84 protein-coding genes, 3 pseudogenes and 1 riboswitch (1 of these 88 running past the window's edge) are annotated in these 115,343 nt (G+C 74.3%); of the genes and pseudogenes, 47 read left to right on the plus strand and 40 right to left on the minus strand.

The window, feature by feature from the left end; all coding sequences use genetic code 11:
- Positions 1–161 precede the first annotated feature (161 nt).
- The gene (locus tag ACIQMU_RS26240; RefSeq protein ID WP_402689837.1) at positions 162–986 is read right to left on the minus strand and encodes a transglycosylase SLT domain-containing protein; all 825 of its coding nucleotides are present in this window, start codon (positions 984–986) and stop codon (positions 162–164) included.
- A 5-nt stretch (positions 987–991) separates the two neighbouring features.
- Positions 992–1,144: riboswitch (cyclic di-AMP (ydaO/yuaA leader) on the minus strand.
- Between the two features lie 487 nt (positions 1,145–1,631).
- On the opposite strand from ACIQMU_RS26240, the gene ACIQMU_RS26245 reads away from it, so the two are divergent.
- A complete protein-coding gene (locus ACIQMU_RS26245) occupies positions 1,632–3,023 on the plus strand; it encodes an FAD-dependent oxidoreductase (RefSeq protein ID WP_352242704.1) in 1,392 nt (463 codons plus the stop codon).
- An 18-nt stretch (positions 3,024–3,041) separates the two neighbouring features.
- On the opposite strand, the pseudogene ACIQMU_RS26250 reads toward ACIQMU_RS26245, so the two are convergent.
- Together ACIQMU_RS26250 and ACIQMU_RS26255 are read right to left on the minus strand one after the other, a co-directional pair.
- Positions 3,042–5,649: pseudogene (locus tag ACIQMU_RS26250) on the minus strand (SpoIIE family protein phosphatase); the annotation flags it as partial.
- 78 nt (positions 5,650–5,727) lie between these two features.
- Positions 5,728–6,345, minus strand: coding sequence for a hypothetical protein (locus ACIQMU_RS26255; RefSeq protein WP_352242702.1), 618 nt, complete (start codon positions 6,343–6,345; stop codon positions 5,728–5,730).
- Between the two features lie 248 nt (positions 6,346–6,593).
- Between ACIQMU_RS26255 and ACIQMU_RS26260 the strand changes: the two genes are divergently transcribed.
- Together ACIQMU_RS26260 and ACIQMU_RS26265 are read left to right on the plus strand one after the other, a co-directional pair.
- A complete protein-coding gene (locus tag ACIQMU_RS26260) occupies positions 6,594–8,036 on the plus strand; it encodes a helix-turn-helix domain-containing protein (RefSeq protein WP_402689838.1) in 1,443 nt (480 codons plus the stop codon).
- A 114-nt stretch (positions 8,037–8,150) separates the two neighbouring features.
- Positions 8,151–9,158 (plus strand): PHP domain-containing protein, encoded by a 1,008-nt coding sequence (locus tag ACIQMU_RS26265; protein WP_402689876.1) that lies wholly within the window; start codon positions 8,151–8,153, stop codon positions 9,156–9,158.
- 76 nt (positions 9,159–9,234) lie between these two features.
- On the opposite strand, the gene ACIQMU_RS26270 is transcribed toward ACIQMU_RS26265, so the two are convergent.
- Both ACIQMU_RS26270 and ACIQMU_RS26275 read right to left on the minus strand, forming a co-directional pair.
- Positions 9,235–9,426, minus strand: a complete 192-nt coding sequence (locus ACIQMU_RS26270) for a DUF6381 family protein (RefSeq protein WP_352242700.1) — start codon at positions 9,424–9,426, stop codon at positions 9,235–9,237.
- A 74-nt stretch (positions 9,427–9,500) separates the two neighbouring features.
- Positions 9,501–10,706: an aromatic acid exporter family protein gene (locus ACIQMU_RS26275; protein ID WP_352242699.1), complete on the minus strand. Its 1,206-nt coding sequence runs from the start codon at positions 10,704–10,706 to the stop codon at positions 9,501–9,503.
- A gap of 124 nt (positions 10,707–10,830) precedes the next feature.
- Here ACIQMU_RS26275 and ACIQMU_RS26280 point away from each other — a divergent pair, with 124 nt between their 5' ends.
- Entirely contained in the window at positions 10,831–11,013 is a 183-nt protein-coding gene (locus ACIQMU_RS26280) for a DUF6480 family protein (protein WP_352242698.1), read from the plus strand.
- Positions 11,010–11,681 carry an endonuclease gene (locus tag ACIQMU_RS26285; protein ID WP_352242697.1) on the plus strand — a complete coding sequence of 224 codons (672 nt, stop codon included), beginning with the start codon at positions 11,010–11,012 and terminating at the stop codon, positions 11,679–11,681. The genes ACIQMU_RS26280 and ACIQMU_RS26285 overlap by 4 nt, the downstream gene beginning before the upstream one ends.
- Before the next feature lie 172 nt (positions 11,682–11,853).
- Here ACIQMU_RS26285 and ACIQMU_RS26290 read toward each other — a convergent pair whose 3' ends face one another.
- The 16 genes from ACIQMU_RS26290 to ACIQMU_RS26365 form a co-directional block, all read right to left on the minus strand.
- Complete coding sequence (locus ACIQMU_RS26290; protein ID WP_352242696.1) at positions 11,854–12,033, minus strand: hypothetical protein; 180 nt, start codon at positions 12,031–12,033, stop codon at positions 11,854–11,856.
- Positions 12,034–12,197: 164 nt separating this feature from the next.
- A complete protein-coding gene (locus ACIQMU_RS26295; protein ID WP_356725729.1) occupies positions 12,198–12,587 on the minus strand; it encodes a hypothetical protein in 390 nt (129 codons plus the stop codon).
- A 170-nt stretch (positions 12,588–12,757) separates the two neighbouring features.
- Entirely contained in the window at positions 12,758–13,525 is a 768-nt protein-coding gene (locus ACIQMU_RS26300; RefSeq protein ID WP_352242694.1) for a hypothetical protein, read from the minus strand.
- Between the two features lie 110 nt (positions 13,526–13,635).
- Positions 13,636–13,830 carry a hypothetical protein gene (locus ACIQMU_RS26305; RefSeq protein WP_352242693.1) on the minus strand — a complete coding sequence of 65 codons (195 nt, stop codon included), beginning with the start codon at positions 13,828–13,830 and terminating at the stop codon, positions 13,636–13,638.
- A gap of 117 nt (positions 13,831–13,947) precedes the next feature.
- Positions 13,948–14,826, minus strand: a complete 879-nt coding sequence (locus ACIQMU_RS26310; protein ID WP_352242692.1) for a phosphatidylinositol-specific phospholipase C/glycerophosphodiester phosphodiesterase family protein — start codon at positions 14,824–14,826, stop codon at positions 13,948–13,950.
- Between the two features lie 223 nt (positions 14,827–15,049).
- Positions 15,050–15,730, minus strand: coding sequence for an ATP-binding cassette domain-containing protein (locus ACIQMU_RS26315; protein ID WP_352242691.1), 681 nt, complete (start codon positions 15,728–15,730; stop codon positions 15,050–15,052).
- Positions 15,723–16,721 carry an ABC transporter ATP-binding protein gene (locus ACIQMU_RS26320; protein ID WP_352242690.1) on the minus strand — a complete coding sequence of 333 codons (999 nt, stop codon included), beginning with the start codon at positions 16,719–16,721 and terminating at the stop codon, positions 15,723–15,725. The genes ACIQMU_RS26315 and ACIQMU_RS26320 overlap by 8 nt, the downstream gene beginning before the upstream one ends.
- Positions 16,718–17,575 (minus strand): ABC transporter permease, encoded by an 858-nt coding sequence (locus ACIQMU_RS26325; RefSeq protein WP_352242689.1) that lies wholly within the window; start codon positions 17,573–17,575, stop codon positions 16,718–16,720. Before ACIQMU_RS26325 ends, ACIQMU_RS26320 begins: the two co-directional genes overlap by 4 nt.
- Complete coding sequence (locus ACIQMU_RS26330; protein WP_352242730.1) at positions 17,568–18,533, minus strand: ABC transporter permease; 966 nt, start codon at positions 18,531–18,533, stop codon at positions 17,568–17,570. Before ACIQMU_RS26330 ends, ACIQMU_RS26325 begins: the two co-directional genes overlap by 8 nt.
- Before the next feature lie 23 nt (positions 18,534–18,556).
- Complete coding sequence (locus ACIQMU_RS26335; RefSeq protein WP_402689839.1) at positions 18,557–20,173, minus strand: ABC transporter substrate-binding protein; 1,617 nt, start codon at positions 20,171–20,173, stop codon at positions 18,557–18,559.
- A 158-nt stretch (positions 20,174–20,331) separates the two neighbouring features.
- Positions 20,332–20,847 carry a hypothetical protein gene (locus ACIQMU_RS26340; protein ID WP_352242687.1) on the minus strand — a complete coding sequence of 172 codons (516 nt, stop codon included), beginning with the start codon at positions 20,845–20,847 and terminating at the stop codon, positions 20,332–20,334.
- Between the two features lie 145 nt (positions 20,848–20,992).
- A complete protein-coding gene (locus ACIQMU_RS26345) occupies positions 20,993–22,105 on the minus strand; it encodes an acyl-CoA dehydrogenase family protein (protein WP_402689840.1) in 1,113 nt (370 codons plus the stop codon).
- Positions 22,102–23,295, minus strand: coding sequence for an acyl-CoA dehydrogenase family protein (locus tag ACIQMU_RS26350; protein ID WP_352242685.1), 1,194 nt, complete (start codon positions 23,293–23,295; stop codon positions 22,102–22,104). The genes ACIQMU_RS26345 and ACIQMU_RS26350 overlap by 4 nt, the downstream gene beginning before the upstream one ends.
- Positions 23,292–24,260, minus strand: a complete 969-nt coding sequence (locus ACIQMU_RS26355; protein WP_352242684.1) for an NADPH:quinone oxidoreductase family protein — start codon at positions 24,258–24,260, stop codon at positions 23,292–23,294. Before ACIQMU_RS26355 ends, ACIQMU_RS26350 begins: the two co-directional genes overlap by 4 nt.
- A 123-nt stretch (positions 24,261–24,383) precedes the next feature.
- The gene (locus ACIQMU_RS26360) at positions 24,384–24,983 is read right to left on the minus strand and encodes an XRE family transcriptional regulator (protein ID WP_352242683.1); all 600 of its coding nucleotides are present in this window, start codon (positions 24,981–24,983) and stop codon (positions 24,384–24,386) included.
- 108 nt (positions 24,984–25,091) lie between these two features.
- Complete coding sequence (locus tag ACIQMU_RS26365) at positions 25,092–25,826, minus strand: PIG-L deacetylase family protein (protein ID WP_352242682.1); 735 nt, start codon at positions 25,824–25,826, stop codon at positions 25,092–25,094.
- A 239-nt stretch (positions 25,827–26,065) separates the two neighbouring features.
- On the opposite strand from ACIQMU_RS26365, the gene ACIQMU_RS26370 reads away from it, so the two are divergent.
- On the plus strand, positions 26,066–26,638 hold the full coding sequence (locus tag ACIQMU_RS26370) for a rhodanese-like domain-containing protein (RefSeq protein ID WP_356725703.1): 573 nt from the start codon (positions 26,066–26,068) through the stop codon (positions 26,636–26,638).
- Between the two features lie 89 nt (positions 26,639–26,727).
- On the opposite strand, the gene ACIQMU_RS26375 is transcribed toward ACIQMU_RS26370, so the two are convergent.
- On the minus strand, positions 26,728–28,023 hold the full coding sequence (locus ACIQMU_RS26375; RefSeq protein ID WP_402689841.1) for an alpha/beta fold hydrolase: 1,296 nt from the start codon (positions 28,021–28,023) through the stop codon (positions 26,728–26,730).
- 366 nt (positions 28,024–28,389) lie between these two features.
- On the opposite strand from ACIQMU_RS26375, the pseudogene ACIQMU_RS26380 reads away from it, so the two are divergent.
- The 16 genes and pseudogenes from ACIQMU_RS26380 to ACIQMU_RS26455 all read left to right on the plus strand — a co-directional run.
- Positions 28,390–28,962: pseudogene (locus ACIQMU_RS26380) on the plus strand (aldo/keto reductase); the annotation flags it as partial.
- A 219-nt stretch (positions 28,963–29,181) separates the two neighbouring features.
- Entirely contained in the window at positions 29,182–30,087 is a 906-nt protein-coding gene (locus tag ACIQMU_RS26385; protein ID WP_352242679.1) for a nitroreductase/quinone reductase family protein, read from the plus strand.
- Positions 30,088–30,330: 243 nt separating this feature from the next.
- Complete coding sequence (locus ACIQMU_RS26390; RefSeq protein ID WP_352242678.1) at positions 30,331–31,023, plus strand: hypothetical protein; 693 nt, start codon at positions 30,331–30,333, stop codon at positions 31,021–31,023.
- Complete coding sequence (locus tag ACIQMU_RS26395; RefSeq protein ID WP_352242677.1) at positions 31,020–31,700, plus strand: DUF4166 domain-containing protein; 681 nt, start codon at positions 31,020–31,022, stop codon at positions 31,698–31,700. The genes ACIQMU_RS26390 and ACIQMU_RS26395 overlap by 4 nt, the downstream gene beginning before the upstream one ends.
- Positions 31,697–32,344 carry a TetR/AcrR family transcriptional regulator gene (locus ACIQMU_RS26400; protein ID WP_402689842.1) on the plus strand — a complete coding sequence of 216 codons (648 nt, stop codon included), beginning with the start codon at positions 31,697–31,699 and terminating at the stop codon, positions 32,342–32,344. Before ACIQMU_RS26395 ends, ACIQMU_RS26400 begins: the two co-directional genes overlap by 4 nt.
- Before the next feature lie 203 nt (positions 32,345–32,547).
- Positions 32,548–33,606, plus strand: a complete 1,059-nt coding sequence (locus ACIQMU_RS26405) for a tetratricopeptide repeat protein (RefSeq protein WP_402689843.1) — start codon at positions 32,548–32,550, stop codon at positions 33,604–33,606.
- Positions 33,603–34,652: a polyprenyl synthetase family protein gene (locus ACIQMU_RS26410; RefSeq protein ID WP_352242674.1), complete on the plus strand. Its 1,050-nt coding sequence runs from the start codon at positions 33,603–33,605 to the stop codon at positions 34,650–34,652. The genes ACIQMU_RS26405 and ACIQMU_RS26410 overlap by 4 nt, the downstream gene beginning before the upstream one ends.
- A gap of 518 nt (positions 34,653–35,170) precedes the next feature.
- The gene (locus tag ACIQMU_RS26415) at positions 35,171–36,337 is read left to right on the plus strand and encodes a glycosyltransferase (RefSeq protein ID WP_352242673.1); all 1,167 of its coding nucleotides are present in this window, start codon (positions 35,171–35,173) and stop codon (positions 36,335–36,337) included.
- Positions 36,334–37,812, plus strand: coding sequence for a sugar transferase (locus ACIQMU_RS26420; RefSeq protein ID WP_402689844.1), 1,479 nt, complete (start codon positions 36,334–36,336; stop codon positions 37,810–37,812). Before ACIQMU_RS26415 ends, ACIQMU_RS26420 begins: the two co-directional genes overlap by 4 nt.
- Positions 37,813–37,814: 2 nt before the next feature.
- Complete coding sequence (locus ACIQMU_RS26425; protein ID WP_402689845.1) at positions 37,815–39,176, plus strand: O-antigen ligase family protein; 1,362 nt, start codon at positions 37,815–37,817, stop codon at positions 39,174–39,176.
- The gene (murJ, locus tag ACIQMU_RS26430) at positions 39,173–40,885 is read left to right on the plus strand and encodes a murein biosynthesis integral membrane protein MurJ (protein WP_402689846.1); all 1,713 of its coding nucleotides are present in this window, start codon (positions 39,173–39,175) and stop codon (positions 40,883–40,885) included. Before ACIQMU_RS26425 ends, murJ begins: the two co-directional genes overlap by 4 nt.
- Positions 40,875–41,687 carry a polysaccharide deacetylase family protein gene (locus ACIQMU_RS26435; RefSeq protein ID WP_352242669.1) on the plus strand — a complete coding sequence of 271 codons (813 nt, stop codon included), beginning with the start codon at positions 40,875–40,877 and terminating at the stop codon, positions 41,685–41,687. The genes murJ and ACIQMU_RS26435 overlap by 11 nt, the downstream gene beginning before the upstream one ends.
- Positions 41,684–42,820 (plus strand): glycosyltransferase, encoded by a 1,137-nt coding sequence (locus tag ACIQMU_RS26440; RefSeq protein ID WP_352242668.1) that lies wholly within the window; start codon positions 41,684–41,686, stop codon positions 42,818–42,820. The genes ACIQMU_RS26435 and ACIQMU_RS26440 overlap by 4 nt, the downstream gene beginning before the upstream one ends.
- A complete protein-coding gene (locus ACIQMU_RS26445; protein ID WP_352242667.1) occupies positions 42,817–43,491 on the plus strand; it encodes a lipopolysaccharide biosynthesis protein in 675 nt (224 codons plus the stop codon). The genes ACIQMU_RS26440 and ACIQMU_RS26445 overlap by 4 nt, the downstream gene beginning before the upstream one ends.
- The gene (locus ACIQMU_RS26450) at positions 43,488–44,636 is read left to right on the plus strand and encodes a GNAT family N-acetyltransferase (protein WP_352242666.1); all 1,149 of its coding nucleotides are present in this window, start codon (positions 43,488–43,490) and stop codon (positions 44,634–44,636) included. Before ACIQMU_RS26445 ends, ACIQMU_RS26450 begins: the two co-directional genes overlap by 4 nt.
- Before the next feature lie 138 nt (positions 44,637–44,774).
- A complete protein-coding gene (locus ACIQMU_RS26455; protein WP_352242665.1) occupies positions 44,775–45,056 on the plus strand; it encodes a chaplin in 282 nt (93 codons plus the stop codon).
- Positions 45,057–45,123: 67 nt separating this feature from the next.
- Here ACIQMU_RS26455 and ACIQMU_RS26460 read toward each other — a convergent pair whose 3' ends face one another.
- Both ACIQMU_RS26460 and ACIQMU_RS26465 read right to left on the minus strand, forming a co-directional pair.
- Positions 45,124–45,987: a tyrosinase family protein gene (locus ACIQMU_RS26460; RefSeq protein WP_352242664.1), complete on the minus strand. Its 864-nt coding sequence runs from the start codon at positions 45,985–45,987 to the stop codon at positions 45,124–45,126.
- A 19-nt stretch (positions 45,988–46,006) separates the two neighbouring features.
- The gene (locus ACIQMU_RS26465) at positions 46,007–46,474 is read right to left on the minus strand and encodes a tyrosinase family oxidase copper chaperone (RefSeq protein WP_402689847.1); all 468 of its coding nucleotides are present in this window, start codon (positions 46,472–46,474) and stop codon (positions 46,007–46,009) included.
- A 231-nt stretch (positions 46,475–46,705) separates the two neighbouring features.
- Between ACIQMU_RS26465 and ACIQMU_RS26470 the strand changes: the two genes are divergently transcribed.
- The 3 genes and pseudogenes from ACIQMU_RS26470 (at position 46,706) to ACIQMU_RS26480 (ending at position 52,101) form a co-directional block, all read left to right on the plus strand.
- A complete protein-coding gene (locus ACIQMU_RS26470; RefSeq protein WP_402689877.1) occupies positions 46,706–47,995 on the plus strand; it encodes a cytochrome P450 in 1,290 nt (429 codons plus the stop codon).
- 122 nt (positions 47,996–48,117) lie between these two features.
- Entirely contained in the window at positions 48,118–49,359 is a 1,242-nt protein-coding gene (locus tag ACIQMU_RS26475) for a glycosyl hydrolase (protein ID WP_352242662.1), read from the plus strand.
- Positions 49,360–49,592: 233 nt separating this feature from the next.
- Positions 49,593–52,101: pseudogene (locus ACIQMU_RS26480) on the plus strand (SpoIIE family protein phosphatase).
- 22 nt (positions 52,102–52,123) lie between these two features.
- Here ACIQMU_RS26480 and ACIQMU_RS26485 read toward each other — a convergent pair.
- The 11 genes from ACIQMU_RS26485 to ACIQMU_RS26535 all read right to left on the minus strand — a co-directional run bounded on the left by ACIQMU_RS26485 (position 52,124) and on the right by ACIQMU_RS26535 (position 65,651).
- The gene (locus ACIQMU_RS26485) at positions 52,124–53,989 is read right to left on the minus strand and encodes an ABC transporter ATP-binding protein (protein ID WP_352242660.1); all 1,866 of its coding nucleotides are present in this window, start codon (positions 53,987–53,989) and stop codon (positions 52,124–52,126) included.
- On the minus strand, positions 53,986–55,725 hold the full coding sequence (locus ACIQMU_RS26490) for an ABC transporter ATP-binding protein/permease (protein ID WP_402689848.1): 1,740 nt from the start codon (positions 55,723–55,725) through the stop codon (positions 53,986–53,988). The genes ACIQMU_RS26485 and ACIQMU_RS26490 overlap by 4 nt, the downstream gene beginning before the upstream one ends.
- Positions 55,722–57,248 (minus strand): nitroreductase, encoded by a 1,527-nt coding sequence (locus ACIQMU_RS26495; RefSeq protein WP_352242658.1) that lies wholly within the window; start codon positions 57,246–57,248, stop codon positions 55,722–55,724. The genes ACIQMU_RS26490 and ACIQMU_RS26495 overlap by 4 nt, the downstream gene beginning before the upstream one ends.
- A gap of 14 nt (positions 57,249–57,262) precedes the next feature.
- The gene (locus tag ACIQMU_RS26500) at positions 57,263–58,630 is read right to left on the minus strand and encodes a YcaO-like family protein (RefSeq protein ID WP_402689878.1); all 1,368 of its coding nucleotides are present in this window, start codon (positions 58,628–58,630) and stop codon (positions 57,263–57,265) included.
- On the minus strand, positions 58,627–60,162 hold the full coding sequence (locus ACIQMU_RS26505; RefSeq protein WP_402689849.1) for a CocE/NonD family hydrolase: 1,536 nt from the start codon (positions 60,160–60,162) through the stop codon (positions 58,627–58,629). Before ACIQMU_RS26505 ends, ACIQMU_RS26500 begins: the two co-directional genes overlap by 4 nt.
- On the minus strand, positions 60,159–61,223 hold the full coding sequence (locus tag ACIQMU_RS26510; protein ID WP_402689850.1) for a hypothetical protein: 1,065 nt from the start codon (positions 61,221–61,223) through the stop codon (positions 60,159–60,161). The genes ACIQMU_RS26505 and ACIQMU_RS26510 overlap by 4 nt, the downstream gene beginning before the upstream one ends.
- Before the next feature lie 130 nt (positions 61,224–61,353).
- Complete coding sequence (amiA, locus tag ACIQMU_RS26515) at positions 61,354–61,488, minus strand: streptamidine family RiPP (RefSeq protein WP_257139051.1); 135 nt, start codon at positions 61,486–61,488, stop codon at positions 61,354–61,356.
- 68 nt (positions 61,489–61,556) lie between these two features.
- Entirely contained in the window at positions 61,557–62,474 is a 918-nt protein-coding gene (locus ACIQMU_RS26520; RefSeq protein WP_352242655.1) for an ABC transporter ATP-binding protein, read from the minus strand.
- Positions 62,475–62,557: 83 nt separating this feature from the next.
- Complete coding sequence (locus ACIQMU_RS26525) at positions 62,558–63,610, minus strand: iron ABC transporter permease (protein ID WP_352242654.1); 1,053 nt, start codon at positions 63,608–63,610, stop codon at positions 62,558–62,560.
- Complete coding sequence (locus ACIQMU_RS26530) at positions 63,607–64,668, minus strand: iron ABC transporter permease (RefSeq protein WP_352242653.1); 1,062 nt, start codon at positions 64,666–64,668, stop codon at positions 63,607–63,609. The genes ACIQMU_RS26525 and ACIQMU_RS26530 overlap by 4 nt, the downstream gene beginning before the upstream one ends.
- Positions 64,665–65,651 (minus strand): ABC transporter substrate-binding protein, encoded by a 987-nt coding sequence (locus ACIQMU_RS26535; RefSeq protein WP_402689851.1) that lies wholly within the window; start codon positions 65,649–65,651, stop codon positions 64,665–64,667. The genes ACIQMU_RS26530 and ACIQMU_RS26535 overlap by 4 nt, the downstream gene beginning before the upstream one ends.
- 190 nt (positions 65,652–65,841) lie before the next feature.
- Between ACIQMU_RS26535 and ACIQMU_RS26540 the strand changes: the two genes are divergently transcribed.
- Entirely contained in the window at positions 65,842–67,119 is a 1,278-nt protein-coding gene (locus ACIQMU_RS26540) for a hypothetical protein (RefSeq protein ID WP_402689852.1), read from the plus strand.
- Between the two features lie 90 nt (positions 67,120–67,209).
- Here the strand turns inward: ACIQMU_RS26540 and rpsN are convergent, their stop codons facing one another.
- Complete coding sequence (gene rpsN / locus ACIQMU_RS26545; RefSeq protein ID WP_352242650.1) at positions 67,210–67,515, minus strand: 30S ribosomal protein S14; 306 nt, start codon at positions 67,513–67,515, stop codon at positions 67,210–67,212.
- Positions 67,515–67,751, minus strand: a complete 237-nt coding sequence (rpmB, locus tag ACIQMU_RS26550; protein WP_352242727.1) for a 50S ribosomal protein L28 — start codon at positions 67,749–67,751, stop codon at positions 67,515–67,517. The genes rpsN and rpmB overlap by 1 nt, the downstream gene beginning before the upstream one ends.
- A 69-nt stretch (positions 67,752–67,820) precedes the next feature.
- Here rpmB and rpmG point away from each other — a divergent pair, with 69 nt between their 5' ends.
- The 4 genes from rpmG to rpsR all read left to right on the plus strand — a co-directional run bounded on the left by rpmG (position 67,821) and on the right by rpsR (position 69,794).
- On the plus strand, positions 67,821–67,985 hold the full coding sequence (rpmG, locus tag ACIQMU_RS26555; protein ID WP_003964410.1) for a 50S ribosomal protein L33: 165 nt from the start codon (positions 67,821–67,823) through the stop codon (positions 67,983–67,985).
- 61 nt (positions 67,986–68,046) lie between these two features.
- Positions 68,047–68,301, plus strand: a complete 255-nt coding sequence (locus ACIQMU_RS26560; protein WP_402689853.1) for a type B 50S ribosomal protein L31 — start codon at positions 68,047–68,049, stop codon at positions 68,299–68,301.
- Complete coding sequence (locus ACIQMU_RS26565; protein WP_402689854.1) at positions 68,298–69,452, plus strand: CobW family GTP-binding protein; 1,155 nt, start codon at positions 68,298–68,300, stop codon at positions 69,450–69,452. Before ACIQMU_RS26560 ends, ACIQMU_RS26565 begins: the two co-directional genes overlap by 4 nt.
- A 93-nt stretch (positions 69,453–69,545) precedes the next feature.
- Positions 69,546–69,794 (plus strand): 30S ribosomal protein S18, encoded by a 249-nt coding sequence (gene rpsR / locus ACIQMU_RS26570; protein WP_352242648.1) that lies wholly within the window; start codon positions 69,546–69,548, stop codon positions 69,792–69,794.
- 248 nt (positions 69,795–70,042) lie between these two features.
- Here the strand turns inward: rpsR and ACIQMU_RS26575 are convergent, their stop codons facing one another.
- A complete protein-coding gene (locus ACIQMU_RS26575) occupies positions 70,043–70,486 on the minus strand; it encodes a subtilase-type protease inhibitor (RefSeq protein ID WP_402689855.1) in 444 nt (147 codons plus the stop codon).
- A 576-nt stretch (positions 70,487–71,062) separates the two neighbouring features.
- Here ACIQMU_RS26575 and ACIQMU_RS26580 point away from each other — a divergent pair.
- From ACIQMU_RS26580 to ACIQMU_RS26590, 3 genes are read left to right on the plus strand one after another with little or no spacing between them, the layout of a single operon-like run.
- Positions 71,063–71,863 (plus strand): ABC transporter ATP-binding protein, encoded by an 801-nt coding sequence (locus ACIQMU_RS26580; protein WP_352242726.1) that lies wholly within the window; start codon positions 71,063–71,065, stop codon positions 71,861–71,863.
- 8 nt (positions 71,864–71,871) lie between these two features.
- Entirely contained in the window at positions 71,872–72,846 is a 975-nt protein-coding gene (locus tag ACIQMU_RS26585; RefSeq protein WP_402689856.1) for an iron-siderophore ABC transporter substrate-binding protein, read from the plus strand.
- Positions 72,847–72,848: 2 nt separating this feature from the next.
- Positions 72,849–74,996, plus strand: coding sequence for an iron ABC transporter permease (locus tag ACIQMU_RS26590; protein ID WP_402689857.1), 2,148 nt, complete (start codon positions 72,849–72,851; stop codon positions 74,994–74,996).
- Between the two features lie 131 nt (positions 74,997–75,127).
- Here ACIQMU_RS26590 and ACIQMU_RS26595 read toward each other — a convergent pair whose 3' ends face one another.
- The gene (locus tag ACIQMU_RS26595) at positions 75,128–75,793 is read right to left on the minus strand and encodes a TOPRIM nucleotidyl transferase/hydrolase domain-containing protein (protein WP_402689858.1); all 666 of its coding nucleotides are present in this window, start codon (positions 75,791–75,793) and stop codon (positions 75,128–75,130) included.
- Between the two features lie 375 nt (positions 75,794–76,168).
- Here ACIQMU_RS26595 and ACIQMU_RS26600 point away from each other — a divergent pair, with 375 nt between their 5' ends.
- From ACIQMU_RS26600 to ACIQMU_RS26615, 4 genes are all read left to right on the plus strand, one after another.
- Entirely contained in the window at positions 76,169–76,780 is a 612-nt protein-coding gene (locus ACIQMU_RS26600; RefSeq protein ID WP_352242643.1) for a type VII secretion system-associated protein, read from the plus strand.
- Complete coding sequence (locus tag ACIQMU_RS26605; RefSeq protein ID WP_402689859.1) at positions 76,777–78,126, plus strand: ricin-type beta-trefoil lectin domain protein; 1,350 nt, start codon at positions 76,777–76,779, stop codon at positions 78,124–78,126. Before ACIQMU_RS26600 ends, ACIQMU_RS26605 begins: the two co-directional genes overlap by 4 nt.
- Before the next feature lie 133 nt (positions 78,127–78,259).
- Complete coding sequence (locus tag ACIQMU_RS26610; protein ID WP_352242641.1) at positions 78,260–81,565, plus strand: right-handed parallel beta-helix repeat-containing protein; 3,306 nt, start codon at positions 78,260–78,262, stop codon at positions 81,563–81,565.
- Positions 81,566–81,630: 65 nt separating this feature from the next.
- Entirely contained in the window at positions 81,631–82,815 is a 1,185-nt protein-coding gene (locus tag ACIQMU_RS26615) for a S8 family serine peptidase (protein ID WP_402689860.1), read from the plus strand.
- A 78-nt stretch (positions 82,816–82,893) separates the two neighbouring features.
- Here ACIQMU_RS26615 and eccCa read toward each other — a convergent pair whose 3' ends face one another.
- A complete protein-coding gene (gene eccCa, locus ACIQMU_RS26620; RefSeq protein ID WP_402689861.1) occupies positions 82,894–86,835 on the minus strand; it encodes a type VII secretion protein EccCa in 3,942 nt (1,313 codons plus the stop codon).
- 422 nt (positions 86,836–87,257) lie between these two features.
- On the opposite strand from eccCa, the gene eccD reads away from it, so the two are divergent.
- The 10 genes from eccD to ACIQMU_RS26670 all read left to right on the plus strand — a co-directional run.
- Positions 87,258–88,658 carry a type VII secretion integral membrane protein EccD gene (gene eccD, locus ACIQMU_RS26625; RefSeq protein WP_352242639.1) on the plus strand — a complete coding sequence of 467 codons (1,401 nt, stop codon included), beginning with the start codon at positions 87,258–87,260 and terminating at the stop codon, positions 88,656–88,658.
- 48 nt (positions 88,659–88,706) lie between these two features.
- On the plus strand, positions 88,707–90,275 hold the full coding sequence (gene eccB, locus ACIQMU_RS26630) for a type VII secretion protein EccB (protein ID WP_352242638.1): 1,569 nt from the start codon (positions 88,707–88,709) through the stop codon (positions 90,273–90,275).
- A gap of 416 nt (positions 90,276–90,691) precedes the next feature.
- Positions 90,692–91,015, plus strand: coding sequence for a hypothetical protein (locus ACIQMU_RS26635; protein WP_352242637.1), 324 nt, complete (start codon positions 90,692–90,694; stop codon positions 91,013–91,015).
- A gap of 110 nt (positions 91,016–91,125) precedes the next feature.
- Positions 91,126–91,446, plus strand: a complete 321-nt coding sequence (locus ACIQMU_RS26640; RefSeq protein WP_352242636.1) for a WXG100 family type VII secretion target — start codon at positions 91,126–91,128, stop codon at positions 91,444–91,446.
- Between the two features lie 368 nt (positions 91,447–91,814).
- Positions 91,815–92,273 carry a type VII secretion system-associated protein gene (locus ACIQMU_RS26645; protein ID WP_352242635.1) on the plus strand — a complete coding sequence of 153 codons (459 nt, stop codon included), beginning with the start codon at positions 91,815–91,817 and terminating at the stop codon, positions 92,271–92,273.
- Positions 92,274–92,331: 58 nt separating this feature from the next.
- Positions 92,332–96,075 carry an AAWKG family protein gene (locus ACIQMU_RS26650; RefSeq protein ID WP_402689862.1) on the plus strand — a complete coding sequence of 1,248 codons (3,744 nt, stop codon included), beginning with the start codon at positions 92,332–92,334 and terminating at the stop codon, positions 96,073–96,075.
- Between the two features lie 112 nt (positions 96,076–96,187).
- Positions 96,188–96,637 carry a YbaB/EbfC family nucleoid-associated protein gene (locus ACIQMU_RS26655; RefSeq protein ID WP_352242633.1) on the plus strand — a complete coding sequence of 150 codons (450 nt, stop codon included), beginning with the start codon at positions 96,188–96,190 and terminating at the stop codon, positions 96,635–96,637.
- Positions 96,638–96,639: 2 nt separating this feature from the next.
- On the plus strand, positions 96,640–96,996 hold the full coding sequence (locus tag ACIQMU_RS26660) for a hypothetical protein (protein ID WP_352242632.1): 357 nt from the start codon (positions 96,640–96,642) through the stop codon (positions 96,994–96,996).
- A gap of 84 nt (positions 96,997–97,080) precedes the next feature.
- A complete protein-coding gene (locus ACIQMU_RS26665) occupies positions 97,081–113,697 on the plus strand; it encodes a protein-glutamine glutaminase family protein (RefSeq protein ID WP_402689863.1) in 16,617 nt (5,538 codons plus the stop codon).
- Positions 113,698–113,926: 229 nt separating this feature from the next.
- Positions 113,927–115,343: the 5' portion of an ABC transporter substrate-binding protein gene (locus ACIQMU_RS26670; protein ID WP_402689864.1), read on the plus strand. The gene runs 71 nt beyond the window's last position; only the first 1,417 of its 1,488 coding nucleotides appear in the window; its start codon is at positions 113,927–113,929; its stop codon lies beyond the right edge, outside the window.

Consider the following 115,343-nt stretch of genomic DNA (forward strand, 5'->3'; position numbering starts at 1 on the left):
CGCAAGACGCTCGGCTGGAATACACCAGCCGAGCGTCTACGTGATCTACTCGCCGTCTGAGCCAGCAGTGTTGCAACGACCGCTAGAACTCGAGCCTGCGGTCCGGGGCCCCTGTGCCGTGCGTGCGCGCTTCGGGTGTGCGCGTCGGCTGCGTTCCGGCCTCAGTAGGCGCCGAAGACGTTGTCGATCGAGCCGTACCGGTCCGCGGCGTAGTTGCACGCGGCCGTGATGTTGGCGACCGGGTCGTAGCTGTCGGTCGAGGTGCCGGGCACGTGGTACGCCTGGAAGGTCGGGTCGATGACCTGGAGCAGCCCCTTGGACGGGGTGCCCTTGACCGCGTTGGAGTCCCAGTTGTTGATCGCGGCCGGGTTGCCCGAGGACTCGCGCATGATGTTGCGGTGGATGCCCTCGTACGTGCCGGGGATGCCCTGCTCGGCCATGACCGCGAGCGACTCCTTGATCCAGCCGTCGAGGTCGTTCGTGTACGTGACGGCCTTCTCGGCGACCGGAGCGGCATTCGCCGCGGGGGCGGCTTCGGCGCGCTCCGAACGGTCGGCGCGGTCCGCCGCGCCGCCGCGCGCGGCGGCCGGGGAAGCCTTGTCGGCCGACGGAGCGGCGGCCTTGTTTCCGAGAGTCAGCTTGATACCCGGCTGAATCAGATCGGGATTGTCTCCGATGATCTTCCGGTTGCCTTCGTACAGCTTCTCCCAGCCGCCGCTGATCGAATATTCGCGGGCGATCTTGGAAAGGGTTTCACCGGCCACGACGGAATGCTGGGCGGGCGCGGCCCGAACGGCGGAATTCACCTGTGCGGGCGCCGGGACGGAGGTCGCGGCCTGCGGTGCGGCGGCGGGCGCGGGGACCGCGAAGGCGCTGGTGGCACCGATCACCGGCAGAGCGAGAACGGCTCCGCCGGCAGTCACGGCGGCGAGGCCGCGGCGCAGCGAGGTGGACGGGGAACGACGGTGCTTACCCTGTGCGGGCATGGGGGATTTCCTCTCCGGCGCCTGCGAGGTGAGCTGTCGGGTTCAGACGGGAGATGTCTGGCCGCACGGTGGTGCGACTTCACCCCAAGCCGTTCCGGTCACGGATCGGCGACTTACCTGGTTCCCCCGCTCCTGCCGTGCGTGAGTGGGTTTCGGATTCCTGGACGGCGGCAGGATTCGGCGTTCCGTCCGGATTGACCGTGACCGTAGGCGAGAAACGTCGGACAGAACAAGCCCGCATTCCGCTTTGCCTTTCCCCCGCAAGATCGAATGAGGGAATTCCCGGACCGGGCCGCGCCGTCACGGCGTCAACTTTCTTCGCACAGAAGGGAACCGAGACCTCCGCTTCCGCGTCCGCCCCCTCGGGCGTGACGCTCACCACTCCCTCGCGCCGATGGCGAAAACAAGCCTGAGCAAATGCCTCAGCAATCCCAATAGTCCCCTTCGGTGAATATCTCGACCAAAAGAACCAAAACGCCCATATAGGCATAGCGAAACGGACTAATCGGACGCCCGTGGCGGGGTCGGTCGAGAGGCCCGCCAGGGGATCGCTTACGGTGTGCGGTGGAGACTAGTAAGCCGACCCTTACCTCCGACGTACGCTGTACCTGCCCGCGTTCGCCCGCCCCGAAGGATCACCACGCCATGACACGCCCCGTCCGCGTCGCCATTGTCGGAGCCGGCCCCGCCGGTATCTACGCTGCGGACGCGCTGCTCAAATCCGAGGTCTGCCAGGACCCGGGGGTCTCGATCGACCTCTTCGAGCGCATGCCCGCGCCCTTCGGCCTGATCCGCTACGGCGTGGCACCCGACCACCCGCGGATCAAGGGCATCGTCAAGGCCCTCCACCAGGTGCTGGACAAGCCGCAGATCCGCCTCTTCGGAAACGTCAGCTACCCGCACGACATCGGCCTGGACGACCTGCGCTCGTTCTACGACGCGGTGATCTTCTCCACCGGCGCCGAGGCCGACCGGGCGCTCGACGTTCCCGGCATCCAGCTGGAGGGCTCCTACGGCGCGGCCGAGTTCGTCTCCTGGTACGACGGGCACCCCGAGGTCCCGCGCACCTGGCCGCTCGCCGCGGAGAAGGTCGCCGTTCTCGGCGTCGGCAACGTGGCCCTGGACGTGGCCCGCGTCCTGGCCAAGACCGCGGACGAACTGCTGCCCACCGAGATCCCGGACAACGTGTACCAGGGCCTCAAGGAGAACAAGGCGCTGGAGGTCCACGTCTTCGGACGGCGCGGCCCCGCGCAGGCCAAGTTCAGCCCCATGGAGCTGCGGGAGCTGGACCACTCCCCCAACATCGAGGTCATCGTCAACCCCGAGGACATCGACTACGACGAGGGCTCCATCGCGACCCGCCGGGAGAACAAGCAGGCCAACATGGTCGCGCAGACCCTGGAGAACTGGGCGATCCGGGACGTCGGCGACCGCCCGCACAAGCTGTTCCTGCACTTCTTCGAGTCCCCGGTCGAGATCCTCGGCGAGGACGGCAAGGTCGTGGGGCTGCGCACCGAGCGCACCGAGCTGGACGGCACCGGCAACGTCCGGGGCACCGGCACGTTCACCGACTGGGACATACAGAGTGTCTACCGTGCCGTCGGCTACTACTCGGAGGAGCTGCCCAAGCTCCCCTTCGACGTGGCCTCCGGCACGGTCCCGCACGAGGCCGGGCGCGTCATCTCCGGTGACGAGCACATGGCCTCGGTCTACGTCACCGGCTGGATCAAGCGCGGCCCGATCGGCCTGATCGGGCACACCAAGGGCGACGCCAACGAGACGGTCGCCTGCGTCCTGGAGGACCGTGCCGCCGGCCGTCTGCCCGAGCCGGCCACGCCGGCTCCGGAGGCCGTCGAAGCCTTCCTCCAGGACCGCGGCGTCCGGTACACGACGTGGGAGGGCTGGCACAAGCTGGACGCCCACGAGCAGGCGCTGGGCGCGGCCCGGGGCCGTGAGCGGATCAAGGTCGTCGAGCGCGAGGGCATGCTGGAAGCCTCCGGCGTCTCCGGGCCGGCCGAGCGCCCCGCCGGCGTCTGAGCGGCGGCACGCCCTCCGCGCGGCCGGACCCGGGGCCCTATGCCGAGCGCCCCGGGTCCGGCCCGCGGAACGTGCGCCCCGGCTCGGGTCCGGACGGCCCGGCCGCCGGGGGCCGGGCCGTCCGGGTCCGTGCCCAGCGGGCGGCGAGCAGGAGCGCGATGTCGTCGGGGCGGGCGGTCGCCGCTCTGGCCTCGTCGATGACCCGGTCGGCCGTGTCGGCCAGCGGGACCGCGCCGATGCGTTCGACGGTGGCGCGCAGCCGCTCGATCCCCTCGTCGATGTCCGTCCCCGGGCGTTCGATCAGCCCGTCCGTGAAGAGGGCGAGCATCGCCCCCGGTTCGAGGCGCAGCTCCGTGACCGGGTGGACCGCGTGCTCGTCGATCCCCAGCACGATGCCGCCCGGCAGGTCCAGCACCTCGGTCCGGCCGTCGGGCCGCCGCAGCACGGGCTGCGGATGCCCCGCCCGTACGGCGCGGGCCACGCCGGTCGCCGGGTCGAGGGCGACGTAGCAGCAGCTCGCGAACTGACCGGGGTCGAGGTCGATGAGCAGCCGGTTCGTACCGCTCATCACCTCCTGCGGATCGTGGTTGTTCAGGGCGAAGGCCCGTACCGCACTGCGCAGTTGCCCCATGGTCGCGGCGGCGGAGACACCGTGGCCCTGCACGTCGCCGATGATCAGGGCGAGTTCGTGCCCGGTCTCGATGACGTCGTACCAGTCGCCGCCCACGTCCATCCCCTGGGTGCCGGAGAGGTAGCGCCCCAGAGTGTCCACCCCGTCCACCTCGGGCAGCCGGTGCGGCAGCAGGGCGTCCTGGAGTCCGCGGGCGAGGGCCGCTTCGCTGTCGTAGCGCTGGGCGCGCTGCAGGGCCTGGGCGATGAGCCCCGCCAGTGCGGTCAGGACCGTACGCTCCTCGGGGCTGAAGCCGCGGGGCCGGTCGAAGCCGAGGATGCAGGAGCCGACGGGCCGCCCCGAGGCGATCAGCGGCAGGAACGCCCGCGCCCCCACGTCCGCGTCGATCGGGATGCCCGGATACGCCTCTGCCAGGCGCTGCATGGACTCGAAGAAGATCGGACGGCCCGTGGTCAGGGTCTCCACCCCCGGGATGCTGACGTCGAGCCCGACCCCGTCGAACCGGTCGAGGAACCCCTGGGGGAACCCCGTCTCCCAGGCCAGGTGGAGATGGCGCTCATTCAGCAGGTAGATGGCGAGCTGACGGCCGCCGAACGCGGGCAGCAGCTCCTCCGTGACCACCGCGGAGACCTGACGGGCCGTGACCGCCTCGGTCAGGGCGATGGCGAGGGCCACCGGCCGGTACAGCGCGGAGGAGCGGTCGGCGGTCGACCCGATGCCCAGCCCCGGGGAGGTGACGGAACCGGGGGCGTAGGCCGGCCGGCCGGTCTCCTGGAGGACGACGCTCACCCCGTCGTGACCCGGGTACAGGGACACCGAAAGCCAGTGCGAGGGCGGGCGGCGGGCGAGGAAATGGGCCGGCTCACCGGCGATCAGCGCGGCCCGGTAGTGGTCCTCGTGGGCCTCGTGCCCGAACCACGGCAGGGCCTGCCACACGATCTGGCCGACGAGCTCAGCCCGGGAGTGGCCGAGCAGCTCCTCGGCGAGGCCGTTCGCGTAGGTGATCCGGCCCAGCCTGTCGAGGGAGAGGATGCCCCGGGGCAGTCGGTCGGCGGCTTCCGGGGTGACGGGTTCCGCACCGAGGTCCACCAGGAAGCCGCTGAGACGGCCGGTGGACACATCGCCCTCCGGGAGCGTCCGACGGCCGGACAGCTCCAGCAGACGGGACCGGCCGTCGGGGCCGCGCAGCCGCATGCGGCGGACCACGGGTCCGGCCGATTCCACCGTCCGGCGGGCCAGCGCCCACAACCCGTGCACATCCTCCGGGACCAGCCGTTCGGCGAGCGCGTCGACGGTGCCGGGGAAGGCGGCGGGCTCGAAGCCGAGGATCGCGCAGAGTTCGTCGTCGGCGGAGACCCGCCCGGATCCCGGATCCCAGTCGAAGCGGCCGATCCGCACCGGGGGCGTGACGGCGGCGGGCAGTTGCACGGGGGCCGGCTCGCCCTCCCATCCGCAGTCGACGCCCCGCGCCTCCAGATCGGTGAGCGCGGCCCCGAGCCGTCGGCCGAGGCGGTGCAGCCGGTCGCCGTCGGCGGGGGCGACCGGCCGCCCCGGCGTGGAGGGCCGCAGGACCGCCAGCACGCCCAGGGGCCCCCGGGGGCCGGCGACCGGCACCCACAGCGATCCGAAGGGGAAGGGCAGCCCGGCCATCAGCTGGGGGAACCGGCGCATCGCCTCCTCCGCGTCGGAGAGCAGCACGGGCCGCCCCGAGCGGTAGACCTCGGACACCGGGAAGGGCCGGTTGACCTGCACCCGCCACCAGGGGCGGAACAGCGGGGCCGGCAGGCCGGCGAGCATCGCGAGCCGCAGCAGTCCGGGCGTCCTGCCGCGCAGATAGACGCCGCCCGCGTAGCCGTCGCCCGACTCGACGGCGCTCACGAGGGCCTGCGCCAGTTCGAGGGACAACGCGTCGGGCACGCGGCCGCCCCCCTCCTGCCCGGCTGCGGCCCCGTCTCCGTCGGGCGGGGGATGCCGCGTCGTACCGTGCCGGGTCACACAGTCAGCATGCTCCCGGTACGGGGTGGCCCGCACCTCCGGCGACCGGCCGCCCCGGCCGCCGGTCGCCGCGGGGTGTCAGTGCAGCTTGGCGACGGCGGTGCGGGTCGTCTTCCCGAACCCCTCCAGCGGTGCGCCGTCCAGTTCGCCCAGCTGCCCCCACTCGACGACGGTCACCGTCCGGCCGTCCCGGCCCACGGAGTAGAGCCCGATGTCGGTGGAGCCGACCTCCGGGTGGGACGTGTCGATGCTGTAGACGTGCGCGCCCTCCTCGATGTCGATCCGACCGTGGTACAGCGCCTCCCCCTCCAAGCCGGGGTTCTGCTCCTTGAGCCGGTCGAGGCAGGTCTCCAGGGCGCCGCGGAGTTCGGCGGCGAGCGTCCTGGCCCGGGCGGTACTGGCGGCGACCGTGATGGTCTGGCGGGCGCCGGTGTCCAGCTCGGTGCGGAAGTCACGGTGGCGGGTGCCGGCCGTCGGGGTGGTCCCGGCGGTGCACACCGACCCATCACCGGGCACTCCCTGGCGTACGGGACCGGCCGTCCAGGGGGTGAGCGAGGCGGGCAGCTGGCCGGCGCTCAGGAACTTCGGCGGAGCGGGAGCGGGGGCCGGCGCCGCCGCGGCGGGCGCCTGGGCCAGGGCGGTGACGGCCAGGCCGGTGGCCGCGGCGGTCAGGAGTGCGGTGCGAAGAGTGCGCATGGTGGCTTTCCCCGTTTCGGAGAGGTGCGGTCAGGTGGTCGTCCGGCGTCGTTCCGCGTCGTACGGAGCCCGGTGATGAGCGGTACGGCGGCGGTACGGGAACGGCATCAGCGTGGGCCGCCGCCCCGGATGCGGACAAGCACGACATGGCTTCCCGCCGGGCTGGAACCGTCCCACCCCCCGGTGACGTGGGTGTTCTCGGAGGGCTGGAACGCCCTGCTGGAACGGCGGCTGGGAGGTCGAGCGGGTTGGTTGACGCCGAGGGGGCCGCACGGGCGGCGCTGGCGGAGCGGATGAGCGCGCTGCGGGAGGGGTCGGGTCGGACGTACGCGTCGCTGGCCCGCCGCATCGGGGTCAGCGGCTCGACGTTGCACCGGTACTGCACGGGGCGGACGGTGCCCGTGGAGTTCGCCCCCGTCGAGCGGCTGGCGCGGTTGTGCGGTGCGCCGGCCGGGGAGCGGGAGGCGCTGCACCGTCTGTGGATCCGGGCGGACGGCGAGCGTCTCGGCCGGCCGGGGGCCGCGGAGACGGAGCCGGTGGTTCCGGTGGGCACTCCGGCCGGGGGGCCGGCGTCGCCCGGGAGGCGGGAGCCGGACCGCGCCGCCGGGGGCGCTCCCGGAGTCCGGTCGTTCGAGGGCCCCGGGCCGGCCGGCGACGAGACGCCTCGCCCCATGGCGTCCGCGGGTTCCCGGGACGCGGCCACGCGCGGGAGCGGGCCTCCCCGCCGGCCCGTGCGGGGGCCGCGGCGGGCCCACCGGTACGGGCAGGGGCTCGGAATCCTGGCCGTGGCGGCCCTCGTCCTCGCCCTGGTCGCGGCCTTCGGAGACGCGGGTCCCGCGGGTCCGGGTCCGTCGGTGGCACAGCGCCCGGGCGCGCCCCCGGCCCTCGCTCCCGAGCCCTCCGCCTCCGGCTCCGTCGCGCCCGCCAAGCCCCGGACTCTCCCGAGCGGGGCCGCTCGGGAGACTCCGTCCGCGAGTCCCCTGCCCACCGTGCCGTCCGGCACCGGTCCGCGCGCCGAGGTGCTGCCTGCGCCGTCCGGATCCACCTCGGGGCCGGCAGACGGGCGGACGCCGTTCACCTGGACCGTCGACGGTCACGTCTGGAAGAACGGCTGCGACCACTCCTACCTCCTCGACCGGGCTCCCGCCGCCGTCCCGCCACCGCCGGCCGAGGCGGACGCGGCGGCCTGGGCCGGCGCCCTCGGCGCGGTGCACGCGGGCGAGATGGGTGTGCGGATCACGCTCCAGGGCCGGGACGAGCGGGCCGTGGTGCTGGAGGCCCTGCGGATCCGGGTGGTCGAGCGCCGGCCGGCGGCGGAGGGGCGGGTCTACCGGATGAGTTCCGGCTGCGGCGGGGCGCTCACTCCGAGGACCTTCGACGTGGATCTCGACGCGCCGCGCCCCGTCGCCCGCTCGGTCGCCGGCAACGACTCGGGCGAGCCCATCGCGGCGGTCGCCTTCCCGTACAGCGTCTCGGTCACCGATCCCGAGGTCCTCCTGCTCACCGGCCGTACGGTCGGCTGCGACTGCGACTGGTACGCGGAGCTGGCCTGGAGCAGCGGCGGCCGGTCCGGCACGGTGCGCGTCGACGACGGCGGACGGCCGTTCCGTACGAGCGGGGTACGGGGGCGGCCCGTGCTCGACCACGACACCGCCACCGGCCGCTGGGCGCCCGTCGGGGCGGCCTCGTGACGTGGTGGCCGCCCGGGCGCCCGGAGGCGTGCGGGGGCGGATGCGCCCATGCTGGTGGGGCGGGCGGCGTGCCCGCGGGCCGGAGGGCCGCAGACGCTCCTGGTGGAGGTGCCGATGGACCCCGTCACCGCCCTGCGGCGGATCGCCTTCCTGCTGGAACGCTCGCAGGCCGCCACCTACCGGGTGAAGGCATTCCGTACGGCCGCCGCCGCCGTGGAGGCGATGGCCGCCGGGGAGGTCGGTGAGCGGGCGGCCGGACAGTCCCTGGAGCGGGTCGCCGGGATCGGGCCCCGCACGGCCGGGGTGATCCAGGAGGCGTTGGCCGGCGAGACGCCCGGTTATCTCGTCCGGCTGGAGGAGGAGGCCGCGGCAATGCCGCCCCCCGAGAAGGGCCGGGACCTCTTCCGGCGGCTGACGGGCGACTGCCATCTGCACTCGGACTGGTCGGACGGGGGCAGTCCGATCGAGGAGATGGGCCGGACCGCCGCGGAGCTGGGGCACGCCTGGGCGGTCCTCACCGACCACTCGCCCCGGCTGACGGCCGCGCGCGGCCTGTCGCCGGAGCGGCTGCGGGAGCAGCTGGCGGTGGTCGCGCGGCTCAACGAGGAGTGGGCCCCCTTCCGCCTGCTGACCGGGATCGAGTGCGACATCCTTCCGGACGGCTCGCTCGACCAGGAGCCCGAGCTGCTGGAGCGGCTGGACATGGTGGTGGTCTCCGTCCACTCCAAACTGCGGATGGACCCCGGCCCGATGACGCGGCGGCTGGAGGCCGCGGTGCGCCACCCCCGGGCGGATGTGCTCGGCCACTGCACGGGGCGGCTGCTGGCCGGGCGCGGGCGTCCCGAGTCACGGTTCGACGCCGACCGGGTCTTCGCGGCCTGCGCCGAGGCCGGGACGGCGGTGGAGATCAACTGCCGTCCGGAGCGGCGGGATCCGCCCCTTCGGCTGCTGCGCGCGGCCGTCGCGGCGGGGGCCCTCTTCGCGATCGACACGGACGCGCACGCCCCGGGGCAGCTCGACTGGCAGCGTTCGGGGTGTGCCCGCGCCGAGGAGTGCGGGGTGCCTGCGGACCGGGTGGTGACGACCTGGAGCGCGGAACGGCTCCTGAAATGGGCCGCCTGACCCTCCCGCACGCGTCCGCCCGCCGCCCGGAGGAGCGGTAGGCCCTCCGGACGGCGGGCGGACGGGCGTCGGCAGGCTACTTCTCGGGGTGGATGTCCCCGGCCGCCATGGCGCTCTGCTGCTCGCTCCGGTCCCGGATCGTCCGGGACTTCTTCTCCAGCCGCTCGCGCTCGTGCGGGTCGCTCGCGCGCTCCGCGGCGTCGGCGAGCTGCTGGGCCTTCTCACGCATCTGCCGAGCCAGGTCGGCGGGTTCGTCCGAACCGCTCATCATCACTCCTTGGACGCTGGGACTCTGCCCCCAGCGAACCAGCCACCGGCCGCATCCGCATCCCGCGCGGGCGGTCAGACGGGCTGCCGGCCCAACCGGCGCAGGAGCGCGCGCAGCCGGGGATGGCGCGCGTGCGCCTCCGCCGAGCGGCGGTCCAGCTCCTCGCCGAGGCGCTTGGTGCGCTCCTCGATGTCGAGTTCGGCCAGCACCCGGTCGACCTCGGCGAGGAGCGCGCCGTGCAGCTGCCACTGGCGCGGGTGCTCCTGGACGTCCTCCAGCAGCAGGTCGGCCACCCGGTCGCGGGTCGCGCGGCTGCGGAGGAGCGCGTCGGAGAGCTGGTCCTCCGCAGCCTCCGCGTCGGCGGCGAGCTGGGTCGTGACCAGTACGGCGAAGCTCTCGATCGCCTCGGCGAGGTGGCCGAAGAGCTCCTGGAGCAGTTCCGTCACATCGTCCGGGAACAGCGACTCCTCGGTGCGGGCCTTCGCCAGGTCGGTGAGGGTGCGGGACAGGACGCGCAGGACCACGGCGCAGATCTCCAGCGTGTCGAGCCCGGTGCGCAGGACGACCCGGGGGAGCAGCCCTTGTCTCACCCTGGGGTTGAGGGTGAGACTTTCCTCGGCCTGTCGCAGGGAGGCGTCGACGTCCACGATGTCGTGGTCGAGTCGGCGGGCCTCGTGGAGCCGGGCGGCGGCCCGGGAGACGGGGTTGTTCCCCACGACTTCCTCGCCCATGCTGCGCAGCATCGTGCCCATCCGGGCGGCCAGCGACTCGATGGAGGAGCCGGCCGAGCCGACCCAGACGGGCGGGGCGAGGAGCAGGTTGAACAGGAGCCCGACGACGGCGCCGATCAGCGTCTCCCACACCCGGTCCCAGGCGGTGTCGGCGACCTGGGAGACGCCGAGGACCAGCATCGCGCTGATCGCCACCTCGGGCACGAACTCGTTGACCCGTACCAGCCGCCCGATCAGCAGCGCGGTGAAGATCGTGAGGCCGAGGCTCCACCAGCTCAGCCCCACCAGAGAGCTGAAGGCGCTGGCGATGAGGACGCCGACGACGACCGCGTTGACTCGGCGGATGCCGGTGGTGAGGGTCGCGTACAGGGTCACCTGGACGACCAGGAGCGCGGTGAGGGGCGCGGTCAGCGGAGCCGGCTCGGGCAGCGCCCAGACGGCCACGGAGTAGGCGATGACGGCGGCGGCCGTCGAGCGCAGCGTCTGCACCCCGGCGGGTTCGGTGGTGCGTTGCACGAGCTTGACGACGGGGGCGGAGACTCGGGGCATTCCTTGACGGTGCCCGAATTCCCGCGCCGCGGCACTCCCCCGGCCGGGGCTCCGCCGTACGGCCCCGCGCCCGGGGGCATCCGGACGGCGTGCGCGGGGGCGCGGTCGGAGAGACCCTGGAGGCATGGCTGTTCTGTTGAACCCCCCAGGAGAGACACCGCCGGCCGAGGGCTCCATCGGCGAGGCCCACGAGGAACGCCCGGACGGGGGGCTGTGGGAGCACCCCGGCCTCTGGACCGCCCTGATCGTCCTGGGAGCGCTGGTGGTCGCCGGCTTCTTCCTCGCCCGGATCTTCGGTTACGGGTGAGCGGCGAGGCTTCCGCGTCGGCGCGTCGGATCACCGACGCGCTGCTGGAGGAGCATGGCCGGACGTATGCGGCGGAGGCGGGCATCCGGTTGCGCGACACGCCGCAACCGCTGTACCAGCTCCTGGTGCTGAGCCATCTGCTGAGCGCCCGGATCCGCGCCTCGGTCGCCGTGGCCGCCGCGCGGGCGCTGTTCGCGCACGGTATGAACACCGCGCGCCGGATGGCCGACGCGACGTGGCAGCAGCGTGTGGACGCGTTGGGCGAGGGCGGTTACCGCCGCTACGACGAGCGGACCTCCACCCAGCTCGGTGAGGGCGCGCACCTCGTCCTCGACGCCTGGAAGGGCGACCTGCGCCGGCTGCGCGCGGAGGCGGACGGCGACGGTGACGCACTGCGGGCGGGGCTCCGGCGCGTTGGGGGAATCGGGCCGGCCGGTGCCGACATCTTCGTGCGCGAGGTCCAGGACGTCTGGCCGGAAGCCGGATTCCGGGTCGGCGAGAAGGGCCTCCAGGGAGCCGAACGGCTCGGTCTGCCCACCTCCCACGGCGGGCTGTCGGAGCTGGCGGGCGACCGGAGCCGGGCCGCGTTCGCCGCCGCACTGGTCAGGGCGGCCCTGGACCGCGAGATCGTCGAGTCGGTCGGGGAAGCGGCTCGCGCCCGGAAGTGAGCCGGACGCCGCCGACCGGGCCCCGGCGTCCGGGAGCTGCTTTCGCGCGGGCACCCGTCCCGCGTGGGCGGGCTGGGCCGACCACCGGCAGGCGCCGCGGCTCGGGAGGACGGATCGGACGGGCGAAGAGGCCCGCGCCCCCGACGACGGTGCGGGCCTCTCGCCGCTTCTCTCAGCGGCCGGAGGCCGCCCGCCCCGCGCGGGCCCGGGCCTCCTCGCGGCGGGCCTCGGCCTGTTCCCTCCTGCCTTCGGCCTTGAGGCGCTCGTCCTCCAGGGCGATGCCGTCCGATTCCTTGATCATGCCTTTGAGCCGCCGCGCCCTGGCGCGTGCGATCTCGGTGCTCTTGCCCACAGCTGCCTCCATGCCGCCAGGGAGATACGCGTATCTCCCTCCACTATGCATACCCGCGGGGCAGAACGCAGGGGGCCACGGCCCCTCACCTTCAAGTCGTCGTGGGAAGGCGAGGGGCCGTGGCCGCCGTGCGTCGCAGGCGGGCGGGCGCGCGAGGACGGGTCCTACAGCAGGGGGTCCTCGTCCTCGTCCGGCCCGCCGCCCTCGACCCGCAGCGCGAGGTCCTGGAGGACGTCCGCCGACGACACGTCGGTCTGCCCGGAGTCGTGGACCTGCGCCAGCATCGTGAACGCGAGGGTGAAGGCGCTCACGAGCTGTTCGACCGCACCGCCGACCTCACGCCCGACGACGGTGACCACGTCCTCGACGGAGAAGTCGTCGGGGATGGCGATGTGGGGCATCGTCTCGTTCAGCAGGGCCGTGACGGCGCCCGCTCCCGCGTCCATGTCTTCCCGTTCGAGGTCCGCCTCCAGCAGACGCTGCATTTCGCGCGCCTCCGTGAGGATGCCGATCACGCGCTTCACGACTTCCCGTTGCTCCATGGGCGCGAGCATAGGGCGTGCGGCCCGGTCGCAAGGTCCGGTCGAGTTGACTTGCCTCCGGTTGCCGCAGCGCTTTCGCGGCCGAGAAGGGGCAGGTCCATGGAGTGTGACCCGACATCGTCCACCGTCGAATAGGCCCCGGGAGCGGGCTCTCCGGGAGTTCCCGGAGGAGCCGCGCCTTTTCAGCCGTTCCCGTCCGGTGGGCGGACGAGGTGCCCCGGGCGCTTCGTGCGCGAGCGGTTCTCCCGCATCGCCCGGCGGATTCCGGCCGCCGTGGAACGCGCGTGTTCCGGAGTCGCCGTGTGGTCGGCCACCGAGGTGACGAAGCGGTGCAGCGGCTGCCGGCAGCGGGTGCACGGGGTGTCGGTGGTGAGGAGGTAGCCGTCCTCGCACTGCGGGTCGGCGCACGAGCCGGGCCGCAGGAGCTGCTCCGCGATGTCCTGGGCGCTCCACCGGCGGTGGCCGTCCTCGTCCTTCTCTCCCAGGGCGTGTGCCCAGCGCAGGTTCCAGCGGCGTTCGACGCGCTCGCGCAGGAGGCCGGCGCTGCGGACGGCGAGTTCCTGGTGGATGAGGTCGTGCACCGTGCTGGGCAGCCGGCCGCCGAGAGCCTGGAGGAGCTGGGGCGGCAGCGCCTGGAGGACGTAGCCGGGCGGGTTGCTCCGGGCGCTCTCCCGCCAGCGGTCGCAGGCGCAGGACCCGTCGGGGCGTTTCGGGGCGTGGCAGCGGCCGCACAGCCCGCGGCACTCGGCGCACAGCCCGCCGTCGAGCCCGTCCAGATACGGCGCGGGCGCCCGGCCGCACTCGTGGCAGCAGGCCGCGCACGGCCCGCAGAGCCGCTCGTTGCCCGCCTTCGTCGTCCAGGTCCGCAGCTGGCACCGGCAGCACAGGCCGGTGTTGCAGTACTCGTGGTGGGCGGCGCCCGCGTGCCGGCCGGAGGGCGGAAATGACATCTGCCCATTGTGCGGGATGTCCGGGCACGGCGTGGACCGGCCGCCGGCGCCGGCGGTACCCACGCCGGGGCCGGATGCGGGGCGGGGGGGTGACAGGGGCGGGGCGGGTGTCAGGGGTGGAGGCCGCTGACCAGGTCGGCGGTGGCCCCGACACTGTCGTGGATGGTCGGCGCCATGCTCGTGCCGGCCAGGAAGAAGCCCAGCAGGACACAGACCAGTGCGTGCGAGACCTTCAGCCCGCCGTTGCGCAGGAAGATCACTGCCAGGATCAGCATGAGCAGGACCACTGAGATCGAAACGGCCATGGCCAACCTCCTCCGCCGCGCCGGATTTGCGGCTTTCGGCCGCCAGTGTGGCGCAGCGGAGGGGCTGTCCGGCGCACTGGCGTGTCCGCCGAACGGGTACATCCCGGCCGGCGGAGGTTACGGGGCCGGGGCGCGGTCACCGCGAGCGCGGAGGAAGCGTTCGAGTCCGGCCAGGTCGTCGGTGTTGAGGTGGTCGACCCCGGCGGCGAGCAGTTCGGACCAGACGGCCTCGCGTTCGGGGCCGGGCAGGTCGGGTGTGGCCCAGAAGCGGATGCGGCGGCCTTCGCGGTGGGCGGTGGTGACGAGAGTGCGGAGCCGGTCGCGCTCGGCCCGGGGAAAGGGGCCCGCGCCGAGCCAGCCGAAGCTCCGGGTCCAGTTGGCGCTGACGAGCGGGGCGAACGAGGCGGGCGCCGCGGTGCCGAGGTCGTCGAGGCGGCCGTCGTAGAACGCGTACCGGGTGCGCTGCGCCTCCATGGGGGCCCGGGCGGCGCGGTCGCCGGAGATCACCGGAGTGAGGGCGCCGGGGCGGACGCGGCCGTGGCTGTAGCGGGTGAGGATCCGGTGGTGGCGGCGCAGCTGCCGGTCCAGTTCCTGGTAGGCGGCGACGCCGTCGGCCTTGATGTCGATGAGGAGTTGCAGCGGGGCGCGGTGGTGCGGGCGGACAGCGCCGTGCCCCGCGCGGACCAGGGCGGCGAGCGGGTCCAGATAGAGCGAGGCGAGAGTGCGAGTGGGGTCGAGCGTGGCGGGCTCGTGGGCCACGAGCAGCTCCCCGTCGACGAGGAAGACGTCCGCCTCGACGCTGGTGAACCCGTGCGCGAGCGCGTCGTGCAGCGGCCGGGGGTGCAGGTAGTCGTTGTGCGCGTGGGCGTGGCGCAACGGCCGCGGGCCGCGCGGGCGGGCGGGTGCGGCGACCGCCGTCGCGGTGGGGACGGCGACGCCCGCGGCGACGGTGGCGAGGGCGACCGTGAGCGCGCGGCGGCGGGTGGTACGGGCCATGGGGACTCCCTGGGCGGCGGACGGGCGGGGTGGACGGTCGCGTCGAGTATGGAGTCGCACCGGCTCAGCTGGGCAGGTACCTGCCAAGAGTTGGCCGATCCGTCGCCCCTCGGTCGACCGGGCCGCATACGTTGTTCGCCGTGGCCGCCGCGGTCGGGCCGGCCCTAGCCCGTGCCGTTCGCCGGCCACCGGCGTCCCGCCGGCCCCTGTGCGCGCGGGGTGTTCAGGCGGCCGCGACGCGCTCGCTTCCGGCGCTCCGCTCACCCCAGCGGACCGTCCGGTCGCACCAGCGCTCCAGCAGCACCCGGTCGTGGCCGACGGCCAGCAGCGCCGCCCCGGACTCCGAGCGGTAGCGCTCGACCACGGCGACCAGGGCGGCGGTCGTCGACGCGTCGAGCATCGCGGTCATCTCGTCGCAGATCAGCAGCCGGGGCCGGAGCACCAGGGCCCGTGCCAGACAGGCCCGCTGGAGCTGACCGTCGCTGACCGCGTGCGGACGGCGCTCCAGCAGCTCCTCGGAGAGGCCGACCAGCGGAGCCAGTTCCGCCACCCGCCCGGGCACGTCCCGCCGGCGCCCGGTGGACCGCAGCGGCTGGGCGATCAGCTCGCGCAGGCTGAGTCGGGGGTCGGCGGAGAGCCGGGGCTGCTGGAAGACGACGCCGACGGCCGTGCGCTGTTCGCGCGGGGCCCGGTGCCGCCAGCCGCGTACGACCGTGCCGTCGAGGGTCATGGTTCCGGCGTCCGGGCGGTGCAGCAGCGCGGCGACCTTGGCCAGGGTGGACTTGCCGCAGCCGCTGGGGCCCAGCAGCCCGACCGCCTCGCCCGCGGCGACGTGCAGGGACACCTCGCGGACGACGGGGTCGCGGCGGTCGTATCCCGCGGTGATCCGGGTCAGCTCAAGCATCGGCGGCCTCCTTGACGGCGTGCGCCTCGACGGTCAGCGCGTGGTGGCAGGCCAGGTCCGCTGCGAAGACCGGAGGCTCCTCGGTGCAGCGGGCGTCCGCGTACGCGCAGCGGGCGGCGAAGGCGCAGCCCCCGGGCAGCGCCCCCAGCTCCGGCGGCATACCGGGAATCGGGGCGAAGTCCCGCTCGGGCAGGGCGTCCAGCAGACCCTTGGCGTACGGGTGGCGGGGCCCGGGAGCGCCGAAGAAGCGCGGGGCGTCCGCGATCTCGACGATCCGGCCGGCGTACATGACGGCGACCCGGTCGGCGACGCGTTCGGCGGCGGCCAGGTCGTGGGTGATGATCAGCAGCGCCCGGCCCTCGTCGGTGTGGCGGCGCAGTTCGTCCACCGTCCGCTCGACGAGGTCCCGGTCGAGTCCGGTGGTCGGTTCGTCGGCGAGCAGCAGCGGGGCGTCGCCGATCAGGGCGAGGGCGGTCGCGGCCCGCTGGGCGAGGCCGCCGGAGAGCTCGTGCGGGTAGCGGTCGAGGTGGCTCTCGGGGAACGAGGCCCGGGCCGCGGCCACGACGGCGGCCGCGCGCCCGGCACTCCCCCGCGCCCCGGTCAGCTCGCGCAGGCTCTCCTCCAGCTGGGCCCGGACGGTGCGCACCGGGGTGAGGTGGGCGGCGGGGCTCTGCGGTACGAGGCCGATGCGCCGCCCCCGTACGGTGCGGGCGAGGGTGCGCTCGTCGGCGGTGAGCAGGTCGGTGTCCCCGCCGAGCACCGCGCTCCCGGTGGTCGCCGCGTTGGCGGGCAGCAGTCCGAGCAGGGCGGAGGCCAGGACGGACTTGCCGCAGCCGCTCTCGCCGACCAGGGCCACGCACTCCCCCGGCGCCACGGCGAAGCGGGCGTCGCTGACCGCGGCGATGTCCCGGCCGCCGCGCATCCGGAAGCGGACGGAGAGGTTCTGGACGTCGAGGACGGGCGCACCCGTGTTCTCGCGGGCGTCGGTCACAGCATCAGCTCCGATTTCCGGCGCGGATTGATCCGGTCGCGCCACGCTCCGGCGAGTCCCGCGAGGGCGAGGGTCGGGATGATCAGGAAGAGACCGGGGAAGAGGGTGGGCCACCAGTCCCCCGCGAGCAGCGAACCGCGCGCGGACTGGACGAGATTGCCGAGGCTCGCCTGATGGGCCGGGAGCCCGAGCCCGAGGAACGACAGGGCGGACTCGTGCCACATCGCGTGCGGCACCATCAGCACTGCCGCCAGACCCGCTTGCGGGAGGACGCCGGGCAGCAGGTGGCGCACGATGACCCGGGTGCGGGAGGCCCCGCCGGAGACGGCCGCGTCGATGAAGGGGCGCGAACGCAGCGAGAGCACCTCGGAGCGGACGATCCGGGCGGTGGACAGCCAGTGCGTCAGGGCGACGGAGACGATCACCGGCCAGACGCCGGGCCGGAACATCGCGACGATGAAGATGCCGAGCAGCAGATGCGGGACGGAGGACAGGGCGTCGACGACGCGCATGACGACCCGGTCGGTCCAGCCGCCGAACGCCCCGGCGAGCGCTCCGATCGCGGTGCCGATGACGGTGGCGGTGAGAGCCGCGACCAGGCCGACGAGCAGGGACACGCGCAGGCCGTAGACGCAGCGCAGCAGGAGGTCACGGCCGACGTCGTCGGTGCCGAACGGATGGGACCAGGACGGCGGGTCTAGCTTGTTGGCCAGGTCGACGGCCTGCTGGTCGAGCTGGGCCAGCGGCGGGACGACGAGGACGGCGAGCACGACGGCGACGACGATCGCCGCCGAGGCGGCGATGCGGACGCGGCGCGTGGTGCGGCCGGGGAGGGCGAGCGCGGTCTCAGCCATCGAAGGCCACCCGGGGGTCGGCGAGCCCGTAGAGGAGGTCGGAGAGCAGGTTGCCGAGCAGGACGGCCGCGGTGGCGAGCACCGTGAGCGCGGCGAGCAGGGAGAAGTCGACCGACGTGGCCGCCTCGACCGTGGCGGCGGCGATGCCGGGCCAGCTGAAGACCGTCTCCACGAGGAGCGCGCCGGTGATGAGTTCGGGCACGCGGGAGCCGATCAGGGTGAGCATCGGCAGCATTCCGGAGCGCAGGGCGTGGCCGAGGAGCACGGTGCGCTCGCTCAGTCCCCGGGCGCGGGCGCCGCGCACCGGGTCCTCGGCGAGGGCGTCGGCGACGCCTTGGCGTACGTACAGGAAGAACCACGGCAGCTGGGAGACGCCGAGGACGGCGGCGGGCAGCACGAGGTGGGAAGCGACCTGTCCGAAGGTGACGACCTCGCTGGCGGCGTCGGTGAGCCCGCCGGCCGGGAGGACGTCCAGCTTCAGGGCGAAGAACCAGATGGCCAGGAGCCCGAGCCAGAAGGCGGGGGCGGCCTCCAGGGTGTACGCGGCGGAGCTGACGCACCGGTCGAGCCAGCCGCCGGGCCTGCGGGCGGCGAGGACCCCGAGGCCGGTGCCGAGCAGGATCGCGACGAGGAAGGCGGTGGCGGCGAGGAGGACGGACCAGCCCATGCGCTCCGCGATGACGTCGGCGACCGGCTGGCGCATGACGCTGGAGTCCCCGAGATCGCCCTGGAGCGCCGAGGTCAGCCAGTCCCACCAGCGGGCGACGAGCGGCCGGTCGACGCCGAGGTTGGCTCGCAGCTGGTCGAGGTTCTCCTGCGACGCGGTGAGCCCGGCGGTGCCCGCGTATGCCTTGACGGGATCGAAGGGGGACGCGGCGGCGACGGCGAAGACGCCGAAGGTGACGACGCCGAGCACGGGGACGGCGAACAGGGCCCGCCGCCCCGCCATCCGCGCCATCGGCCCCCAGGGGAGGCGGCGGCTCACTTCTTCGAGCCCCCGGCGCCCTCGGTCGACCACTTCTCGACGTTCCACCAGGGACCGGAGGCCAGCCCGTGGTCGTGCGGCTCGACCTGGGTGGTGAGGGGGCCGAAGCGGTCGTCGACGACGTAGAGGTGGTCGATGTGGGTGAGGAAGGTGTAGCCCGGGTTCTTCACCAGTTCGCGCTGGACGGTGTCGTACGCCTTCTTGCGCTCGGCCTTGTCGCCGCTCCTGCGGCCCGCCTCGATCGCGGCGTCGACGGCCTCGTTGTCGTACCAGGCCATGTTGTTGAAGCCGTCACCGGCGAGGGAGGACTTCAGCAGGGTGTACTGGTCGAAGTCGGGGTCGGCGGGCGAGCCGCCGCCCGCGAGCACCGCGTCGTGCTTCATCCGGGGCTCGATGACCTCCCAGCTTCCGGCCTCGGCGGTGATGGCGATGCCGGCCTTCTTGGCGTCGGAGGCGTAGGCGAGGGCGTGCTCCTGGCGGAGCTTGTCGCCGGTGAGGTACCAGAGCGGGAAGGCGGCGCGGACGCCGTCCTTGACCCGGACGCCGTCCTTGCCCGGCTTCCATCCGGCCTCGTCCAGGATCTTCTTCGCGGCGGCGAGGTCGTGGGGGCGCTCGGTGCCCTTCGTGAACCACTCGCTGTCGGTGGGGACGGGCCCGTAGGCGGGCTTGCCGTCGCCGTTGAGGATGGCGTCGACCATGGCCTCGCGGTCGACCGCGAGGTCGAGGGCTCGGCGCACGGCGGTGTCGCCGGCGACCTTGTTGTGGGTCGGGAGGGTCACCGTGCGGTAGTCGTACGTGGTGGCGGTGTAGGTCTTCTTGCTCCGGTCGTCCGCGAAGCCCTTGGCGAGGTTCGGCGGGAGGATCGCGCCGTCGAGGTCTCCGGAGCGCAGCCGGGTGGCGCGCACGTCGTCGTCCTTGATGACCGCCATGGTGAACTTCTTCACCTCGGGTTCGCCGCCCCAGTAGTGGGGGTTGGCGGTGAAGCTGAGCTTCTCGCCCTTGGACCACTTGGTCAGGACGTAGGGCCCGGTGCCGACGGGGCGGGTGGTGAAGGCCCCGGTGTTGACGTCCTGCTCGCCCGCGATGTGCTGGGGGGCGATGGGCAGGACGGTGCGCTGGGCGAACGGCGCGTAAGGGTACTTGAGCGTGAAGAGGACCGTGTCCTCGCCCTTCGCCGTGACGTCCTCGACGGCGTCCAGCTCGGTGCGGGAGGCGTTGTTGGTCTTCTCGTCCAGGATGGTGCGGTAGGTGAAGACGACGTCCTTGGCGCCGAACGGCTTCCCGTCGCTGAACTTCACGCCCTGGCGGAGCTTGTACGTGTACGTCAGGCCGTCGGCGCTGATCTCGGGGAGTTCGGCGGCGAGGGCGGGGCGGAGCCTCATGTCCGCGTCCAGGGTGAGCAGTCCGTCGAAGATCTTGGAGTTGCCGTCCTTGCCGTAGCCGAGCAGCGGGCTCAGGCTGTCGGGCTCGTAGGCGATGCCGACGACGGCCGAGGTGGACGCCGACCCGGATCCGTTCGTGGCGCTGTCCGGGTTCGAGCAGGCTGCGGCGGTCAGGGACAGTGCGGTCACCAGTGTGGCGGCGACCGCCCCCCGTATCGATCGGGCCGTCATACTCAGCACATCCCTGTTCAAGATCGACTGTTATTGCGAACAGCATGCAATTAAACAGCACGCAAAAGGCCCCGGTACACCCCGCCCCGACTGGCGGGACGCGTGCACCAGGGCCCTTACCACAGGGCATGGACTCTCAGAGGGACGGCCTCGCCCGCCTACGGCGAAGCGTCGGCCAGGTCGATGGTGAGCACGTCCTCGTCCCGCGCGGGGTGGTCGATCGTGATCGAGCCGTCCGCGCCGGCATAGGCTCCCGTCCCTCCGGTGATCGCGAAGACGTGGGACCACGGCTGAGCGTTCACCGGGGGCTCGGTCACGGCGGGAAGCGGCCGCTGGAAGGCCGTGGCAGCCGTGATCAGGCCGTCGTCGAGGCTCAGGACCAGCGTCGCCAGGACGAACGAGCCGTCCAGCCCCACGGCGACCGGCAGGCAGTGCGCGTTCTCGGTGCCGACGCGGTCGCCCTGCGCGTCCGACAGGTCGTACCGGACGAAGTAGGGGACGCCGGCCGTGAGGACGTCCGGGATGTTCGCACCCGTGCGCCTTCCGGTCAGGACGATCCTGCGGGCCGCCTTGCGCGCCGCGTGGGCAGGCCCGCCCGCCCCGGCGATCAGTCCCCCGGCGATGGTCGCCGCCGAGGCCAGTTGCAGCATGCTCCTGCGATCCCTGTCCGTCATTGCCCGCCTCACACCCTTGCCAGTCGTCTGCCCGAGCGCACGCGCGCCCCACGGACCAACGCCCACCGGGGCGGAACGGATCGCCTCGCACGCCCACATCACCGGATCGGACGAGCGGGCCGACGCTTCCGAGGGCGTTCACGGGCTACGCGGCCGGCAGCTCCACCAGTTCCGCGACAGCCTGCCGGTGGCCGCCCGCCGTGCCGTACGCGATCGAGTCGGCCTTGGCGCGCTTCAGGTACAGATGCGCGGGGTGTTCCCAGGTCATGCCGATCCCGCCGTGCAGCTGGACGCACTCCTCGGCGGCGTGGACCGCGACGCCCGAGCAGTACGCCTGGGCCACCGCGACCGCGAGCGGGGCCTCGGGACTGCCGGTGGCGAGCGCGTCCGCGGCGTTGCGGGCGGCCGCGCGGGCCGAGACGATCTCCAGCCAGAGCTGCGCCATCCGGTGCTTGAGCGACTGGAACGAGCCCACCGGCCGGTTGAACTGGTGGCGTTCCCGGGTGTACCGGACGGTCTCGGTCAGACACCACTCCGCGACGCCGAGCTGTTCGGAGGCAAGCAGTCCGGCCCCGGCGAGCAGCCCGCGCCGTACGGCGGCGGCGCTCGCCCCAGCGTCGGCCAGCGGGGTCCCGGCCGCCCCGGTCAGGGTGACGGCGGCCAGGGGGCGGGTCAGGTCGAGCGGGACGAGCGGCCGCACGACGGCGGCCGCGGCCTCGACGGCGTACAGGCCCTCGGGAGTCGGCACCAGCAGGACGTCCGCGACCGCCGCGTCGGCGACGCCGCTGACCGTCCCGGCCGGCGGGACGAGTGCCGTCTCCGCCCCGGCGGGCGGGGTCGCGAAGGGCACGGCGAGCACGGCCGTACGGGCGCCCGAGGCGAGCTCCCGCAGGAGCGCGGCGGCCGGGCCGTCCTCCCCGCCCAGTGCGAGCAGGGTCTCGGTGGCCACCACGGAGCTGGTCAGATACGGGGCGGGGGCGACGCTCCGGCCCAGTTCCTCCAGGACGACGGCGGCCTCGCGGTGGGACGCGCCCTGGCCGCCGAACCTCTCCGGTACGAGGAGTCCGGCCGCGCCGATGCCGCCGGCGAGCGATGCCCACAGCCGCGGGTCGTACGGCGTGGCGGACTCGGTCGCGGCGATCACCGTCGGCGCGTCGGCCCGGTCGGCGAGGAGGGCGCGCACGGCGGTGCGCAGGTCCTCCTCGTCCCTGGAGTAGAGCAGGTCGGGGGTGGCGGGGGGCTGGGCGGGCGCGGTCATCGGCTCAGGTCCTTCCAGGCGACGTCCTTGTCGTTGCGGGGCTCGGAGGGCAGCCCGAGGACGCGTTCGGCCACGATGTTCAGCAGGACCTCGCTGGTGCCGCCCTCGATGGAGTTGCCCTTGGAGCGCAGATAGCGGTAGCCCGCGTCCCGTCCGGTGAAGTCGACCAGTTCCGGGCGGCTCATGGTCCAGTCGCCGTACAACAAGCCCTCGTCGCCGAGCAGTTCGACTTCCAGGCCGCTGATCTCCTGGTTGAGGCGGGCGAAGGCGAGCTTCATGCCCGAGCCCTCGGGTCCCGGCTGTCCGGCGACGAGCTGCTGGCGCAGCCGCTCGCCGGTGAGCCGGGCGACCTCGGCCTCCACCCAGAGGGTCAGCAGGCGCTGGTGGGTGTCGGGGGTGCGCAGCTCGGGACGCTCTCGCCAGGTCTTCGCGACCGGACCGATCATGCCGCCCTCGCACGGGATGCGGGAGCCGCCGATGGAGACGCGCTCGTTCATCAGGGTGGTCTGGGCGACCTTCCAGCCCTCGCCGACGGGACCGAGGCGATGGCCGTCCGGAATGCGTACGCCGGTGAGGAAGACCTCGTTGAACTCGGCCTCCCCGGTGATCTGGCGCAGCGGCCGCACCTCGACGCCGGGATCGGTCATGTCGCAGACGAAGTAGCTGATGCCGCGGTGCTTGGGCAGGTCCGGGTCGGTGCGGGCGATGAGGATCGCCCAGCGGGCCAGATGGGCGCTGGACGTCCAGACCTTCTGGCCGTCGACGATCCAGTCGCCGCCCTCCTCCTGGACGGCGCGGGTGGCGAGGGCCGCGAGGTCGGATCCGGCCCCGGGCTCGCTGAACAGCTGGCACCAGACCTCCTCACCCACCCACAGCGGGCGCAGGAAGCGCCGTTTCTGCTCGTCGGTGCCGAAGCCGAGGATGGTGGGCGCGGCCATGCCCAGGCCGATGCCGATGCGGCGCGGGTCGTTGTCGGGCGCGTCGGCGGCGGCGAGTTCGGCGTCGGCGACCTGCTGGAGGGAGCGGGGCGCGTCGAGTCCGCCGAGACCCGCCGGGTAGTGGACCCAGGCGAGGCCGGCGTCGAAGCGGGCCTTCAGGAAGTCGGTGCGGTCGGTGGTGGCGGGCGGGTGCGCGGCGAGCAGCTCGCGGGTGCGGCGGCGGACCTCGGCGGCGTCGACGGCCGTGCTCATCGGGCGCCTCCGGTGGGCAGGACGACGATGCGGCCGGTACTGGTGCCGTCGGCGACGCGCTGGACCGCGTCGGCCGCCTGGGCCATCGCGACACGCTCACTGACCAGGGGCTTGACGACGCCCCGCGCGGCGAGCTCGGTCAGCTCGCCGTGGCAGGCGCGGACGGCGGCCGGGTCCTTGGTGTTGTAGAGGCCCCAGTGCAGTCCGACGACGGAGTAGTTCTTCACCAGGGCGTGGTTGAGGCCCGGGGCCGGGATGACGCCGCTGGCGAAGCCGACGACGAGGATGCGCCCCTCGAAGGCGACGCACTTGGTGGACTTGGCGTACGCGTCGCCGCCGACCGGGTCGTAGACGACGTCCGCGCCGCGCCCGCCGGTGGCCTCCTTCACGGCGGCGACGATGTCCTCGCTCCGCCGGTCGATGACCAGGTCGCAGCCGAGTTCGCGGGCGACGGCGGCCTTCTCCGGGCCGCCGACGACGCCGATGACCTTCGCGCCGGCGGCCCTGCCGAGCTGGACGGCCGCGCTGCCGACGCCCCCGGCCGCAGCGTGGACGAGCAGGGTCTCGCCGGGCTGGAGGCGGGCACGGCGGTGCAGGCCGAACCAGCTGGTCTGGTAACCGATGTGCAGAGCGGCGGCCTCGGCGTCGTCGAGCGCGTCGGGGGCGGGCAGGAGGGCCGCCTCGTCCGCGACCACGAAGTCGGCGAAGCCGCCGTGGGGCAGGGCGGGGGTGACGAGGACCCGCCGCCCGTCCTCGGTGGTGCCGCACACCTCGACGCCCGGAGTGAACGGCAGCGGCGGCCGCACCTGGTACCGGCCCCGGCAGAGCAGGGCGTCGGGGAAGTTGACGTTGGCCGCGCGGACCTCGACGAGCACCTGCCCGTCGCCGGGTGCGGGCCGGTCCGTCTCCTCCAGCCGCATCACCTCGCCCGGCTCGCCGTTCCGGTGCACTCGCCATGCCTGCATGAGGGGCCTCCACAACACTGTCGGCATCAACCGCTGCCGCGGTCGGCATTACCACTGCTGCGCCGCATACTAAGCGGTCGCTTGCCGATCTGGGAACACCTGGCGCCCCCGTCTCCGGGGGCTTCAGCCGCGCTTCGGCTTCGCCCTCACGTGCATCCGCTCGCCCTGCGGGCCGAACAGGCTGAGGAACTCCACGGCCGCGTCCTCGGCCGGACCGAACCAGTGCGGCAGCCGGGTGTCGAACTCGGCCGCCTCCCCCGGCTCCAGCACCAGATCGTGTTCGGCCAGCAGCAGCCGCAGCTTCCCGGAGAGCACGAACAGCCACTCGTACCCCTCGTGCGTGCGCTGCTCCGGCGGCCCGCCGCTGCCGGGCTCCTGCACCATCTTGTACGCCTGGAGGCCGCCCGGCCGGGCGGTCAGCGGCAGCATGGTCCGCCCGTGCTGGACGATCGGTTTGGCCCGCACCCGGGGATCGCCGACCGGCGCGGCGCCCACGAGGTCGTCGAGCGGCACCTCGTGGGCGCGGGCGATCGGCAGCATCAGTTCGAGGCTGGGGCGACGGCCTCCGGACTCCAGCCGGGAGAGCGTGGAGACCGATATACCGGTGGCGGCCGACAGTGCGGCGAGGGTGACCCCGCGGTCCTTGCGCAGCCGCCGCAGGCGGGGACCGACCCCGGAGAGGACGGCGTCCAGTTCCGGGTCGTCCCGGTCGTGTTCCTTCATGCGGCCATTGCAGAATCGGCAAGCCGGTTTGTCAACACGGGCGCGGTGGCGGGCCGCGGCTGACGCCGGAGCCCCGGACGACTCCGGAGAGCAGGCCGAGGCCGCGGATCAGTGGGCGAAGACCTCGAAGGTGACCGCCGGCCGGCCGCCGAACCGCTCGGCCGCGCCGTTCGCCACGCCCTCCAGGAAGGTCCGGCAGTATCGCTCCGGGTCCTCCCGCGTCAGCGCCTCGATGTAGGTGCGGTGCTCCAGCAGCGACCGGACCGAGCGCTCCAGTCCGGCCGTCGCGTCGACCGCGTGGGTGGGCCGGTCGCTACCCGCCACGGCCGTCCAGCGCACCCCGTCCCACGGCTGGAGCCCCTGCTCGCCGAGTTCCGGGAAGATCCAGCGGTTGCCCGCGTCGGCGACGGCGTCCAGCGTGGCGCGCCCGACCGCCCGGTGGTCGGGAGTGTTCCACGCGGTCCCGCCCCAGGTGTCCCGGTGGTTGAGGGTCACCACCAGCTCGGGGCGGTGGCGGCGGACGGCCGCGGCGATGTCACGGCGCAGCCCGACGCCGTATTCGATCACCCCGTCGCGGTGGTCCAGGAACTCCACGGTCCGCACGCCGACGACGGCGGCGCTCGCCCGCTGCTCCCGCTCGCGCACCGGCGCGCACTCCTCGGGCGGCAGGGTGTCGATCCCGGCCTCGCCGCGGCTGGCGAGGAGGTAGACGACCTCGCGTCCGGCGTCGGTCCACTCGGCCACGGCGGCGGCCGCCCCGTACTCCAGGTCGTCGGGGTGGGCGACGACGGCCAGGGCGCGCTGCCAGTCGACGGGCATGGGTTCGAGTCGCTGCGGCGTCATACGGGCAGGCTACCCACGGGCGCTCGTACCGGCAGGCGTTCCGGCGTACGGCCGTGGACGTTCCACCCGCCGTCCCCGCAGCGTGCCGGCGACGGTGCGGCCGGACCCCGGCGGCGGTGCCGGGCGTGCGAGGCTGGAGCCCGGTGACGGTCACCGCGAACCCGGCCGCCCCGGTCTGACCGGTGCGGGTGGAGGGCCTCCCTCCCATCCGCAGCCCCGGCGAACGAAAGGAAACCCACGTGCCCAGCTCCGCATCCCTCTCCCCCGCCCAGGCCGCGGCCCGCCTGGAGGAGTTCACCGTCATCGACGTACGGGCTCCGGGCGAGTACGCCGCCGGGCACGTCCCCGGCGCCCTGAACATCCCGCTCGACAAGCTGCCGGACGCGCTGCCCGCGCTCAAGTCCGCCTCGGCGCGCGGGTCGCTGCTCGTGGTGTGCGCTTCCGGGGTCCGGTCCACGCGGGCCTGCGAAATCCTCGCGGGCGCGGACATCGAGGCCGTGACGCTGACCGGCGGCACCTCGGCCTGGGAGGGGGACGGCCGCGGCCTGGACCGCCCCGAGGGCGCGCGCACCACCTGGCCCATGGAGCGCCAGGTGCGGCTCGCGGCGGGCTCGCTGGTCGTGGCGGGACTGGTGGCGGGCATCCGCTTCCCGGCAGCCCGCTGGCTGTCCGCGGGCGTGGGCTCGGGCCTGGTCTACTCGGCGCTCAGCAACACCTGCGGGATGGCCGCGGTCCTCGCGAAGCTGCCGCACAACCGTGCCCCGCGCTCCACCGGCGACCTGAACGCCACACTGGAGGCGCTCCAGCGCTGATCGCGAGGGGCCGGGCGCCGGCGGGGCAGCGGTCCCGCGGCCCCGGCCGACCCCCGGGCCCCCGCGGGTCGGATCCGGGGCCCCGCGGGTCAGATCTCGTCGCGCACCAGCGCCAGCAGCCGGTCCAGGACCCGGGGCCCGCCCGCGCGCAACCCGTCGTGCTCGTACTCGTTCGTCACCCAGGTCCGCAGCCCCCGGATCGCCGCCGCCGTGCGCAGCGAGTCCTCGGCGTCGACGTACATGTCGTCGTGGTAGACGGCCGCGGCGACCGGGACCTCGTTCGCGGCGAGCCGCTCGGGGTCGTACAGCACGGGCCAGTCGGTGCGCCGGGCGAGCAGTTCGGCGGTCTCGCGCAGGGGCCGCAGGGCCGGGTCGACGTCGAAGTGCCACGGGTGGACGCTCTCGCCGGTGAAGAGGACCGGGCCGTCGCCCGCCAGCGCCGTTGCCGCGTCGAACTGCGGGAACTCGGCCCGGACACGCTCGGCGGCCCAGGCGGTGGGGCGCTCGTCCTGCCCGTAGATGGCCTCGTGGAGCAGGGCGTACAGCGGGTGCCCGGCGAAGGAGATGGCGGTGCGCACGGCCTCCTGGAAGGCGTCGGAGAGTTCGGTGCCGTGCGGGGTGCGGACGAAGGCGTTCTCCAGCAGGTAGTGGAGCTGGTGGCTGCCGCTGCCGCCGCCGAGCATGATGCCGAGCGACTGGAAGCCCTCGGGTGTCAGCCGGTGCCCGGCGCTCTCGGGGCGGTGCTCGGCGAGGTACGCGGCGATCGCGCGGGCCCGCTCGACGTCCTGGGGGTAGCGGGCGTAGTGGGCGGCGACCTTCCGCTCGATCCGCGGGTACGCGGCCCGGTAGACGTCGTCCGCGTGCGCGTCCAGCGACGGCAGTCCGCCGGTGATCAGGACCGCCTTCAGCCCTTCCGGGGCGGCGGAGAGATAGCGGACCGCGCAGAATCCGCCGAAGGACTGCCCCAGGACCGTCCAGGGTGCTCCGCCGGTGAGCCGCGGCCGGATGTGCTCACAGTCGCGGACGATGGAGTCGGAGCGGAAGTGGGCGAGGTGGTCGGCCTGTTCGCGCGGGCCGCCGCGCAGCGGGAGTGTCTGCCGGTTGGCGGGGGTGGACAGCCCGGTTCCGCGCTGGTCGAGAAGGAGCACGCGGTAGTCGCGCAGGGCACGGCCGAGCCATGCCTCCGTGCCGACGAACCGGCGCGCGCCGAAGCCGGGGCCGCCCTCCAGGTAGACCAGCCAGGGCAGTTCCTCACCGGCGCGGGAGGCGGCGACGGCCTCCCGGCCGTAGACCTCGATCTGCTCGCCGCCGGGGTCGGCGTGATCGAGGGGCACGGTGAATCGCCGGTCGGTGAGGACGACGCCGGGCTGCCGGTAACTGGTCACGGGAACTCCTCGAATCCGCGGTGCGGGCTGATTCGGTCGAAGGGGTCGGTGTCGAAGGGGTCGGTGTCGAAGGGGTCGGTGTCGAAGGGATCAGTCCAGCACATGGACGCACGGGCCCGGCGAAGGGGGCGCGGCCCGTGCCCCGGACGGCCCGGCCGGTGTGCGTCGCGGTCCGGACGCTCCCAAGGGCTGACATGGGACCCGGTTCGAGCAGGTCGGCGAGGTCCGCCCGGACGGGACGACGACGGTCGACGGCCCGCCCTTCGACGTGGTGGTGGCGTTGACCGGTGCGGGCGGGGCAGCGCCGCGTCGGCTGGGGGTGGGAGGCGACCGACCATCTAGCCCGCCTTTGCATGTGCTGCGGCCGGCGAGGGCCGAGCACTGGCCGGCTCCGGCATCCCCCGCGAGGAACTGTTCATCACCACGAAGCTGTGGAACACCGACCAGGGTTACGACCACGCCCTCGCCGCGTTCGACGCGAGCGCGGCCAAGCTCGGGCTCGACTACGTGGACCTCTACCGAATCCACTGGCCGACGCCCGCCCACGACCTGTACCCGGAGACCTGGCGCGCCCTGGAGAAGCTGGCCGCCGACGGCCGCGTCCGCGCGGCCGGGGTCTCCAACTTCCAGCCCGCCCATCTGCGCCGGCTGCTGGAGGCGGACACGCTCGTCCCCGCCGTCAACCAGATCGAGCTGCACCCCGGCCTTCAGCAGGCCGAGCTGCGCGCCTTCCACGCCGAACACGGCATCGCCACCGAGGCGTGGAGCCCCTTGGCCCAGGGCGCTCTTCTCGCGGAGGAGGCGCTGACCTCCATCGCCGAGCGGCACGGCAAGTCGCCGGCCCAGGTGGTGCTGCGCTGGCACCCCGTCGCCGTCGCCGTCGCCTCGATGTTGACAGGGACCGGACGGGCGGGTTGTGATGGTGCGTGTGCGGCGTGATGTCGGCCAAAGAGATCTGGGCCGGCCGGCGATCAAGCCAGCACCTTCTTCCAGGGATGACGCCATGAGACCACTCATCGCCTCCTGCCTCTGAGCAGCCGCGCTCCGAGCGTCTTCGCTCATGAGCGCCTTCGCGTCGGAACATCTCACCGCGGCCACTCCGCGACGCCACCGGGCCACCCGCCCGCCGGCCTTCCCTCCGGGAGACCCAGAACCTCCATGCCCCAGACCTTCCAGCAGTCCGTCATCACCGAATTCCGCGCCAACGCGGGGAAGGTCGGCGGCCCCTTCGAGGGCTCCGACCTCCTGCTGCTCACCACGACCGGCGCCCGCTCCGGCACCCGGCACACGACACCCCTCGGTTACGTCCGCGACGGCGGCCGGCTCCTCGTCGTCGCCTCCAACCTCGGCGCACCGCGCCACCCCGACTGGTACCGCAATCTCCTCGCCCGTCCCACCGTGCAAGTGGAGTTGGGGGACCAGGAGTTCGAGTCCCTCGCGGTACCGGCCGAAGGGGCCCGGCGCGACGAACTCTTCGCCCGGGTCGTCGCCGTCGCGCCGGGGTACGCGGAGTACCAGGACGCCACCGACCGGATGCTGCCGGTCGTGGTCCTGGAACTCCCCGGCCCCGACGCGACGCCTCCCGAGGCCACCTCGCTCGCCGACAAGCTGGTGCGGGTGCACACCTGGCTGCGCGGCCAGTTGTTCCACGTGGGAGCCGAGACGGAGGCGTATTTCGCCGCACGGGCCTCCCACTCGGGCGACGGCGACGCGCCCGCACCCGGCCTCGGACTCCAGATCCGGCAGCGCTGCCTGGCGTTCTGCCAGGCGCTGGAGTTCCACCACACGGCCGAGGACGGCCACATGTTCCCGACGATGGAGGGCTACCACCCCCACCTGCGGGACGTCTTCGACCGGCTACGGGAGGAGCACCGGAGCATCGGAGTCGTCCAGTCGGCGCTCGCGGCCCTGCTGGCGGACGTGACCATCGCGGAGCCGGACCGCTTCCGCGCCGAACTCGCCCGGATGTCCGCGGAGCTGAACGCCCACCTGGACCACGAGGAGGAGCACATCCTGCCCCTGCTGGCCGATGTGCCCTGGCCTCCGGCTCCGCCCGCCGCCTGAGTCCGGGGCGGCCCGGCCCTCCGAGTCGGAGCCGTCCCGACTCCGGACGGGTGCGCGCGCGACGTCCTCGGGCAGCCTGCGCCGGCGTTCGACCAGCTCGTTCCTCGACGCCGGGCCGGCCGGGGGCGTCGCGCGCCTGGAGCCGCCGTCCGGGACGTTTGAGCGAGTGCTCAACCCTCTGGTAGCGTCCCGGCGCACTGGAGTTGAGCACTCGCTCAAACACTGTGGCGACCGGGGGCACACGTGGGGTTGTACATAGAGGCGTTGATCCGCACCGATCCGGAACTGCTGTGGGCGCGGACCCAGGACCCCGGTCAGCATCAGCGGTGGGACCTGCGCTTCACCGAGATCAGCCCGCTGCCCGGTCCGGCCGGCTCCGCCCAGCGGTTCCGGTACGCGACCCGGGTGCCGCCCTTCCTCACGGTCGCGGGGACGGGGACGAGCGCGGGCGAGCGGCACCGGGCGGACGGCGAGCGGGTCTCCGCGCTCCGCTTCGCCTCCTCGGAGCGGCTGTCGCCGCTGGCCGAGGGCAGCGGCTACTGGCGCTACGTTCCCACCGCCGAGGGCGTCCGCTTCCTGACCGGTTACGACTACCGGACCCGCTGGGGCCGCTTCGGCGCGGTCGCGGACCGGCTGGCCATCCGGCCGCTGATGGGCTGGGCGACCGCCTGGTCCTTCGACAGGCTGCGGCTGTGGTGCGAGCGCGACATCAGCCCCGCCCGGTCGCTGGCCCACGGCCTGACGGAGGTCCTGGCGCGGCTCATCGTCGTGGCGGTCGCCCTCCCCTTCGGCCCGGCGGCCGTACTGCCCGCCGCTCTGGCCGCACTGCTGGCGCCTCCGTCCCCGCTCACGCCGGCCGCCCGGCGCTGCCTGCGCAGACCGCCCGGCCGTCCGGCCGCCGCCCCGTCCCTCCTCGCCCGCCTGGAGCGCCCGTGACCTCGATCTTCGCCCGTGCGATGGGAGACGACTTCGAGCGGCTCCACCCCCAGCTGCGACGACGCTTCTCGGTCGGCCTGGAGAGCGGGGAGGCGTGCGTCGGGCGCGGTTCCATGGAACGGATCTGGCACGGCCGGGCGTTCGTCAAGCCATTCCTCGCGCTCGGCGCGACGCGCAACATCCTGGTGCCGAGGACCGGCCGCGACGTCCCGTTCACCATCGAGAACGTGCCGTACACCGACGCCCACGGCCGCGAGACCGTCACCTTCGTCCGGACGTTCGCCCTGCCGGGCGGGCCGCGCCGCTTCGACGCCACGATGGTGCACAGCCCCGAGCGGTCCTGCGTACTGGACTATCTCGGCACCCACCAGCACCTGGCCACCGACCTGCGGCTCACCGCGGAGCCCGACGGTTCGCTGCTCATCCGGTCCGGGGAGCACCGTTTCCGCGAGGGACCCGTCGACCTGCGGGTCCCTCGGCTGATCGGGGGCGACGCCGAGGTCCGCGAGTCCTTCGACGACGCCACGGGCCGCTTCCGCATCCGGGTCGCGGTGACCAACCGCCGCTTCGGCCCGCTGTTCGGCTACGAGGGGACCTTCCGCGCCCGCTATGTCGACGCCCTGCGCCACGGCGTGCGGGCGGGCCTGCGCCCGGTCCGCGAAGAGGCGCGGGCGTGACGGGGAGCGCGGCGGGCGCGGACACCCGCACGAAGCTTCTCAAGGGCGCGCTGCGCACGCTCGCCGAACAGGGGATCGCCAAGACCTCGGCCCGCTCGGTCGCGGCGTCGGCCGGCGTCAACCAGGCACTGGTCTTCTACCACTTCGGCTCGGTCGACGAGCTGCTGGCGGCGGCCTGCCGGTACGGCGCCGAACAACGGGTGGCCCGGCACCGCGACCGGCTGGCCGCCGTCACCACCCTCGCCGAGCTGTTGGAGTGCGGGCGCGAGCTGCACCAGGAGGAGCGGGCCGGCGGCCATGTCGCCTTTCTCGCACAGGTGCTGGCGGGGGCTCAGACCCAGCCCCGGCTGGCGCCCGCGACCGCGGCCGGGCTCGATCTGTGGACCGCCGAGATCGAGAACGTCCTGGTCCGGGTCCTGGCGGACTCGCCGCTGGGCGAGTTCACCGACCCGGTGGGACTGGCACGCGCCGTGACCGGGTCGTTCGTGGGCCTGGAGCTGTACGAGGGCGTCGACCCCGCGGGGGCCGGGCGCGCCTTCGACGCGCTGGAGCAGCTCGCCGAGCTGGCCGGGGTGCTGGACGAGCTCGGCCCGGTGGCCCGGCGCGCGGTGCGCCACCGGCTGCGGCGCACGGGGAGGCCGTAACCGCCGGAACGACCCGCGTTCCCCGAGCAACCCTCCTGGCCCGGCCGCCGTCTTGATCGCTGACAGAACGGTTCGCCGCGCGTGACGAGCGGCGTCCCGCCCCCACATGATCCGGGCGCGCACGGCCGATGGACTATACCCCTCATGTATACATGGAGAGCATAGCCACGCGGCGTGGACCCGGCACCGCGCGGAAGGCACCCATGCAGACCAAGGCAATGGCGCCCGAGTACCAGGGAGCTCTCACCAAGATGTCGGTGAACGCCTCGCTCACCGACGTACTGGCCGAGGGAGTACGCCATCTGAAGCAGGCCCAGCTCTCCGGGTCACAGGACGAAGTGGCCCGCTCCGGCCTCGCCGTGGCCGAGGCGCATCGCAGGCTCGGGCAGGTGGCGGAGGCCGACCGGGCCTGGAAGGCCAGTTACCGCGCCGCGCGGGCTGCCGGGAACACCGGGGCGATGGCCTGGGCGTTGTGGAGCGGCGGCACGCTGGCGCGGCAGCGCGGGGCGCTGCGGCTCGCGTTCCGGCTGCTGGGCCTCGCCGCGGAGCTGGGCGAGCGGGGCGGTGACGTGGTGGCCCGCGGCTACTCGCTGGCCGGTCTCGCCGAGACCGGACGGATCCAGGGCGACTACGCCACCGTCGCGACGCTGCACGAACGACTGCTGGCCGAGGCACGCGCCCGCGGCGAGGCCCGGCACACCGTCTGGGCGCTGGAGGGCATCGCGCAGATCCACCGCAACACCGGTTCGCTGGACACCGCGTTGGAGATGTTCGAGGAGGCGGCCGTCCTGGCGGGCGACGCGGACGACCGGCGGGGCCGGGCCTGGGCCCTGCGCGGCATAGCCGACATCGTCTCCCTCCGGGACGGGGCGACGGGGCGCGCGCTGGACCTCCTCTCCGAGGCCGAGGTCACCTGCCGCGAGATGAAGCTCTCCAGCGCCCTGGCGTACAACCACAAGATGCGGGCCAACGTGCTGTACCGCGCCGGGCGGTACGAGGAGGCACGCGAGGTCTACGAACAGGCGCTCGGCGAGTTCCGCGCGATGGACGAGCCCCGGGGCGAGGCGCTCGCCTCCCTCGGCCTGGTCAAGGCGCGGGCCAGGCTCGGCCGGGACCGCGACGCCACCGCCGCCGAGCTGGACGCGCTGCGCGGCAGGCTCGGCCGGATCGGGCTCCTCAACGCCCGCGAGATGGTCGAGAAGGCGTATGCCGAACTGGGCGTGGAACAAGCCGTGGTGGGCGGGGGGAGCGAGCGCCGATGACGCTCTCCACGACCCGCCGGGCGAGTGCGCCGCAGATACTGGACCGGTGCCGCGAGCTTGTGCGCCCGGCGCTGGTGGAGTCGGTGGGGAGGCTGCACCCCTGGCACGCTGAGACGGCGGCCTTCTCCCTGGGCTGGAGCGGGGCCGGCGGCGAGGCGGCGCCGGGATCGCAGGGCAAGGGGGTCCGCCAGGCGCTCGCGGTGCTCGGCGCGGAGGCCGCAGGCGGCAGCGGGGCAAACGCGGTGCTCGGCGCGGTGGCCGTCGAGCTGATCCACACCTTCTCCCTGATCCACGACGACATCATGGACGGCGACGAGACCCGTCGCCGCCGGCCGACGCTGTGGAAGGCGTACGGCACGGGCCCGGCGGTCCTCGCGGGGGACGCGCTGTTCGCGCTGGCCGTCTCCACTCTGGCGGAGGCCCCGGGGCCGGGCGGCCCGGCGGCGGTGCGGCAACTGGCGGGCGCGCTGGGCGATCTGGTGCGCGGCCAGGCGCAGGACCTGCTGTTCGAGTCACGGCCGTGGACCGGGCCCGGGGCGGTCCTTCCGCACGAGTACCGGTCGATGGCCACCGACAAGACGGGCTCCCTCCTCGGTTGCGCGGTCGCTCTCGGGGCGCTGCTGGCAGGCGCTCCGGCGAGCACCGTCGAGGCGCTGGACCTGGCGGGGCGGCATGTGGGGGTGGCGTTCCAGACGGTGGACGACCTGCTGGGGATCTGGGGTGATCCGCAGGTGACCGGCAAGCCGGTGCACAGCGATCTGCGGCGGCTCAAGAAGACGTACCCGGTGCTCGCGGCGCTGTCCGCCGATCACCCGGCGGCCCGGCGTCTGGAGGCACTGCTCACCTCCGCCGGGCCGCTCGACGCCCCGGCGGCGCGCCGCGCGGCCGAGCTGATCGACGAGGCCGGCGGGCGGCGGGCCGCAGTGGCCGAGGCGCACGAGCACCTGGCCGCGGCCCGCGCCTGTCTGGACCGGGCGCCGCTGGCCGAGGGGGCGCACGGGGATCTGCTCACGCTGATCCCGTACCTCGTGGACCGCACCGGCTGACCCGTGGCCGCCCGCCGGACGCCGGCGGGCGGCCACGGCCCGTCGTACGGCACGGCGGGCGGTAGCGGCGTCACGGGTCGGCACGGCACCGGCATCGGCGCCGTTCATGCGGACCCGCGGGTGGTCCGCACAGCAGTGGGGGCGGCCGGGTCGTACCCCTGTCCGCCCCGTCGGCGGCCACGAGAGGGCCTGAGCCCTGATGGATGGTGCCGCCATCCGGTGCGGCGATCGGCGTAGCGCCGCATGCCGGAAAACAGCTGACGGTATAAGCGGCGGGATAGGTACCGAATGCCTCCGCCGTTCCGCCCGTGGCCCCGGAAATTCCTTTCACCGGCTGTCCGCGGAGGGCCCTCGCCCATAAGCCGATCCGGTTAGCGACCACTCGAACGGCCCTCATTCGCTCGTAACCCGCCTGTGGTCGTATGAGCGAGTCACGCGCACGATTTCGCCACAACTCTGCCAAAGTGCACTTCGGCTTTACTCACCGGATTGAGCGAAGAGAGCCGTGCGTGCTGCACATGCGTCGTACTGAAGAAAGCCAATTGACGGTCCTTCATTTGGTTCAGCCCGTGGACGGCGGAGTGGCCCGGGTCGTCACCGATCTCGTCAGGGCCCAGGCCGGGTCCGGGCTGCGCCCGGTGGTCGCCTGCCCGCCCGGGAGCCCGCTGGCCCTCGGGGCGGCGGCCGCGGGCGCCGAGGTCCACGGCTGGCCCGCCACCCGGGCCCCCGGGCCCCGGCTGGCCGGTGAGGTGGCCGCCGCGCGCCGGATCGTCCGCGCGAGCCGCCCGGACGTGGTGCACGCCCACAGCGCCAAGGCGGGGCTGGCGGGCCGGATCGCGGTTCGCGGCCGGGTCCCCACGGTGTTCCAGCCGCACGCCTGGTCCTTCGAGGCCGTCGGCGGACGCACCGCGGAACTGGCTCTCGGCTGGGAGCGCTTCGGTGCGCGCTGGGCCGACCACATCCTGTGCGTCAGCGAGTCCGAACGCCGCACCGGGCAGGAGGCGGGCATCGCCGCCCGCTGGTCGGTCATCCACAACGGCATCGACCTCGACCGCTTCCGGCCCGGCGGCCTCGCGGACCGGGCCCGGGCGCGCGCCTCGCTGCCCTTGCTGGAGGGCGTCCACCGGGACGCTCCGCTGGTCGTCTGCGTCGGCCGGCTGACCCGGCAGAAGGGACAGGACGTCCTGCTGCGCGCCTGGCGCCGGATGCCGGCGCCCGGGGCCCGGCTGGTCCTCGTGGGTGACGGGCCCGACCGGAAGGCACTGGAGGAATCGGCCCCGCCGGGCGTGCTGTTCACGGGGGCCTGCCAGGACGTGCGGCCGTGGATCCACGCGGCGGACGTCCTCGTGCTGCCCTCCCGGTGGGAGGGCATGGCGCTGGCCCCGCTGGAGGCGATGGCCTGCGGCCGTGCCGTCGTCATGAGCGACGTGAACGGGGCGCGGGAGAGCCTGCCGCCCGGTCACGCGGACCACTGCCTCGTACCGCCGGAGGATCCCGCGGCGCTGGCCGCGGCGCTGACCGCGCTGCTCACCGACCCGGAACTGCGGGACGCCGTGTCCCACCGCGCCCTGCGCCACACCCGGGCGGCCTTCGACGTCCGACGGACCGCGGGGGCGGTTGCCGGTCTGTACCAGGAACTTGTCGGCATGTCCGGCCCCACGACGAGGAAAGCAACCGAGCGATGACGATGGAGAGTGCACCGGTTCCCGGCCCTGGACAGGCGACAGCCGTGCAGGCTCACACGGTCCATCCGCCGCGAAGAAGCGGCGGCGGTGCACAGACGCAGCCCGGCGAGCGCCGGGCCGTCCGGTACGGCCGTCTCGCGCCGCTTCTGTGTGCGGACGCCCTGGCCCCGGCCGTGACGTTCGTCCTCGTCGTCCCGGTGTCGTGGCCCTGGCCGCTGGTGGCCGTCCAGGCGGCGGCGCAGGTGCTGGTCCTCGCCCTGCGCGGCCTGCACCGGACGCGCCTGTCCCCCTCGGTCCTCTCCGAACTGCCCGCGCTCCTCGGCCTCACCGCCCTCCAGTGGTACGTGACCATGGAGGTGCTGGCCGCCTGGGCCCCGCAGCAGGCGATCGGCTGGGCGGTGCTCGCGTACGGGGCCGCCACGCAGACCGCGCTGACCTGCGCGGGACGCGCCGCCGTGTACCGGGCGCGGCGGCGGGCCGCCGTCCGTCGCCCGCTGTCCACGCTGGTGGTGGGACGGGGGCCGCTGGCCCGTCAGGTGACGGCGGCCCTGTACGACCACCCCGCGTACGGGCTGCGGCCGGTCGGTCTGGTCACCGCCCCGACGGCCGGGGAGGAGCAGCGGACGGCGGCGAGCGACCTGCCGCTGCCGGTGCTGGGCTCGCCGCAGGAGGTGGGCCGGGCCGTGGTGCAGAACAGCGTGCGGCACGCGGTGTTCACGGTCCCGCCCGAGGCCACCCCGGACGGTCCCGCTCTCTTCGCCCTGCTCACCGCGCACGGCTGCCGGGTGTGGCTGGTCACCGGCCCCGGCGCCGTCGCGGGGCCTCCGGCGGCCGGCCGGCCGGATCATCTGTGGGGCTTCACCGTCCGGCCGCTGCACGACGGGACGCACCGCCCCTTCGGCCACGGGGCGAAGCGGGCGATGGACGCCGTCCTCGCCACGGTCGGGCTGCTGCTGGCGGCCCCGGTGATGGCGGCCTGCGCCCTGGCCGTGCGGCTCTCCGACGGGCCGGGCGTCATCTTCCGGCAGGAGCGCGTCGGCCGGCACGGACGCCCCTTCGTCCTGCTGAAGTTCCGTACGCTGCGGCCCACCGACGGCCAGGAGTCGGCCACCCGTTGGAGCGTCGCGTCCGACGGGCGGCTGAGCCGGGTCGGCAGAGTGCTGCGCCGGACCTCCCTCGACGAGCTGCCGCAACTGTGGAACGTCCTGCGCGGCGACATGAGCATGGTCGGCCCCCGCCCGGAACGCCCCTTCTTCGTCGCGCAGTTCAGCCGTGCCCACCCCGGCTACCAGGCCCGCCACCGGATGCCCGTGGGCATCACGGGTCTGGCCCAGGTGAACGGGTTGCGCGGCGACACCTCGATCGAGGAGCGCGCCCGCTTCGACAACCACTACATCGAGACCTGGTCGCTGTGGCAGGACGCGTGCGTGCTGGCGCGGACCGCGGGTTCCCTGTTCCGGCTCGGAGGCAGTTGATCATGGTGGCTGTCGTGACCCCGCCCGCGCCGTCACCGCCGGCCGGGCCCCGCGTCGCCGCCCGGCCCTCCTGGGGCGGTTGGCGGCGCCGCTGGCCGCTGCTGCCGCTGGTCGCGACCGTCCTGCTGCCCGCCCTGCCCCAGGCGGCCTCCGGCGGGGGCGGCGGCCCGGCCGACGTGGCCTCCGGCCTCGCGGTGCTCGTGTGCCTGGGCCGGCTGCTTTACCTGCGGCAGCGTCCGCTGAGCGCTGCCGCCGCGCTGGTGCTGGGCCTGCCCGCCGTGGGCTTCGCGGTGGCCACGGTCACCGCGGCGGACCCGGCGGCGGCCCTGCCGGGGTTCGTCCGCTACCTCCAGGTCTTCGTCCTCGTACCGATCGCCGTGTGCCTTCTGCTGCGGGACGCGCACGGATTCCGGATCGTCGCCGGCTCGCTCGTGCTCCTGGCGGTCGTCCAGGGCGTCACGGGCGTCCATCAGTACGTCACCGGGACCGGTGCCTCGTACATGGGCGAGGACATCCGGGCGGTCGGCACCTTCGGGCCCAGCGACATCATGGGGATGGCGACCGTCGTGGCCTACGGACTGCTCGCCGCGGCGGCCGGCGCCCTGTGCACGCCGAGGAGCGCCCCGCCCTGGCTGCGGCCGTGCGCCGCCGTCCTCGCCGTCGCGCTGGTCGTGCCCCTGACGCTGTCGTTCAGCCGGGGCGTGTGGCTCGCCACGGCCGCCGCCGTCCTCGTCGCCCTGGCGCTCACCGGACGGCGGCAGGCGGTGACGTCGCTGGCCGTGCTGGGCGCGGCCGGGGTGGTGCTGGTCGGCGGGTTCGGCGTCGGCTCCGAGATGATCGCGGACCGGGCCGCCAGCGTGACCCGGGTGACCAGCACCCCGGACCGGTCGGTCAGCGACCGCTACGCGATGTGGAGCGCCGCGGGCGCGATGTGGCGGGAGCGGCCGGCGGCCGGGGTCGGCCTCAAGGGCTTCCCCGCCCACCGCGACGGGCACGCCTCCATCGGGCTCTCCTCCGGCAGCGACACGGCCGGGGCGGGCCAGGAGTTCCGCCGGCAGGCGCTCCTGTCCCCGCACAACATGTACCTCCTCGTCCTCGGCGAGCAGGGCCTCTTCGGCCTGACCGCGCTCCTCGGCAGCTGGGCGGCGATCCTGGCCGGGGCGGTCCGCCGGCTGTGCCTCGCCCGCTCGCGCGGACACACGGCGCTGGACTGCGGTCTGGCGGCGGTGGCCCTGATGACCTGGCAGAGCGTCAACTCCCTGTACGCGGACATCGGCGGGCCCACCACGGTGCTGAGCGGCGTCGTGCTGGGGCTGGCCGCCTGGTGGGCACTGGCCGGACCGGACCGGGTGAGCGCCGTATGAGCGACACCGGCACGGGGACGGAGGCCGAGGCGCGCACGGCCGCCGCCCCGCCGCTGCTCCCGGCCCCGGGGGCGGGCCCCGGAGGTCCCCCCTCCCCCGGCGGCGCGCCGGGGACGCACAGCGGCGAGGCGCCCCGGCTGGGGTCCTTCCTCGCCCGTGCGGCGGCGGCCACGGCGGTGCTGACCGTCCTGGGGGCCGCGCTCGGCCTGGTCCGGGACCAGGCCATCGCCCGGTACTTCGGCGCGAGCGACGCGAGCGACGCCTTCCTGATCGCCTGGACCGTGCCCGAGATGGCGGCGACGCTGCTGATCGAGGACGGTATGGCGCTCCTTCTCGTCCCCGCGTTCAGCCTCGCCCTGACCCGACGGGCGGCGACCGGAGAAGCGTCCGGCGGCGACCCCGTACGGGAGCTGGTGGCGGCCACGCTCCCCCGCCTGTTCCTCCTGCTCTTGGGCGGTGCGGCGCTGCTGATGGCGGGAGCCCCGTGGGTCGTGGGCGTGCTGGCCCCGGGCCTGGCCGATCCGCGACTCGCGGTGGACTGCACCCGGCTGACCGCGGTCACGGTCCTCACCTTCGGGATCACCGGCTACTTCAGCGCCGCGCTGCGCGCGCACCGCAGCTTCCTGCCGCCCGCGGGCGTCTATGTGGCGTACAACGCCGGCATCATCGGGATGACGCTGGCGCTGCACGCGGCGTGGGGGGTACGAGCGGCGGCGATGGGGGTCGCGGTCGGCAGCACACTGATGATCCTGACCCAGCTGCCGGTGTTCCTGCGGCTGGTGCCGGTCCGGCGGCCCCGGCTGCCGGGATTCGGGCGACCGGTGCGGCGGACCGCGCGGACCGCCGCACCGCTGCTCGGATTCGCGGTCCTGGCCCCCGTGGTCCTGTTCGTGGTGAGCCGTCAGTCCCAGGTGCTGGTGGAACGGTTCCTGGCCTCCACGCTGCCGGCGGGAGCGATCTCGCATCTGAACTACGCGCAGAAGGTCGCGCAGCTGCCGATGGTGCTGTCGCTGATGATCTGCACGGTGACCTTCCCGGTGGTCGCGCAGGCCGTGGCCGCCGGGGACCGCGAGAAGGCCCGGCTGCGGGTCGAGCGGGACCTGGCGCTGGCCGGGCTGGTGGTCCTGCTCGGTACGGCGGTCGTCCTCGGCTACGCGCCCCAGATCATCGAGGTGCTCTTCCAGCGCGGCGCGTTCGACGCCTCCGACACCGCGTCCACCGCCCGGGTCATGCGGGTGTACGCGCTGGGGCTGCTCGGCCACTGCCTGGTCGGCGCGCTGAGCCGGCCGTTCTTCTCGTCCGGGCGGCCCACCTGGTTCCCGGCGTTCGCGATGGGCACCGGGCTGCTGGTCACGATGGGGGCCGGGTACGCCCTGACCTACCGCTTCGGCGTGGACGGCATCGCGACCGCCAACGCGATCGGGATCAGCACGACGGCCCTGCTGCTCCTCATGGGCCTCGGCACCCGGGTGGTGCCGATCCGGACGCGGGCAGTGGCGCTCTCGCTGGGCCGGCTCGCCGGGGCGTCGCTGGTGGCGGGCGCGGCCGGCTGGGCGTGCGCTCCGCTCGTCCCCGGTCCGGTGTCGAGCCTGGCCGCCGGGTGCCTCCTCGTCCCCTCCGTGTTCTTCCTGACCGGGCTCGCCCTGCGCTCGCCCGAGGTCGCAAACCTACTGGCACTCACCCGACGGAGGTTCCTTGATGGCCGCTGACTCCCCGGCCCGTTGCGCCGACGCGCCCTCGTCCCGGCTCCGCCCGCACACCCGCCGGCAGCCGTGGATCCTCACGTACCACTCGGTGACGGACCCGAGCGACGATCCGTACGGCATCACCGTCTCCCCCGGGCGCCTCGACGAGCAGTTGTCCTGGCTGCGCAGCCGGCGGCTGACCGGGGTGGGGGTGTCCGAGTTGCTGCGCGCCAGGGACGCGGGGCGGCGCGGGCTGGTGGGGCTGACCTTCGACGACGGGTACGCGGACTTCCTCCACGAGGCGCTGCCGGTGCTGCGCAAGCACGGTTTCCGGGCGACGGTCTTCGTCCTGCCGGGCCGGCCGGGCGGCGTCAACGCGTGGGACCCGCTGGGTCCGCGCAAGCCGTTGCTCACCCACGCCGAGGTGCGGCGGGTCGCCGCCGCGGGCATGGAGGTCGGTTCGCACGGTCTGTACCACCAGGACCTGACGGAGCTGCCGGACGAGGAGCTGCACCGGGAGACCGCACGCAGCCGGGAGCTGATCGGCGACCTCACGGGGTCGCTCCCGGATGGCTTCTGCTACCCGTACGGCGTCCTCGACCGCCGGGTCACCCGGGCCGCTCGCACGGCGGGTTACGGCTACGCGTGCGCGCTGGCCCCCGGTCCGCTGCTCAGCCGGTTCGCTCTGCCCCGCACCCACATCAGCCAGGCGGACCGGGGGGTGCGCCTGTGGGCGAAGGACCTGCGGCACGGGCTGCGTCAGGTGGCTGCGCCCGGTGCGGGCGTCAGGGCCGCCGGACCGGTGCGGGCGGGCGGCCCGCGGTGAGGGCGCTGCACGTCATCACCGGGCTCGGGGTCGGCGGCGCCGAGCGGCAGTTGCGGCTGCTGCTGCGCCATCTGCCGGTGGAGTGCGATGTCGTGACGCTCACCAACCCGGGGGCGGTGGCCCGGGAGCTGCGGTCCGACGGGGTCCGGGTGACCCACCTCGGGATGCGCGGCAACCGGGACCTGTCGGCCGTCGGCAGACTGGCCCGGCTGATCCGCGACGGCCGCTACGACGTGGTCCACACGCATCTGTACCGGGCCTGTGTGTACGGCAGGGTCGCGGCCCGGCTCGCGGGGACGCGGGCCACCGTCGCGACCGAGCACTCCCTGGGGCGTGCCGAGATCGAGGGGCGCCCGCTCACCCGGTCCATCCGCGCCCTCTACCTCTCCACCGAACGGCTCGGCGCGGCGACCGTGGCCGTCTCCTCCACCGTGGCCGGCCGGCTGCGGGACTGGGGGGTGCCCGCCGACCGGATCCGGCTGGTGCCCAACGGCATCGACGCGGACAGATTCGGCTTCGACGCGGGGCGTCGGGCGTCCGTACGGGCGGGACTCGGCATCCCCGGCGAGGCGTTCGTCGTGGGCGGGGTCGGGCGGCTGGTGCCGGGCAAGCGGTTCGACGTGCTGATCCGCGCGGTCGCCGCCCTGCCGGAGGCCCGCCTGCTGCTGGCCGGTGACGGTCCGGAGGCCGGGGCGCTCCGTACGCTGGCCCTGCGCCTGGGGGCCGTGGACCGGATCCGGTTCCTCGGGGAGTGCGACGAGGACGGGGACGGTCCGGTCCCGGGTGTTCCGGCGCTGCTGAGCGCCGTGGACGCCTTCGTCTCCACCTCCCGCGAGGAGTCCTTCGGCCTGGCCGCCGTGGAGGCGCTCGCCGCCGGACTGCCCGTGCTCCACGACGCCTGCCCGGCCATCGACGACCTGCCCGCCTCCCACGCCCCGGGGGCCACCCGGATCGCCGGGAGCCCGGAGGAGCTGACGGCCCGGCTGAGGCAGCGGATACAGGCCCGCGCGGACCGGCGACCGCCGCCCCGGGCCGTCGGCCACTACGACATCAGGCGCAGCAGCGAGCGCCTGATGGACGTGTACGCGTACGCCCTCGACACCGCCCCACCGAACCGGAGAGCCCTTTCATGACCGAGTCACCCGAGCAGCGGCGGCACGTCGCCGTCCGTCGGCTGCGCACCGCCCTCACCCGGCTGCCCCACTGGTGGCCACTGCCCGTCTGCGTGCTGATCGGCACCGCGTCCGGGTTCTCGTACAGCGCGCTCGCCGCGCCCCGGTACGAGGCCACCAGCTACGCGATGGCGGTCGCCGAGGGGGAGACGGACCCCGCGGCGGCGTTGGGGTACGCCCAGTCGTACGGGCGGCTGACGACGAGCGACGCGACGCTCTCGTACGCGCGGGGCGCGGCCGGCGAGCCGGTGCGCGAACTGCGGTCCCACGTCCGCTCGGAGACCTCCCCCGACTCGCCGATGATCGCGGTGACGGGCACGTCCGAGGACCGGCACAGGGCGGCCGACATCGCGAACGCGGTCATCGAGGCCGTCATCGTGAGCAGCGGCCATGTCTCCGAGGACACCGGGGTGAAGCTGATCAAGTTCACCCACGCGATGACGCCGGACCAACCGGTCTCGCCGTCCGTGCCGCTGGGCACCGCCGTGGGGGCCGCCGCGGGCGGCCTGCTGGGCGGCCTCGTGCTGCTGGTCCGGCCGCGCCGGGCGGGCTGGAGCGTCTCGGCGCAGGTTCCCGGCCCGACGGCCGAGGGCGGCAACGTCGCCCAGGACGACCGGGAGCTCGTCCGATGACGGGGCGCCGGGCCGGCGGCCTCGCCGTGACGCTGTGCCGGGACTTCGGGGAGTTCGGCGCGCTCGCCGGGGAGTGGGACGCCCTGCACCGCCGTTGCGCCACCGCCACCCCGTTCCAGAGCCACGCCTGGCTGCGCTCGTGGTGGATCTCCTACGGTCAGGAGGGCCGGCTGCGGGTGCTGCTGGTCCGCCGCGCGGGGCGGCTGATCGGGGCGGCGCCGCTGATGCTGGTGCACCGCCCGATGCCGCTGCTCGTCCCGATGGGCGGGGCGATCTCCGACTTCTTCGACATCCTGGTGGACGAGGAGGAGGCCGGGTACGCGGTGGGGGCGCTGGGGCGCGGTCTGGACAGGGCGGCCCGGCACACCGTGGTGGACCTGCGGGAGGTCCGGCCGGACGCGTCGGCGCAGTTGCTGTTCGGGCGGTGGCCGGGGGCCCGGAGCCGCCTCGCGGACTCGACGTGCATGGAGCTGCCGGCCGAGCCGCTGGGCGGCCTCGTGACGCGGCTGACGGGCTCGCGGGGTCAGCGGCTGCGCTCCAAGCTGCGCAAGGTGGACGCCCTCGGCGTCGAGGTGCACCGGATCGCGAGGGAGGGGGTGCCGGCCGCGGTCGGCACCCTGCTGCGGCTGCACGAGAGGCAGTGGGAGGGCCGGGCGGTCAACCCGGAGCACCTGCGGGCGCGGTTCTCGGACCATCTGATCCGGTCGGTGGGACGGATGGTGGGGGACGGTACCGCGGCCATGACGGAGTTCCGGCTGAACGGCGAGGTGGTGGCGTCCAACCTGTCGTTGCAGTCCGGGCGTCTGACGGGCGGCTATCTGTACGGCGCGGATCCGGCGCTGCGCGAGCGGAAGGTCGACGTGTCGACGATGCTGCTGCGCGAGGTCGCCCAGCAGGCCGCGGACGGCGGGCGCGAGGTGCTGAGCCTGCTGCGCGGTGCGGAGCGGTACAAGAACCACTGGGGGCCGGTGCCGGTGGTCAACCAGCGGCTGCTGCTGGCCCGGCCGGGGCTCGAGCCGCTGCTGCGGTTGCGCGAGTCGCAGGTGGCGGTGCGGGAGCGGGCGGCGGAGACCGTGAAGGCGCGTTTCCCGGCGGCGCGGGACTGGCACGGGCGGGTGGCGGGGCTGCCGGTGATCGGCCGCTGACGCGCCGGGCGTACGCCGGACGGCGGTGTGGGAGACATCACCTGCGAGCTGATCCGTTACCGTCCGGCGTCTTTCGCGTTGTCAGGGAGTGCGGGCCGCGTGTCCGCAGCACACCCCCTTCTTTACAAGGAGTTCTCCATGTCTCGTATGACGAAGGTCGCCGCTGTCATGGCCGGCACCGGCGCCCTGATCGCCGGCGGCGCCGGCCTGGCGTCCGCGGACGCCGGTGCGCAGGGCCTCGCCGCCGCCTCCCCCGGCGTCGGTTCGGGCAACGTGGTCCAGGTCCCCGTGCACGTGCCGGTGAACGTCTGCGGCAACACGATCAACGTGATCGGCCTGCTGAACCCGGCCTTCGGCAACACCTGCGTCAACGCCGACGGCGGCCACCACGACAACGGGGGCTACGGCTACGGCCGCTGATCCCCCGCGCTGCCACCACGGCCGGCTCCCTCCTCACGGAGGGGGCCGGCCGTTCCCGCGTCGGGGCTCAGGCGTAGCGGTACAGCTTGCTGTGGTCGAGCAGTTTCCTCGGGGTCACGCCCCACGGAGGCATCGCCTCGTCGATGCCGAAGACGTAGTCGCGGTCCCGGCCGGGCGAGGCGGGCTTGCGTCCCGGCAGGTAGGCGGAGCGCGGATGGGCCTTGCGCCACCGGTCCCACAGCAGGTCGATGAAGGAGTGGTGGAGCCAGAACACCGGGTCCTCGGGGGAGGCGGCGCCCGCCATCGGGCCGCCGACCCACTGGTGGACCCGATTGTGGTTGCTCACCGTACGCACGCCCCGGATCCCCCACCCCTCGACGCGGTTGCGGAACCCCTCGGTGCTGATGCTGTTCCACGGCTCGGTGTCGTAGACGGGGTCCTTGAGCGCGCGGGCGACGTCGTCCTCGGTGGGGAGGGAGACCGGGTTGCGGCCCGGCCTGCCGAAGTTGCGCGTGAGGTAGCGCTCGTCGGTGACCCCGGCGCCGACGCTCCAGTTGCCCGCCCCGTAGGCGAACGCCCCGGTGGTGACCTGCCGGTCGCCGGGCCTGCCGTTGCCGCCGAGGAAGTCCTCCGCCCAGAGCGAGGACGTCGGCCTGTTGTCCTGGGTCCAGTCCCAGTACGGGACGCTGACGCCCGGGTCGACGCCCTGGAGCGCCTTCTCGAACTCCAGCAGGTACTGGCGGTGCCAGGGGAAGAACGAGGACGTCATGTGCGCCGGGCGCGGCCGCCGTTCGGTGTCCATGACGTAGTACTCCCGGTGCATGACGACGAAGTCGTCGTAGCGGCCCGAGCGCTTCAGTTTCAGGATCGCGTCGACGAGCCGGCGCTTCTCGGTGCGCGTGAGGTCGCGCTGGTTCTTGCGGGTGTACACCGGTGCTGGTCCTCCTGGTTCACATGCGGTGCGCGGGGGGCGAGAGCCTGGCGGTGCCGAGCTCGTCGACGGCTGCGCGGGCCGTCTCCAGCAGCGTCGGGTACGACTCGTAGTGCCGGACGTCGCTCAGGTAGGTGCCGTCCGCCCGCCTCATGACGTGCAGTGGTCTGCCGTCGACGCGGATCTCGGGGACCGGTTCGGCGGTGACTCCCACGCGGTCCTCGTCCGTGGCGCCGGCGGGGACGACGACCGTCGCCGTGCCCCGGATCTCCCGGCCCCGGTACATCTCGGCGAACTCTTCCGTCGTGGTTCCCGGCCCGCGCCCCGGGGCCGGGGCGGGACGGGCGGCGGCGGGCGGGTCGCGGTCGAGCAGCGGGAGCAGGGCGGCGGCGGTGCCCGTGGCCACGGCGGCCGTGAAGGCTCCGCGCAGGACGGTGCGGCGGGAGGGAACCCGGGTGCCGCCCGGTTTCGCGGGGGTGGAGCTCATGGATGACTGCCTGCCTCTCGTTAACTCGTCCGAGGTCCTTCTGATGGCGATGTTGACAACGAGGCGGCGGCGAAACAGTTCTCGTGCGTGCGGCGTACGGCGCACCCGCGGCGGTTCCGTTCCGTCAAACGCGTGAGCGTGCCGGGCCATCGGCGACGGCGGGCCGCGTCAAAAGGGCCCCGGCGGCCGACGGGCCGGACCATGGCCTGGCGAACCGTGGAGGTGATGGGCATGACCGTTCCGTACCAGCTGTCCGGGAACCGTGTGCTGCGCGCGGCGGACGTCGATCTGGCCGACCCGGCCTTCTGGCGGCTGCCGCGCCACGAGAGGCTCCGGGCCTTCGCCCTGCTGCGAGAGCTGGACGCCCCGGTGCTGTTCACTCCCCGGCCCGGCACCGCGCGGGTCTCCGGCAGGCCGTTCCACGCCCTGGTGCGCCATGCCGACGTACGGACCGCCAGCCGCACGCCCCAGGCGTTCGCGAGCGCCCCCGGGGTCACCACCCCGGAGCCGGCCGGCTGGGCGAAGGCGCTGTTCGGGAACTCGATGGTCAACATGGACGGATCCGAGCACGCGGCGCTGCGCCGGATCATCTCGCGGCGGTTCACCCCGAGGCTGCTGGCGGACGTCGAGGAGAACGTCGGCCGGCTCGCCGGGCGGCTGGTGGACGAGCTGATCGCCGAACGCCCCCGGGACTTCATGCCGTCGGCGGCCTCCCGGCTGCCGCTGGAGGTGATCTGCGACCTGATGGGCATTCCGCAGGCGTACCGGGCACGGATCGCGGGGCAGATCGACCACGCCTCGGAGCAGGTCGGCGTCGAGCGCCGGGGCCGGGCCCGGCTGCGGATTCCCGGCCGGGGGCTGGCGTCGCTGGCCCGGATGCAGGCCGTCATGGGGCGGCTCGCGCGGGAGCGTCGCCGCCACCCCGGGGACGACCTCGTCTCGGCGCTCGTGCGTGCGGACATCGACGGGGAGGCGCTGACCGGGCGGCAACTGGGCGCCTTCTTCTCCCTGCTGCTGGTGGCCGGGGTGGAGACGACCCGCAACGCCATCGCGCACGGGCTGTTCCTGCTCGACCGGCACCCGGAGCAGCGGGAGCTGCTGCGGTCCGACTTCGACCGGTACATCGGCGGCGCCGTCGACGAGATCGTCCGTCACTCGACGCCGATCATCCAGTTCCGCAGGACGGTCGTCGCCCCGTGCGCGCTGGGCGGCCGTACGTTCCTGCCGGGTGAGAGGGTCGCGCTCGTCTACGCGTCGGCCAATCGCGACGAGGCTGTTTTCACCCATCCGGACCGCTTCGACATCACCCGGTCGCCGAATCCCCATCTGGGATACGGCGGCGGAGGCCCGCACCACTGTCTGGGAGCGCATCTGGCCCGCCTCGAAATGACGGCTCTTTTTCGCGAACTGATCAACCGGCGCCCCGTCATGCGAAATCTGGGATATCCGGGACTGGTCGATTCGAATTTCGACAACCGCGTCGGCTCTCTGCCTTTCTCGTTCGGCCCCACATTCACCTGAACGGCACGCAGGAAACGCCGAATACGATAAATGGACTCCTGCGCGTGCCGCCGGGGCATGATGATGCAACTCTCTCCCTACCGGGCCGAACCGGCCGGAATTCACCGCAGCCAGGAGGAGCAATGCCGGCCAAGCGCCGTCTCATCGTTTCGTGCATCGCGGCGGCAGCCCTCAGCCTCCTGGCGGGTGGCGGCATCGCGGGTCAGTCGCCGCCGTCCAGCGATTCCGTCGACGGCGCCGCGCCCGGCCCGGCGGGGCCCGGGAGCCGCACGGCGCACGGCGCGTATCTGGACTACGGGCCCGCCGGGGTGAGCCGGATGGCCGAGCTGTCGCGCTGGCTCGGCGGCGCGGAGCTGCGGGTGGGGCACACCTATCTGCCGGGCGATCTGTGGGTGAACATCGAGGGCGCCCCCGAGTTCCTCTCCGCCTGGGCGGAGTGGAGACAGGCGGACCAGGACCGGATGTTCGTGCTGAACGTGCCGATGCTGGAACGCAACGAGGAGCGGGTCCCGGACGGCGAGGTCCGCACCCTGCTCCGGGCGGGCGCGGCCGGAGACCACGACCAGCACTTCACCCGGCTCGCGGAGCGCCTGGTGGACCTGGGGGTCCCGGACACCGTGATCGTGCTCGGCTGGGAGATGAACGGCACCACGTACACCCACCGGTGCGGTCCCGACCCCGTGTCCTGGAAGGCGTACTGGGAGCGGATCGTCACCGCGATGCGCGCGGTGCCCGGTCAGGAGTTCCGCTTCGACTTCACGCCGAGCCGGGGGCGGGACGCGGTGCCGTGGACCGAGTGCTACCCGGGCGACGACGTCGTCGACATCATCGGGATGGACTCCTACGACCAGCCGCCCGGCGAGACCTTCGACGACCAGATCAGCGATCCGTACGGGCTCCAGAAGCACGTCGACTTCGCCGCGGAGCACGGCAAGCCCATCTCGTTCCCGGAGTGGGGCCTCTTCCGCAACGGCGACAACCCCGAGTACATGCGGCGGATGCTGGAATGGATCGACCGGCACAAGCCGCTCTACCAGACGATCACGGACTACTGCCCGCACGGCGTCTGGCAGTGCGAGGGCAACCCCCGTTCCTCGCAGGTGTACCGGACGATGCTGAGCGAGATGGCCTCGCCCGCCGAGCCCGTGCCGGACCCGACACCGACTCCCACGCCGACTGCCGCTCCCACTGCGACATCCACACCGTCGGCGCCGGCGCCGACGGACCCGGCCCCGTCCCCGCCGGTGGCGCCCCCGCCGCCGGGGCCCGGGGCCCGGCCCACGGACAGATGGTGCGTCACCGTGCCGTTCGGCGGCTGGCTGGACCAGTGGTGGCGGGAGCGGGAGATCTGCTTCCCCTCCTGACCCGGACGCGGAAACGGCTCCGGCCCCGTGCGGGGACCGGAGCCGTCCACCCACACGGGTCCAGCGCGGGGAAGAGGGGCGAGCGACGCTTGCCACCACCTTCAACGCCGGCCCCTCCCGCCCCGTCACGCCGCCGAACGGGGGACAGCCGGCGCCCCCGCCGCGAGCGGCGCACCGGGCGCGGTCCGGGACGACGCGCGACCATGGAAACCTACAGAGGGTGGTGAGGTGCAATGGCATCCGCCGACGAGGGCTCCCCGGCGGAGCCCGGCCCGCTGCCCTCCGGGGGCGGGCCGGGCCCCGCCTCGCGGACGGCCGACGACGCGGCCGCGGTGATCGCCGGGGACGGCACGGTCATCGGCTGGACGCGCGGGGCCGAGGCGCTGCTCGGGTATCCGGCGGCCGAGGTGGTCGGCCGGTCCGCCGCTCCGCTGCTGGCGAACCCTCCCGACGCCCGGCGCACGGCCGCGGTGGCCGCCCACTGCCGGGCGGGCTCGGGGTGGAGCGGGCTGCTCTCCCTGCGGAACCGGGACGGCCGGCCGCTGGACGTCGACGTGCGGGCCACCGCCTCGTTCCTGGTCGCCGGGCGGGAGGGCTTCCTGGTCTCCGGACGGGAACTCACCCCCCGGTGGACGATGAGCGAGTCCGTGCTCGACGGCTTCCTGGCCCGGTCACCGGTCGGTATGGCCGTGCTGGACCCCGAGCTGCGCTACCTCTGGCTCAACGACACGCTGGAGCGGTTCGGGGGCGTGCCCCGGGAGCAGCGGCTGGGCCGCCGGCCGAGCGATGTGCTGCCGGGAGCAGCGGCTGGGCCGCCGGCCGAGCGATGTGCTGCCGGGAGCGCTGGCCGCGCCCATCGAGCGGCTGATGCGGCAGGTCCTGGCGTCCGGTGTGGCGATCACCGACTACGAGTACCTGGGCTGGAGCTGGTCCGATCCGCACCGACGGCGGGCGTACGCCAGCTCGTTCTTCCCGCTGGCCGACGCCCAGGACCGGCGGATCGGCATCGGATACATGGTCCTGGACGTGACGGACCGGTGGAGCGCGCGTCGGCTGCTCGCGCTCGTGAACGAGGCAGGAGCCAGTATCGGCAGCACCCTGGACGTGCAGCGCACGGCGCAGGAGCTCGCCGATTCGGCGGTGCCCCGGTTCGCCGACTTCGTCTTCGTGGATCTTCTGGAGACCCCCCTCGGCGGCGACCGGGCGGGAGCGGCGGCCCCGGCCGAGGGCGAGCGGCCGTCCATGCGCCGGGCGGGTCTGAGCTCGGTACGGGAGGGCTGCCCGGAGGCGGTCGTACGGGTCGGGGAGAAGGTCGACTTCGTGCCGCCGCCGCACGACGCGAACTTCCTCCTCGACGGCGATCCCGTCCTGCTCCCGGTGCTCGACCCGGACAGTCACGGGTGGACGGTCGAACAGCCCGCGCGGGCCGCCCGGCTCCGGGAGTTCGGCCTGCACTCGCTGATCTCCGTGCCGATGCGGGCGCGTGACACCGTGCTGGGGCTGACCACCTTCATGCGGTCGCGGAATCCGGTGCCCTTCGACGAGGACGACGTGGCGCCCGCCCGGGAGCTGGTGGCCCGCGCCGCCGTGTGCGTGGACAACGCCCGCCGCTACACCCGGGAGCACACCGCGGCGCTGGTGCTCCAGCGGAGCCTGCTGCCGCACACCCTGCGCGGCGGGACGGCGCTGGACGTGGCGTCGTCGTATCTTCCGGCGGACGCCAAGGACGGGGTCGGCGGTGACTGGTTCGACGTGATCCCGCTGTCCGGCGGCCGCGTCGGCCTGGTGATCGGTGATGTCGTCGGGCACGGTATCGGGGCCGCCGCCACCATGGGCCGGCTGCGGACCGCCGTACAGACGCTGGCCGACATGGATCTCGCCCCGGACGAGCTGCTGGCCCGCCTGGACGATCTCGTGCTGCGGCTGAGCGAGGAGGAACGTACGGGAGTTCCGGCGGAGCGGGGCGGCACGACGGTGGTGGGGGCCACCTGTCTGTACGCGGTCTACGACCCGGCCAACGGCTGCTGCACGATGGCGCGGGCCGGTCACCCGCCGCCGGTGGTGGTCACGCCGGACCACACGGCCAGCTTCCCCGACCTGCCCGCCGGGCCGCCTCTGGGACTGGGCGGGCTGCCCTTCGAGTCCCTGGAGATCGAGCTGCCCGAGGGAAGCCTCCTCGGCCTCTACACCGACGGGCTGGTCGAGGGCGCCGACAAGGACATCGAGAGCGGGATGGGCCGGCTGGGCCGGGCGGTGTCCCGGACCGGGCTGCCGCTGGAGGACCTGTGTCCGGCGGTGGTCAGGGAACTGCTGCCCGTCCCGCAGCCGGACGACATCGCGCTGCTCCTCGCCCGGACGCACGTCCTGAGCCCCGAGCACCTGGTTTCGTGGGATGTGCCGGTGGACCCCGCGGCGGTCGGGGAGACCCGGGCGAAGGTCTCCCGCCAGTTGGAGGTCTGGGGGCTGGCGGAGCTGTCGATGACGACGGAACTGATCGTCAGCGAGCTGGTGACCAACGCGATCCGGTACGCCTCCGGGCCGGTGCGGCTGCGGCTGCTGTTCCAGTCGACGCTGACGTGCGAGGTGTCCGACGCCAGCAACACGTCACCGCGGCTGCGGCACGCCAGGACGACGGACGAGGGAGGACGCGGGCTGTTCCTCGTCGCTCAGCTCGCCCACCGCTGGGGCACGCGGTACACCAACCGGGGGAAGATCATCTGGGCCGAGCAGCCCCTTCCCTGAGTCCGTCCCGGGCCGGGTCCCGTCACTCGCCGGCCCCCTCCTCGCGGTCGAAGAGGCGGGCCAGCGGTCCGCCGGCCCGGATCAGCTCGTCCCAGGTGCCCTCCTCGACGATGCGCCCGCCGTCCAGGACCGCGATGCGGTCCGCCCTGCGTACGGTGGCGGGGCGGTGGGCGATCACCAGGGTCGTCCGGGTGGCCGAGTCGGCCGCGAGCGCCCGGGCCAGCTCCGCGTCGCCCCGGTGGTCGAGGTGGGCGGTCGTCTCGTCGAGGACCAGGACGCGCGGCCCGCTCAGCAGGCCCCGGGCCAGGGCGACCCGGGCGCGCTGGCCGCCGGACAGGGTCGCGCCGCGCTCGCCGACGGGGGTGTCCAGCCCGTCGGGCAGGGCGTCGGCGATGGGAGTGACGCCGCAGAGCCGGGCCACCGCGCGCAGTTCGTCCGCCGTCGCGTCCGGTGTGCCCAGGCGGAGGTTCTCGGCGAGGGTGCCGTGGAAGAGCGGGGCTTCCTGCCCGACCACGGACACGGCGGCGCGCAGGTCCTCCTCGCTGAGGTCCCGCAGGTCCACGGGGTCGGCCGGGGCGGCGGGAACGAGTTCCACCGCGCCGGCCTCGGGGTCCCAGTACCGCGCCAGGAGGTGGGCACACGTCGACTTGCCCGCCCCGGACGCCCCGACGAGGGCCACCGTCTCACCCGGCCGGACGGTCAGGTCGATCCCGTCCAGAACGGCCTCTCCCCCGTAGCCGAACCGGACGCCGCGCAGTCGCAGACCCAGCGGGCCCGCCGGGGCCGGGCGCGGGGCGGTCGGCGCGGGGGCCCCGGCGGGGGCGTGCACGGCGGCCCGGACCCGCGCCGCGGCGGCGCGCAGTCCCCCCGCCCGGCCGAGTGCGGCCGCCGATTCGGCGACCGGGGCGAGGGCACCCAGGGCGAGGGCCATGGCGGCCGGGGCCCACGCCCCGTCCAGGCGTCCGGCCGACGCGGCGTGGGCGGCCGCGGCCACGACCGCGATGACGGCGGCGACCACCAGCAGTTCCCGGCCGGCGCCCGCGCCGGTCTCCCAGGACTGTTCGGCGCGCTGGTGGCGCGCGAGCCGGCGCCCGGCGGACCGGAGCCGGGCCCGCCTGCGGTTCAGCGCCCCGGCCATCAGCAGCTCGCGCAGCCCGTCGACGCTCTCCACGGTCTCGGACGAGACCTCCGCGAGCGCGCTCCGGGTGCGGGCCCCGCGTTCGGCCCGCCCGCGCGCTTCGAGGAGCGGCGACCAGACCAGCAGCAGCGCCGCGGGCACCACGGCGAGCAGCAGCCAGGGCCCGAGGGTGGCCAGCACGGTGGCCGATACGGCGAAGACCACGCCGGAAGCGAGGAGTTGGGCGATGGCGTGGGCGTAGAAGAACTCCAGTGCCTCGACGTCCCCGAGCGCGGTGGCCGCGAGGTCCCCGCTGCGCCGTCCCGCGATCCGGGCGGGGGCGCTGCGGGCCAGTCCGTCGAAGACCCGGACGCGCAGTTCGGCGAGGACCCGGTAGGCGAGATCGTGGGAGAGGTCCATCTCGCGCCAGGTGGCCAGCGCCCGGAGCAGGACGAGCCCGATCAGGACGGCGACGGTCCCGGGGGCGGGCGGGCGGTGTTCCGTGACGGCCGTGCCCACCGCGTGCGCGGCGAGGGTGACCAGGGCGACCAGGGCCGCCTGGTCGACGAGGGCGGCCAGGCAGGTGCGCAGCACGGTGGTGCGGTGCGCGCCGAGGACCGGGAGGAGCGAGCGCAGGGCGCCGGTTCCGCCGTCGGCGGCGGGGCGGTGCGCGGGAGGACGGGTGGGCTCGTGCGGCAGCGGCGCGACCGGGGTCGGTGTCGGGGCTGTCGCCGGGGCCGGATTCGAGTGGGGGGTCGGGGTCGGGTTCATGCGGCGCGGTCCTCCTCGGTGGTGCGCCCGGCCGCGACGAGCGAGGCGTACACGCCCCCGCCCGCGAGCAGGGTGGTGTGGTCTCCCGCCGCGACGACGCGGCCCGCGTCGAGGACGACGATGTGGTCGGCGTGGCGCACGGCGTCGAGCCGGTGGGCGACGACGACGCAGGTGCGCCCGCGGCCGGCCGCCGTCAGCTCCCGGACGATGCGCGCCTGGCCGCGTTCGTCCACCGCGCTGGTGGCCTCGTCCAGGATCAGGACGGGAGCGTCGGACAGCAACGCCCGGGCGAGGGCCAGTCGTTGACGCTGGCCACCGGAGAGGGTGGCGCCGCGTTCGCCGACGAGTGTGGCGTAACCGTCCGGCAGCCGGGCGATCTCCTGGTCGATCCCGGCGGTGCGGGCGGCGGCGCGCAGCTGTTCGTCCGTGGCGGCCGGGCGGGCGACGCGCAGGTTCTCCGCGATCGTGGCGTGGAAGAGGTAGGTCTCCTGCGAGACCACGGCGACGCCCCGGCGCAGCGAGGCGAGGGTGTAGGCGGCGGCGTCCGTCCCGGCCACGGTGAGACGGCCCCGGTCCGGGTCCCGTTGCCGCAGCAGCAGGCTCAGCAGGGTCGACTTGCCCGCTCCCGATGGGCCGACGACAGCCGTGGTGCGTCCGGGGGCGGCGGTGAAACTGACGCCGTCGAGTGCCGGCCGCCCGCTCCCCGGGTGGGTGAAGTGCACGTCCTCGAAGCGGATCTCGGGGGCGCTCCCCCAGGCCGCGGCCACGGTGCCCCGCTCCGGCACGGCGGCTTCGGCGGTGCGCAGGCGGGCGATGCCGTCGGCCGCCGAGATCCCGAGGTAGCCCGCGTGCCATTCGCGGGAGAGGTCACGGACGGGGCGGAAGCACTCGGAGGCGAGGAGGAGCAGGAGGTAGGTGCCGGTGGCGGCGGTGCGGCCGGTGGCGGCCGAGGAACAGGCCACGAGTACGGCGGCGGCCGTACCGCCCTGGACTGCCAGGTCGGTGAGGCCGGTGTCGACCAGCGAGACCCGGAGTTTGGCGACGGTGGTCCGGTGCAGGGCGGCCGACCGGCGCTCCAGCCGCTCCCGTACGCGGCCCACGGCGCCGGTGGTGCGCAGGGTCGGCATCCCCTGGAGGGCCTCCAGGTAGTCGGCGGCGAGGGCTTCGTAGGAGTCCCAGTGCTCCTTGCCGCGCCGCGCGAGCAGCCGGTCCCACCAGCGCGGTCCGAAAAGAGCCAGCAGCAGGGCGGGGCCGAGGGCGAGGGCCGCGTACGGCTCGACGAGGGCGACGGCGACGAGCAGCAGCGGCGGAACGGCGCAGGTGATGAGCAGTTGGGGCAGGTAGCGCGAGATGTACGCGTCGACGCCCTCGACGCCGTCCACCAGTGTGGCGCGTACGGCTCCGGCCCGCGCACCGGTGATCGCGGTGGGGCCGAGCGCGCCGAGCCGCTCCAGCAGGGTGTCGCGGAGCCTGACCCGCACGGTCGCGCCCGCCGTGACGGCGGTCAGGCGCTGGGCGCGGCCCAGGGCGGCGCGGACGAGGACGACGGCGATGACGGCGGCGAGCAGTGGGGCGAGGGCGGCCGTCTCCCCCCGGGCGATCCGGGAGAGCACGAGGGCGAGCAGGACGGCCTGGGCGAGGTGGGTGGCGGTGACCGCGGCGAGCAGCGCGCAGGCGCGGCCGAGCGGGGCGCGTGCGATGGCCGCGGCGCGCAGGAGTTCGGGGTGGAGCATCATGGGCGTTCTTCCTCGCCGGGCGGGACCGTCGGGGTGACGGGGGCCGTGGTCGCTGTGGCAGGTGTCGTCGGGGTGGGTGGCGCCGGGGACGCCGGGGGCCGCCGGACGGAACCCGCGGCGGGCGGCGGTGGGGGCGCTCCCACCGCCAGCCCGTGCACGATCCAGTCGCGTCCGGGGGCCTCGCCGAGCGCCGCGCCCAGGTCGGCCCGCTGCCAGGAGCCGATGGGCCGTGAGCGCAGGCCCAGGGCGGTGGCGTGGGCCTGGACCGCTCCGGCCGCGTACCCGGCGGCGAGGTGGCTGCCGCGGACGAGGCCGGGCGAGGCGTCGTCGGGGCAGCCGTGTGCCAGGAGGACCGCCCCCGAGGCGGCGATCCATTCCTGGTGCGCGGCCCAGCGGGCGAGGGTGGGGCGGGCGTCCCCGGAGGCCAGGACGTCGAGGCCCCGGCCTCCGGGAGCCTTCGCGTACAGGGCCGGCGCGGCGCCGCCGGTCGCCGCGGTCCAGGCGGGTCCGTCCGGCCGTGCGGTCCGCGCGGTGGCCAGGAGCCGGGCGAGGACGTCGCTGCCGGGTGGGCGGTTCAGGTCCTCGGGGGCGGCGCTCCGGCGCGCCTCGATGGCCTCGTCGGTCACCGGCCCGGGACGCGGGGCCGGGCGCCAGGTGCCGCCGGGCAGCTCGGGCGCTCCGGAGATGTGGTGCAACAGGTTTTGTGCCGCGAGGAGTTGGCGGGACGGGCTGGTCCCGGCGCCGGGTTGCGGAGACGGGGCCCCGGCACAGGGAAGGGCGGCCCAGGCACCCAGCGGCCGCGCTGGGTCCACGTGTCCGCACGGGGCAGCCAACCAAACTGCCGCCAGGGGCAGTTCCGTCTCGGTGCCGGACGGGCCGGCCGGCCGGTCCAGGAAGCGGGGCAGCCCGGCGGCGGCGGACAGCAGGTCACCGTCCGCGTCGAGGGAGACCCGGACCTCGACGGCCGGGGGGCCGGCCAGCGCCAGGGCGGCGGCGGCATGGCCCGTGTCCAGGAGCAGCAGGGGCCAGGCCCGGTGACCGTAGTGGGCGACGGTGCGGGACGCGGCCGCGGTGAGCACGACGAGGGCGCCCGGGGGCGCGTCGGCCGGGGCCGGGCCGCGCGGGTGGGCACGGTGGGCGCGCGGGTCGTAGGCGTAGCGTCCGGGCGGCAGTGAACACCCCGCGCCGATGAGGAGGTGTGCGCGCACCGGGTGCAGGGCTCCGGCCGAGGGCGTCGGCCGGAGCCGGCCGGACGTGCCGGCGGGTGCGGCCAGGGAGAGCCGCAGCAGCCGCTCCAAGTCCAGCACGTCCCCGTCGCCCGGCCCCGAAGCCGCCCGAGGGCGGAACGCGGCCCCGGTCAACGGCAGCCCGGGACCGCTCCACGGAAACGGCCGCTCGGGAACGTACGGGGCGAGGCCCGGCGCACGGGAGGAGCGGACGTCGGCCAGGGCGCGGCGCAGGGAGCCGGACGCGGGGCGCCTTGCGGAATCGGGTGCGGCGGGCCGGGCCGGGGTGTCGGGCATGGCGGCGGGCTCCTTCACATGTGCGGCGGCGGGGCGAGGGTGAAGTCCTGCGGGGCGACGGGCGGCCGGGAGCGCCAGCCCCGGGCGAGGGCCGCCGTCGCGAAGCGCGGGCAGCCGAAGTAGCCGAAGGCCGCCGGGGCGTTGGGGATCAGCCCGGAGACCAGTACGCGGGCGACGCGCAGCGAGGTCTCGGCGACGTCCTCCGTGGTGAGGTCCGCGGTGATCACCCGGTGCCCGCCGGCGGCGAGGGCGGCGTCGAGGGCGGTGCGGCTTCCCGGGGTGATCGCGGTGACCGGAACCGTGCCGAGGGCGGGTTCGGTGAAGCGGCGGGCGAGCGGGGCCATCCGGTCGTCCAGCCACACCTGGACATGGGCGCCGAGGTCGCGCACGGCGGCGAACTCGGGTCCGCAGTCGTCGAGATAGCGCCGGTCGGGGCGGTGGTCGAGGTAGAGGCCGCGGGCGAGCATCCCGGTTTCCACCGCCCGGTACACCCAGCCGTCGGCGTCCACGGCGCCCTGGGTGAACACCCAGGTGTGCACGGCCTCCAGGACGGCCTTGCGGGCCGCCTCCGCCGGGTCGTACCGGCAGGCGAATCCCGCCGCGTGAATGCCGCGTCCGGGATCGTGCACGAGAGCCGCCACGCAGGGGGCGAACTCGGAGGGCATCTCCACGATGTGCACCTCCAGCCCGCACCCGGCCAGGTCCGCGGCCAGACCTGGAACGCTCGCCGGGTCGATGCCCCGGGCGGGCCCGTCCAGGTGCCACCACAGCTCCAGCGCGTCGCGCTCGACGACTTCGAGGAGCCCGCGCTCGACGGCGTCGTCGAGGCCCTGCCCGGTGGCGATGCCCGCGTAGTTGAGGTGGTGCGTGCGGGGCAGCGAACGCAGCTCGCCCTGCCGCCAGTTGAGGTGGGTCAGTGCGACGGGGGCCCAGCAGGGCCGCCCGTCCTCCTCGGCCCGGGTCCACAGAGCGGGTGTGTCGGGGGTGAGTTCGGCGTACGGGAATCCCGGGCGGCCGTACTGCCAGGGGGCGTACGCCGGCAGAGCGCCGGGGCCGTACAGGAGGTGGCCCTCTGCGGCCAGTTCGGCCGCGGTGGCCCGCCGGGGTTCCCGGGGGTGGCCGGGCGGGGGGAGGCGGTTGCCGCAGTAGCGCTCGACGGCTTCGGCCACCGCGGCGATCCACGCGCCCCGGGGGTCGCCGAACGTGGTGCCGAGCGAGACTCGGTCGGCGGGCCAGGCGCCGAGGCGGCGGGCGTCGGCGACATCCGCCGTCATCGCGGTGTAGCGGGGCGGCGCACCGGCGGGGTGTTCCACGGGCGCGACGTCGCGGATGATCCCGCTGACGGGGTCGACGAGGGCTTCGAGGGGCAGGGCGCTGGTCAACGGCATATCTCCGGTTCGGGCTCGACGGGGCGGTGCCGGGCGACGACGGGCAGGTGGAGGGCGCTGCCCCGGGGGTCCACGGTGCGGCGGGACGGGGCGAGCAGGGTGGCCCTGACCGGGTCCTCGCCGGTGTGCGGGTTGCGGGCGTGTGCGGGAAAGTGGTGTCCGGCGATCTCGGCCCGCAACCGGGTCCCGGCGGGCAGTCGGCGGCCCAGGGTGCCGAGCGGCACGGTGATGTCCGCGGCCGCGCCGGGCGGGCCGGTGCGCCGGACGATGCCGAAGGCGAGCGGGTCCGCGCGGCCGGACGGGTCGAGCGCGGTGAGGCGTACGGCCCAGTCGGCACAGGGCGTGTCGGCCGTGACGTTGATCCGGGCGGCGGCGGCTCCCGCCAGGTCGAGCGGGCGGGGCAGCGGTGGCGAGAGGAGCAGGCAGCGGTCCGCGCGCTCCCCCTCCGCCGGGACGGCGAGGTCGTCGGAGCGCACGGGGCGGTCCGGGTCCGCGCTGAACTCGGCTCCGTGCAGGAGCCGTAGGCCGGTGGGCGAGCCGAAGGGCCAGGCGACGGTGCGGGGGGCGCTGGGCGCCCGCGTGCTGTGCCAGCGACCGCTGTCGCCGAGGGCGATGACCCCGTGCCGTGCCGGCTCCAGGTGTCCGGCGAGCGCGGCGCGTGCCCACCGTACGTACAGCGCCCCGAGGTTGACGCGCGGGCGGGCCGGTGCGGCCGGGTCGGCGGTGAGGCGGTGGCCCCAGGGCCCGAGCAGCAGACGGGCCGGGCCGCCCCAGCCGTGCCACAGGGCCGCGGTGTCCTCGGCGAACGGGTCACGGGTCCCGCCGACGGCGAGCAGCGGAAGGCGGGCGGTGGCCCCCAGCGCGACCAGCCCACCACGTCCTTGTGCGGCCCAGAGCCCGGGCCAGGACGGGAGTTCGCGCCCCAGGCCCTCGGTCAGCCGCTCCGCCAGACGGACGATCGGAAGGTGTTCGAGCAGGCGGGGGTCGTGTGCCAGGGCGCGGGCCAGCGCGTCCGGGTCGGAGTCGCGACGGTCGCCGTGCGCCGCCCACCAGCCCGCCCGGGCCCACAGCCGTTCCGGGCCGCCGGGCTCGCGCGCCGTCTCGGCGAGTCCGAGGGCGGGGACGGCGGCGATGACGGCGTCGGGCAGGGTGCCGGGAGCCGCGTCAGGGGCGGCGAGCGCGGTGACGAGGGCGCAGTGCGCGGCGTAGGAGGCGCCGGCGGCGACGACTTCTCCGTTGCTCCACGCCTGCGCGCGCACCCAGGCGAGGGTGGCCGCGCCGTCCGTCCTCTCGTGGCCCCGGTAGGGGTGCCACTCCCCCGGTGAGCCGTGTCGGCCGCGGACGTCCTGGGCGAGGGCGGCGAACCCGTGTGCCGCCCAGCCGCGCAGTTCGGCGCGGTGGGCGTGCCGCCCGTAGGGGGTTCTGATCACGACGGCGGGCCGGGGGCCGGTCCCGTCCGGGAGGCATACGTCGGTGGCGAGCGGGGCGCCGTCCGGCGCGGGGACGGACACGGTGCGGGTGGTCACGGGTGCGCCTTCGCGGTCCCGGCACCTGCGCCCGGCCCGGCGCCGGCGCCGGCCCCGGCGGCGGACGCCGACCGCGTCGCCGCCGCCGGTGCGGGCGCGGGCAGCGGCGCGACGTCCGGGACGGGCAGCACGGGATGCTCGGTGACGGTGAGATCGCGCAGATCGACCCGGCGCAGCCGGCGGCGTGCCGGGAGGCCCACGGCCCTGCTCAGCCCGACGTCGACAGCGGCTTCGGCTTCCATCTCCTCCCCGGCTCCGGCTCTGACTTCGGCTTCGACTTCGGCTTCGGCTTCGGCTTCGGCTTCGGCTTCGGCTTCGGCTTCGGCTTCGGCTTCGGCTTCGGCCCAGGCGATCAGATCGGCGGTGAGGAGTGCGGCGATCAGGGCGGCGGAGGCTTCGGTGGGGTGCGGGCCGGTGTCGGGGGTGCGGTGTCCGGCCCAGTACGCGGCGAGTTCGCGATGGGCGGGGGTGGCCGCGAGTCTGCGGAGACGGACGTGGCGGGAAGTGACGTCACCCGGGGCCGCGGCGAGGGGCTCGGTCCAGACGTGGGCGCCTTCGCGGTGGCAGCGCAGCCAGGCGACGCCTCGGCCGGGCAGCCGGTCCGCCGCGTCCCAGAGCCCTTCGGGCACGGGCGAGTCGAGGCACCACACCACGGCGCCCCGCCCCGGGGCGCGGTCGTCCGCGGCCCTCCGGGCGAGTTCAGCGACATGGTCCGGGGTGGTCCGGTGGACCTCGGCCCCCTCCGCCCCGGCGCAGCGCGCGACCGGCCCGGCGAGCACGGGGTCGCCGAGCACGTGGACGGTGCGGCCGGCGAGCGGGGCCCGGGGCGGGGCGTGCACCGCGTACCCGCCGGCCTCGAACGCCTCGACGAGCCGGGTGAGTCCGGGTGTGAGCGGGCCTTCGTCCGGGGGCCGGGTCCCCGTCAGCCGACGTATCAGGTCTTCGCCGGCGACGCCGTCGGTGTCGATGCGCAGGAACTCCCCTCCGGGGGTCCGGAGCACCGGGCCGTCATCGGGGACGGTGACGATCCCGGTGCCGGGAGCGAGTCGACTGCGGGTCACGGAATCCTCCGGAGCGGAAAGGGGGTACGGGAAGTTCGGGGTGTCGAACGGGGCGGGCCCGCCCGGCATGGCACCGGACGGGCCCGCCCCCGCACTGCGCGGGGAACCTGCCCTCAGCGGCAGGCGTCGCTTACTTCTCGGCCGGGGCGTCGGCCTCGACGGCGTCGTCGAAGGGGTTCTCGACGAGGGCGTTCGAGTGGGTGGCGGAGAGGTGGGCGAGCTGGCCCTGGTCGGCGATCGGGCTGAACACCTTGTTCTGCTCCATGAGTTGAAGCCTCCATTCGTATCGGTTGGGTGTGGGTCGCGACGTTGGTGCGTGCCGCAGCACAGACATTAATGAATATGATTTTCATTCCGCAATAGCTGGAGCGGTTCGAGAGGGTGATCTGGGTAACAGACGGGCCAGCCGCCCTCGCTGTCGATCCCCACCCGGCCCTCCACGCCGAGGACTTCGGCCAGCAGGTGCCGGGTGACGACCTCGGCCGGGGGGCCGTCGGCGGCTACGCGGCCCTCGCGCAGCGCGACGATCCGATCGGCGAACCGGGCGGCGTGGTTGAGGTCGTGCAGGACCATCACCACCGTCAGCCGGCGCTCCGCGCGCAGCCGTACGACCGTCTGGAGCACCTCCAGCTGGTGCCGCAGATCGAGGTAGGTGGTCGGCTCGTCGAGAAAGAGCACGCGGGCGTCCTGGGCCAGCGCCATCGCCAGCCGGACCCGTTGGCGCTCGCCTCCCGACAGCGCGTCCACGGGCCGGTCGGCCCAGTCGGTGACGCCGACGTCCGCGAGCGCCCGGGACGTCACGTCGTCGTCGCCCTCCCGCAGCATCCCGAGCGGCCCCCGGGCGGCATAGCGCCCCTGGCGCACGAGTTGACGCACAGTCAGGCCGGGGACGGCCGGAGCAGACTGGTGGAGCAGGGCGACGCGCCGGGCGGCGGTGCGGCGGGGCAGCCGCGCCACGTCGTCGCCCTGGAGCAGGACACGCCCGCCGCTCGGGGTGAGCAGCCCGGCGGCGAGCTTGAGGAAGGTGCTCTTGCCGCACCCGTTCAGTCCGATCAGGGCCACCAGCTCACCGGCCCGGATGCTCAGGTCCACCCCGCGCAGCACCATGCGTCCGGGGTAGCCGAAGGCCAGCCCCTCCGCCCGGACGACGTCCGGGGCGGGGCCCGCGCCCGGATCGACGCCCGGGTCCGCGCCCGGCCGGAGCCCCTTCACCGTGCTCACGTCCACGTGTCCGGTCAGTCCTTCGGACATGCCATCCCCTCCGTCCAACGTCCTCTCCTTTTCCGCACGCCGCCGTGGGCGTCGCGAAGCGACATCCGCCCCCTCGCCCTCCTTCACCGCTCGTCCGCCCGTCGCCGCGCCACGGCCATCAGCAACCCCGCCCCCACGAAGGTGGTCAGGGCGCCGACCGGCAGGGTCAGCCGGTCCGCGTCGAAGGCGGCGGCCAGCAGCCGGGACAGCAGTTGGGCGGCGGCGTCCGCCCCGCCCACCACCGCCGCACCGAGCAGCGCGGCCCCCGGGAGCGTGACGCGCAGGTCGGCGCCGAGGACGGCCAGCGCCAGATGGGGCACCAGCAACCCGACGAAGCCGAGCGCGCCCACGGCCGAGACGGCGCCGGCGGTCAGCGCCACCGCGCAGACGAGGGCCATGCCCCGGCCCCGGCCGGTGGCCAGACCCGCGGCGGACGCCTGCTCGTCCCCGCAGCGCAGCAGGGTCAGCGGTCCGGCGAGCAGCCAGGCGGCCATGCCCCAGAAGGCGGCCCAGGGCCAGAGCAGGTTCCAGTGCTGCCAGACCCGTCCCTCGGTGGAACCGATCAGCCATTGGACGACGCTGCCGAGTTCGCCGGGCGCCACGAGGAGCACGACCGCCGTGAGCCCGGCGAGAACCGCCGACACGAGGACCCCGTAGACGGCCGTCTGCTCCGGGTCGCCCCGGTCCCGCCCGGCGAGCAGCCACAGCAGGCCCGCTCCCGCGAAGCCGCCCAGGCAGGCCGCCACGACCACGGCCGTGGGGGACTCCCAGCCCGCGAGGCCGAGACCGGTCGCGGCCACCGCGCCCAGCACCGCGCCGGGAGTGACGCCGGTGACCTCCGGTCCGGCCAGCGGGTTGCGCAGGGCCGACTGGAGCACGAGCCCGGCCACCCCGAGGCAGGCCCCGGCGACCAGCGCCACCAGCAGCCGGGGGAACCGGAGTTGGAGCACGATGTGCTCGGCGGTGGGGTCGCCGCCGCCGAGGAGCACGGCCCGTACGCCTTCGGGGGTGACGCCCCGGCCGGCGAACAGTCCGGCGCAGGCCACCGCGGCGACGAGCAGCGCCAGGCCGCCCATCCGGGCGGCCGGTCCTCTCGGGGACCGGGCTCGTTCTGGCACGGTGTCGAGGTGCGTCATCGTTCCGCCTTCCGCAGGACGGGAGCGGGGACGCCCGGAGGACTCCCCGGTACGGGCGGGGCCACGGGCCCCCGGTCCCGGGCGGGCCGCCTCCCCCGCTTCAGCAGCACGACCCCGACCGGCACCCCGACCAGGGCGGTCCAGGCCCCGACGGGTGTCTCGATCGGGGCGAGTGCCAGCCGGGCCGGCTGATCGGCGCACAGCACGACGATCGCGCCGCACACGGCGGACCGGACGAGCCACCCGGCCGCACCGCCGTCCGGGCGGAGGCGGCGGGCGAGGTGGGGGGCGAGGAAGCCGACCCAGGCCACCGGCCCGCAGACAGCGACGACGGGGGCGATGAGGACCACGGCGATGCCGAGCGCGGCCACCCGCGCGCGCTCGACCCGTACGCCCAGCGCACGCGCGTCGTCGTCGCCGAGGCGCAGCACACCGAGCACCGGCACGCACAGCACCAGCGCCGGAGCGGCCACGGCGAGCCAGGGCAGCAGCCCGGTGACGTCGTCCCAGGTGCGGGCGGACAGACTGCCCAGCAGATAGCGGTAGATGAGCTGGAGGTCGAGCTGGTCGGCCATGACCATGAGCACCAGCAGTCCCGCCTGGAGCGCGGCGGCGACGGCGGCTCCGGTCAGCAGGACGGCCGACGGACTCCGGCCGAATCCGGCGGCAACCAGGGTGAGCAGACCGCCGAGCGCCGCCCCGGCCAGGGCGAGGAACGGCTGCAGCCCGAGGGGGACGGCCAGGGCGAGGACGAGGGGCGCGGCGACGCCGAGGGCGGCCCCGGAGGAGACCCCCAGCATCTCGGGCACGGCCAGCGGGTTGCGCAGGGCCTCCTGGAGGACGAGCCCCGCGGCGCCCAGGCAGGCGCCGGCGATGAGCGCCAGCACCATGCGGGGCAGCCGCAGTTCGGTGACGACGAGCCCCGCGAGTCCGTCGGCCCCCAGCGTGGCCGGGAGCCTGAGGGGCGGGACGTACGGCGTGCCGAGGCTCAGCGCGCAGACCGCGCTCGCCAGGGCCGCCGCGCCCAGACAGAGCGGCGCTACGGGCGGACGCCTCACCGCAGTGCGGCCGTCGCCTCGTCGAGGACGACGCCCAGGGACCGGGTGCCGCGCCCCTTGGCCCAGACCTCGGAGTCGACCTCGATGACCTTGCCCTTCTTCACGGCCGGGATGCGTGACCAGAGCGGATTGCGGGCCAGCTTGTCGGAGAGCTTGCCGTCCGGCGCGCCGAAGGACAGGGTCTCCACGAACAGGACGTCGACGTCCCGGGCGAGGATCTCCTCCAGGCTGTAGCTGCCGTCGACGCCCCGGCTCTTCCAGGGGTAGTGGGAGAGCTTGGGGAACAGCCCGGCCGCCACATCGGTCTCCGGGGTGGCCACGCCGAAGTTCTCGTCGCTGCCGTAGACGATCAGCGCGGTCTTGTCGCTCTTCTCCTTCTCCGCCTGCGCCAGGCGGGTGCGGAAGACCTTCTCCGCCTTCTCGCCCTGGTCGGTGCGGCCGGTGAGCGCGGCCAGGTCGCGCAGGTAGCCGACGCTGTCCTGCCAGGACTCGGGCTGAAGGGGCCAGAACGTCGTGGCGCCCTTCAGCGCGGGGGCCAGCTTGCCGTGCGTGTCCTCCAGGCCGATCACCAGGTCCGGCCGGTGGGACAGGATCGCCTCGACCTCGGGGCTGAGGAAACCGCCGGGCACGGCCGGCACCTCGGCCGCCTTCTCCGCCCCCAGGAACTCGGGGTGTGCCAGCAGCTGGGAGTTGGTGGCGGTGGGGGTCATGCCCAGCTCGACGAGGATGTCGTCGCAGAGGGCGACCAGGCAGACGATCTTCTCGGGCGGCTTCGGCAGGGAGACGGTGACGCCGTTGGCGTCGGTGATCCGGGTGGCGGCCTCGATGGGCCGCACCTCCGTGGCCGTACGGGTTTCGGCCCCGCTCCCCGGAGCGCCGTCCGGCCCTCCGGTGCCGGCCTCCCCGGTTCCGCAGCCGGCCAGCACGCCTCCCAGTACGGCGATCGCGGCCCAGCGGCGGACTCTCAGCGCGGTTCGTGGCATCGGTGGTCCCTCAACGTTCCTGTGCGGTCCCGGGGTTGCGGCAGACAGGGCGGCGGAGCCCGGGAGCGATCCCCGCCACGAACCGAAACCTTACACATGATTATCATTTCCAATAAAGTGGGCGGGGGTCTTCGCCGGGACCCACCGGCCCCCGCCGCCCCTACCGGCCCCGCCGCCTCAGGAGTTCGCCATGCCGCACATCCCACGCTCCCCTTCCCCCGCGCCCCCGCGCCTGCTGGTCGCCGACCATGTGGCCGGGCGGATCAGCCTGTTGGACCTCCCGCACGGCACGGAGCGGGCGGAGCTGAACCACCGGCACCTCGCCGAGCACGCGGGGTTCCTCGCCCTGCCGGGCGGCCTCACCGCCTGCGTGGACGACCGGGCGGGTGAGCTGCTGGTCCTGGACCCCTACGGCCCCGGCGCGGGCCGGCCGCTGGTCGGACGGCGCATACCGGTCGCGGTCCCCGCCGAACACCTGGCGGCGGCCCCGGGAGGGCGGCACCTGGCGGTGACCACCGGCCTCGGCCGCAACGAGGAGGCGTGGACCGGGCTTCTGACGGCCGTCGACCTCGACGCGCCGGACGGCGCCGTCGCCGTACGCGTACGGGGGCGGACCGGCGAGCCGGGGGTGACGGTCCTCGGCGGGGCGTCCCCCCTGGTGGTGCTGCGGCACCGGGAGCCGGGCGAGCTGCTGGTCCACCGGCACGGCGACCTGATGCGCTCGGCCCCCTCCTGCCCTCCGGCGTCCCCGGCGGGGCGGCTCTCGCTGCCGGACGACGACGGGCACGGCGACGCCCACGACCCGTCCACCGGCCGAGTGTTCGCCGCCGCGGGCTCGGGGGTGCATCGCGCCGTACGCAAGGGCGACGGCCTCGCGCCCGAGTCCCCTCTCTCCTGGTCCGCCGACGGGCGTTCCGGCGGTCGCGGTTACTACCTGCGGCTCGATCCCGTACGGCGCATGCTCTGGTCGTGCGTGCGCGGCGGACCGGGCGACCCCGGGCAGTGGCCGCAATGGTCCAACGACGCCTGGTGGCACCACCTCGACACGGGCGTCACGGGACGCCTGGACCTGGGCCCCGGACTCGTCTTCCGGCTCGCGGTGACCGCCCGCCACATCGCGTACACCCGTGTCCACCCGGACGGTGACGAGCTCGTCCTGCTCTCCGTGCCACCGGCCGCCGGGGCCCGCCCCCGGGTGTCCGCACGACTGCCCCTGCCCGCCATGTCCGGTGCGCCCCGGCCCGGCGGGACCCCCTGGGACGGTGTGCAACGGCGGGCCGTCGCCGCCTCCCCCGGCGGGAGCCTGGTCGCGGTCAGCCGGGGAGGCCATGGCGAGATCCACGTCTTCGACGCGGACCGGGCGGCCCCGCTCACCACCCTGACCGTGCTGACCCCCCTGGACGACGGCGGGCACCTCGCGCTCGTCACCCCCGGGGACGGAGCCCACGCCGACCCGGTCGGCCGCTGAGAGGGGCGCGGGGGGCGGCACAGCACAGCCGCTGGGCCACCCCCCGCGCCCGGCGCACTCAGCCCGGCGAGCCCGGCACGGCGACCGCGGTCACCAGGAGGACTTGGTCACTCCCGGCAGGAAGCCCGCGTGAGCCTGCTCGCGCGTCCTGACCCGGGAGAGGCCGAACTTGCGCAGGTACCCGCGGGGCCTGCCGTCGACGCTGTCCCGGTTGCGGACCCGCGTGGCACTGGCGTCGCGCGGCTGGCTTCGCAACTCCTGTACGGCGGCCGCCCGTTCGCCTTCCGGCGTACCGGGCCGGCGGATGATCTCCTTGAGCTCGGCCCGACGGGCGGCGTAGCGGTCGACGGTCGCCCGGCGCCTGTCGTTCCGTGCGATCTTGCTCTTCTTCGCCATCAGACCTTCCCTCCCCGCGCGCGGATGCGCGCGACCGCGGCTTCGACGCCGATGACGTCGACGGCCTTGATCGCCCGAGCACTCAGAGTGAGGCGGACATACCGCCCCTCACCGGGCAGCCAGTACCGCTTGCGCTGGATATTCGGGTCGAACCGGCGAGCCGTCCGGCGGTGCGAGTGGGAGATGTCGTTGCCGAATCCCGGCTTCGAGCCGGTCAGTTGGCAGTGGGCGGACATGAAAGGTACCTGCCTCTCCTTCGACGATCCATTATTGAAAATGGAAACCATTGCCATATAGTAGCGCCCATGGCTCGCAACGAAGTACGCCCGGTCATCAAGCTCCGCTCCACGGCGGGGACCGGCTACACCTACGTCACCCGCAAGAACCGGCGGAACGACCCCGACCGGATGGTGCTGCGCAAGTACGACCCGGTCGCCCGCCGCCACGTCGACTTCCGCGAGGAACGCTGAGGCCGGCCCGGCTCCACCCTCTCCCCCGGCACACCCCGAAGCCCGACCCCGAGGACCCGTCATGAAGCCCGGAATCCACCCCTCCTACGGCCCCGTCGTCTTCCGCGACAAGGCCGCCGACTTCGCGTTCCTGACCCGCTCGACTCTGACCAGCGACCGCACCGTCGCGTGGAAGGACGGCAACACCTACCCGGTGGTCGACGTGGAGATCTCCTCCGCGAGCCACCCCTTCTACACGGGCACCGCCCGCGTCCTGGACACCGCGGGACGGGTCGAGCGCTTCGAGCGCCGCTACGGACGGGGGGAGGCCCGGTGAGCGGGCACCGGACGAAGCTGCCCGTCGTCATCGTCTGCGGCCTGCACTCCGAGGCGCGCCGCGACGTGGTCGAAGGGCTGCTGAAGGAGGTGCCGCACAGCGTCGCGCTCCACCACGACCTGGCGACGGCCGCCGACGGCACGGTCCGCCGCTCCCTGCGGGACGCCGGGGGCGAACTGGTCTCCGGCGAGGCGCCTCTGGTGAACGAATGCGCCTGCTGCGCCCTGCGCGAGGACCTCGTCCCCGAACTCGAACGGCTCGCGGCGGACGGGGTGACCCGCCTGGCCGTCCTGGAGTTGTGGGACTCCGTCGAACCGAAGTCCATGGCCGAGGTGATCGCCGCGCACACCACCGCCGCCGAGGTGACCAACGTGTTCGCGGCGGTCGATCCCACCCTCGCCCTGCCCTGCCTGTCCAATGGCGACGATCTGGCCGAGGCCGGCCTGGCGGCGGCGCCGGCGGACCGACGGACCGTCGGCGACACCTGGGCCCGGCAGGTCGAGTACGCGCCGGTCCTGGCCGTGGCGCCGAACCTCGCGGCCGACGACGAGGACCGCGCGCTGATCCGGCAGCTCAACCCGACGGCACGTCAGGCAGTCTCGGGGTCGAAGGAGCTGGCCGGGCTCGCGTTCGCGGGATTCGACGTGGAGGCGGCGGACGCGGGCCAGCACCCGGCCTGCGCGCTGCTCCCGCAGGAGGCGGAGGAAGCCGGGGTGAGCACGCTCGTCTGGCGGCGGCACCGGCCCTTCCACCCCGAGCGCCTCTTCGACGCGCTGGAGGACCTGAGCTGCGCGGCGGCCCGCAGCCGGGGCCGGTTCTGGCTCGCGGACCGGCCTGACACCCTGCTCTCCTGGGATGCCGCGGGCGGCGCGCTGTGCGTGGAGAGCACCGGCCCCTGGCTCGCGTCGCTCCCGGACGCCGCCTGGTCCATGGTCCCGCCCTACCGGCGGGCGGCCGCCGCGCTGGACTGGCATCCCGAGCACGGCGACTGCTGCCAGCACCTGGTCTTCGTCTCCCCGGGACTCGACCGCGACGGCCTGACCGGCCTGCTGGACTCCTGCCTGCTCACGGACGAGGAGTACGGCTCCGGCCGGGAGGCTTGGAAGCACCTGCCCGCCGCATTCGACGCGCTCCTGGACCCGGTCCACTGACCCCGGCCGGTGACGCCCGCACCCGGGGTTCCGTAGTCCCGCGGACCTTTTCCCGCCCCATCCCACCCGGCACACCGAGCACGAGGAAGCCTCATGGCACGTCAGCAGGACCCCCGCAAGCCTCTCAAGAACCGGCCGAACCCCCTGGACGCCGCAAGGATCACGTACATCGACTACAAGGACACCGATCTGCTGCGCAGGTTCATCTCCGACCGGGGGAAGATCCGCAGCCGCCGGGTCACCCGGATCAGCGCCCGGCAACAGCGTCAGATGTCCGCGGCCATCAAGAACGCCCGCGAGATGGCGCTTCTGCCGTACTCCGGAGCGGCCTCGGGCAAGTAGTGCGCGCCCTTCCCGGCCGCGCGGCGGGGGCACGCCCGGAACCGGGCGGAAGCGCCGTGGACCGGCCACGACGAACCGACCGGGACGGGTCGCGGCCGGCCGTGGCGGAACGGCAGGGGCGACCGCATGGCTCCCGGTCGTCGTGGACGGGGCGTGTGCGGGGCACGCCGGGCGGGGCGGAACGCCGGACGCCGTCGGGGCCGGACGGTTCGTACCCCGTCACCCCGGCGTCGGTACGCCCCGGCGGATCAGAAGGTGAGGACGGCGCTGTCGTTCACGCTGCCCGCCATCTCGCAGGCGTTGCCGTACATGGTGCTGAACTCGACCCGCTCGCCCTGCCACACGCCGTGGGCCGTCACCACGACCGGGTCCCACAGGCGGGTACAGGCCCGATTCGAAGGACCTTCGGCGAGTTCGGCGAACTGCCCCTGAACCGCGGCCAGTTCGTTGCAGGCCGCAGCCGGGGTGGGGTGCGTCCCGCCGGGGGCGGGAGCGCAGGTGAGCGTCACGGCCCGCTCCACGGTGGCGGTCAGCGGGTCCTCGCCGCGAGCCACGGTGAGGACGAGCGCGGACGGCGCGTAGAGGCTCTCCTCCTTCGCCGGTGCGGCCTGGGCGGTGGCGGCCGTGAATCCGCCGAGCAGAAGGGTGGCCGCCGTGACGGTTGCGAAGATCGCGTGAGGGTTGCGTCGCATGAGTGAAAGCTCCTTGGTCGGGTGCCTGATTGCGGTCAGGAGTCTTACGCATGCGGACAGTAGGCGCACATCGACGGCCAGCTTCCGGCCGCGACCGGGTGTTCGAGCCGACCGAATGGTCATTCGGGCAGCTCAGGCGCGCCGCGCGAGCCGTCCAGTATATGGACACACACGGGCGGTTCAACACGAAACAACCGCCTGACCTGCACATACGGCAAAGCCCATGATCGCGTCGCGCTGCCGCTTCGGCCGGAAAATACCGCCGTTCGGAGCCGCCACACCGGATCGGCGGTCGCCACCGACGCCCTCCCGATACCCCTCGACGGCGACCGCCGGTCCGCCGCGAACGGCCGAGGATCACGCGGAGGACACGATTCCGCCTCCCTCTTGACCGGATCTTAGGTTAGGCTAACCTCACATCTCGTGATCGCTCCTGCCCTCGACCGAGAAGACCTGCCGCCGCGCCGGCGCTCCGCGCCCGCTGCCGGCGCCACCACCCCGCCCACCGGTGGCGAGCCCGCCGCGTCGGCGTCCTCCGCTGCCCCCGAAGCCGAAGCCGGCCTCGACGCCCGCGAGATGACGATCGCGTACGACGGAACGGACGTGGTGCACGGCGCCGACCTCCGGCTGCCGCGCGGGCGCGTCACCGCGCTCATCGGCCCGAACGGCAGTGGGAAATCCACCCTGCTGCGCGCCGTGGCCCGACTGCACAAGGCTCGGACCGGCAGCGTGACCGTCGCCGCGGAGGCCGGGGACGACCGGCCCGTCGACGCCCTGGCCCTGTCGCGCTCCGACTTCGCCCGCCGTGTCACCCTGCTCGCGCAGAGCCGGACGGCACCGGCCGGCCTGAGCGTGCGCGACGTGGTCGGCTTCGGCCGGCACCCGTACCGGGGCCGGCTCCGGGGATCCGACCCGGACGGCGCCCGGATGGTCGAGCAGGCGCTGAACGTCACGAACCTCGCCGCGTTCGCCGACCGCGGGGTGGAGAACCTCTCCGGCGGGCAGCTGCAACGCGTCTGGTTCGCCTGCTGCCTGGCCCAGGACACCGACGTCCTCCTCCTCGACGAGCCCACCACCTATCTCGACCTGCGCTACCAGGTGGAGATCCTCGACCTCGTCCGCGATCTCGCCGACACCCACGGCGTCACCGTCGGGGTCGTGCTGCACGACCTGGACCAGGCCGCCGCCGTGGCCGACCGGGTCGTCCTCCTCTCCTCCGGGCGGGTCGTCGCCACGGGCACGCCCGCCGAGGTGTACGCCCCCGAGCGGCTCAGCGACGCCTACGGCATCCGCATCGACGTCGAACCCGACTCCTCCACCGGCATCCCGCGCACCCGCGCGGTCGGCCGCCACCACCTCCGTACCGAAAGGCCCTGAACACCCTCATGAAGAACCAGCACCTGACCTTGCCCGTCCTCGCCGCCGCGGCCGCGCTCGCCCTCACGGCCTGCGGCACCACCGAGGCGCCGAAGAAGGAGTCCGCCGGGGACAGCGCGGTGACGGTCACCGACGCGCGCGGCAAGAAGATCACGCTCGACGGGCCGGCCAAGCGGGTCGTCGGCACCGAGTGGAACGTCGTCGAGACGCTCGTGACCCTCGGCGTCCAGCCGGTCGGGGTGGCCGACGTCACGGGCTACACCGCCTACGACAAGGCCGCGCCGCTCACCGAGGGCGTCAAGGACATAGGCACCCGGGGCGAGCCCAGCGTCGCCACCGTCGCCGGCCTCAAGCCCGACCTCATCATCGCCACCACCGACCTGTCCGACTCCGCCATCGCGCAGCTGTCCAAGGCCGCCCCGGTCGCCGTGGTGCGCTCGGCCGACGCGAGCCGGCAGATCGACCAGATGGTCGACACAGTCGAACTCATCGGCCAGGCCACCGGCACCGAGGACAAGGCCGAGTTGGAGGTCGCGTCCTTCCGCAAGGCGGTCGCGGACGGGAAGAAGAAGCTCGCGGACGCCGGTCTCGCCGGTGAGGAGGTCGCCTTCGCCGACGGCTGGCAGGAGGGCAACCAGGTCTCGGTGCGCCCCTTCGTCAAGGGCTCGCTGCTGTCCGACGTGAACACCGAACTCGGCCTCGTCGACCCGTGGAAGCTGAAGGGCGACAAAGCCTACGGTCTGGCCGCGACCGACGTCGAAGGGCTCACGAAGATCGGCGACGCGCAGTTCGCCTACATCGCCAACGACTCCGACGGCGGCGACCCGTTCGCCGACGGCCTCAAGGACAACGCGGTGTGGAAGTCCCTCCCGTTCGTCAAGAACGACGAGGTCCACCGGCTGCCCGACGGCGTCTGGATGTTCGGCGGCACCGCGTCGATGCGCGAGTACATCGACGCCCTCGTCGGCGCGCTGACCGCCTGACGATGAGCACACGCACCACAGGCGCCCCGCCGGCCCCCGCCGTCGACGCGGCGGGGTCCGGCACGGCCGCCCTGGCCGGGACCACGGCCCCGGACGGCCGACCGGCCCGGCGCGGCCGGATGTTCCTCCTCGCGCTCGCGGGGATCGCCGCCCTGGCCGCTCTCGCGATCGTCCACGTCGGCCAGGGCACCGCAGCCGTCGATCTGCACACCCTCTGGCAACTGGCCACCGGGGCGGCCTCCGACCGGACCGCCGACGAGCAGACGGCCGCCGTGATCCTGGACTCGCGGCTGCCCCGGCTCGCCGCCGGGCTCCTCGTCGGCTGCGCGCTCGGCGCGGCGGGCGCGGCGCTCCAGTCGGTGTCGCGCAACATGCTGGCCTCCCCCGACACACTCGCCGTGAACGCGGGCGCGTATCTCGCGGTGGTCGCCGTCGCCGCGTTCGGCATCACGCTGCCCGCGCTGCCGGCCGGGGCCACGGCGTTCCTGGGCGGGCTGCTGGCCGCCGGGGTCGTCCTCGGCCTCTCCCGGGCGGGAGCCGGACCGATCCGGCTGGTGCTGGCGGGTTCGGCGCTCACCCTCGCCCTGTCCGGGCTGAGCGGGATGCTGCTGCTCCTGCGCTCCCAGCAGACGACCGGGCTGTTCGCCTGGGGCAACGGCTCGCTCGCCCAGATCGGCATGGAGTCCATCGACCGGCTCACCCCGGTCGCGCTCCTGGCGTTCGCCGGCCTGATGCTGCTCGGCAGGCGGCTGGACATCCTCGCCCTCGGCGACGACGGAGCCGCCGTCGTGGGGGTGAGCCCCCGGCTGACGCGCAGCGTCGCCGTGATCCTCGCGGTGCTGCTGGCGGCGGTGTCCGTGGCGGTCGCGGGGCCGGTCGGCTTCGTCGGGCTGTGCGCGCCCGCCGTGGTACGCCTGCTGAGCACATGGATTCCGGGCCTGGTCCGGCACCGCGCGTTCATCCCCGCGTCGGCGCTCGCGGGGGTGCTCGTGGTGCTCGGGGCGGACGTGATGCTGCGCGCGGTGTTCGGCGCCCAGGCGGGGGCCGAGGTGCCCACCGGCATCGTCACGACCTGCTTCGGCGCGCTCGTCCTCGTCTTCCTGGCCTACCGCTCGCGCGACATGGGCACGGACAGCGGCTCGACGGCGTTCGCCCGGCTCCGCGGCCGACGCGCGTTCGTCCTCACGCTGGTGGCGACGGTCGTGGGGCTCCTCGGCGCGGTGGTGGCGGCGACGCTCTTCGGCGACGCGACGCTGCTCCTGGGCGATGTGGGCAACTGGCTCACGGGGCGGTCGGGACGGTTCGTCGGCTACGTCCTCGACACGCGCGTCCCCCGGGTCGCCGCCGCCCTGCTGGCCGGTGCGGCGCTGGCGGTCGCGGGAGCCGTCGTCCAGGCGGTGTCACGCAACCCCCTGGCGGAACCGGGTGTCCTCGGCGTCGTCAGCGGGGCGGGAGTCGGGGCGGTGGCCGTGCTCACCGTCGTACCGCTGGCGAGCTTCTGGCTGATCGGCGGCTCCGCGCTCGCCGGTGCGGCGGCTGCCGCCGCGCTGGTGTTCGGGCTGGCCGCGCGCCGTGGTCTGGAGCAGAACCGTCTGGTGCTGATCGGCATCGGGGTCCAGGCGGGGGCGGGCGCGTTCGTGAGTCTGCTGATCGTGCTCACCGACCCGTACAACGCGACGAAGGCGCTGGCCTGGCTGGGCGGTTCGACGTACGGGCGGACGTTCCCCGAGCTGATCCCGGTACTGGTGGGCCTCGCCGTCGCACTGCCCTCTCTCGCGGTGATGCGCCGCGAACTGGACCTGATCGGCCTGGACAACGAGACGCCCGCCCTCCTCGGCGTGCGGATCGGAGCCACCCGGCTGGGTCTGCTGAGCCTGGCCGTGCTCCTGACGGCGGGAGCCGTCGCGGCGGTCGGCGTGATCGGGTTCGTCGGCCTCGTCGCGCCGCACGCGGCACGCGCCCTGGTGGGCCGGCGTCATGTGCGGGTCATCCCGGTCAGCGCGCTGCTGGGTGCGCTGCTGGTGGTCGTGTCCGACACGGTCGGCCGGACGGTCATCGCCCCGGCGCAGATCCCGGTCGGTCTGCTCACGGCCGTGATCGGCGCCCCGTACTTCATCTGGCTGCTCTGGCGGTCGCGGCGCGAGGGGTGAACAGGAGGATCCCCGGGTGCGGGCCCCGGAGCCGGGCGGTGGTCGTCGCCGCAGCGGCTCCGGGGTCCGGCCTTTCGTGCCCGGGCTCTCGGGGGCCCGGGCCTTCCGGGTCCGGGACTTCCGCGTCCGGGTCAGAGGTGGGAGAGGAGCCCGTCCAGCGGCGGTGGCGGGCGGTTGGGGTCCAGGGCTTCGGCCAGGGCGCGGGCGTAGTGCTCCTTGCGCCCGCCGATGGTCCCCATGAAGCGCCGCAACTGCGCCTCGACGGCCCGCTCCCGCTGGGCGGGCTGGCGTTGGAAGACCCGGAAGGCGCGCAGGTCGCCCCGGTCCTCGATGACCTGCTGGACGCGGTCCGTGCCGAGCGCCCGGATCAGCTCGTCCTCCAGGTCGGCGTGGCAGGTGAAGAATCCCAGCGCCTCAAGGGCGCCGGGCGTGCGAGCGGCGCCGAAACCGGTCAGCTCCAGGCCCTGGACGAAGAACCTCTGCTCCGCCGCGTCGCACAGGCCGGCGGGGCGGACACCGAGCCCGTCGGGTCCCAGCAGGCGCAGGAAGCGGGTGACGCCGGTGGCGCCGCCGAGGGGCACGACCACGACGCCCTCGGCCGTCAGGTGGCGCCCCCGGCCTGCGGCGAGGGCCTCGACCGCCGCCCGGTCGCTGACACCCTCCACCAGCACCACGGTGCGCAGGCCCAGGTCCGCCGCCAGTTCGCGGGCCGCCGCCGACTCGGCGGGCGCCGGAGCGTCCGCGTCGCCCGCGGCCCAGGAGATGACCGTCCGCCGGAAGCGCGTCGCCGTGTCCACGCCGGCAGTCTCGCACCCCGACCGGCGGGTACGGCAAGGGACTTCGTGCGGTCGAACGGGCACGGCCCGCCCGCTTCCGGGCCCGTCCCGGCCCGCGTTCGGCGCCTCGCACGGCGCACCCGGCCTGTGCGCTGCCGGCCCGGGCGCCCCGACGCCCCGGTCGACGTCGCCACGGGACGGCCCTCCCGCCCGCCGGTCCCCTCCGGTCGACGGCGCGTGCCCGGGCGCGAAACGGGCCCGACCCGGTCATGAAGCCGCACCGAACGGGTTTCTCCCCGGACCCCCCGCACGGCCCCTGACCATGAGATCCTTTTGCTTTCCATGAACAGCCGACGGCACAGCCGTTGTCGTACGACCCCCGAAGGCAGGTGCAGGATGGGGCCCGCAGGAGAGCCCTCCGGCGCGGCGGACCCGCTCCCCGACATACCCGACGCGGTGCGCGCCGCCGCGTCGGAGGCCCCGGGCCACTGGCTCGGCGTGGTCGATCCGCAGTGGCCCGGCGACCGGCCCCCGCCTGACTGGGCGCTCGTCGGTGAATGGCGGTCGGACGAGAACGGCGCGGTCCGCGAATACCGGCCCAACTCCCGCTACCGCCCGTCCGCGCCGGTCCTCGGCTGGCCGGAGCCCACCGACCCGGTGGACGCCGCGGCGCAGCGGGCCGCGACCGGCTACGGCTCCACCGAGGACGCGTTGGCGGCACTGGCATCGGCCGAGGTCAGCGTGGTGCGCGGCGCCGACGGGCGGCCTCTCACGGCAGCCGGGGAGGACGGGAAGCCGGTGGTGCTGGCCTTCACTTCTCCCGCACATCGGTTCACGTCCGCGCCATTGATCCATGACACCCTGTCGGCGGCCGAGTTGGCCCGTGATCTGCGCGGTTCGCAGGCGCTGCTGATGGTCAACGCCATGGCCGCCGCCCCTCTGGTCGTACCGGCCGACAGCTTGCCGGACCCCACCAACCCAGTCCCGCCCGCAGGGAGAACCCCGTGACACGCTCGGCCCCCGCCCCCGACAGCCCCCCGGCCGGTACGGAACCCGCTGCCGCCTCCACGCCGGAGGTCGCGGCGGGCGAAAAGGCGGCAGCAGGCCCGGAGAACGACGCCGGAGCCGACGCGACGGCGGCCGGAAGCGGCGTGGCCTCCACAGCGTCGAGCCCTTCGGACCCGGATCCGGACGCCGGCGAGGCGGCCGCGGGCCCTGCGTCCGCCGAAGCCACCGCGGCGGCAGGGAGCGCCTCGGCCGTCGCGAGCGCGAACGCCGCCGGCGCGGACACCGGGACCGGTGGCGACAGCGCGGCCGGTGGCGACAGCCCCGCCGGGGCCGGTGATGAAAGCCCGACCACGGCCGGAACCGGTGGTGAAGGCTCGACAGCCGCCGATGGCGACCCGGACGCGGGCGTCGCGGCCAAGAGCCGGCTGCCCGCGCTCGTGCGGACGATGACGACGACCGCGATCGGTGAGGAGGAGCCGCAGACCACCCCGGTGGGCCGGCCCGGCAGGGCGGCGCTGGCCGGGGCGGCGGTCGTGGGGGCGCTGCTGGTGTCGGTGCCGTTCCTGCTGCTCGGTGGCGACAAGGACGACGAGAAGCCCCGGACCGTCAACGCCGCGGGCACCGTGCTCGGCGGCGACGAGCAGGACAGCCCCGGGGACTTCGCGGTCGCCGCACCGGAGAAGTCCACGGACGGAAAGCCCGAGGACGAGGCGGCGAAGGGGAAGGCGAAGGCGGAGCAGCCCAGCGATCCCCACGCCGGTGCCGCTCCAGCGGCTTCCGCCGGTGCGAGCACGCCGAGCGGCTCCGGGGGCGCCCGCGGCTCCGGGGATTCCGGTGAGGGCAAGGCGGACGAGAAGTCCGAACCCGAGCCGAAGGCCGAGGGCGGCGGCACCACCGAGAAGAAGGCCCCGGCGGGCAGCGGGACAAGGAAGGCGGCGTCCACGTCGTCGGTGACACTGGGCAATCCGGTGACGTTCCGGGGTCACCAGTCCAACCGCTGCCTGAACGTTCCGTACAGCAGGTTCAACGACGGACAGGCGCTGGAGCTCTGGGACTGCAACGGCAGCAACGCCCAGCGGTGGCGGTTCGCTTCGGACGGTACGCTGCGGATCGGCGGCAAGTGCCTGGACGTGGCCAACGCCGACTTCTCCGGCGGCGCCACGATCCAACTGGCCGACTGCAGCGACAACATCGCGCAGAAATTCGCCCTCAATCCGTCCAACGACCTGGTGAACACCGCGGTCGGGATGTGCGTGGACGTGGCGCACCACAAGACCCACAACGGGGCGAAGCTGGTCCTGTGGCACTGCACCGGGCTGGACAACCAGAAGTGGAGTTTCGCCTGACAGGTGCCCGTCGGCACCCTTGGCGCAACCTCACCCGAACAATTGAGCGGTGTACTGGCATGATCGGGATTCCGGGTGTTCCCGGGAGTGGCGGCCTCGTCCGGTGGTGCCGCCCAGGCGAGGAGGTTCACGCGTGTCGCGCCAGGTACTGACGGTCGGCCCGGAAGGGTCCGACGGTTTCCGGACGATCGGGGAAGCACTGACGACGGCGCGCAACGGGGCCGTCATCAGCATCCGGCCGGGAACGTACGCCGAGAGCCTGGTGGTCCACACCCGGGTGACGCTCACGGCGGCCGAGGGCCGCGGCACGGTGGAGATCCGGCCGCGTTCGGGCCCCGTGCTGTCGTTGCGCGCCGACGCCGTGATGCTCTCCGAGCTGACGCTGCGCGGCACGGACTCCGAGCAGCCGGCCGTGGACGTACGGCGCGGGCAGGCGGCGCTGGACGGCTGTGAGATCAGCGGTTCCGCCTGGACGGCGCTCCTGGCGGGCGGAACCGGTTCGCTGGCGCTGCGCGACTGCCGGGTGAGCAACCCCAAGGGCGCCGGGATCGTGGTCACATCGGCCGCGGGCAGCTCGGTGGAGTCCTGCTCGGTGGAGCACCTGGCCACCAGCGGCATCGTGCTCGCCGAGCAGGGCGACGCGACGGTCCGGGGCTGTACCGTCCGGGACGCCCGCGGCAACGGGGTGCTCGCCAACGGCGACGCGCGCGGAACCGTCGAGGACTGCGACATCTCCTCCACGGACAAGCCCTCGATCGCGCTGGAGGAGCGCTGCACCACGCGGGTCGTCCGGTCGGTGGTGCACGACACCAGCACGGGGGTGCACATCACGAGCGCGGGCCGCACCACGCTGGAGGACGTCCGGGTCACCGGCACGTCCGCGGCCGGCATCGTCCTGGCGGCCGGCACCGATCCGGTGCTGCGGCGCTGTCGCACCTCGCGGACCCGGGGCAGCGGACTGCTGGTCACGGACCGGGCGCGCGGCACGTTCGAGGACTGCTGGGTCGACACCGCCCGGGGCCCGGCCCTCAAGGTCAACGGCGCCTCCTCGCCCGCCCTGACCGGGCTGACGGTGCGGGACTGCGACGAGGCGGGTCTGCTGCTGGAGGAGGACTCGGCGGCGGAGCTGGACCGGCTGGAGGTCATCGGCGGCTCGCCCGCGGTCCTGGTGCGCGGCGGCGCCAACCCGCTGCTGCGCCGCGCCCGGCTGGTGGAGCCGGCGGGTGACGGCATCGCGGCCACGAAGGACGCCAGGGGCCGGATCGAGGACTGCGAGGTCGTACGCCCCAAGGGCACCGGGGTCCGAGCCGCGTCCGGCAGCACGCTCTATCTGGCGGGCGGCGGGGTGTCCGGCAGCGGGGCGTGCGGCATCCTCGTCGAGGACGGCGGCAGCGTGACCGTGCGGGACTTCCGCGTCGAGACGTCCGGGGAGGACGGTGTCGCGGTAACCGGAGGGGCGGAGCTGACCGCCAGCCGGATCACCGTCCACTCCCCCACCGGACACGGCTTCGTGCTGCGGGAGGGCAGCCAGGGCTCGCTGAACGCCTGCGAGGTCAACGGCGGCGAGAAGGACGGCTTCCGGGTGGAGTCCACCTCCCCGGTGTCGTTGGTGAACTGCTCGGCACGGGAGAACGCGGGCGGCGGCCTGGTGCAGTCGGTCCCCGGCGAGCGTCTCGCCGTGGAGGGGCTGACCAGTTCGGCGAACGGCAAGCGGGACGCCTGGGGCGCCGGCAGTGCGGAGAACACCGATCCGGCCGGCTCCGGAACCGCCGAGGAATCCGCGGTCACCCGCGAGGGCGGACCGCTCAACGCGCTCAACGACCTGATCGGTCTGGAGAACGTCAAGCAGCAGGTGCGCACCCTGGTGAATCTCACGCAACTCGCCCAGCGACGCGAGCAGTTGGGGATGACCGCCCCGCCGATGGGCCGCCACCTGGTGTTCACGGGGCCGCCCGGCACCGGCAAGACCACGGTAGCCCGGCTGTACGGGTCGATCCTGGCGGAGCTCGGGTCGTTGCGCAGCGGCCATCTCGTGGAGGTGTCGCGGGCCGATCTGGTGGCGCAGATCGTTGGCGGTACGGCGATCAAGACGATGGAGACGTTCAACCGTGCGCTGGGCGGCGTGCTGTTCATCGACGAGGCGTACACGCTCACGGCGGACAGCGGCAACGGCGGCGCCGACTTCGGCCGGGAGGCCGTGGACACGCTGCTGAAGCTGATGGAGGACCACCGCGACGACGTGGTGGTCATCGTGGCGGGGTACTCCCGCGAGATGGAGTCGTTCCTGGCCTCCAACCCCGGTCTGGCGTCCCGTTTCTCGCGCACCATCGAGTTCGAGAACTACTCGGTCCCCGAACTCGTGGCGATCATGGAGAACATGTGCGGCAAGCACCAGTACGAGCTGGGCGAGGGGACGGCGGCCGCGCTGGCGACGCATTTCGAGCGGATGCCGCGTGACGGCGGATTCGGCAACGGCCGTGCCGCACGCGGGGTGTTCGAGGAGATGGTGGACCGGCAGGCGATGCGGCTCGCCTCCCAGGCCGAGATCGGCGAGCGCGATCTGCGGCTCCTGCTGCCGGACGACGTGTCCGCCACCGCCGTGCAGGCCGCCGACACCGCCGTCCACGACCCGCTGGCCGGTCTCGCGGACATGGTGGGCCTCGCCGAGGTCAAGCGCGACGTCACGGACCTGGTGAACCTGATCACCACGTCCCGGCACCGCGCCGCCGCCGGGCTGCCCGTGCCCAGCATCAGCCACCACCTGGTCTTCACCGGACCGCCCGGCACCGGCAAGACGACGGTGGCGCGGCTGTACGGCGAGATCCTGACGCAGCTGGGCATCCTGAGCGGCGGCCAGCTGGTCGAGGTGGCGCGGGCGGACCTCGTCGGCAGATACATCGGCCACACCGCCCAGTTGACCCGGGAGGTCTTCGAACGGGCTCGGGGCGGGGTGCTGTTCATCGACGAGGCGTACACCCTCACCCCGGCGGGCGGCGGCGCGGACTTCGGTCAGGAGGCCGTCGACACCCTGCTGAAGCTGATGGAGGACCACCGCGACGACGTGGTGGTCATCGTCGCCGGCTACACCGAGGAGATGGAGCGGTTCCTCGCCTCCAACCCGGGTCTCGACTCGCGCTTCTCGCGCAAGGTCGGGTTCGCGGACTACTCCTCCGAGGAGCTGGTCACCATCGTCCGTACGCACGCCTCGTCCATGGGCTACGAGTGCGGGCCGGGCACCGGATCGCTGCTGAAGGAGTACTTCGACTCGCTCCCCCGCGACCGTACGTTCGGCAACGCGCGGCTGGCCCGCCAGGTCGTGGAGACGATGATCACCCGGCAGGCGGGACGGCTCAGCTCGCTGGGCTCCCCGACCCTGGACGATCTGCGCACCCTGGTCCCGGAGGACGTCGCACCGGCGCGGAAGGCGGCAGGACTGTGAGGGGGCCCTCGGCTACCGCCGGCGCGAAGGGACGGTCCGCCGCCGCCCGTGCGACGTGCGCGGGGATGGCGGCCTGCCTGGTCCTGCTGGCCGGCGCCGCACCCGCCGGGGCGGCCGCCCGGGGACCGGTGGACGGTGCGCGCGCGGCCGGGGGGCAGAAACTCCCCGGGATGCCGTCGGCGCTGGGCGACGACCCGGAACGGTTCCCCTGCACGGCCGCCTCGAAGACGGAGGCGGAGAAGGGCGACTGGTCGCGCCGGCGGCTCGATCTGGACCGGGTCCGGGTGCACGGCACCGGCGAGGGGGTGACGGTCGCCGTCATCGACACCGGGGTGGACAAGGACGCGGCGGCGCTCAAGGGCCGGGTCACCACCCAGGGCGAGGCGGACGAGGACTGCGTGGGGCACGGGACGTTCCTCGCGAACCTGGTGGCGGGCTCCGGCGGAGCCACTCCGGAACTGCGCGGTGTCGCACCCGGGGCGCGGATCCTGGGGCTGCGCGGCACGGACGCCCGCGGCACCCCGGACGCCGCCCTGGTCGTGGAGGCGCTGCGCGCCGCGACGGCGGCGAAGGCCGGTGTCATCACGGTCTCCGCGGCCCTGCCGCGCCGCGACAAGGAGGTGACCCGGGCGGTCGCGGCGGCGCTGCGCTCCGGCGCGGTGGTCGTGGCGGCCGCGGTGCCGGATCCGCCGAACGCCACCGCCGACCCGGTGCCGAGCCGCCCGTACTGGCCCGCGTCGGAGCCGGGGGTGATCTCCGTCGTGGACATGCTGCCCTCCGGCGGCCGCCCGGACGGGGCGCTGCGCACGACCGGCGTCGACCTCGCCGCACCGGGGGCCGGCGTGGTCTCCGGCGGTCCGCGCGGCTCGGGCCACTTCCTCGGTTCGGGCGCGTCGCTGGCGGCCGCGTACACCGCGGGTGCGGCGGCCGTGGTCCGGTCGGCGCATCCCGACGCGCCGGCCGAGGAGGTGGCGCGCCGGCTGGTGGCGACGGCCTATCCGGCGGACGTCCCGCAGCTGGACCCGTACGCGGCCGTCACGTCCGTGGCCGATGTCGCGGCGTCCGGTCCGCGGCAGCGGTCCGCCGAAGCCGTGCGGATGCGTGACACCGCGTCGGCGGACCGGGCCATCGGGCGCGCGACGCTGCTGGCGCTGGGCGGCGGGGCGGGGGTGCTGGCCGTCGTCTGGGCGGCGGTGATGCTGCCCCGGGCCCGGGCGCGCGGCTGGCGTCCGGCCGGCCCGCGCGACTGACCGGACCGCCCGGGAGGCGGTCATGACCGAGGGGCCCGTCCGTGCGGACGGGCCCCTCGGTCGTTCGTCCGCCTCCGCTCACTTCCCGCTGTCCGCGCCGTCCGCCAGCGCGGTCTGGACGAGCTTCGCCTTGCGGCGGGCGATGTGGAAGGCGCGCCCCGGCGGGAGGTTCCGCGGCTTCACGTTCCCGAAGAGGAACCCCTCGGTCGGCGGGCAGGACATCAGCAGGGCCGGGGTGTTGGTCTCGTCGAGACGCCGCAGCAGCGCCTCGTTGAGTCCGCGCCCGGCGCCCATGGCGCTGCGGGCGACCACCAGGTGCAGTCCGAGTTCGAAGCCGAGCGCCAAGTGGTCGAAGAGCGGTTCGAACGGGCTCTGGAAGGAGTTTCCCGCCACCATGTCGTAGTCGTCGACCAGGACGAACAGCCGGGGTCCGGTCCACCAGTCGCACTGCCGCATCCGGGCGGGCGCGATGTCGGGTCCCGGCTGCCGGGTCTGCATGGCGCGGGCCGCGCCGTCCACGGTCTCCTTCAGGTTGTCCAGCGAGACGACATGGCCGATGCGGTACTCCTCCGGCACCGCGTCGATCAGTTCGCGGCGGTAGTCCACCACGATGATCTTCGCCTCGGCGGGGGTGTACCGGGCGGTGATCCCGGCGGCCACGCGGCGCAGCAGGTTGGTCTTGCCGCTCTCGGTGTCGCCGACCGCGATGAGGTGCGGGGTGCGGCTGAAGTCGTGCCAGACCGGATCGAGTCCGTCCTGGTCGAGCCCGAGGGCGAGGCGCATACCGCCGCCTTCGGTGGACGCGGTCCCGGGCAACTCGGCTACCGGGAGGCGGTGCGGCAGCATCCGGACCGGCGGCGCGGACTCGCCCGGCCACGCGGCGGCGACCCTGGCGACCAGGTCGGCGACGCCCTCTCCGAGGTCCTCCAGGCCGTTGCCGCCGTCGATCCGGGGCAGACCGGCGAGGAAGTGCAGTTTGCTGTCGGCGGTGAGGCCCCGGCCGCCGGTGCGGGGCACCGAACGGGCTTTGCGCATGTCGACCTCGGAGTCCATCGGGTCGCCCATCCGGAGCTCCAGCCGGGTGGCGGCCTGGTCGCGGACCTGGGCGGACAGCTCGACCCAGCGGGCGGTGGTGACGACGAGGTGGATGCCGTAGTTGAGGCCGCGTGCGGCCAGCTCGTTGAACTTTCCGATGAGGCCGTCGTAGTCCTGACGCACGGTGGACCAGCCGTCCACGACCATGAAGACGTCCCCGAAGCGCTCGTCGGGAAACTCACCGGCCGCGCGGCGGCGGCGGTAGGAGGCCATGGAGTCCACGGTGTGGTCGACGAAGAACTGTTCCCGCCCGGCGAGGACGGTCATCACCTCGGCGACCGTGCGGTTGACGCGTTCCGGGTCGAGCCGGGCGGCGACGCCGCCGACGTGCGGCAGCCCGGCGAGCTGGGCGAGACCGCCGCCGCCGAAGTCCAGGCAGTAGAACTGCACTTCGTCGGGGGTGTGGGTGAGGGCCAGCGAGCAGATCAGGGTGCGGGCGAGGGTCGACTTGCCGCTCTGGGAGCCGCCCGCGATGGCCACATGGCCGCCGGCCGCCGCGAGGTCCACGACGAGCGGGTCGCGGCGCTGCTCGAACGGCTTGTCCACCAGGCCGACCGGCACGCGCAGCTTGCCGCGTCCGGGGCCGCCGGGGCAGCTCAGACCGCGTTCCCCGTCGGCGTCGAGGCCGGGCAGCAGGGCGTCGAGCGGGAAGGGGGCGTCGAGCGGCGGCAGCCACACCTCGTGGGCCGGGGGCCCGGAGCCGCGCAGCCGGTCGAGCGCCACGTCGATCAGCGCCTCGTCGTCGCCCTCGGGTTCGGCCTCGGGCTCCGGGGCCGCCACCGGGTCCGGGGCGATGGTGCGCGGCACGACCCAGCCGCTCGTCCAGGGCACCACCTGGCTGGCGACCCGGGCCCGCACGACGGCTCCGGTGCGCCGGCGGTAGCCGCCGGAGGAGTAGGCGGCGCGGAAGCGGACCAACTGCTCCACGCCGGACTTGAGGTAGCCGTTGCCTGGCTGGGAGGGCAGTTGGTAGGCGTCGGGGACACCGAGCACGCCCCGGCTCTCCATGGCGGAGAAGGTGCGCAGCCCCACCCGGTAGGAGAGGTGGCTCTCCAGTTGGTGCATGCGGCCCTCGTCCAGGCGCTGGGAGGCGAGCAGGAGGTGCACGCCGAGCGACCTGCCGAGCCGCCCGATCATCACGAACAGATCCATGAACTCGCGGTGTGCCGCCAGAAGTTCGCTGAACTCGTCGACGACGACGAAGAGGCTGGGCAGCGGGGCGAGATCTGCCCCCTGGGCGCGGGCGCGCTCGTACTCCAGGGCGGAGGTGTGGTTGCCCGCCGAGCGAAGGAGTTCCTGGCGGCGGAGCAGCTCTCCGTGCAGGGCGTCCTGCATACGTTCCACGAGGGCGACTTCGTCGGCCAGGTTGGTGATGACGGCCGAGGTGTGCGGGAGTTCGTCGAGCCCGAGGAAGGTCGCGCCGCCCTTGAAGTCGACGAGGACGAAGTTCAGCGTCTCGGATGAGTTGGTGAGCGCGAGGCCGAGCACCAGGGTGCGCAGGAGTTCGCTCTTGCCGGAGCCGGTGGCGCCGATGAGCATGCCGTGCGGTCCCATGCCGCCCTGGGCGGACTCCTTGATGTCCAGCTCCACCGGCCGGCCGTCCACGCCGACCGCCACGGGCACCCGCAGGCGCGCCGCGCCGACGCGCTTGTCCCAGAGGGTCTTGGGGTCGTGCCGGTGCAGGTCGGGGATGCCCAGAAGCGTGGTCAGCTCGACGTCGGTCTCCATGGGCTGGGCGATGTCGGCGCCGAGGCTCAGCCGGGAGGAGGCCAGCAGCCGGGCGAGGGACTCCGCCGCGACGGGGCCGAGCCGGTCGGGCCGGCCCAGCACGGTGGTGCGCTCCTTGCGGCTGCGGTCGGTCCGCACGAGGCCGACCTCGTCGCCCTCGACGGCCAGCCGCAGGGTGTTCCGGCCGGGCCGCCAGCGCATCGCCTCGGAGAGGTCGAGGATCACGGCGTTGCGGTAGCCGGGCCCGTCCCAGCGGTGCCCTTCGGGAACGGTGCCGCCGTCGACGACGACGACGGTGTACGGCTCCTCGCGGCCGGGTACGGCCTCCGGGTCGAAAGCGGGGCGTTCGGCGAACTCGGCGCCGAGCAGATCGTCGAGCTCGGCGATGTCGGCGGTGATCCGGCGCACCGGCCCCGCCCCGTCCTCCTCGTACGGATGCAGCGCGTGCGGGAGCCACTTGGCCCACTCCCACTCGGCGCGCCGCTCGTCGGTGGTGCACACCGCGATCCACAGCTCCTCCGGCGCGTGGAAGACGGCGAGCTGGCTCAGCACCGCCCGCGCCAGTCCTCGTACGGCGTCCTGGTCGCCACGCAGCAACACCCGGGCGGAGGAGCGAAGGTAGAGGCCGATGGGCTGTTCGGGCACGGTGGAGTACGCGCGGATGAACCGGCGCAGCGCATGGGCGCACAGCGGTTCCAGGTCCTCCACGGGGCGGGTGGAGACGGGGGTGAGGGTGAGCGCGAGCTGCTGCTCCCCCACGGCGAGTCGCACCTCGCCGAAGTCCTCGTCGGCCGGGCGGCGCTCCCACAGGCGGGTGGTGCGGACCAGGGAGCGCAGGGCGGCCGGGTCGGGGTGCCGCCAGGCGAGGGCGCGCTGCTGTTCCACGATGGTCTGCCGCACCCGCCGCCGGGTCTGCGACAGATAGCGCAGGTAGTCGCGGCGCTCGCCCTTGAGGCGCTGCTTGCGCTCACCGGCGCTGCGCATGAACTGGCCGACCAGCATGGCGACGGCGGCGAGCATCATCATGCCCATCGCGATGTACATGAAGACGCCGTTGGACCCCCCGGGGCGGAGGAACATCAGCATCATCGACACCGACATCATGGCCATCGGCAGGTAGGTCCAGATCGCGGAGGTGTCGGGCACCGTCTCCGCGAGGGCCGGCGGCTCCTGGAGCGTCAATTGTCCCTCGGGCATTTCCGGCCCGCGCCGACGGGCGGGCCGGCGAATCAGCACGACACTCAAGGGACAAGACCTCCCGGCTCGATGGCAATTGCTCCGGCACCCTATTTCACGGTTCGGGGACATCGATGCACGGGGAACGCACCACGACGCCCCGCAATCCCGACCCCCGAGTGAAAGGCCGGTGAACAGTCCGGGAGAATTGCACCGAGATCGGTCACCGGTGTTCCGGAGAACAACGGCTCCCCGGGACAATCACGCCTGCAGCGGCAGTAGTCTGCACACGCAACATCTCACATGTCCATGTGAGCCGGCCTGTTGCGTCCTCATTTCCGAAATCGCCCCACGCACAGCCCGCGGCCCGCGGAGCGCTTCCCGCGAACGGCCGTGACGCCATTCCCCGTCCGACCCCGTACCGGGAGACGAGAGTTCATCACATGACCGACAGCGCGGTGGCCGAACTGTGCCGCCTCACCGTACGTGCTCCGGCCGTCTCCATAGACCTGGCCGTGCCGTCCGACGTCCCCGTCGCCGATCTGTTGCCGACGCTGCTGCGGTACGTCGGGGAGGAGGCCGAGGAGAGCGGCCTCGACCACGCGGGCTGGGTGCTCCAGCAGCTCGGCGACGCGCCGCTCGACGAGGAGGGCACGCTCGCCCAGGCGGGCCTCACCGACGGGGCGGTGCTGCTCTTGCGTCCGCACACCGAGGCGCTGCCCGAGGCCCGCCTGGACGACCTGGTGGACGGCATCGCGGACACCGCCGGGAGGCGGCTGCACAACTGGAGCCCCCGCGCGGCCCGGCACTTCCTGGTCGGGGGCGCCGTGGCGGCGGTGGCCGCGGCGTTGGTCCTGCTGTTCCGGCCGGGCGTCGGCGGCTCGGCCCGGGTGGTGTGCGCGGCGGCGGCCGGGCTGCTGCTGCTGGCCGGGGCGGGCTCCGCGAGCCGCGCCGTCGGCGACCGGGTCTCCGCGACGGCGCTGGGCTTCCTGGTGGCTCCGTGCCTGGCTCTGGCCGGCTGGGTGCTGCCCGGCGGCGAGCTGGGCGGCCCGGACGTCGTCCAGGTGGCGGGCGCCCGGATGCTGGCCGCCGGAGCGGCGGGGGCGGGCGGCGCGGTGCTCGCGCTGGCGGCGACCGCGGTGGGTGCGCCGGTGCTGCTGGCGACCGCGGTGGTCTCGGTGGCGATGGCGGTGGCCGGTGCGCTGATGGGCTTCGCCGGGCTCGGTCCGCAGGCTTCGGTGGCGATCGTGGCCACGGTGGTCGCGCTCTGCGCGGGCTTCGTCCCGGCGCTGGCGTTCAAGCTGGCCGGGATGCGCATGCCCGCCCTGCCCTCGTCGGCCCAGCAGCTCCAGGAGGGCATCGAGCCCTACCGGGGCGAGGAGGTCGCCGAGCGCACGGAACTGGCCGGCCGCTGGATCACCGCCCTGTTCGGGGCGACCGGTGTGGTCGCCGCCGCGGCCCTGGTGCCGCTCACCCACCGCCCCGGCCTGCCCGAGGTGCTCGCCTCCCTGGTCCTGGCGCTGCTGCTGCTCCTGCACGCGCGGGGCCTGGTGCACGTGGGCCAGCGCCTCGTCCTGGCGCTCCCCGGCGCCTGGGGGCTGCTGCTGCTCGCCCATGCCTGGGCCGTGAGCGCCGATCCGGACGGCCGGCCCGCGGTCTTCGGCGTGCTGCTGGGCGTCGCCGCGGCGCTCACGGTGGCGGCCTGGACCGTGCCGGGCCGCCGGATGCTCCCGTACTGGGGCCGGGCGGCGGAGATCGGGCACACCCTGTTCGCCGTGGCGCTGCTGCCGCTGTCCCTGTGGGTGGCCGGGCTGTTCGGGTGGCTGCGCGGCCTGTTCGGCTGACCGCACGGCATCGCCGCAAGCAAGAGAACGACGAGAGGGCACAGGCAAGTGCAGTCGAAGCGGGACCAGGTCCAGGCGCACGGTTTCCTCATGGGCAGGCTCAGTTCCGGGCTGCTCATGGCCGACCCGGACGCCCCGGAGAGCCCGTTGGGGCGCACCACCCGGGGCGTGCTGTTCGGGCTGCTCGTCACGCTGCTGATCGCGGCGGGGGCGACGGTGTACGGGCTGCTGCGCCCGGGCGGCAACGACGCGTGGCGCTCGGGCGAGAGCCTCGTGGTGAACCGGGACACCGGTGCGCGTTATCTCTACATCGGGGGCGCGCTCCACCCGGTGCGCAACTACGCCTCCGCCCGGCTGATCGGGGGCGGGAGGATGACGTCCGTGGACGTGTCGACCGCCTCGCTGCGGGGGACCCCTGTGGGGGCGCCGGTGGGGATACCCGGAGCGCCCGACACCGTACCGGGCCCGGGCGAGCTGGACGGCGGGGCCTGGCACCTGTGTGTGACGGGAGCGGCGGGAGCACTGCCCAGCACCGGCGGCTCGCCGGACGAGGGCGTCCACCGGCCGGGGGCCACCACGGTCGTCGCCGGGGCCCCACTGGAGTCGACCGCGGTCGGCGGCGACCGGGGCGTGCTCGTACGCGGCCCGGACGAGCGGCAGTACCTGGTTTGGCGGGGCAGCCGGCTCGCGGTCGACGAGAAGTCCGACGCGCGCAACGCCCTCGGCTACGGCACAAAGCCCCCGCTGCCGGTGTCCGCGGCGTTCCTGGACGCGCTCGCCCCGGGACCCGACCTGGCCCCGCCCGAGGTGCCGGGACGGGGCAAGGCGGGGCCGGAGCTGGGCGGCGAACCCACCCGGGTGGGCCAGGTCTTCGAAGTGACGGTCCCCGGCGGCGGCGGCAGCTACCACCTGCTGCGCTCGGACGGCCTGACGCCGCTCACCCGCACCGGCGCGGCCCTGGTGCTGGGCGATCCGGTGACGCAGAAGGAGGCGTACGGGGGCGAGTCGCCGACCGTACGCACCGTGGGGGCCGACGCCCTGCGGCAGCACCGGGCGGACCCGGACTCCGGGCCGGCGGGCGCGGAGGGCCTGCCGTCGGCCCCGCCGAAGCCGCAGTCCGTGCCCCGGGGTTCCGCGGTGTGCGCGAAGGTGCTCGGCGGCAAGGAGGGGGCGCGGATCAGCACCGTGCTGGCTCCGCTGGACTCGCTGGGTCCGTCGGCCGTGGCCGAGGGCACCGCGGGGCCGCCGGAGCCCGCCTGCGTCCGGCCGGACGCCCGGGTCGTACGCCCCGGGCACGGGGCGCTGGTACGGGCGCTGCACGCCAGCGGCGCCGCGCACGCGGGCACCACGTACCTGGTGGCGGAGAACGGGGTGAAGTACCGGGTGCCGTCCGAGGAGTCGCTCTCCGCGCTGGGCTACGCCCAGAAGGACGTCGGCTCGATTCCGGCCCCCCTGCTGGCGACCCTGCCCACGGGTGCGGACCTGGACAAATCGGCGGCCTCGGGCGCGGCGCCGCCCCGCGTCACCGCACCCGCGTGCACATCGACCGGGGACACGAAGAAGGCGGCTGCCGGTGAACGCGATGAACGTAACTCCCCCGCGAACGCGGAACGTTGAACGAGGGCACACCGGCCTGCCGAGCGGCCGGAATCAACCGGGGGCGGGAAGTTGCGAATAGGGAATGAAGTGAAAGCTCAGAAAAACCTCAAGCACCGCCGCACCGGGCCGTTCGGGATGCGGATTTCGGGTGGGCCGCCGCTGAAGCGGGTGACCGATTCACTCACGGCGGCGCCCGTTTGCCGCCCGTATCCCGTGCACGCGGCCGTTGCGATCGAGTGGCGGAACCCCTCGGTGAACACTCTTGGTCCGCACTCGGTCCACCGACGGTAAACCTGAGCGTAACTCCCGTTCATCCGGGCAGATTTGCCCGCCCAGGAAAAGCCAAAGAATTCCGGCTCTTCTTGATCTGGGCACCGCATTATCCATAGCATCGGCGGACACGTCACCCGAAGCTCGATCGATGGGAGCGCTCTATGGCCGACAACCGGTTGGTGGACGACAAGGCAGTACAGAACGGTGTGCTCGCCCTGGGCATGGCCCGGGACGGGGTGGAGCGCATCCGGGGCAACGTCCGCTCGATGGCGCTCGGCGTCGGCGGCGACGAGGGCCGCGCCTTCATGAACCTGTTCGAGAAGTGGGACGAGCAGGCGCAGCGGATCCTCCGTCAGATCGGCCGCATGACGGACGCGCTGGAGGACAACCGCAACCAGGCGCGGAACACCTCGCAGCAGCACCAGGAGCACATCGGCCAGCAGTCCAGCAAGGTGTCCTCGGGCGTCTTCGAAGCCCTCTCCTAACCCGCCCGTTCTCCCCCCGGGCCGCGTCGCCCGCACCGGCTCCCCCCGCGTGCAGGCACCCCGCCACGACACCACGGACCACCGGTCCCCCGACCAGAGAGGCTTCCCCCATGGCCCAGAATCTGACCGACGGCATCATCGATGTCCACTACAGTGCCGCGGCCAACGCCGCGTCGGACATCCAGCAGCAGACCAAGGCCATCCAGAGCACGCTCCAGTCGCTGGAGGCGGAGCTCCAGGCCCTCAAGAACGGCTGGGCCGGTGACGACCAGACGGAGTACGTCAAGGTCCAGGCGCAGTGGAACAACGCCGTGACCAAGATGCAGCAGCTGCTCTCGGAGAACGGCGTCCTGCTGGAGAACGTCGCGGACGGTCACAAGAAGGACGAGCGCCGCAACAGCCAGATGTGGCAGGGCGTCACCGCCCGCTAGGTTCTTTCGTCCGGATCGGGTCGGATCAGGGAGCGGGGCCCGGTGCGTGCGGCTGCGAGGCGGAGGAGTCGGTCACCGCGGAGCATGGGCGACCGACGACAACGCGACAGGTGTGCGTGCCGGACCCCGCGAGCCCGACATGATCCGGACGCCAGGCCCCGGGGCGTGTCCGGCGGACACGCCCCGACCCTGCCCGTGCGCGGCGACACGGCCGTCCTGTCCCGGCCGACGCACTCCGGACCCGCACACCGAGGACACCCCGTAGACCCCATCGGACGGCGCTCCCGCGGCAGGAGGCGGTCCGGTGGGGCGGCCGGGGTACCCGACCACCCCCACGACCGGCACTCAGCGGGAGGAGGGCGACCCACGTGGCCGACCTGACCCATCTCGACCTCAAGCAGCTCCAGATGTTCCACGACGAGGACGTCGCGACGGCACTCAAGACGGCACGGACGTACCGGGACGAGACCGTCGACGGCATCCGCCCACTGGGAGACATCGTCGACGGGCACACCACTCCGGAGAACCCGGACAAGGCGCAGCAGGTGCTGCGCATCGGCCTGATGGCCGGCGGTGACCTGGTGTCCGGGCAGTCACTGATCCAGAGCATCACGACCGCCGCGACCACCATCGACACCCTGCTCGGCGAGCAGGAGGTCTTCTTCAAGGAACTGAAGGAGGCCCTCCAGGACACCCTCGACAAGATGGCCGAGACCAAGCAGACCAACCTGGACTCGATCGACGCGCAGACACTGCTCCAGCTGTTCTCCGAGGTGGACACCGGCGTGGTGGGCAGCACGTCCGGCGGCGGGGGCGACGAGGACTGACTCCGACGCGTTCGGACCAGGCCGGCAGGAACACGGAAGCGATCAGGAAGGGCGCGCGGTGGCCGAGGAGCGGTACGACCCCAACGCCAAGACACATCTGGGCGAGTTCGACGAGAAGGTGGCCGACGGCGACGCCGACGACGCCTGGGCCAAGCTGGTCAGCCATATCACCGGCTACCCGGTGCCCAAGCGGTCGCAGATCTTCGAGAAGCTCCGTTCCGACCACGGCGGCACGCTCTTCCGCATGGACATCAGGGAGCGTTCGCTCCAGGACGTGCTCGACAAGTCCGGCTTCGCGGTGAACGACGGCCAGGACTACGACATCTGGTTCTTCGACCAGAACGGCGGCGGCGCCCAGCTCAAGCAGGCCCGGATCGTCTTCGAGGGCAGGACGACCGGTGAGGACGGCAAGACCCGGTTCGCGGACACCACGGGCGACTCGGCCGGTGAGATCGCGGTCAGTTCGGGAAACGACTTCACGGACTACAACGACCAGAAGCTGAGCACCGTGGACCTCGCCCAGTACATGAACGGCCCGCGCAACGCTCTGCTCGCCCTGTTCAACGGCAACACCGAGGGGATGGCCTTCAACGGTCTTTCCGTCCCCTCGGGCGGCGTGGTGGACGTCACGTCCTTCGACCGCACGGGGCAGTCCTTCGACCGGGCCGCGAAGTTCTTCAAGAACCAGGTCGAGGTCATCAAGGGCTGGGAGGAAGCACTCGGCAAGGACGAGGCGTCCTGGAAGGGCGAGTCGGCCGACGTCTTCCGCAACCTGCTCAAGAAGGTGCGCGAAAACTACGAGGGGTACGTCGACACCTTCAACGGTTCGGGCGGCCAGAGCGGGGAGGGCGGCACGGTCTATTCGCGCGCCCTGTCCGAGGGCCGGGACCAGCTGCACGACGCGGCGAGCAAGCTCCTCCAAGCCTGGTACGAGTGGGCCCAGTCGCCCTACTACGACCCGCTCCGGGTGCTGCGCTACGTCCTGGACGACCTCGCCCAGTGGTCGGAGACGAACAACATCAAGATGACGCAGATTCACACCACGACCTACTCCACCTACCAGGGCTCGACGGTCACCACGGTCGCCCGCCCCGGTGCCGGTTTCAGCCAGAACCACCCGGATTACGGCGACCTCGCGAACATGGATTCGTGGAAGAAGGTCGGCGACGAGGCGGTACGCATCTGGAGCCTGGGCGTCGACAAGTACCTGGGCGAGAAGGCCGCCGCTGTGCAGTCGGAGATCAACAACAAGTTCCTCGACCTGGGGCGCGAGTTCACGGAGCACCAGCCGAAGCCGAAGACCACCAGCACGGCCGGCGAGGACTACGAGAAGGACAAGGCCGAGCAGGAGAAGGCCGACGCCAAGGCGGCGGCCGCGAAGGAGAAGGAGGAGTACGAGAAGGACAAGGCCGACGCCAAGGCCCAGGCCGCCAAGGACAAGGAGGAGTACGAGAAGGACAAGGCGGACGCCAAGGCCGAGGCCGCCGAGAACAAGGAGGAGTACGAGAGGGAGAAGGCAGAGGCGGAGGCCGCGGCGAAGAAGGAGAAGGAAGAGTACGAGAAGGAGAAGGCCGAGGCGGACGCCAAGGCCGAGGCGGAGCGGGCGAAGCTGGAGGAGAGTCTCGGCAACCTCAACACCACGTACACCGGCGGTCTGGACGAGCTCGGCGACCTCGGCGGCGGACCGGACGGGCTGGGCGGACCGGAGGGCTTGGGCGGACCGGGCGGACTGGGCTCCCCTCCCCCTGTCACGATCAGCCAGGGGGATCTGAGCGGCCTGAACGGGACCGGCGGCTCCTCGCTCGGGGGGCCGGGCGCCGACGGGCCGGCCAACGGCGGTCCCGTGACCGCTTCGCTCGGCGGTCCGGGCACTCTGGGCGGAGGCTTCGGCGGCAACAACCGCGACCGGGACGGCGGCGGACCGGTGACGGCGAACATAGGCAGCCTGGACGGCATCAACGGCCCCGGTGGGGGGCGGCGTTCCGTCCTGGACACCCCGACCGGCGGCACCTCCTCGCTCACCGGGGACGGAGGGCTCACCTCCACCTTCCCGGACGGCAGCAGAACGTCCTTCGACCCGGACACCGGGATGCTCACCACCACCGCCCCCGACGGCTCCACCACGTCCTCGGACCTCGGCGGCGGGGCCACGGTGACCAACCCCGACGGCTCCACGACGACGCTGGGCGACGACGGCAGGCTCACCACCACGTTCCCGGACGGCACCACCCAGACGGTAGATCCGGCCACCGGCGCGGCCACCACGACCGAGCCGGACGGGACGACGACCGAGTCGGACCTCGGCACACTGGGCGGCCTCAACGGCCAGAACGGCTCCGGCGCGCCGGACCTCGACAGCCTGCGGGACCTCGGCGACCGGATCGTCACCGAGTCCCTGGGCGACGCCGGCGGGCTGAACGGCGGGGCCCGCGGGCTGGAGACTCCTACCGGCGGCAGTACCACCCTCACGGGCGGCGACTTCGACACCCGCTTCCCCGACGGCAGCAGGACGTCCTTCGACCCGGACACCGGGATGCTCACCACCACCGGTCCCGACGGGTCGTCCACCGCGACGGACCTCACCTACGGGGCCTCGGGGACGAACCCGGACGGTTCCACGACGTCCCTGCGGAACGGGCAGCTCACCACCGAATTCCCCGACGGCAGCGAACAGGTCATCGACCCGGACACAGGCATCGCCACCACCACCGACCCCCGGGGAGCGGTCACCACCACCGACCTCGGCACACTCGGCGGAATCAACAACCCCTCGGCCGACCTGCCCGACTTCGACAGCAGCTCACTGGACACCCCGACAGGGGGCACCGCCTCCATGAACGGCGGCGACATCGGCCTGGGATACGAAGACGGCAGCCGCGCCACCTTCGACCCGGACACCGCAACCCTGACCACGACGAACCCCGACGGCACCGTCACCACGACGAACCTCTCCGGCAGCACGGACCACACCGCACCCGACGGCTCCCGCATGAGCTTCGACAACGGCAAACTCACCACCGAATTCCCCGACGGCAGCAAACAGGTCATCGACCCGGACACAGGCATCGCCACCACCACCGACCCCCGGGGAGTCACCAGCCGTGTCGATCTCGACGGCCTCAACTCCCCTCGCGACACCGGGAGCCTGGACACCGTCGGAAGCCGGATCGGCGACGGCCTGTCCTCCCTCGGCGGCCCCGGAAGCCTGGGCGGGCCCGGAGGCGGGGCAGGCGGCACCGGCAGCGAGAGCCTCGGCACCCTCGACGGCCTGAGCGGCGGACCGCTCGGCGTCGGCGGTGCGGGCGGCGGAAGCCCATCCCCGGTCGGGCTCCCCCAGTCGGTCGACTCCTCCGGCCACGCCATGCCCCTGTCCGGCGAGCCGACGAACGGCGCGGGGACCGGGGCCTCCCCGGCCGCCGGCCTCGGCCAGGGCGGCGGTCAGGCGGGCGCGGGCGGCCCCGGCAGCCCGATGATGCCGCCCATGGGCGGCATGGGAGGTATGGGAGGCGGCGGCGACAAGGGGTCCCACAACGAACGGGTCCGCGCCGTCCTCACCGACGCCGTCGAAGAGGGCAAACGGCGCAACCGCCGCAGGCGCGGCCCGTGGGGCCGTGCGGAGGACGAGGACACCTTCCTCACCTCGGCGGCCCGCCCCGCCACGACGGGCGGCGGCCGTGCGTCGGACGAGGCCACGGACGGTGCGGACCGGCCGCGTACGGCGACGTCCTCCGACTACCTGGAGGAGGACGAGGACGTCTGGGGCACGGACGAGGGCAGCGCACCGGCCGTGATCGGCCGGTGACGGGACCGTCGCAGCAGGTCACACGGGGTCCGGCCGAACGGTGGTGGGCCCCGGGCGGATACGATCCGAGCGGACGGCCGCCGCACGGCGGAGCGAGGGGAATGGACGGACAGTGACCGATTCGCTGGAGCAGCGCATCGAGCGGGCGATGGCCGAGCTCAAGGCCACCGAGGCGGCGGTCGCCCGCACCGAACGCGAGCTGCGGGAGGCGTCGTTCGACTCCCTCTCCTCCGACCGCGCGGTGCGGGTCACCGTGGGCCCGCAGGGCGAGCTGAGCGACCTGGAGTTCCTGGACGGCAAGTACCGCGCCATGGCGCCGCAGGAGTTGGCGGCGAGCGTGCTGGAGGCCGCACAGGCAGCCCGGACCCGGATGGGCCGGCACGTCATGCAGGCGATGGCCCCGTTCGCCGAAGTGAGCGACGGGCTACCGGAGTTGCGCGGGATGGACGTCGACTGGGAGAAGCTGTTCGGCCCGGACGTGCTGCGCGACCCGGACGGGGGACCCGAACGGCGGGCGGACGTGTCCTGGCAGGACGCGCTCGGTGAGGACGGCGAGGAGTAGCCATGTCGAACAGGTACTACGCGGACCCGAACCGCATCCAGGCCGGGGTACGGCAGTTGGAGGACATCGCGGAGATCGCGCGCGGCATGACCGCGGACTTCCTCGACGAGATCAGCGACACGGTCACCTGGCCGGGCACCAGCGACGAGTTCGCCAAGAAGGTCCGCCCGCAGGAGATCAAGGAACGGCAGACGACGAAGGACACCTGCATGGCCATCCGCGACGCCGTCATCGGCATCACGGAGGGCACGCTGGAGAACGTCCAGACGATGAAGGCGCTGCGCAACCAGGCGCTGGAGAACATCGCGCATCAGAGCAGCCGGGTCTCCGACGTCACGGACGGCCGTGGCCGGCACTGACACCGTCTCCGCCGACCGGCCCCGGAGCGCCCGCGCGCGCTCCGGGGCCCCGGCGGCACGCCCGGGCGGACGGAGCTGCCCGCGGTGAGCCTGAACGCGTCTCCGGCGGTGAACACGATGCTGTTCATCCTCACCGGGGAGAGGCTCCTCCAGGCCGACGAAGACCTGGCGTACGACAGCCGGCAGCCGTACGGCCGGCTCGGCAAGCGGGTCCGCGAGCTGTCGGGCTTGATCGAGGCATCCGTCAAGGACATCGCGACCGCCATGCCCGACGATGTGGGGCGTGCGTACGTCAGGGCGATGGGCATGCTCATCGACGACGGCGGCAAGAACTACCTGCGTGAGTTCGGCGACCAGCTGGACAGCATCTCGGACGCCCGGGTCAAGACGTCCATGGACATCATGGAGTCCAAGTGGCAGGTGATCGCGGAGGTCATCCGGCTGCTCATCGAGATCGCGTTCTATCTCGCCATGTCCTACTTCACCGCCGGCGCGTCCCTGACCCAGATCGCCCTGGCGAAGGCCCGCAGCCGGTTCCTGATCCTCACTACGCTCAGCCATCTGCTGCAGCGCACACATCTGCTGCCGTCGCTGACCGAGGCGCTGTCGGAGGCGTTCACCACCTTCGTGGTCCGGCTCGGCATGATGCTGGGCGGCCCGGACGGGCGGCGGCCGGACGGCTTCGACTGGTCGCAGATCCTCAAGGACGCCGCGTTCGGGGCGTTGGCGGGCGGGTTCGCCAGCATCTTCCACGACGTGGCGAAGAACATCCTCAAGGGCTACGACAACAACTTCCTGAAGCCCGGCCCGGACATCGACTACAAGAACGGACCGAAGTTCCCCAAGGACGGCCCGGACCTGCCCACGAACGGCCCGGGCGCCCCCAAGACGGGGCCGGGCGGGCCGGGCGGGCCGAGGCCCGGACCCGATGCGCCCAAGCCCGGACCCGACCTGCCCACGGGCGGCCCCGGGCCCGGCAAGGGCGCGTGGACGGGGCATCATGTCGTCAAGGAGACATCGGACTTCGCCGCCTCCGGCGGCGCGGAGTCCCTGGCGGAGATCATCGCGGGCGGTCTGCTCTACGGCGAATGGTCGACCAGTTGGTCCACCTTCGTCGGCGCGGGCGTCAGCGACCGGGTCGGTTCGGCGCTCAACACCGGTGCCGTCAACACCGGTGCCGCGCTGCGCGAGGCTGTCGACCGGTCGCGCATCGGGAACCCGCCCACCGTCTCCGGCGGCGCCGCCACAACGTCCAGCGGGGATGCGCCCGGTCGCGACCCGGCCGGCACGGACACGGACGGAGACCGTTCCTCCCCCGGGCCGGTGCCGGTGTCCCCGGCCGGGGGGACCGGCGTCCCCGCGGCGTACGAGGCTCCTTCGCCCTACGGCGCTCCTCCGTCCTACGCGGCCCCGCCGTCCGACGCGGCCCCGTTCCACGAAGCGCCTCCTCCGTACACGTCCTCCCCGGAGCACCGGACTTCCGGCGGCCCGGACACGGCCCGGTCCGAGGCCGCGCTGTGGCAGCAGGCGCACACAGGGGCCCCCGAGGCGCGCGCCGACGCGCTGAGAGCCCTCGGAGAGCTGCGTGGGCAGCAGCCGCCCGGCGCGGTCGAGACCCAGGCACGTGACGCGCTGCACCGGAGTCTGTCGGGTGTCCCCGAGGTACGGGTGATCTCCGGCGGGCAGGGCCGGGAGGCGTTCTCCGATACGGAACACGTGCGCCGCACGCTGGAGGGCCTCGGCCCCGACGTGACCCGGCACGAGCCGCCGGTCACCGCGGGGCCGGCCGGTTCGCAGGGCCCGCCGTCCGGTGTGCCGGGCACGAACGACGCGGACGGCCGTCCGTCGGCCGTCCCGGACGCGAGCGGTCCGGCCGGCCGGCCACCGAACGCGGCCGGTGTGAACGGTCCGGCCCACGCCGACGGCCGGGCCGGCCAGTCGCCCGCCGCCACCGGGAACCCGGAGACGGACCCGGGCACCGGCCCGCACACGAGCCCGGCCGCCGGCCAGGACGCCGGTCCCGGCGAGGACACGCTCACCGGGCCCGCGAGGGGCGAAGCCGCGGGCGGGACACCGCCGGGCTCCGCCGGCATCCCCACGCCGGACGGCTCCGGCACGTCGAACATCCCGGGCACACCCGAAACGACGGCAGGCACCTCGGGCATCTCGGGCACCTCAGGCACCGCAGGGCCAACGCCCGGCACCCCGAGCACCTCTGACGCCCCGAGCGCACCCGACAGCCCAGGAACGGCGACCGACACGCCAAGCGGACCCGACACCTCCGGCACACCCGGGCCGGCCGCCACCGCATCGGGCGCGCCCGCGCCCGCGCCCGTGTCCCTGCCCACGCCCACGCCCACGCCCACGCCCACGCCCACGCCCACACCGAACTCCTCCCAGGGCGCCAACGGCACGGCCACCGGACGCCCGGCCACGGGAGCCCAGGACCCGACCGCGCAGGAACCCGGGCCCAACGCCACCGGGCACGGAGACGGCCCGCTCGACGTCATCGTGGCCGACGGCCCACTGCCGTACGGGGACCCCGAGGCGGCATCGCGGCTGCTCGACCTGGCCGGGGGTGACCACGCGATCGTCCTGGGGCCCCCGGTCACCCCCGCCGGCCCGGACGCGCCAGGCACCGCACGACCGGCCGCGCAGCGCGAGGCCGGCGTGCTGACCCGCGACGCGCCGGACGGGCCGACCCGCATCCGTACCGTGTCCGCCGCTCCCCCGGCGACCCCGGGCGACGCCTCCCCGTTCCCCGGGGCGGATGTGCTGCTGCCGGTCGCCGGTGCCCTGGGCCCCCCGGACCTCGCCCGGGGACCGGACGCCCAGGCACTCGCAGGCCCCGCGCCCTCTCCGTACCCGGCCACCGACCAAGCGGCCGGGCGCATCGCCACGACGAGCGGGGCGACGTACGACGCGCTGGGGGAGACGGCGGACACCGCCGCCCAGCCCAACGGTCCCGCGAGTCCCCCCGGCCCCGCCGTTGAGCCACCGCCCGTCACGAGCAGCACCTCGACGGACGAGGGCGCCCGGGATGTCGCCTCGGACGTGCACCTGGAGTCCGGCACGGGGCAGCCGGTCGGGTCCACCACGCCCGGCCCGCCGAACCTCGGCACGACGCCCCCGCCCCGGGCCGCCTCCCCGGCTCCGGTCTCTCCGGTCTCTCCGGCCGGAGCGGCCCACTTCGTCACCCGTCCGGCCTCCCCGGACGGGCCAGCCACCCGTACCGGCGCTCCGACGATCACCACACTGGACGGCCACTCGCTGCCGATCGACCAGGTACGGCGCCTGGTGTCGCAGGACGGCACACGGCCCCAGCAGCCCCCGAACCAGCCGTCGTCTCCGGGTCGGCCACAATCATCGGCGCCGGTGCGGACGCTGACGATCTCGCAGAGCGCCGTCGAGGACGGCACCTCGCAAGCGGCCGCCCGTCAGCGACTGCTCGACCAGGACAGTTACCGCACCACCCGGCAGACCGTCCGCACCTCCTCCCCCTCCCCCGACGGCGGCGACGGCGGCGGCAGTCGGTCCCGGCAGCAGGCCGCTTCGCACACCGTCTTCACCGGGCCGCCCCGTCCGCTCCCGGGCTCCGGTACGCCCGAGGGGACCGACTACTTCGTGGCGCACGGCACCCCGCGCACCGTGACACTGGGCACGGACGACGCCGAGCGGCCGTCCGTCGTGGTCAGCGGCGTGCAGTTGGGCGAGGTGCTGCGCACCTGGGGAATGGGGGGCGACCGCACCCGGCCGCTGGTGCTGTTCTCCTGCGCGACCGGCCGCCAGCCCGAGATCGCGGGGCTGCCCGTCGCCCAGCACGTGGCGAACCGGACCGGCAGGCCGGTGTACGCGCCGACCAGCGAGGCGGGCACGGCCAAGGACGCCGACGGCACCGTACGGGCGGTGCTCACGGAAGGGCCGGACGGGCGGCCGGGCGAGTGGCGGATGTTCACGCCGGAGCCTTCGGGGCGGAAGCTCGACGCGCTGGCGCGCTCCGCCGGTCTGCACCGGGGACGGGGCCCCGCCGACCCGTTCACCCGGGCACGGACGCTCCAGGCCGTCCGTACGCTGCGCGGCGCGCTGGGACAGGACGCCGAACAACGGCCGGACCGACGCGAGCTGCTGCGCGGGCTGGCCTTCGCGGACGGGCTGCGGTGGCGCTCCCCGGACCCGGAGGGCCGCTACACCGATGCGCGGATGACTCCGGACCTGCTGCACCGGATGGTCGCCGGCCGCAACGGGCTCGCCGACGGCGTGCCGCCCACCGAGGCGCAGTACACCGGCTTCCTCCGCGCCGCTTCCACGCTTCGCAGGACGCGTCCCGAGGCGTCGCTCGACGCGCTGCTACCGCCGCCGGCGCCCGTACTGCCGCCGTCCGCCCTCGTGTCGCCGGCGGACGTGCGGGGGCTCGCCCACTCGGCCTCGGCTCGGGTGACCTGGCAGTTGTCGGACGCGCCCCTGCCGTTGTCCGAACTGGGCCTGAGTCCCGAGGACACCGCGACGCTGGCCTCCCGCCGGCCGGACCTCGCCGACGGGGCGGCGAGAGGCCCGGCCCGCCCGGAGCCTTCGGCGGACCAGGCGTCCGCGCGGGGGCTGGACGTGTTCGGACCGGGCGGGCCCAACCCGCCCGCACCGACGTCCGGTTCGGTGCGCGCGGACGGGCAGGAGTTCCGCCGTGTCACCGTCCCGGGAGACGGGGACTGCTTCTTCCGCTCCGTGCTGACCGGTGCGCGCGGCCAGGGCGCCTTGCCGCACTGGGCTGGGCTGGACGTCGACGGGCTGCGGGATCTGCTGCGGACCCGGCTCACCGGTTCCGAGCTGGCCGACGCCCTGACGGTCTCGGCACCGGACCCGGTGCGGACCGTCGTGGACGACCTGCGCGAACGCGTCACCGGCGGGAGGGCGTTCACTGACTCCCCGGCGGACCGTCAGGCCGCCGCGGCGTGGGCGGCCGTGTCCGAGGCCGCGCTCGCCGGCGATGCTGCGGTCTGGCGTCGCCTGCTGCGGCAGAGCGGCTACCGCTCCCTGCTGGACGTCGCCCCCACTCCCCGGGAGGCCCGGCTCCTCGGCAGCGGGGGCCTGCTGGCCGAGACGGCCGGCCGGACCGGGCTGTGGTCCTCCCCGTTCGGCGACCTCCTGCCGACGGCCCTGGCCCGGGCGACGGACATCGATCTGCGAGTGGTGCGCGGCGACGCCGTCACCGCCCTCAACCCGGGCGGCCGGGGCGGGACGGTGTACGTCGCCTACAACGGGCGCGACCACTACGAAGCGCTCGTCGCCCCGGCGCAGGCGCCGGCCGCCACGACCTCGACGGCGCCGCCCGCACCGGAACCGAAGACCGCCTCCGTACCGAAGACCGTTTCCCCGGGGGAGGGGTCCACCACCGCTTCCACGACGGCCCCCGCCCCGCCCCCGCCCTCCGCGGACCTCTCCACCGCTCCGGCCGTCCCCTCGGACTTCACCGAGCTCAAGGAGTTCCGGGACTGGGTGGCGAGCGCGGAGGCACTCGACAGCACCCTGCGCAACGAGCCGTCCGCCGCCGCCCGCCACCGCACGCCCGACCCGTTGGGCTCCCCGCCCCTGCCGACGCCCAACGACGACGCCGTACGGGAAGCGCACGAGCGCCACCAGGAGAACGAACGCCGCCTGTCCGAGGCCCTGGACAGCTCGACGCCCCCGCCGCCGAAGGCCGTGGCCCAGGACACAGGGACACGGGCGGCACCGGAGACCACGCCCGTCCCGGCGGTCACTCCGGACGAGAGCGAACGGGTTCCCCTGGAGACCCAGCTCGAACGGCACCGCCCGCCACGCCTGTTGACCGGAGCCGAGGCTCCCCCTCCCGGTCCGCCGCCCACGAGCGTGACCTTCCAGGACGGCAGCCGGCTGCCCACCGCGCTCATCAGCCCCGACCCGGACGGCTCCGGCAGCGGCAGCGGCAGCGCCGGGAACGGGCCCGGCGGGTTGATGTCCGGTGCGGGCCGTACCACGCTGCGCGACGTCGACCGGGTGGCCGACGAGATCATCGCCCGGCTCCCGCCGCCGGTACGGGCGCGGTTCGACGCCGCCGAGCTGCGCCGCCTGCTGGCCGACGAGCCCTCCGCGTTCACCGGACCGCGAGGGGCCGGGTTCGTGGCACGGGAGCGTTCCGGGGTGGGCTACGAGGTCACGGTCGAGGCCGTGCCGTACCACCGCTGGGAGCGGTTCGCGGACCCCGACGGGGTCACGGTCAAGGTCGACACCGTGCACCGCGGTCAGGCATCGACGGGGGTGCCCCGCAGCGTGGGAACGGCGCGGCGGATCGCTCTCGCGCTCAGCGTGGGGCCGCCGCTGGAGTGGATGGTCAAGCTGGCCGGTTCGTTCGGCCGTTCGCGGCGTACGGACTACAACACCGGGGCGCAGGGGCTCGGCCAGTCCGAGATGCGCGGCATGGACGGTTCCCATCTGCATCTGGACGACGTGTACTACCGGGTGAGCGTCGACCGGGTCGCCCAGGGGCCGAAGCCGGCGAACGGGCCGGAGACGGCGACCGGTCCGCCGCCCGCCAGCGGACCGGGGGCCGTGGCCCCGGTGACGTCCGCCGCCCCGACGGCGCCGGGCAGCCCTCCGGTGCCGACGGAGTCGACCGGGTGGCAGCGCCAGGAACTGGGGCGCTACGGCTTCGCGGTGCGCGACGGGCTGACCTGGCGGCTCCAGGACTCGCTGACCGAACCGCACGAGGGCCCGGCACTGGCTCCGGAGACCATCACGTTCCCGAACGGGGCCGTCCCCCGTCTCGCGGACACCGAGGCGATCCATCTGCTGGACTCACCCGAGGACATGGCGCTCGCGATGTCCGGTGCCAGGCCCGGGAGTTCGGCGCACCGGACGCTGGTGTCGTTCCTCCGTCCCGGGCGGCTGCTGGGGCTTCTCCCCCGGCTGACGGGCCAGGTGGTGGGTCCGGAGCTGACCCGTGGCGGCTCGCAGCGGCCCCTGGGGCATCTGATCGTGGAGCGCGCCGTCGCGCACCGGGGCACCCGCGTCACCGAGGCCACCAAGGTCGAGATCCGCGACGTCACCCAGAACACGTACCAGAACGACCGCACGCACACCCGGGAGACCCGGCTCGGGGTCCAGGTCACCGCCGGGCCCAACCACACGTTCATCGACGGCGGAAGCACGGACGTGCGTCTGCAGGGCGGCCCGATGGCACGCCTGGACGTCGGCGCCGGGCGCGCGCACTATCTGGGCGGCTCCGCGGCGCGCAAGGTCACGGGCAGGGTCAAGGGCACGCCGGTGGCGCTGTACCGGGTGGAGAAGACGCTCTACCTCCGCAAGCCCGGGGAACCGCCGTCCGCCGCACGGCCGTTCCGGGTGGTGACGCTGGACTGGATGCCCACGACCGAGGCGAAGCGGCTCGCGGAGTGGGACACCCGGACGCCCGCCCGGTCCGCTCCGGCGCCGGCGCCGGAGCCCGCGGCGCCGCCGTACCTCACCGAGGACGATCCGACGCACCTGGGGCACACCCGGGCGGAGGGCTTCCTGCCGGAGGGCCCGGCACCGGCTGACGGGACGGACGGCGCCGACGGCACCACCACGCCCGGGAGTCCGGCCGACGCCCCCGCCCCGGCCGCCCCCGACCCGTCGGCGTCCTTCGCCGACGCGGCCCTCGACGCGCTGCACCGCTCGTATCCCGGGCTGTTCCCCGCTCCGTGGGAGCGGCGGCACCCGAAGGTGGCCCGGCTGCTGCGCGGTGACGGGCACACCCAGACGGTGCTGCACAACGACCGCCAGGTGCGGGAGGCGCTGAACCGGCCCACGCTGGCCCAGAGTCTGGAGGTGCTGACGACCAGCGGAGTGCCGGTGAGCCTCACCGAGGGCGGCCCGCTGCGTACCGGCCACCACACGCTGACGCTCACGGCCCGGCTGACCGACCGGCGGTACGAGACGTCGCTGAGCGAGCGGTCGATGCGCAACTCGGTCGCCGCGACGCAGCAGGTGGGACAGGCGCGGCAGGGGTCGAGCACGGTGTCGACCGGTATCGAGGTGGGGGTCTCGCCGCGGGACCGGGAAAAGGCTCCGGAGACGGGCTGGGCGCGGCGTTCCGGCATGTCGGCCTTCGGCCTCCGGCACGCCTGGGGGCGGCAGCGGGCGACCCGGAGCGCGGTCTCGGTGACGAACGACCACCTGACCGCGCAGACGTCCGCCCATCTGTTCAGCTACCGGGTCGAGTTGAACGCCTCGTTCGACGGCCATCGCCGTCCTCGCGGCTGGACCCGGCTGGTCACCGTGGGGGCACTGGGCGCAGGGTACTTCGTCAGCCGGGTCGGCGAGCGGCAGTTGTTCGACCAGGGCACGGCCCCGGTCGGCCGGGTCGAGCTGGCGGTGCCGGCGGCACACAGCTCGCAGCGGTACGCGCCCCCGGTGGCTCCGGACGCCGTTGCGGAGTCCGCCGTCCTGGTGCACCCGGCCACGAGCACCCCGCCGGCCATCGTGGTGCACCCGCCCGCGGACGGCGACGGCGAGCCGGGCACGGAATCCGCCACCGCCACGCGGCCGCCCGCAAGCGACCCGCGGCCCCCCGGATCGCTGCCGCCCGCCGCCCCTCGGCCGGAGAGCGAACCCCGCCCCGCGACCGTCCCGCCCCCGCTTCCGATTCCGGCGGCCGAGGCGGAACAGCTGGTCGACGGCACCGGACCGTCCCCGGACTCCGAGGCGGCCGACGCCGCGTGGACGCGGGACCTGCTGAGCCGCCCCTTCGCGGTGCTCAGCGCCGAGGGAGCCCGGCAGCGGCAGGAGATGACGGAGCAGGCCGCCGCGCAGGCGAGCGGGAACTCCTGGCACGTCACCACGCCCGGCACTCCGCTGCGCGACGCGCTGCGCCGGGCGATGGAGAACGTCTCCGTGGCCGGCCATCTCGGCCAGATCCTCGGCCCGTTCGGGATGCGCACCACCGGACTGCACGCGGCGGGGCCGCTGCGGACCCATCACGTGAAGGCGACGCTCCGCGCCCGGCTGCACAACCTGCGGGTGGCCGGCGACCCCAACGCGGGCAGCTTCGAGGTGACGACCGGTGCCGAGCGCAAGATCACCGGCAGCGGCGGGACCTCCTCCAGGACGACCGTCGGCGTGCAGAACTCGCTGACCATGCAGCACGTGGACTCCCGACCGATCCACGGCAGTTACGCGGCGGCGGGCCAGTACTCCTGGGGCAGGGGGGCTTCGGGGTCCCAGGGCCTCGCGCACGGCCGCAGCACCACGCTCACCCACACCGGCCGCACCTATCCGGTGATCGGCGACCTCACCGAGACGGTGGCGGTCCGTGACCGGTGGAGTGCCGTACTGGGCCTCTTCGGGACCCGCCCGGCCACGGCCGTGCAGTCCTGGGCGGGAAAGGTCGCGCCCTGGCTGGGCCACCACACGCCGAGGCCCCGCCGGGCCGCCGGACGCACGCACCACGTGCCGGACGCGGTGATCGCCCATGTGCCGATGCAGGACGCCATCGAGACCGGCCTCGCCTCTGACGGCCTCGGCACGGACACGCCGAAGCACCTGGCGGCCGGCTACCGGGTCCCGCCGTTCCTCCAGCGCCGCCGGTTCGCCACCCACGCCTCGGGCCGGCTCGACGCGAGCGGCCACGCGCGGGACCTGCTGCCGAAGCTGGAGGCCCTCGGTGTGCCGTCGCACGACCGGGAGCAGGTGCTCCAGCTGCTGTCCCCGGACTTCCTCCGCGGGCAGCTCCACGAACTCACCGCGGAGGGCGTGACGCTGCCCGTGCAGTACCGCGCCCGGGCCCGCCCCGGCGACCTGCCCACCGGCGGCAGCCCCGGGCAGCTGCGGTTCGCCCTGACCCCGGTCACGGTCACCGTCGACCGGCTGCGCAACGGCTACGAGGTGGAGGACGACCGCCCCGCCGGCCGTGACACGGAGACCTCCGCCTCCCAGGACAGCGGCGCCGAGGCGACGCTCGGGGTCAGTGAGAGCCCGGCGGTGGACAAGGGCTCCGGACTGCTCGGCGTCGGCCCCGCCCTCCAGGGCGGTGCGGCCTCGCAGCAGCAGGGCAGCCGGGCACACGGCAGCGGCAGGGCGACGAGCCCCAACATCGTGACCACGCAGTCGCACGCCGAGCTCGTGACCCGCTACGAACTGACCGTGACCATGACGGACGGGGTGGGAGACCAGCTCATCGATCCGGTGGACGGTGAGGTGGGCAGTCTGCGCGAGATGCTGCCGGGCAGTCTGCTGACGCCGGAGTCTCCCGGCTCTCCGGACGCCGCCGCGGCCACGGCCGGCACCGCCGCGTCCGCCACCGACGCCGACGCCGACGCCGAGGACACCCTTCCGGAACCGGACCGGACCGTACGCGTCCTGACGCCCGCGCAGGCCCGTCCCGACGGTGTCGCGCAGTGGCGTGCGCGGGACAGCGGCCTCGCCCTGGACGACGTGGTGGGCACCGGGTTCCTGGCCGTGGACGTACTGGGCTCGGCCAACGTCCACGACGGCCTGACGCTCGCCACCGCCCAGGCGGACGGCGCGGGCGACCGGCACTCGGGCACCGCGCTGAGCGGCGGCGCCCTCACGGACGCCGTGCGGCAGGCCCGCCGCACGCCGCTCACCGTGCTCGGCACCGCACCGGCGCAGGCCCAGCGGGAGGCCACCGGGCAGAGCACACTCACCGCCGGTCTGCGGGAGGCTCTCAGCCCCGGGGGCATGGCGCTGCCCCCGCTGTCCTCCGCCCGGCTCCTCGGCCAGTCCCACACGGCCGACGCACGGCTGTACGCCAAGCTGGACCGGCGCGGGGCCCGCCTGCTCGCCGTGGAGAACAAGCCCCGCATGGAGGGCACGGTCCGCGCCAAGGAGTCGGACACCTACGACGCCGGGTTCTCCGGCACGGTCGAGGCCGTGGCGGGCACCGCCCCGATGGCCGGTACGAGCGGCGCGGGCGTGATCACACCCGGCGTCTCGGGCACCCTCGCGAGCACCGCCGACGGCAGCCACCTCAAGGGCGGTACGGAGGCCCACCTCGGCACGCATCTCAAGGTCAGCACCCCGCGCAGCATGCTCTTCGCGCTGCCCGTGCGCTGGCTGTCCGTCGTGGAGGCCGACCACCGGCTCACCGACAGCCGCGCCCTGCACGCCCTCGGGCACGCCCGGCGGGGTCCGCGGGCGACCGAGGCGGAGACCACCACGCTCGCCTGGGTGCGCGAGGACATCGCGAAGGACCTCGGTCTCCTCGACGACACCACGTTCCCCGAGGAGTCCGGGGCCGCCTGGGACGCGATGGCGGACTCGCAGGCCGACATGACCGAGGCCGAGAAGCGCTACTACGACGCGCGGGCCCGCGCACGCGCCGCGTGGCTGGACATGACCGAGACGGAACGGACCGCCGTCACGGACGGTTTTGAGGCACCCGCCGACGCCGCGTCGGGCGCGGAGTCCCGTGCCGTCACCGACTGGCGTTCGGCGCGCGCTGAGGCGACGGCCTGGGAGGCCCGCACCGTCGCGGCGGCCGAACAGACCCAGCGGCTGCACGCGGAGGCGGAGCGCGTCACGGCCCGCCACTTCCCGCCCGCCACGACCGCGCCCGCACCGGCCCCCGCTGTCGCGCCGAAGCCGCTCGCGTACGAGAAGCCGGGCTGGCGCGACGAGGCGCCCGCCAAGTACACCGTCTCAAAGGGCACGGACTCCGCCCCTCGCACGCTCACCCCGCCGGGCGGCGACACGGCGCTGCACGTGCACGCGGTGCCGCACGACGGCGCGTCCTTCTTCCACGCCCTCATCGCCGCCGCCGGCCACCACGGGGCGCTCTCGCCCCTCCTGGACGGCACGTCCCCGGACAGCCCCGCCGACCGGGTCGAGGCGGCGCGCACCCGGCTGGTCGAGGCGTTGGGGCAGCGGGGCAACGAGGATCTGCTGGCGGCGCTGGCCCCGGCGGCCGCGGACACGTTCACGGACCGGGAGCTCGCCGACGCGCGGGTGTCCCTCGACGGCCCGCACCGGCGGGAGTTCGACGCCCTCGGCTCCCTCCCGGGGCCTCTGTGGCTGGACGGGGGCGAACGTCTGCGGCTCGCCACCCAGGCGCTGTCCCGCCCGATCTCCACGGACAAGCGGTCCTGGGACCACGGCGCGGCCGATCTGCTGCCCGCCCTCGCCGCCCGGGTGCTGGGGACACCGGTGACGGTGGTCACGGCCGACGGCGGCCACCAGCGATTCCTGCCGGTCGGCGCGGACACCGCGGCGGAGGGCGACGGCCCCGGCCTGACGCTGTTGGTGGCCGACGAGCACTTCCATGTGGCGCTCCCCCAGGGGGCCCCGGCCCCGGTCCTCGACCCCGTGCCGCCCCGCACGGACGGGCCGCCGCCGGTACCGCGGGAGGGCGCCGGCCCTTCCGCCGAAGCGGGCAGACGCCCCAGTCACGCCACTCCGCCCTGGGCTCCGCCCGCCACCGGGACGGCCCCGCTGCGCCACCGCTACACGCTCGGTCACGACGACGTGCTGACGGCTCCGGACGGGGCGTCCTACGTCCACGGGGCACACTCCGGACGCGGCAACGGCTTCTTCGGGGCACTCTCCGAGGCCGCTCGTACGGCGGCCGGACAGCCCGGTCTGCCGTCGCGGCAGGCGGCCCGGCTGCGCTCCGCCGCCGGCTCGGCCCCCGCCCGGCTGATGCGGCTGCACGGGCTGCCCGGCGGACAGGCGGACCGCGAAGCGCTCTTCACGCCGCCACCCGCGCGGGTACGACCCGGGCTGCCGGCCCCCAGCGACGTCGAGCGGGAGCGGGTGCTGCGCGGTCATGTCGCCGAGGCCGCCTGGGACCCGCGTGCCGACCGGGCGATGGCGCGGTGGGCGGCGCGAGCGACCGGTGCCGCGGTCACGCTGGTGGAGGAGAACGGCACCGCGCACACCTTCGCCGGAAGCGGTCCGGCCGCCGGCGCCCACCTGGTGCTGCGCCGCCGCGGCGGGGACATCGTCCCGCTGGTACGGCGCACTCCGCCGACGCCGCCGCCCGCCGGGAAGGCCGTACCCGCTCGGGATCCCGGGCCGGCGCGGAACGCCGTACCGGCACGGGAGACACCGCCCGTGCGGGATGCCGTACCGGCACGGGAGACACCGCCCGTGCGGGATGCCGTACCGGCACGGGAGACACCGCCCGTGCGGGAAGGCGCGTCCCCGCTCAAGGTCCCGCCCGCCCAGGAGGCGTCGTCGCCCGCGCCGCCCCCGCCCGCGCCTGCCCCGGGCCCGTCCGCCGCTCCCGCCCTCGACGATCCGCCCGGCGAGGAGGGCGCGTTCGAGCTGAGCACGCTGTCCGGAGATCCGGCCGCCGCGTCACCGCACGTGGCCGCTCCGCCCGTCGTGGCCCCCTCGCCGTGGCCGCGGGACAGCGAATGGGAGGACCTCACCTCCGGGGAGTTCCCGGTGGTGCACCAGGGCAACGGCTGGACGGTCTGGGGACAGGTCGACAGCGACCCCGCGTTCACCGAACTGGCTGCCGAGAACCGGTCCTTGGGCCTCCGCGGCCGGTTCCGCGCCTCGGGTCCGACGGCCGGGCGCGTCACGGACGAGGCCGGCAGGGTGCACTCCGACGGGCCGGCCTGGGACTGGTACCACCCGACCCGCGGGCTGATCGGCTCCTCCCGCTTCCGGTCCGCCCCGGGAGCCGAGCCGGACGCTCCGGTCCTGCTGCCGTGGGACGACGCGCCGACCACGGAGCTGCCCCCGGTGCCGCCCCACCGGACCGCCGCCCGGATGTCGCCGGGGGTGGACGAGCTGCCGCACCCGATGCGCTGGCGCTCCGACGACGCGCCCGTGCACCGGTTCGCGACTGCGGGCCCCGAAGAGGTGTTCCTGAACGGGCTGCACGCCCCGGGGACGGGGCTGGTGCATGTACTGGACCACGTCTACAACGGGGCGAGCGGCAGCAGCGGGTACGTCAGCGCCAGCCGGGACGCGGACTACGTCGCGAAGTCCCTCCGGATGACGCCGGAAGCCGCGGCCGCGCTCGACGCCCGCTACCGGTGGCGCTACGACCTGGCGCTGCCCGGCGGCATCGACGTGAACGGCACGCTCGGACTGGCCTCGCCCTACCCGGACCAGCGGGAGGTTCTCTTCCCGGGCGGGGTGGCGCCGCAGCACGTCCTGGGCGCCCAACGCATGCTGAACGGGCGGCCGTTCGGTCCGTACCGGCCGAACCCCGAGCACCGCCCGCTGCCGCCCCGGGCGCGCCCCGACGCCCGGCCCCGCCATGTCGTGCGCTCCGCCTTCGACGCCCGGAGGTTCCCCCACGGGAACGAGCGGGTCACCGACCTGACCGTGCGGATCGCCGTGCACGGCCCGCAGGACCGGGTCACCGCCGTGCTGGACCGGCTGGACGAGGGTGTCGAGGCTTTCTTCAACGCACCCGCGCACCGGCTTTCCAACGGCGACCTGTTGCACATCACCGTCGAGCGGGCGGAGGGCGCCGAGGACGCGCACCTCACCGTCGCCCTGGGCGAACGGGACCGCCCGATGGACCAGTTCACCTGGTGGGCGGATGCCTCACCCGTCGACCTGGCACATGAACTCGCCCATCAGCTCGGTCTGCGCGACGAGTACCGAGACACCGACGCCCCGCACCGGGCGCACGCGCCCGGCAGCCTCCTGGGCGGGTACACGCAGGCGCCGCCGGACGGCTCGTCGGCCCCGGTCGGCCTGCGGTCCCGGCATCTCCACCTGCTGTCCGCCGTGGTGGGTGAACTGGACACGCACGCAACACCGTTGGAGGGCCCGCCGAGTGGTGAGCGCGGTCTGCGGGCAGCCCGCGAAGCCGCGCCGGCGGTGACGCGGCGCGCCGTGTGGGTGGATCCGGTGTCGCTGCCGCGTCCGGCCGGCGAGGGCTCCCACGCCCGGGATGGCGTGCCGCCCCGGGCCCCGCAGGCGGACGGACAGCCGCGCGCCCAGCACCTGGCCGAGCTGGAGAACCATTTCGCGGCCCAGACCGCCGCGCTGCTCGGGCATACGACGATCGACCTGCCCGCGCTCTTCGGCGTACTCCACCGGCGTACGGCACTGCTCCGGGCCGAGGTGCAGCCTGAACCGGGCACAGCGGTCTTCGAGGCGGCCTTCGAACGGGTCGCCGGACGGAGTCTGGCCCGGGTGCTGGATCAGGCCGTGGACGAACGACGGCTGAGCGCCCCGGACCGCGAACACGCCCTGACCACCCTGGGCGTGACGCGACGCCCCCACGTGCCCGGACCGGTGTTGGAGTCGGTGGCGACCGGCCCGGACGAGCAGCCGCACCACCTGCCGCAGGCCACGCAATTCGCGCAGCGCCTGTCGGAGCTGCTGCGCGAGGACGGCGACGCCGAGGGCGCGCTGAACCTCCTCGCGAGTCTGGACCGCGATCTGCCGCGCCTGTGGGCGGTCGACGACGCCTTCCACGAGCGGGCCGGCGCCGACCTGCGTTCGGTGCTCAACTGGGCGGTGCGCGAGGGCGGTCCGGGCGCCCTCAGTCGGATGCGCCATGTGCTCGGTGACGCGTACGACGCTCCGGCGACGCCCGCTCAGGCGGCCGAGTGGTACCGGCGGATGGAGGGGATGCGCTTCCACCACTACCGGTACGACACGCTGCCGCTGCCGCACAACCATCCCGAGGACGGCTGCTACCTGCGGGCCCACCTGATGGCCCTGGAGCTGCGGCGCTGGGGCGCTCCGGTGCGGAAGATCACCGTGGCGGGGCCGCTGCTGGGGCTCTTCTCGTCGAACGCCCGTGGCGCGACGGCGGACGACCCCCGTTTCATCACCTGGCGCTATCACATCGCCCCGGCGGTGCCGACGCGGCTTCCGGACGGTTCGACCGGGTATGTCGTCATCGACCCCGCGCTCGGCCGGGGGCCGCTCAGCGAGGAGGACTGGCTCACCACGATCGGGGCGGCCCCGCAGGACACCGATCTGCGGATCGCCGACGCCTCGCTCACGGATGCCCAACAGCAGTTGTGGTTCGACCAGTTGATCAACCCCGGGAACTGGACGGGGGAACAGCCCAACGGACGCAACGTGGTGGTCGTCACGGAGGCCCACGCGATGACGTTCCCCTGGCCGAACGCGATCGTCCCGCAGGACATCCGCGACACCGACCGCGAGTACCGGGGGTACGTGGACGAACTCGCCCGGCACAGCTGGGAGGGCCTCACCCGGGCGGTGGTCCGGGAGACGTTCGCGGGGATCGGCGGGCGTGAGGGCGCACCGGGTACGGCTCAGACGGTGGCCTGGGCGCGGGAGCGGTGGGACTGGCTGCGGCGCGAGGGGCAGACCGAGACCTATCCCGAACTGGCGGCCCGGGTGCGCGGCCTGCTGCCGGCGGACGACCCCGCGCACGGCGTGGTCCTCCCGGCGCCCTCGGCGGCTCCGGCCGGTCAGCTCTTCCCGTACGCGCCGGAGGGCGACCCGGCACTCGTCTGGGGTCTGCCGGACCTGGGGCAGCTCGACGCGTTCCTCCCCGCCGGCCTGGCGCTGGCGGACCTGGCGCTGCCGGACGTGCTGGAGCCGCCGGGCCTCCTGGACCCGCCTCTGCTGGACCCGCTGGATCCGCCCTCGGCCGGGATGGACCTGGACGTCCTCGACGGCGCCGACTTCGATTTCGGGTTCGGCTCGGGATTCGGCACCGGGACCGGCTTCGGCGCGCAGGCCGCGCCCGGAGGCGCGACACCCGGCCGGGACCCGGCGCAGACGGGCACCGGCCGGTAGCCGGAGCGGTCGGAACCGGCGTCCCACAGGCTGCGGCCGTTAAGGAAGGCGCCCCGGTGAGCCCCGCGGCGGCCAGGGGCGCCCGCCGCGGCGAGCCGTCCCGGCCGGTGCGCACCCGCGAGCCGCCCCTCCCGGCCAGCCCATCGGCTCGCTTATGAAAACGATTATCATCATGCTACCGTCGTCGCACGCCTCGCCCTTGACCTGCCTTGATTACTCGGAGTGACCCGTGCGCGTCCTGCCCCGCCCCCTGCTCCTCCCCGCGGTCCTCGCCGCCTCCGTCCTGCTCACCGGCTGCTTCGCCTCCCCGGGGGCGACCGGCGCCGACACGGGCGAGCGCCTCCGCGTCGCGATGATGCAGCCCCCGCGCTCGGGCCTGTCCCCCCTGTCCGACGACGCGTTCAAACTCTCCCGCTGGTCCACGGCGGAAACGCTCGTGAGGCTGAACGCGGACAGCGACGCCGAGCCCCTGCTGTCCACCGGGTGGAAGCAGTCCGGACGGAGCTGGACCTTCACTCTCCGCGAGGGCGTCACCTTCCACGACGGCACCGGGCTGACCGCCGAGGCCGTCGTCCGCTCCCTCACCGAAGCCGCGGGCGCCTCCCCCAAGCCCCGCATCCTCGACGGGGTCGAACTGACCGTGAAGAAGGGGGGCGCCGGCACCGTGGTCGTCACGACCGCCGAGGAGGATCCCCTGGTCCCCCAGCGGCTCAGTTCTCCTCAGCTGTCGATACTCGCGGCGAAGGCGTACCGGGGGAAGACGGTGGATCCGGTCGGGGCCGGCACCGGCCCCTTCGAGCTGACCGGGGTCGACGGCACTTCCTCCGCCTCCCTCGACCGCTACGACGCCTACTGGGGCGGTAAGGCGAAGGCGCCCGGCATCGACGTGAGGTTCGTGCCCGACGGCACCGCGCGCGCCGCCGCCCTGCGGAGCGGTGAGGCGGACATCGTCGAGGCGGTGCCCGTCTCGCAGGCCACTCTGCTGGACGAGGACTTGATCACCGAGGTCCCGATGCCGCGCACCAACACGCTGTACCTCAACACGGAGACGGGCGCCTTCAGGGACCCGGCGCTGCGGGCCGCCGCCCGGGAGGCGATCGACGTGGAGTCGATCGTGAAGGGCGTGTACGAGGGGAGGGCCGACGTGGCCGAGGGGCTGCTCGGGCCCGCGCTGCCGTGGGCGGCCGGCCTGCGGGAGCCGGTGCGCCGTGCGAAGGCGGGTGACCCTTCGGGCAGGAGCATCACCATCGGCACGTTCACCGACCGGGCGGAACTGCCCGAGGTGGCCGCGACCCTGCAACAGCAGCTGAAGAAGGCCGGCTTCCGGGTGAAGCTGGAGGTGCGCGAGTACGCCAATATCGAGTCCGACGCCTTGGCCGGCGCCTTCGACGCGTTCATCCTCTCCCGGGCCACCGTTCTCGATTCCGGCGACCCCGCCGCCTACCTGTACAGCGATTTCGCCTCCGACGGCTCGTTCAACCTGCCCCAGCTCGCCGACCCGGCGGTGGACAAGGCCCTGCACCGGGCGGGCACGACACCGACCGGTGACGCCCGTCGCCGAGCCGTCATCGACGCCGAGGCCGCCGTGCTCGCCACCGACGCGGCCGTGCCGATGCTCCACGAGCGCGTGATCCAGGGCGACGCCG

The organism is Streptomyces sp. NPDC091649 (assembly GCF_044756785.1).
In the GTDB taxonomy this organism is placed as follows: Bacteria; Actinomycetota; Actinomycetes; order Streptomycetales; family Streptomycetaceae; genus Streptomyces.

What these genes read in the sequence shown, in the direction of transcription:
- ACIQMU_RS26240 (WP_402689837.1), bottom strand. Translation starts at nt 986, where the DNA reads ATGCCCGCACAGGGTAAGCACCGTCGTTCCCCGTCCACCTCGCTGCGC.
- ACIQMU_RS26245 (WP_352242704.1), top strand. Translation starts at nt 1,632, where the DNA reads ATGACACGCCCCGTCCGCGTCGCCATTGTCGGAGCCGGCCCCGCCGGT.
- ACIQMU_RS26255 (WP_352242702.1), bottom strand. Translation starts at nt 6,345, where the DNA reads ATGCGCACTCTTCGCACCGCACTCCTGACCGCCGCGGCCACCGGCCTG.
- ACIQMU_RS26265 (WP_402689876.1), top strand. Translation starts at nt 8,151, where the DNA reads ATGGACCCCGTCACCGCCCTGCGGCGGATCGCCTTCCTGCTGGAACGC.
- ACIQMU_RS26270 (WP_352242700.1), bottom strand. Translation starts at nt 9,426, where the DNA reads ATGAGCGGTTCGGACGAACCCGCCGACCTGGCTCGGCAGATGCGTGAG.
- ACIQMU_RS26275 (WP_352242699.1), bottom strand. Translation starts at nt 10,706, where the DNA reads ATGCCCCGAGTCTCCGCCCCCGTCGTCAAGCTCGTGCAACGCACCACC.
- ACIQMU_RS26280 (WP_352242698.1), top strand. Translation starts at nt 10,831, where the DNA reads ATGGCTGTTCTGTTGAACCCCCCAGGAGAGACACCGCCGGCCGAGGGC.
- ACIQMU_RS26295 (WP_356725729.1), bottom strand. Translation starts at nt 12,587, where the DNA reads ATGCTCGCGCCCATGGAGCAACGGGAAGTCGTGAAGCGCGTGATCGGC.
- ACIQMU_RS26300 (WP_352242694.1), bottom strand. Translation starts at nt 13,525, where the DNA reads ATGTCATTTCCGCCCTCCGGCCGGCACGCGGGCGCCGCCCACCACGAG.
- ACIQMU_RS26305 (WP_352242693.1), bottom strand. Translation starts at nt 13,830, where the DNA reads ATGGCCGTTTCGATCTCAGTGGTCCTGCTCATGCTGATCCTGGCAGTG.
- ACIQMU_RS26310 (WP_352242692.1), bottom strand. Translation starts at nt 14,826, where the DNA reads ATGGCCCGTACCACCCGCCGCCGCGCGCTCACGGTCGCCCTCGCCACC.
- ACIQMU_RS26315 (WP_352242691.1), bottom strand. Translation starts at nt 15,730, where the DNA reads ATGCTTGAGCTGACCCGGATCACCGCGGGATACGACCGCCGCGACCCC.
- ACIQMU_RS26325 (WP_352242689.1), bottom strand. Translation starts at nt 17,575, where the DNA reads ATGGCTGAGACCGCGCTCGCCCTCCCCGGCCGCACCACGCGCCGCGTC.
- ACIQMU_RS26330 (WP_352242730.1), bottom strand. Translation starts at nt 18,533, where the DNA reads ATGGCGCGGATGGCGGGGCGGCGGGCCCTGTTCGCCGTCCCCGTGCTC.
- ACIQMU_RS26335 (WP_402689839.1), bottom strand. Translation starts at nt 20,173, where the DNA reads ATGACGGCCCGATCGATACGGGGGGCGGTCGCCGCCACACTGGTGACC.
- ACIQMU_RS26340 (WP_352242687.1), bottom strand. Translation starts at nt 20,847, where the DNA reads ATGACGGACAGGGATCGCAGGAGCATGCTGCAACTGGCCTCGGCGGCG.
- ACIQMU_RS26345 (WP_402689840.1), bottom strand. Translation starts at nt 22,105, where the DNA reads ATGACCGCGCCCGCCCAGCCCCCCGCCACCCCCGACCTGCTCTACTCC.
- ACIQMU_RS26350 (WP_352242685.1), bottom strand. Translation starts at nt 23,295, where the DNA reads ATGAGCACGGCCGTCGACGCCGCCGAGGTCCGCCGCCGCACCCGCGAG.
- ACIQMU_RS26355 (WP_352242684.1), bottom strand. Translation starts at nt 24,260, where the DNA reads ATGCAGGCATGGCGAGTGCACCGGAACGGCGAGCCGGGCGAGGTGATG.
- ACIQMU_RS26360 (WP_352242683.1), bottom strand. Translation starts at nt 24,983, where the DNA reads ATGAAGGAACACGACCGGGACGACCCGGAACTGGACGCCGTCCTCTCC.
- ACIQMU_RS26365 (WP_352242682.1), bottom strand. Translation starts at nt 25,826, where the DNA reads ATGACGCCGCAGCGACTCGAACCCATGCCCGTCGACTGGCAGCGCGCC.
- ACIQMU_RS26385 (WP_352242679.1), top strand. Translation starts at nt 29,182, where the DNA reads ATGCCCCAGACCTTCCAGCAGTCCGTCATCACCGAATTCCGCGCCAAC.
- ACIQMU_RS26405 (WP_402689843.1), top strand. Translation starts at nt 32,548, where the DNA reads ATGCAGACCAAGGCAATGGCGCCCGAGTACCAGGGAGCTCTCACCAAG.
- ACIQMU_RS26410 (WP_352242674.1), top strand. Translation starts at nt 33,603, where the DNA reads ATGACGCTCTCCACGACCCGCCGGGCGAGTGCGCCGCAGATACTGGAC.
- ACIQMU_RS26415 (WP_352242673.1), top strand. Translation starts at nt 35,171, where the DNA reads ATGCGTCGTACTGAAGAAAGCCAATTGACGGTCCTTCATTTGGTTCAG.
- ACIQMU_RS26420 (WP_402689844.1), top strand. Translation starts at nt 36,334, where the DNA reads ATGACGATGGAGAGTGCACCGGTTCCCGGCCCTGGACAGGCGACAGCC.
- ACIQMU_RS26425 (WP_402689845.1), top strand. Translation starts at nt 37,815, where the DNA reads ATGGTGGCTGTCGTGACCCCGCCCGCGCCGTCACCGCCGGCCGGGCCC.
- murJ (WP_402689846.1), top strand. Translation starts at nt 39,173, where the DNA reads ATGAGCGACACCGGCACGGGGACGGAGGCCGAGGCGCGCACGGCCGCC.
- ACIQMU_RS26435 (WP_352242669.1), top strand. Translation starts at nt 40,875, where the DNA reads ATGGCCGCTGACTCCCCGGCCCGTTGCGCCGACGCGCCCTCGTCCCGG.
- ACIQMU_RS26445 (WP_352242667.1), top strand. Translation starts at nt 42,817, where the DNA reads ATGACCGAGTCACCCGAGCAGCGGCGGCACGTCGCCGTCCGTCGGCTG.
- ACIQMU_RS26450 (WP_352242666.1), top strand. Translation starts at nt 43,488, where the DNA reads ATGACGGGGCGCCGGGCCGGCGGCCTCGCCGTGACGCTGTGCCGGGAC.
- ACIQMU_RS26455 (WP_352242665.1), top strand. Translation starts at nt 44,775, where the DNA reads ATGTCTCGTATGACGAAGGTCGCCGCTGTCATGGCCGGCACCGGCGCC.
- ACIQMU_RS26465 (WP_402689847.1), bottom strand. Translation starts at nt 46,474, where the DNA reads ATGAGCTCCACCCCCGCGAAACCGGGCGGCACCCGGGTTCCCTCCCGC.
- ACIQMU_RS26470 (WP_402689877.1), top strand. Translation starts at nt 46,706, where the DNA reads ATGACCGTTCCGTACCAGCTGTCCGGGAACCGTGTGCTGCGCGCGGCG.
- ACIQMU_RS26475 (WP_352242662.1), top strand. Translation starts at nt 48,118, where the DNA reads ATGCCGGCCAAGCGCCGTCTCATCGTTTCGTGCATCGCGGCGGCAGCC.
- ACIQMU_RS26485 (WP_352242660.1), bottom strand. Translation starts at nt 53,989, where the DNA reads ATGAACCCGACCCCGACCCCCCACTCGAATCCGGCCCCGGCGACAGCC.
- ACIQMU_RS26490 (WP_402689848.1), bottom strand. Translation starts at nt 55,725, where the DNA reads ATGATGCTCCACCCCGAACTCCTGCGCGCCGCGGCCATCGCACGCGCC.
- ACIQMU_RS26495 (WP_352242658.1), bottom strand. Translation starts at nt 57,248, where the DNA reads ATGCCCGACACCCCGGCCCGGCCCGCCGCACCCGATTCCGCAAGGCGC.
- amiA (WP_257139051.1), bottom strand. Translation starts at nt 61,488, where the DNA reads ATGGAGCAGAACAAGGTGTTCAGCCCGATCGCCGACCAGGGCCAGCTC.
- ACIQMU_RS26520 (WP_352242655.1), bottom strand. Translation starts at nt 62,474, where the DNA reads ATGTCCGAAGGACTGACCGGACACGTGGACGTGAGCACGGTGAAGGGG.
- ACIQMU_RS26525 (WP_352242654.1), bottom strand. Translation starts at nt 63,610, where the DNA reads ATGACGCACCTCGACACCGTGCCAGAACGAGCCCGGTCCCCGAGAGGA.
- ACIQMU_RS26535 (WP_402689851.1), bottom strand. Translation starts at nt 65,651, where the DNA reads ATGCCACGAACCGCGCTGAGAGTCCGCCGCTGGGCCGCGATCGCCGTA.
- ACIQMU_RS26540 (WP_402689852.1), top strand. Translation starts at nt 65,842, where the DNA reads ATGCCGCACATCCCACGCTCCCCTTCCCCCGCGCCCCCGCGCCTGCTG.
- rpsN (WP_352242650.1), bottom strand. Translation starts at nt 67,515, where the DNA reads ATGGCGAAGAAGAGCAAGATCGCACGGAACGACAGGCGCCGGGCGACC.
- rpmB (WP_352242727.1), bottom strand. Translation starts at nt 67,751, where the DNA reads ATGTCCGCCCACTGCCAACTGACCGGCTCGAAGCCGGGATTCGGCAAC.
- rpmG (WP_003964410.1), top strand. Translation starts at nt 67,821, where the DNA reads ATGGCTCGCAACGAAGTACGCCCGGTCATCAAGCTCCGCTCCACGGCG.
- ACIQMU_RS26560 (WP_402689853.1), top strand. Translation starts at nt 68,047, where the DNA reads ATGAAGCCCGGAATCCACCCCTCCTACGGCCCCGTCGTCTTCCGCGAC.
- rpsR (WP_352242648.1), top strand. Translation starts at nt 69,546, where the DNA reads ATGGCACGTCAGCAGGACCCCCGCAAGCCTCTCAAGAACCGGCCGAAC.
- ACIQMU_RS26575 (WP_402689855.1), bottom strand. Translation starts at nt 70,486, where the DNA reads ATGCGACGCAACCCTCACGCGATCTTCGCAACCGTCACGGCGGCCACC.
- ACIQMU_RS26580 (WP_352242726.1), top strand. Translation starts at nt 71,063, where the DNA reads ATGACGATCGCGTACGACGGAACGGACGTGGTGCACGGCGCCGACCTC.
- ACIQMU_RS26585 (WP_402689856.1), top strand. Translation starts at nt 71,872, where the DNA reads ATGAAGAACCAGCACCTGACCTTGCCCGTCCTCGCCGCCGCGGCCGCG.
- ACIQMU_RS26590 (WP_402689857.1), top strand. Translation starts at nt 72,849, where the DNA reads ATGAGCACACGCACCACAGGCGCCCCGCCGGCCCCCGCCGTCGACGCG.
- ACIQMU_RS26600 (WP_352242643.1), top strand. Translation starts at nt 76,169, where the DNA reads ATGGGGCCCGCAGGAGAGCCCTCCGGCGCGGCGGACCCGCTCCCCGAC.
- ACIQMU_RS26615 (WP_402689860.1), top strand. Translation starts at nt 81,631, where the DNA reads ATGGCGGCCTGCCTGGTCCTGCTGGCCGGCGCCGCACCCGCCGGGGCG.
- eccCa (WP_402689861.1), bottom strand. Translation starts at nt 86,835, where the DNA reads ATGCCCGAGGGACAATTGACGCTCCAGGAGCCGCCGGCCCTCGCGGAG.
- eccD (WP_352242639.1), top strand. Translation starts at nt 87,258, where the DNA reads ATGACCGACAGCGCGGTGGCCGAACTGTGCCGCCTCACCGTACGTGCT.
- ACIQMU_RS26635 (WP_352242637.1), top strand. Translation starts at nt 90,692, where the DNA reads ATGGCCGACAACCGGTTGGTGGACGACAAGGCAGTACAGAACGGTGTG.
- ACIQMU_RS26640 (WP_352242636.1), top strand. Translation starts at nt 91,126, where the DNA reads ATGGCCCAGAATCTGACCGACGGCATCATCGATGTCCACTACAGTGCC.
- ACIQMU_RS26660 (WP_352242632.1), top strand. Translation starts at nt 96,640, where the DNA reads ATGTCGAACAGGTACTACGCGGACCCGAACCGCATCCAGGCCGGGGTA.